Source organism: Pseudomonas sp. Tun-23181 (assembly GCF_057415455.1).
In genome coordinates this window covers 2,749,947-2,865,289 of the sequence record NZ_CM171630.1, presented here as the reverse complement: position 1 = coordinate 2,865,289, position 115,343 = coordinate 2,749,947, and the positions used below count along the sequence as shown (strand labels likewise).

General features: G+C 62.9%; 94 protein-coding genes, 1 other RNA gene and 3 pseudogenes (2 of these 98 cut by a window edge). 53 read left to right on the top strand and 45 right to left on the bottom strand.

All coding sequences use genetic code 11. From position 1 onward, the window contains the following. The 13 genes from ACDI39_RS13645 to ACDI39_RS13585 all read left to right on the top strand — a co-directional run. Positions 1-765 carry the 3' portion of a glutamate-5-semialdehyde dehydrogenase gene (locus ACDI39_RS13645; protein WP_368816119.1) on the top strand. It extends 507 nt beyond the left edge of the window, so the window shows 765 of its 1,272 coding nt (coding positions 508-1,272); its start codon lies off the left edge, out of view; its stop codon occupies positions 763-765. Position 766: 1 nt separating this feature from the next. Next, positions 767-1,426, top strand: a complete 660-nt coding sequence (nadD, locus tag ACDI39_RS13640) for a nicotinate-nucleotide adenylyltransferase (RefSeq protein WP_225788701.1) — start codon at positions 767-769, stop codon at positions 1,424-1,426. Positions 1,427-1,468: 42 nt separating this feature from the next. Continuing rightward, positions 1,469-1,888 carry a ribosome silencing factor gene (gene rsfS, locus ACDI39_RS13635; RefSeq protein WP_225788700.1) on the top strand — a complete coding sequence of 140 codons (420 nt, stop codon included), beginning with the start codon at positions 1,469-1,471 and terminating at the stop codon, positions 1,886-1,888. A gap of 9 nt (positions 1,889-1,897) precedes the next feature. Continuing rightward, positions 1,898-2,365 carry a 23S rRNA (pseudouridine(1915)-N(3))-methyltransferase RlmH gene (gene rlmH, locus ACDI39_RS13630; protein ID WP_225788699.1) on the top strand — a complete coding sequence of 156 codons (468 nt, stop codon included), beginning with the start codon at positions 1,898-1,900 and terminating at the stop codon, positions 2,363-2,365. Between the two features lie 17 nt (positions 2,366-2,382). After that, positions 2,383-4,272 carry a penicillin-binding protein 2 gene (gene mrdA / locus ACDI39_RS13625; protein WP_225788698.1) on the top strand — a complete coding sequence of 630 codons (1,890 nt, stop codon included), beginning with the start codon at positions 2,383-2,385 and terminating at the stop codon, positions 4,270-4,272. Between the two features lie 38 nt (positions 4,273-4,310). Continuing rightward, on the top strand, positions 4,311-5,414 hold the full coding sequence (gene rodA, locus ACDI39_RS13620) for a rod shape-determining protein RodA (RefSeq protein ID WP_225788822.1): 1,104 nt from the start codon (positions 4,311-4,313) through the stop codon (positions 5,412-5,414). A 17-nt stretch (positions 5,415-5,431) separates the two neighbouring features. Beyond that, complete coding sequence (gene mltB / locus ACDI39_RS13615) at positions 5,432-6,442, top strand: lytic murein transglycosylase B (RefSeq protein ID WP_225788697.1); 1,011 nt, start codon at positions 5,432-5,434, stop codon at positions 6,440-6,442. Then, positions 6,442-7,440 carry a septal ring lytic transglycosylase RlpA family protein gene (locus tag ACDI39_RS13610; RefSeq protein WP_225788821.1) on the top strand — a complete coding sequence of 333 codons (999 nt, stop codon included), beginning with the start codon at positions 6,442-6,444 and terminating at the stop codon, positions 7,438-7,440. Before mltB ends, ACDI39_RS13610 begins: the two co-directional genes overlap by 1 nt. 219 nt (positions 7,441-7,659) lie before the next feature. Continuing rightward, positions 7,660-8,820 carry a D-alanyl-D-alanine carboxypeptidase family protein gene (locus ACDI39_RS13605; protein WP_225788696.1) on the top strand — a complete coding sequence of 387 codons (1,161 nt, stop codon included), beginning with the start codon at positions 7,660-7,662 and terminating at the stop codon, positions 8,818-8,820. 74 nt (positions 8,821-8,894) lie between these two features. Further along, a complete protein-coding gene (locus tag ACDI39_RS13600) occupies positions 8,895-9,173 on the top strand; it encodes a DUF493 domain-containing protein (protein WP_225788695.1) in 279 nt (92 codons plus the stop codon). Beyond that, a complete protein-coding gene (gene lipB / locus ACDI39_RS13595) occupies positions 9,173-9,820 on the top strand; it encodes a lipoyl(octanoyl) transferase LipB (RefSeq protein ID WP_225788694.1) in 648 nt (215 codons plus the stop codon). The genes ACDI39_RS13600 and lipB overlap by 1 nt, the downstream gene beginning before the upstream one ends. Before the next feature lie 2 nt (positions 9,821-9,822). Beyond that, positions 9,823-10,839, top strand: coding sequence for a lipoyl synthase (gene lipA / locus ACDI39_RS13590; RefSeq protein ID WP_225788693.1), 1,017 nt, complete (start codon positions 9,823-9,825; stop codon positions 10,837-10,839). Between the two features lie 109 nt (positions 10,840-10,948). Continuing rightward, positions 10,949-11,887: a S66 peptidase family protein gene (locus ACDI39_RS13585; protein WP_225788692.1), complete on the top strand. Its 939-nt coding sequence runs from the start codon at positions 10,949-10,951 to the stop codon at positions 11,885-11,887. A gap of 47 nt (positions 11,888-11,934) precedes the next feature. Here ACDI39_RS13585 and ACDI39_RS13580 read toward each other — a convergent pair whose 3' ends face one another. From ACDI39_RS13580 to leuS, 5 genes are all read right to left on the bottom strand, one after another. After that, positions 11,935-13,251 carry a lytic murein transglycosylase gene (locus ACDI39_RS13580; RefSeq protein WP_486538916.1) on the bottom strand — a complete coding sequence of 439 codons (1,317 nt, stop codon included), beginning with the start codon at positions 13,249-13,251 and terminating at the stop codon, positions 11,935-11,937. Between the two features lie 60 nt (positions 13,252-13,311). Further along, entirely contained in the window at positions 13,312-13,476 is a 165-nt protein-coding gene (gene arfA, locus ACDI39_RS13575) for an alternative ribosome rescue factor ArfA (RefSeq protein WP_196146209.1), read from the bottom strand. A 126-nt stretch (positions 13,477-13,602) separates the two neighbouring features. Then, positions 13,603-14,640, bottom strand: coding sequence for a DNA polymerase III subunit delta (holA, locus tag ACDI39_RS13570; protein ID WP_253079879.1), 1,038 nt, complete (start codon positions 14,638-14,640; stop codon positions 13,603-13,605). Between the two features lie 38 nt (positions 14,641-14,678). Further along, entirely contained in the window at positions 14,679-15,284 is a 606-nt protein-coding gene (locus ACDI39_RS13565; protein WP_225788689.1) for an LPS-assembly lipoprotein LptE, read from the bottom strand. Between the two features lie 61 nt (positions 15,285-15,345). After that, positions 15,346-17,952 (bottom strand): leucine--tRNA ligase, encoded by a 2,607-nt coding sequence (gene leuS, locus ACDI39_RS13560; protein WP_486538915.1) that lies wholly within the window; start codon positions 17,950-17,952, stop codon positions 15,346-15,348. A gap of 227 nt (positions 17,953-18,179) precedes the next feature. Between leuS and ACDI39_RS13555 the strand changes: the two genes are divergently transcribed. Both ACDI39_RS13555 and ACDI39_RS13550 read left to right on the top strand, forming a co-directional pair. Further along, the gene (locus ACDI39_RS13555) at positions 18,180-18,494 is read left to right on the top strand and encodes a hypothetical protein (protein WP_225788687.1); all 315 of its coding nucleotides are present in this window, start codon (positions 18,180-18,182) and stop codon (positions 18,492-18,494) included. 129 nt (positions 18,495-18,623) lie between these two features. Continuing rightward, entirely contained in the window at positions 18,624-19,400 is a 777-nt protein-coding gene (locus tag ACDI39_RS13550) for a YdcF family protein (protein WP_253079878.1), read from the top strand. A 99-nt stretch (positions 19,401-19,499) separates the two neighbouring features. Here ACDI39_RS13550 and lnt read toward each other — a convergent pair whose 3' ends face one another. The 5 genes from lnt to miaB all read right to left on the bottom strand — a co-directional run bounded on the left by lnt (position 19,500) and on the right by miaB (position 24,919). Beyond that, positions 19,500-21,017 carry an apolipoprotein N-acyltransferase gene (gene lnt / locus ACDI39_RS13545; RefSeq protein WP_253079877.1) on the bottom strand — a complete coding sequence of 506 codons (1,518 nt, stop codon included), beginning with the start codon at positions 21,015-21,017 and terminating at the stop codon, positions 19,500-19,502. An 8-nt stretch (positions 21,018-21,025) separates the two neighbouring features. Continuing rightward, the gene (locus ACDI39_RS13540) at positions 21,026-21,865 is read right to left on the bottom strand and encodes a CorC family transporter (protein ID WP_225788684.1); all 840 of its coding nucleotides are present in this window, start codon (positions 21,863-21,865) and stop codon (positions 21,026-21,028) included. Between the two features lie 5 nt (positions 21,866-21,870). Next, positions 21,871-22,359, bottom strand: coding sequence for an rRNA maturation RNase YbeY (gene ybeY, locus ACDI39_RS13535; RefSeq protein ID WP_225788683.1), 489 nt, complete (start codon positions 22,357-22,359; stop codon positions 21,871-21,873). Then, positions 22,352-23,350: a PhoH family protein gene (locus ACDI39_RS13530; RefSeq protein WP_225788682.1), complete on the bottom strand. Its 999-nt coding sequence runs from the start codon at positions 23,348-23,350 to the stop codon at positions 22,352-22,354. Before ACDI39_RS13530 ends, ybeY begins: the two co-directional genes overlap by 8 nt. Positions 23,351-23,590: 240 nt before the next feature. Beyond that, positions 23,591-24,919 (bottom strand): tRNA (N6-isopentenyl adenosine(37)-C2)-methylthiotransferase MiaB, encoded by a 1,329-nt coding sequence (miaB, locus tag ACDI39_RS13525; protein WP_225788681.1) that lies wholly within the window; start codon positions 24,917-24,919, stop codon positions 23,591-23,593. Positions 24,920-25,041: 122 nt separating this feature from the next. On the opposite strand from miaB, the gene ACDI39_RS13520 reads away from it, so the two are divergent. Further along, entirely contained in the window at positions 25,042-25,368 is a 327-nt protein-coding gene (locus tag ACDI39_RS13520) for a DUF1820 family protein (RefSeq protein ID WP_225788680.1), read from the top strand. A gap of 9 nt (positions 25,369-25,377) precedes the next feature. On the opposite strand, the gene ACDI39_RS13515 is transcribed toward ACDI39_RS13520, so the two are convergent. The 4 genes from ACDI39_RS13515 to ACDI39_RS13500 all read right to left on the bottom strand — a co-directional run bounded on the left by ACDI39_RS13515 (position 25,378) and on the right by ACDI39_RS13500 (position 28,865). Then, positions 25,378-25,926: a tetratricopeptide repeat protein gene (locus ACDI39_RS13515; protein ID WP_225788679.1), complete on the bottom strand. Its 549-nt coding sequence runs from the start codon at positions 25,924-25,926 to the stop codon at positions 25,378-25,380. Positions 25,927-26,121: 195 nt separating this feature from the next. Next, a complete protein-coding gene (gene hemL / locus ACDI39_RS13510; protein WP_225788678.1) occupies positions 26,122-27,405 on the bottom strand; it encodes a glutamate-1-semialdehyde 2,1-aminomutase in 1,284 nt (427 codons plus the stop codon). 16 nt (positions 27,406-27,421) lie between these two features. After that, a complete protein-coding gene (gene thiE / locus ACDI39_RS13505) occupies positions 27,422-28,045 on the bottom strand; it encodes a thiamine phosphate synthase (protein ID WP_225788677.1) in 624 nt (207 codons plus the stop codon). A 22-nt stretch (positions 28,046-28,067) separates the two neighbouring features. Continuing rightward, a complete protein-coding gene (locus ACDI39_RS13500) occupies positions 28,068-28,865 on the bottom strand; it encodes a hydroxymethylpyrimidine/phosphomethylpyrimidine kinase (RefSeq protein ID WP_486538910.1) in 798 nt (265 codons plus the stop codon). Between the two features lie 265 nt (positions 28,866-29,130). On the opposite strand from ACDI39_RS13500, the gene ACDI39_RS13495 reads away from it, so the two are divergent. The 4 genes from ACDI39_RS13495 to ACDI39_RS13480 all read left to right on the top strand — a co-directional run bounded on the left by ACDI39_RS13495 (position 29,131) and on the right by ACDI39_RS13480 (position 35,115). Continuing rightward, positions 29,131-31,122 (top strand): sensor histidine kinase, encoded by a 1,992-nt coding sequence (locus tag ACDI39_RS13495; RefSeq protein ID WP_225788675.1) that lies wholly within the window; start codon positions 29,131-29,133, stop codon positions 31,120-31,122. A 117-nt stretch (positions 31,123-31,239) separates the two neighbouring features. Next, the gene (locus tag ACDI39_RS13490; protein WP_225788674.1) at positions 31,240-32,892 is read left to right on the top strand and encodes an acyl-CoA dehydrogenase family protein; all 1,653 of its coding nucleotides are present in this window, start codon (positions 31,240-31,242) and stop codon (positions 32,890-32,892) included. Positions 32,893-33,015: 123 nt separating this feature from the next. Next, positions 33,016-34,479 carry an AMP nucleosidase gene (gene amn / locus ACDI39_RS13485; protein WP_225788673.1) on the top strand — a complete coding sequence of 488 codons (1,464 nt, stop codon included), beginning with the start codon at positions 33,016-33,018 and terminating at the stop codon, positions 34,477-34,479. Between the two features lie 6 nt (positions 34,480-34,485). Further along, positions 34,486-35,115, top strand: a complete 630-nt coding sequence (locus ACDI39_RS13480) for a pseudouridine synthase (RefSeq protein WP_225788672.1) — start codon at positions 34,486-34,488, stop codon at positions 35,113-35,115. 50 nt (positions 35,116-35,165) lie between these two features. Here the strand turns inward: ACDI39_RS13480 and ACDI39_RS13475 are convergent, their stop codons facing one another. The 5 genes from ACDI39_RS13475 to ACDI39_RS13455 all read right to left on the bottom strand — a co-directional run bounded on the left by ACDI39_RS13475 (position 35,166) and on the right by ACDI39_RS13455 (position 39,496). After that, positions 35,166-35,369, bottom strand: coding sequence for a DUF2788 domain-containing protein (locus ACDI39_RS13475; RefSeq protein ID WP_023378567.1), 204 nt, complete (start codon positions 35,367-35,369; stop codon positions 35,166-35,168). A gap of 53 nt (positions 35,370-35,422) precedes the next feature. Then, positions 35,423-35,899 (bottom strand): Lrp/AsnC family transcriptional regulator, encoded by a 477-nt coding sequence (locus tag ACDI39_RS13470; protein ID WP_194792105.1) that lies wholly within the window; start codon positions 35,897-35,899, stop codon positions 35,423-35,425. A gap of 353 nt (positions 35,900-36,252) precedes the next feature. Then, positions 36,253-37,122, bottom strand: coding sequence for a cation diffusion facilitator family transporter (locus ACDI39_RS13465; protein WP_225788671.1), 870 nt, complete (start codon positions 37,120-37,122; stop codon positions 36,253-36,255). A 19-nt stretch (positions 37,123-37,141) separates the two neighbouring features. After that, on the bottom strand, positions 37,142-37,561 hold the full coding sequence (locus ACDI39_RS13460; RefSeq protein WP_225788670.1) for a polyribonucleotide nucleotidyltransferase: 420 nt from the start codon (positions 37,559-37,561) through the stop codon (positions 37,142-37,144). Between the two features lie 630 nt (positions 37,562-38,191). Further along, entirely contained in the window at positions 38,192-39,496 is a 1,305-nt protein-coding gene (locus tag ACDI39_RS13455; protein WP_010793081.1) for an IS1380-like element ISPa33 family transposase, read from the bottom strand. 501 nt (positions 39,497-39,997) lie between these two features. Here ACDI39_RS13455 and ACDI39_RS13450 point away from each other — a divergent pair. The 6 genes and pseudogenes from ACDI39_RS13450 to ACDI39_RS13425 form a co-directional block, all read left to right on the top strand. Beyond that, positions 39,998-40,894: pseudogene (locus tag ACDI39_RS13450) on the top strand (Ig-like domain-containing protein); the annotation flags it as partial. Between the two features lie 2,904 nt (positions 40,895-43,798). Beyond that, positions 43,799-45,793, top strand: a complete 1,995-nt coding sequence (locus ACDI39_RS13445; RefSeq protein ID WP_262967480.1) for a BapA/Bap/LapF family large adhesin — start codon at positions 43,799-43,801, stop codon at positions 45,791-45,793. 246 nt (positions 45,794-46,039) lie between these two features. Then, entirely contained in the window at positions 46,040-47,458 is a 1,419-nt protein-coding gene (locus tag ACDI39_RS13440) for a TolC family outer membrane protein (RefSeq protein ID WP_253104009.1), read from the top strand. After that, entirely contained in the window at positions 47,455-49,635 is a 2,181-nt protein-coding gene (locus ACDI39_RS13435; RefSeq protein WP_225790708.1) for a type I secretion system permease/ATPase, read from the top strand. Before ACDI39_RS13440 ends, ACDI39_RS13435 begins: the two co-directional genes overlap by 4 nt. Before the next feature lie 42 nt (positions 49,636-49,677). Beyond that, a complete protein-coding gene (locus ACDI39_RS13430) occupies positions 49,678-50,922 on the top strand; it encodes an HlyD family type I secretion periplasmic adaptor subunit (protein WP_225790709.1) in 1,245 nt (414 codons plus the stop codon). Positions 50,923-51,024: 102 nt separating this feature from the next. After that, on the top strand, positions 51,025-51,924 hold the full coding sequence (locus ACDI39_RS13425; protein WP_225790710.1) for an alpha/beta hydrolase family protein: 900 nt from the start codon (positions 51,025-51,027) through the stop codon (positions 51,922-51,924). A gap of 53 nt (positions 51,925-51,977) precedes the next feature. On the opposite strand, the gene ACDI39_RS13420 is transcribed toward ACDI39_RS13425, so the two are convergent. Together ACDI39_RS13420 and ACDI39_RS13415 are read right to left on the bottom strand one after the other, a co-directional pair. After that, positions 51,978-55,142 carry a Mur ligase family protein gene (locus tag ACDI39_RS13420; protein WP_225790711.1) on the bottom strand — a complete coding sequence of 1,055 codons (3,165 nt, stop codon included), beginning with the start codon at positions 55,140-55,142 and terminating at the stop codon, positions 51,978-51,980. A 228-nt stretch (positions 55,143-55,370) separates the two neighbouring features. Beyond that, positions 55,371-55,571 (bottom strand): hypothetical protein, encoded by a 201-nt coding sequence (locus ACDI39_RS13415; protein ID WP_225790712.1) that lies wholly within the window; start codon positions 55,569-55,571, stop codon positions 55,371-55,373. Between the two features lie 322 nt (positions 55,572-55,893). Between ACDI39_RS13415 and hrpB the strand changes: the two genes are divergently transcribed. Beyond that, complete coding sequence (hrpB, locus tag ACDI39_RS13410) at positions 55,894-58,416, top strand: ATP-dependent helicase HrpB (protein ID WP_225790713.1); 2,523 nt, start codon at positions 55,894-55,896, stop codon at positions 58,414-58,416. Between the two features lie 51 nt (positions 58,417-58,467). Here hrpB and ACDI39_RS13405 read toward each other — a convergent pair whose 3' ends face one another. The 3 genes from ACDI39_RS13405 to ACDI39_RS13395 all read right to left on the bottom strand — a co-directional run bounded on the left by ACDI39_RS13405 (position 58,468) and on the right by ACDI39_RS13395 (position 60,880). Next, the gene (locus ACDI39_RS13405; RefSeq protein ID WP_225790714.1) at positions 58,468-58,971 is read right to left on the bottom strand and encodes a hypothetical protein; all 504 of its coding nucleotides are present in this window, start codon (positions 58,969-58,971) and stop codon (positions 58,468-58,470) included. Positions 58,972-59,076: 105 nt separating this feature from the next. Then, positions 59,077-60,162 (bottom strand): endonuclease/exonuclease/phosphatase family protein, encoded by a 1,086-nt coding sequence (locus tag ACDI39_RS13400; RefSeq protein WP_225790715.1) that lies wholly within the window; start codon positions 60,160-60,162, stop codon positions 59,077-59,079. A 61-nt stretch (positions 60,163-60,223) separates the two neighbouring features. Continuing rightward, positions 60,224-60,880, bottom strand: a complete 657-nt coding sequence (locus tag ACDI39_RS13395; RefSeq protein ID WP_225790716.1) for a YciC family protein — start codon at positions 60,878-60,880, stop codon at positions 60,224-60,226. A gap of 150 nt (positions 60,881-61,030) precedes the next feature. Here ACDI39_RS13395 and ACDI39_RS13390 point away from each other — a divergent pair, with 150 nt between their 5' ends. Beyond that, a complete protein-coding gene (locus tag ACDI39_RS13390; protein WP_253103994.1) occupies positions 61,031-61,750 on the top strand; it encodes a DUF2076 domain-containing protein in 720 nt (239 codons plus the stop codon). A gap of 91 nt (positions 61,751-61,841) precedes the next feature. After that, positions 61,842-62,324, top strand: a complete 483-nt coding sequence (locus ACDI39_RS13385) for a LabA-like NYN domain-containing protein (RefSeq protein WP_225790718.1) — start codon at positions 61,842-61,844, stop codon at positions 62,322-62,324. 43 nt (positions 62,325-62,367) lie between these two features. Here the strand turns inward: ACDI39_RS13385 and ACDI39_RS13380 are convergent, their stop codons facing one another. Further along, the gene (locus ACDI39_RS13380; protein WP_225790719.1) at positions 62,368-62,826 is read right to left on the bottom strand and encodes an Lrp/AsnC family transcriptional regulator; all 459 of its coding nucleotides are present in this window, start codon (positions 62,824-62,826) and stop codon (positions 62,368-62,370) included. Positions 62,827-62,982: 156 nt separating this feature from the next. Here ACDI39_RS13380 and yedA point away from each other — a divergent pair, with 156 nt between their 5' ends. Both yedA and rhlE1 read left to right on the top strand, forming a co-directional pair. After that, a complete protein-coding gene (gene yedA, locus ACDI39_RS13375; RefSeq protein ID WP_225790720.1) occupies positions 62,983-63,903 on the top strand; it encodes a drug/metabolite exporter YedA in 921 nt (306 codons plus the stop codon). 54 nt (positions 63,904-63,957) lie between these two features. After that, positions 63,958-65,289 carry an RNA helicase RhlE1 gene (rhlE1, locus tag ACDI39_RS13370; RefSeq protein WP_486538901.1) on the top strand — a complete coding sequence of 444 codons (1,332 nt, stop codon included), beginning with the start codon at positions 63,958-63,960 and terminating at the stop codon, positions 65,287-65,289. A gap of 170 nt (positions 65,290-65,459) precedes the next feature. Here rhlE1 and ACDI39_RS13365 read toward each other — a convergent pair whose 3' ends face one another. Together ACDI39_RS13365 and ACDI39_RS13360 are read right to left on the bottom strand one after the other, a co-directional pair. Beyond that, a complete protein-coding gene (locus tag ACDI39_RS13365) occupies positions 65,460-66,701 on the bottom strand; it encodes a TIGR03862 family flavoprotein (RefSeq protein WP_486538899.1) in 1,242 nt (413 codons plus the stop codon). A 149-nt stretch (positions 66,702-66,850) separates the two neighbouring features. Further along, entirely contained in the window at positions 66,851-67,765 is a 915-nt protein-coding gene (locus tag ACDI39_RS13360; protein ID WP_225790723.1) for a histone deacetylase family protein, read from the bottom strand. Positions 67,766-67,893: 128 nt separating this feature from the next. Here ACDI39_RS13360 and ACDI39_RS13355 point away from each other — a divergent pair, with 128 nt between their 5' ends. From ACDI39_RS13355 to ACDI39_RS13340, 4 genes are all read left to right on the top strand, one after another. Continuing rightward, positions 67,894-68,463 carry a GNAT family N-acetyltransferase gene (locus tag ACDI39_RS13355; protein WP_486538897.1) on the top strand — a complete coding sequence of 190 codons (570 nt, stop codon included), beginning with the start codon at positions 67,894-67,896 and terminating at the stop codon, positions 68,461-68,463. A gap of 96 nt (positions 68,464-68,559) precedes the next feature. Further along, complete coding sequence (gene tesB, locus ACDI39_RS13350; RefSeq protein WP_225790725.1) at positions 68,560-69,429, top strand: acyl-CoA thioesterase II; 870 nt, start codon at positions 68,560-68,562, stop codon at positions 69,427-69,429. Next, positions 69,426-70,016: an HAD family hydrolase gene (locus tag ACDI39_RS13345; protein WP_253081519.1), complete on the top strand. Its 591-nt coding sequence runs from the start codon at positions 69,426-69,428 to the stop codon at positions 70,014-70,016. The genes tesB and ACDI39_RS13345 overlap by 4 nt, the downstream gene beginning before the upstream one ends. Before the next feature lie 284 nt (positions 70,017-70,300). Beyond that, positions 70,301-71,698, top strand: coding sequence for an amino acid permease (locus ACDI39_RS13340; RefSeq protein WP_486538895.1), 1,398 nt, complete (start codon positions 70,301-70,303; stop codon positions 71,696-71,698). Positions 71,699-71,929: 231 nt separating this feature from the next. Here the strand turns inward: ACDI39_RS13340 and ACDI39_RS13335 are convergent, their stop codons facing one another. The 7 genes and pseudogenes from ACDI39_RS13335 to ACDI39_RS13305 all read right to left on the bottom strand — a co-directional run bounded on the left by ACDI39_RS13335 (position 71,930) and on the right by ACDI39_RS13305 (position 79,190). Beyond that, positions 71,930-72,289 carry a YkgJ family cysteine cluster protein gene (locus tag ACDI39_RS13335; protein WP_486538893.1) on the bottom strand — a complete coding sequence of 120 codons (360 nt, stop codon included), beginning with the start codon at positions 72,287-72,289 and terminating at the stop codon, positions 71,930-71,932. Between the two features lie 62 nt (positions 72,290-72,351). After that, on the bottom strand, positions 72,352-72,525 hold the full coding sequence (locus tag ACDI39_RS13330; protein ID WP_486538891.1) for a transcriptional regulator: 174 nt from the start codon (positions 72,523-72,525) through the stop codon (positions 72,352-72,354). Positions 72,526-73,312: 787 nt separating this feature from the next. Continuing rightward, positions 73,313-74,944, bottom strand: coding sequence for a UvrD-helicase domain-containing protein (locus tag ACDI39_RS13325; RefSeq protein ID WP_486538889.1), 1,632 nt, complete (start codon positions 74,942-74,944; stop codon positions 73,313-73,315). A gap of 1 nt (position 74,945) precedes the next feature. Next, positions 74,946-76,652 (bottom strand): ATP-dependent nuclease, encoded by a 1,707-nt coding sequence (locus ACDI39_RS13320; protein WP_486538887.1) that lies wholly within the window; start codon positions 76,650-76,652, stop codon positions 74,946-74,948. Positions 76,653-76,832: 180 nt separating this feature from the next. Then, positions 76,833-77,402: pseudogene (locus tag ACDI39_RS13315) on the bottom strand (IS5 family transposase); the annotation flags it as partial. A 10-nt stretch (positions 77,403-77,412) separates the two neighbouring features. Continuing rightward, a complete protein-coding gene (locus ACDI39_RS13310; protein WP_486538885.1) occupies positions 77,413-78,342 on the bottom strand; it encodes a sce7725 family protein in 930 nt (309 codons plus the stop codon). After that, positions 78,303-79,190, bottom strand: coding sequence for a sce7726 family protein (locus tag ACDI39_RS13305; protein WP_441253055.1), 888 nt, complete (start codon positions 79,188-79,190; stop codon positions 78,303-78,305). Before ACDI39_RS13305 ends, ACDI39_RS13310 begins: the two co-directional genes overlap by 40 nt. A 571-nt stretch (positions 79,191-79,761) precedes the next feature. On the opposite strand from ACDI39_RS13305, the gene ACDI39_RS13300 reads away from it, so the two are divergent. From ACDI39_RS13300 to ACDI39_RS13285, 4 genes are read left to right on the top strand one after another with little or no spacing between them, the layout of a single operon-like run. Continuing rightward, a complete protein-coding gene (locus ACDI39_RS13300; RefSeq protein WP_486538882.1) occupies positions 79,762-81,738 on the top strand; it encodes a type I restriction-modification system subunit M in 1,977 nt (658 codons plus the stop codon). Continuing rightward, complete coding sequence (locus ACDI39_RS13295) at positions 81,735-83,042, top strand: restriction endonuclease subunit S (protein WP_486538880.1); 1,308 nt, start codon at positions 81,735-81,737, stop codon at positions 83,040-83,042. The genes ACDI39_RS13300 and ACDI39_RS13295 overlap by 4 nt, the downstream gene beginning before the upstream one ends. A gap of 1 nt (position 83,043) precedes the next feature. Further along, positions 83,044-86,229, top strand: coding sequence for a type I restriction endonuclease subunit R (locus ACDI39_RS13290; protein WP_486538878.1), 3,186 nt, complete (start codon positions 83,044-83,046; stop codon positions 86,227-86,229). A 23-nt stretch (positions 86,230-86,252) separates the two neighbouring features. Further along, complete coding sequence (locus ACDI39_RS13285; RefSeq protein WP_486538876.1) at positions 86,253-87,164, top strand: restriction endonuclease; 912 nt, start codon at positions 86,253-86,255, stop codon at positions 87,162-87,164. A 169-nt stretch (positions 87,165-87,333) separates the two neighbouring features. Here ACDI39_RS13285 and ACDI39_RS13280 read toward each other — a convergent pair. From ACDI39_RS13280 to ACDI39_RS13250, 7 genes and pseudogenes are all read right to left on the bottom strand, one after another. Beyond that, a pseudogene (locus ACDI39_RS13280) lies at positions 87,334-88,722 on the bottom strand (YfjI family protein). Between the two features lie 103 nt (positions 88,723-88,825). After that, the gene (locus tag ACDI39_RS13275; RefSeq protein ID WP_486538874.1) at positions 88,826-89,071 is read right to left on the bottom strand and encodes a helix-turn-helix transcriptional regulator; all 246 of its coding nucleotides are present in this window, start codon (positions 89,069-89,071) and stop codon (positions 88,826-88,828) included. 244 nt (positions 89,072-89,315) lie between these two features. After that, positions 89,316-89,706, bottom strand: a transfer-messenger RNA (tmRNA) gene (gene ssrA, locus ACDI39_RS13270). A 99-nt stretch (positions 89,707-89,805) separates the two neighbouring features. Continuing rightward, on the bottom strand, positions 89,806-90,099 hold the full coding sequence (locus ACDI39_RS13265) for a hypothetical protein (RefSeq protein ID WP_225790281.1): 294 nt from the start codon (positions 90,097-90,099) through the stop codon (positions 89,806-89,808). Between the two features lie 233 nt (positions 90,100-90,332). After that, entirely contained in the window at positions 90,333-93,143 is a 2,811-nt protein-coding gene (locus tag ACDI39_RS13260; protein WP_486538871.1) for an FAD-binding and (Fe-S)-binding domain-containing protein, read from the bottom strand. Positions 93,144-93,222: 79 nt separating this feature from the next. Continuing rightward, on the bottom strand, positions 93,223-94,368 hold the full coding sequence (gene lldD, locus ACDI39_RS13255; RefSeq protein ID WP_225790279.1) for an FMN-dependent L-lactate dehydrogenase LldD: 1,146 nt from the start codon (positions 94,366-94,368) through the stop codon (positions 93,223-93,225). A gap of 69 nt (positions 94,369-94,437) precedes the next feature. Further along, a complete protein-coding gene (locus ACDI39_RS13250) occupies positions 94,438-96,108 on the bottom strand; it encodes a lactate permease LctP family transporter (RefSeq protein WP_253080730.1) in 1,671 nt (556 codons plus the stop codon). Between the two features lie 255 nt (positions 96,109-96,363). Between ACDI39_RS13250 and ACDI39_RS13245 the strand changes: the two genes are divergently transcribed. Next, on the top strand, positions 96,364-97,131 hold the full coding sequence (locus ACDI39_RS13245) for an FCD domain-containing protein (protein WP_225790277.1): 768 nt from the start codon (positions 96,364-96,366) through the stop codon (positions 97,129-97,131). Positions 97,132-97,281: 150 nt separating this feature from the next. Here ACDI39_RS13245 and smpB read toward each other — a convergent pair whose 3' ends face one another. Continuing rightward, entirely contained in the window at positions 97,282-97,764 is a 483-nt protein-coding gene (smpB, locus tag ACDI39_RS13240; RefSeq protein WP_225790276.1) for an SsrA-binding protein SmpB, read from the bottom strand. Between the two features lie 162 nt (positions 97,765-97,926). Between smpB and ACDI39_RS13235 the strand changes: the two genes are divergently transcribed. Both ACDI39_RS13235 and ACDI39_RS13230 read left to right on the top strand, forming a co-directional pair. Further along, positions 97,927-98,361 carry a type II toxin-antitoxin system RatA family toxin gene (locus ACDI39_RS13235; protein ID WP_225790275.1) on the top strand — a complete coding sequence of 145 codons (435 nt, stop codon included), beginning with the start codon at positions 97,927-97,929 and terminating at the stop codon, positions 98,359-98,361. Then, a complete protein-coding gene (locus ACDI39_RS13230; RefSeq protein WP_486538866.1) occupies positions 98,354-98,662 on the top strand; it encodes an RnfH family protein in 309 nt (102 codons plus the stop codon). The genes ACDI39_RS13235 and ACDI39_RS13230 overlap by 8 nt, the downstream gene beginning before the upstream one ends. Before the next feature lie 49 nt (positions 98,663-98,711). On the opposite strand, the gene ACDI39_RS13225 is transcribed toward ACDI39_RS13230, so the two are convergent. Beyond that, positions 98,712-99,233, bottom strand: a complete 522-nt coding sequence (locus ACDI39_RS13225; protein WP_225790273.1) for an outer membrane protein assembly factor BamE — start codon at positions 99,231-99,233, stop codon at positions 98,712-98,714. 97 nt (positions 99,234-99,330) lie between these two features. Here ACDI39_RS13225 and fur point away from each other — a divergent pair, with 97 nt between their 5' ends. Beyond that, the gene (gene fur, locus ACDI39_RS13220) at positions 99,331-99,735 is read left to right on the top strand and encodes a ferric iron uptake transcriptional regulator (protein ID WP_225790272.1); all 405 of its coding nucleotides are present in this window, start codon (positions 99,331-99,333) and stop codon (positions 99,733-99,735) included. 148 nt (positions 99,736-99,883) lie between these two features. Here fur and recN read toward each other — a convergent pair whose 3' ends face one another. Beyond that, positions 99,884-101,557 carry a DNA repair protein RecN gene (gene recN, locus ACDI39_RS13215; protein ID WP_225790271.1) on the bottom strand — a complete coding sequence of 558 codons (1,674 nt, stop codon included), beginning with the start codon at positions 101,555-101,557 and terminating at the stop codon, positions 99,884-99,886. Positions 101,558-101,749: 192 nt separating this feature from the next. Here recN and grpE point away from each other — a divergent pair, with 192 nt between their 5' ends. From grpE to ACDI39_RS13175, 8 genes are all read left to right on the top strand, one after another. Further along, positions 101,750-102,304: a nucleotide exchange factor GrpE gene (gene grpE, locus ACDI39_RS13210; protein ID WP_225790270.1), complete on the top strand. Its 555-nt coding sequence runs from the start codon at positions 101,750-101,752 to the stop codon at positions 102,302-102,304. A gap of 101 nt (positions 102,305-102,405) precedes the next feature. Continuing rightward, a complete protein-coding gene (dnaK, locus tag ACDI39_RS13205; RefSeq protein ID WP_253091396.1) occupies positions 102,406-104,328 on the top strand; it encodes a molecular chaperone DnaK in 1,923 nt (640 codons plus the stop codon). 209 nt (positions 104,329-104,537) lie between these two features. Continuing rightward, positions 104,538-105,662, top strand: a complete 1,125-nt coding sequence (dnaJ, locus tag ACDI39_RS13200; protein ID WP_225790268.1) for a molecular chaperone DnaJ — start codon at positions 104,538-104,540, stop codon at positions 105,660-105,662. Between the two features lie 13 nt (positions 105,663-105,675). Next, on the top strand, positions 105,676-106,482 hold the full coding sequence (gene dapB, locus ACDI39_RS13195; RefSeq protein WP_225790267.1) for a 4-hydroxy-tetrahydrodipicolinate reductase: 807 nt from the start codon (positions 105,676-105,678) through the stop codon (positions 106,480-106,482). Positions 106,483-106,839: 357 nt separating this feature from the next. Continuing rightward, positions 106,840-107,976 carry a glutamine-hydrolyzing carbamoyl-phosphate synthase small subunit gene (carA, locus tag ACDI39_RS13190; RefSeq protein ID WP_253102888.1) on the top strand — a complete coding sequence of 379 codons (1,137 nt, stop codon included), beginning with the start codon at positions 106,840-106,842 and terminating at the stop codon, positions 107,974-107,976. A gap of 107 nt (positions 107,977-108,083) precedes the next feature. Continuing rightward, a complete protein-coding gene (carB, locus tag ACDI39_RS13185; RefSeq protein WP_225790265.1) occupies positions 108,084-111,305 on the top strand; it encodes a carbamoyl-phosphate synthase large subunit in 3,222 nt (1,073 codons plus the stop codon). 2 nt (positions 111,306-111,307) lie between these two features. Next, complete coding sequence (gene greA, locus ACDI39_RS13180; protein WP_225790295.1) at positions 111,308-111,784, top strand: transcription elongation factor GreA; 477 nt, start codon at positions 111,308-111,310, stop codon at positions 111,782-111,784. Next, positions 111,762-112,211 carry an MFS transporter gene (locus tag ACDI39_RS13175; RefSeq protein WP_225790264.1) on the top strand — a complete coding sequence of 150 codons (450 nt, stop codon included), beginning with the start codon at positions 111,762-111,764 and terminating at the stop codon, positions 112,209-112,211. Before greA ends, ACDI39_RS13175 begins: the two co-directional genes overlap by 23 nt. A 12-nt stretch (positions 112,212-112,223) precedes the next feature. Here ACDI39_RS13175 and yhbY read toward each other — a convergent pair whose 3' ends face one another. After that, positions 112,224-112,532 (bottom strand): ribosome assembly RNA-binding protein YhbY, encoded by a 309-nt coding sequence (yhbY, locus tag ACDI39_RS13170; protein ID WP_225790263.1) that lies wholly within the window; start codon positions 112,530-112,532, stop codon positions 112,224-112,226. A 102-nt stretch (positions 112,533-112,634) separates the two neighbouring features. On the opposite strand from yhbY, the gene rlmE reads away from it, so the two are divergent. Further along, positions 112,635-113,261, top strand: a complete 627-nt coding sequence (gene rlmE, locus ACDI39_RS13165) for a 23S rRNA (uridine(2552)-2'-O)-methyltransferase RlmE (protein ID WP_225790262.1) — start codon at positions 112,635-112,637, stop codon at positions 113,259-113,261. Between the two features lie 203 nt (positions 113,262-113,464). Continuing rightward, on the top strand, positions 113,465-115,343 hold the 5' portion of the coding sequence (ftsH, locus tag ACDI39_RS13160) for an ATP-dependent zinc metalloprotease FtsH (protein WP_225790261.1). The gene runs 29 nt beyond the window's last position; the window shows 1,879 of its 1,908 coding nt (coding positions 1-1,879); it begins with the start codon at positions 113,465-113,467; its stop codon lies beyond the right edge, outside the window.

Here is a 115,343-nt window from a genome sequence, read left to right as displayed (position 1 = left end):
CTGGCCGAAGCCGGCTTGCCGGCCGCGGTAGTCCAGGTGGTCGAGACCACCGACCGCGAGGCGGTGGGGGCGCTGATCAGCATGCCAGAGTTCGTCGACGTCATCGTCCCGCGCGGTGGCCGTGGCCTGATCGAGCGCATCAGCCGCGATGCCCGGGTGCCGGTGATCAAGCACCTGGATGGTATCTGCCACGTGTATGTCGACCAGCATGCCGACCTGGACAAGGCCTGGAGCGTGGCCTTCAACGCCAAGACCTACCGCTACGGCATCTGCGGCGCCATGGAGACCCTGCTGGTCGATGCCAGCGTCGCCGAGGCCTTCCTCCCGGAAATGGCCCGTCGCTTCCAGGCGAAGGGCGTCGAGCTGCGCGGTTGCCCGCGCACCCAGGCGATCATCGAGGCCAAGCCTGCCAGCGAAGATGACTGGCACACCGAGTACCTGGCGGCGATCCTGTCGATCCGCGTGGTCGACGGCCTGGACCAGGCCATCGAGCACATCAACCACTACGGCTCGCACCACACCGACGCGATCATCACCGAGCACCAGGGCCAGGCCCGGCGCTTCATGGCCGAGGTCGACTCGGCGTCGGTGATGCTCAATGCGCCGACCTGCTTCGCCGACGGCTTCGAGTACGGCCTGGGCGCGGAAATCGGCATTTCCACCGACAAGCTGCACGCCCGTGGCCCGGTCGGCCTGGAAGGCCTGACCTGCGAGAAGTACCTGGTGATCGGCGACGGCCAATTGCGCGGCCAGGAGTCCTGCTGAGTTGAGCAAGGCCCAGGCAGTCCGGCGCATCGGCATTCTCGGTGGCACCTTCGACCCCGTGCACATCGGCCACCTGCGCAGCGCGCTGGAGGTGGCCGAGCTCATGGAACTGGACGAGCTGCGCCTGTTGCCCAACGCCCGGCCGCCACACCGCGACACTCCCCAGGTGCAGGCACAGGACCGCCTGGCCATGGTGCGCAGCGCGGTGCAGGGCGTCGGGCGGCTGAGCGTGGATGCCCGTGAGCTGGCCCGCGACAAGCCGTCGTACACCATCGATACGCTCGAGTCGATCCGCGCCGAACTGGACGCCGACGACCAGCTGTTCCTGGTGCTGGGCTGGGACGCGTTCTGCGGCCTGCCCGGCTGGCATCGCTGGGAGGAGCTGCTGCAACACTGTCACATCCTGGTGCTGCAACGCCCGGATGCCGATGTCGAACCCCCTGACGAGCTGCGCAACCTGCTGGCGGCGCGCTCGGAGAGCGATCCCACCGCCATGTCCGGCCCGGCGGGGCACATTTCGTTCGTCTGGCAGACGCCGCTCGCGGTGTCGGCCACACAGATCCGACAGCTGCTGGCCAGCGGCAAGTCGGTGCGGTTCCTGGTGCCGGACGCAGTACTGGCCTATATCGAGGCGCACGACCTTTACCGTGCGTCGCACTGACGGCGCCCAGGCGCCTCATTCAATGAGTTGAACGAGTTTCTTATGAGCAAGCAGAAAATCAACGGCGAAGAATTGGTCAACATGGCCAAATCGGCCCTGGAAGAAGTCAAGGCCCAGGACATCCAGGTCATCGACGTGCGCGACAAGCACAGCCTGACCGACTACATGATCATCGCCACCGGTACTTCCAACCGGCAGATCAACGCGATGGCCGAGAAGGTCCGCGAGATCGTCAAGCAGCAGGGCGTGCAGCCCCTGGGCGAGGAAGGCAAGGGCGACAGCGACTGGGTCCTGCTGGACCTCAACGACGTCATCGTGCACATGATGACTGCCGCTGCGCGCCAGTTCTACGACCTCGAGCGCCTGTGGCTGGGGGCCGAGCAGAGCCGCTCCGCCGATGGCAAGCACCACAGCCCGGAGAACACCCACAGCTACGCCGAAAACCTCAAGGACCGGGGCTGAGGTCGCGCCGTGCGCCTGCGCCTGATCGCGGTCGGCTCGCGCATGCCCCGCTGGGTCGAGGACGGTTGGCATGAGTATGCCAAGCGCCTGCCCCCGGAGCTGCCGCTCGAGCTGGTGGAAATCCCGCTGAACACCCGTGGCAAGAACGCCGACGTCGCCCGTCTGATCCGCCAGGAGGGCGAGGCCATGCTGGCCAAGGTGCAGCCGGGGGAGCGCATCGTCACCCTCGAGGTCCATGGCAAGCCCTGGAGCACCGAGCAACTGGCGAGCGAGCTGGACCGCTGGCGCCTGGATGCGCGCACGGTCAACCTCATGGTGGGCGGCCCCGAGGGCCTGGCGCCGGAAGTCTGCGCGCGCAGCGAACAACGCTGGTCGCTGTCGCCGCTGACCCTGCCGCATCCGCTGGTAAGGATACTGATCGGCGAACAGATCTACCGCGCCTGGACCGTGCTGTCCGGGCACCCCTACCACAAATGAGCCTCTAAGCCCGCCCGATGTCGCAGCCGATTCGTCTCAAGGACCACGAGAAAGACGCCCGTTTGGTGCGCAACCGCGTCGTGGTCGGTGCGGTGGCGATCATGCTGCTGGTGTGCGTGCTGATCGCGCGGCTGTACTACCTGCAGGTCATCCAGTACGACTACCACTCCACCCTGTCGGAGAACAACCGGGTGCACGTGCAGCCGATCCCGCCGACCCGCGGGCTGATCTTCGACCGCAACGGGGTGATCATCGCCGACAACCGTCCCAGCTTCAGCCTGACCATGACCCGCGAGCGCGCCGGTGACTGGCACCAGGTGCTGGACACGATCGTCGAGGTCCTGGAACTGACCCCCGACGACCGCGCCCTGTTCGAGAAACGCATGAAGCAGGGGCGCCGGCCGTTCGAGCCGGTGCCGATCCTGTTCGAGCTGAACGAGGAGCAGATCGCCCGTATTGCGGTGAACCAGTTCCGCCTGCCGGGCGTGGACGTGGCCGCGCAACTGGTGCGCCATTACCCGCAGGGCGCGCATTTCGCCCACTCGGTCGGCTACGTCGGGCGGATCAACGAGAAGGAGCTCAAGGCCCTCGACCCGGTCAACTACAGCGGCACCCACCATATCGGCAAGACCGGCATCGAGCGCTTCTACGAAGACGAGCTGCACGGCCAGGTCGGCTACGAGGAGGTCGAGACCAATGCCCGCGGCCGGGTGTTGCGGGTGCTCAAGCGCACCGACCCGATCCCGGGCAAGGACATCGTCCTGAGTCTCGACATCAAGTTGCAGGAGGCTGCCGAGGCGGCCCTGGGCGGGCGTCGTGGGGCCGTGGTGGCCCTCGATCCGCGCACCGGCGAAGTGCTGGCGATGGTCAGCCAGCCGAGCTTCGACCCCAACCTGTTCGTCACCGGCATCAGCTTCAAGGCCTATGCCGAACTGCGTGACTCGATCGACCGGCCGCTGTTCAACCGTGTGTTGCGTGGCCTCTATCCGCCTGGCTCGACGATCAAACCGGCGGTGGCCATCGCCGGCCTGGACAGCGGCGTGGTCACCGCCAGCAGCCGGGTGTTCGACCCGGGCTACTACCAGTTGCCCAACTACGACCACAAGTACCGCAACTGGAACCGTAGCGGCGATGGCTGGGTCGACCTGGACACGGCGATCATGCGTTCCAACGATACCTACTTCTACGACCTGGCGCACAAGATGGGCATCGACCGCCTGTCCACCTACATGAACAAGTTCGGTATCGGTCGCCGGGTGTCGCTCGACATGTTCGAGGAGTCCTCCGGGCTGATGCCGTCCCGCGAGTGGAAGCGCGCGACCCGCCGCCAGGCCTGGTTCCCCGGCGAGACCCTGATCCTCGGCATCGGCCAGGGCTACATGCAGGCCACGCCCCTGCAACTGGCCCAGGCCACCGCGCTGATCGCCAACAAGGGCAAGTGGAACCGCCCGCACCTGGCCAAGACCATCGAAGGCAAGCCACCGGTGGACGAGAACCCGATGGAAGACATCGTCCTGCGCGACAAGTCCGACTGGGCCAAGGTCACCCACGGCATGGAGCAGGTGATGCACAACGCCCGTGGCACCGCGCGCAAAGCCGCGCTCGGTGCCCAGTACCGCATCGCCGGCAAGAGCGGCACCGCCCAGGTGGTGGCGATCAAGCAGGGCGAGAAATACGACCGCAACAAACTCCAGGAGCGTCACCGCGACCACGCTCTGTTCGTCGCCTTCGCCCCGGCCGAATCGCCGAAGATCGTGGTGGCGGTGATGGTCGAGAACGGCGAATCCGGCTCCGGCGTCGCCGCGCCAGTGGTCCGCCAGGTGATGGACGCCTGGCTGCTCGACGAGCACGGCCGGCTCAAGCCTGAATTCGCTCCCGCCACCGTCGCCCAGGAATCGGCCCCGTGAAGAACAATTTCGATCGCATGCTTTCCAGCGAGGACGTGATGCGTCGGCGCGCCAGCTTCCTGCAGCGCATCCACGTCGACGGCCCGCTGCTGGTCATCCTGCTGACCCTGGCGGCCGGCAGCCTGTTCGTCCTCTATTCGGCCAGCGGCAAGAACTGGGACCTGCTGATGAAGCAGGCCACTTCGTTCGGTATCGGCCTGGTGTCGATGTTCATCATCGCCCAGCTCGAGCCGCGCTTCATGGCGCGCTGGGTACCGCTGGCCTATGTGGGTGGGGTGCTGCTGTTGATCGTGGTGGACGTCATGGGCCACAACGCCATGGGGGCGACACGCTGGATCAATATCCCCGGGGTGATCCGCTTCCAGCCCTCGGAGTTCATGAAGATCATCATGCCGGCGACCCTCGCCTGGTACCTGTCCAAGCGCACCCTGCCGCCCGACCTCAAGCACGTGGCGATCAGCCTGGTGCTGATCGGCGTGCCGTTCATCCTCATCGTCCGCCAGCCAGACCTGGGCACGGCGCTGCTGATCCTCGCCTCGGGCGCCTTCGTGCTGTTCATGGGCGGCCTGCGCTGGCGCTGGATCATCAGCGTGGTCACCGCCGCGGTGCCGGTGGCGGTGGCCATGTGGTTCTTCGTCATGCACGACTACCAAAAGCAGCGCGTGCTGACCTTCCTCGATCCGGAGAGCGACCCGCTGGGCACCGGCTGGAACATCATCCAGTCCAAGGCGGCGATCGGCTCCGGTGGCGTGTTCGGCAAGGGCTGGCTGCTGGGCACCCAGTCGCACCTGGACTTCCTCCCGGAGAGCCATACCGACTTCATCATCGCCGTGCTCGGCGAGGAGTTCGGCTTGATCGGCATCTGCCTGCTGCTGTTGATCTACCTGCTGCTGATCGGCCGTGGCCTGGTGATCACGGCCCAGGCCCAGACCTTGTTCGGCAAGCTGCTGGCGGGCAGCCTGACCATGACCTTCTTTGTATACGTGTTCGTCAATATCGGTATGGTCAGCGGCCTTCTGCCCGTGGTGGGCGTGCCGCTGCCCTTCATCAGCTATGGCGGAACTTCGTTGGTGACGCTGCTGTCAGCGTTTGGCGTTCTGATGTCGATCCACACGCACCGCAAGTGGATCGCACAGGTTTGAATAAGGTGAAGAATTTCATGCAAGCAGTGCGTGGCTGGGCTGCCCGTTGTGTGCCGTGGATCGGCGCGGTGGGCCTGTTCGGCGCTGTCCAGCAGGCCAATGCCGGCGACTACGAAGGCTCGCCCCAGGTGGCCGAGTTCGTCGGCGAGATGACCCGCGACTATGGCTTCGCCGGTGAACAGTTGATGGATCTGTTCCGCGAGGTGCGGCGCAAGCAGTCGATCCTCGACGCGATCTCGCGGCCGGCCGAGCGGGTCAAACCGTGGAAGGAATACCGGCCGATGTTCATCAGCGATGCGCGCATCGCCCGTGGTGTGGACTTCTGGCGCCAGCACGAGGCGACCCTGGCCCGTGCCGAGCAGGAGTATGGCGTGCCGGCCCAGGTGATCGTGGCGATCATCGGCGTGGAGACCTTCTTCGGCCGCAACACCGGCAACTTCCGGGTCATCGATGCCCTCTCGACCCTGGGCTTCGACTATCCGCCACGGGCCGACTTCTTCCGCAAGGAGCTGCGCGAGTACCTGTTGCTGGCGCGTGAGGAGCAGCTCGACCCGCTCACCCTCAAGGGCTCCTACGCTGGCGCCATGGGCCTGCCGCAGTTCATGCCGAGCAGTTTCCGCAGCTACGCCGTGGATTTCGACGGCGACGGCCACATCAACATCTGGAACAACCCGGACGATGCCATCGGCAGTGTCGCCAGCTATTTCAAGCGCCATGGCTGGGTGGCCGGGGAGCCGGTGGTCAGCCGCGCCATGGTGCGCGGCGAGCGGGTCGACGAAGGCTTGACCAGCGGTATCGAGCCGGTGAAGACAGTCGGGGAGTTGCGAGCCCTGGGCTGGTCGAGTCATGATGCGCTGCGCGATGATCTGCCGGTCACGGCCTTCAGGCTCGAGGGCGACAATGGTCCGGAATATTGGATGGGCATGAAGAACTTCTATGCGATCACGCGCTACAACCGCAGCGTGATGTACGCCATGGCGGTGCATCAGCTCTCGGAACAGCTGGTTCTTGCACGGGGCGTCAAATGATGCGCGTATTCTTTTCTTTCCATTCGCTCAAGCTGCTGACCTGCGTGGCCGTCGGCCTGGTCCTGGCCAGCTGCTCCTCCAGCCGGCCCACCCAGCAGAGCGGCAATGTGGTCCGCTCGCAGCCGGGCCTGGACATCAACCGTGCCCACAAGGACGGTGCGCCCTGGTGGGACGTGGACGTGTCGAAGATCCCCGACGCGACGCCGACCGTGCACACCGGCGCGTACAAGGCCAACCCGTACACCGTCCTGGGCAAGACCTACTACCCGATCCAGGATTCGCGCAACTACCGCGCCGAAGGCATCGCCTCCTGGTACGGCACCAAGTTCCACGGCCAGAACACCGCCAACGGCGAGGTCTACGATCTCTACGGCATGAGCGCGGCGCACAAGACCCTGCCGCTGCCGGCCTACGTGCGGGTGACCAACCTGGACAACCAGCGCAGTGTGATCCTGCGGGTCAACGACCGTGGCCCGTTCTATTCGGACCGCATCATCGACCTGTCCTACGCCGCGGCCAAGAAGCTCGGCTACGCCGAGAGCGGCACCGCCCGGGTACGTGTCGAAGGCATCGACCCGCAGCAGTGGTGGGCCGCGCGCGGCCGCCCGGCACCGTTGGTGCTCAAGGAGCCGCAGGTGGCCCAGGCCCAGGCGGTCCCGGCCAGCACCGGCAAGGTCGAGCAATGGACGCCGCCACCGCAGCAGCACGCCGCGGCGGTGGTGCCGGTGCAGGTCGGCGGCGGCAGCGTACCGAACAACAACGGTGGCATGTACCTGCAGGTAGGGGCGTTCGCCAACCCGGACGCCGCCGAGCTGCTGCGTGCCAAGCTCAGCACCATGGTCAGCGCGCCGGTATTCATCAGCTCCATCGTGCGCAACCAGCAGACCCTGCACCGGGTGCGCCTGGGGCCGATCAACAGCCAGGGCGAAGTCCAGCAGATGCAGGACAGCGTGCGCCTGGCCAATCTGGGCCAGGCCAAGCTGGTAACCGCGGACTAGCCGGGGCGCACAGCTTCAAGCCACAAGCGTCGAGCCGCAAGAAAAAGCAGCTTCCACACCGATCCGCTTTTCTCTTGCAGCTTGAAGCTCGCCGCTGAAGTAGGCTGTCGGTTTTGTCATGAATCGGCGGGCGCGGCCATGTACAATGGCCGTTTTTGCCGCTGGCCAGGGAACCCTTGCCCTTGGGGCATCAGACCATTAGCGATTTACGAGAGACGGATGAACATCACCAACCTTGCCAAACGACTTTGCCTGCCTGTACTGCTGATGATCACTCCCGCTGCCTTCGCGGCGGAGCAGATGATGCCGTCGCCGCCGCAGCTGGCTGCCAAGTCCTATGTACTCATGGATGCGTCCAGCGGCAGCGTGCTGGTCGAGAACAACGGTGACGAGCGCCTGCCGCCGGCCAGCCTGACCAAGCTGATGACCGCCTACATCGCCACCCTGGACATCCGTCGCGGCCAGATCGGCGAGAACGATCCGGTGACCGTCAGCGAAAACGCCTGGCGTACCGGCGGCTCGCGCATGTTCATCAAGGTCGGCAGCCAGGTCAGCGTCAGCGACCTGCTGCATGGCATCATCATCCAGTCGGGCAACGATGCCTCCGTCGCCCTGGCCGAGCACATCGCCGGCAGCGAAGATGCCTTCGCCGACATGATGAACAAGACCGCCGCCGACCTGGGCATGACCAACAGTCACTTCATGAACCCCACCGGCCTGCCGCACCCGGAGCACTACTCCTCGGCGCACGACATGGCGGTCCTGGCCCGCGCGATCATCGACGAAGACCCGGCCCACTACGCCATCTATTCGCAGAAGGAATTCTTCTGGAACAACATCAAGCAGCCCAACCGCAACCTGCTGCTGTGGCGTGACAAGACCGTCGATGGCCTGAAGACCGGCCACACCGAGGAAGCCGGCTACTGCATGGTCGCCTCGGCCGTGCGCGACGGCCAGCGCCTGATCGCCGTGGTGTTCGGCACCAACAGCGAGCAGTCCCGTGCCGCCGAGACCCAGAAGCTGCTGACCTACGGTTTCCGCTTCTTCGAAACCCAGACCTTCTACCAGAAGGGTACCGAGCTGACCCAGGCCCCGGTCTGGAAAGGCGCCACCGGCCAGGTGAAAGCGGGCCTTGCCAACGACCTGACCCTGACCCTGCCCAAGGGCCAGCTCAAGCGCCTGCAGGCTTCCATGACCATGAACCCGCAGCTGACCGCGCCTATCGCCAAAGGTGACGTGATCGGCAAAGTGGAAGTCAAACTGGACGAGAAAGTGGTCCACAGCGCCGACCTCATCGCCCTCGACGGCGTGGAGGAAGGTGGCTTCTTCCGCCGTATGTGGGATAGCATTCGTCTATTCTTCTACGGGTTGTTCAACTGATACGTGACCTGCATGCCCCTGCGCTCGATCGCGGGGGCATTGTTGTTGCCACGGCTTGCGAGGCCGTTTCCGCCATGAGCGAACAAGAAGACGTCAAGTCGCCAAAGATCGAATTTCCCTGCCCCGACTATGCCATCAAGGTAATCGGTGACACCGTCGTCAACTTCCGGGACACCGTCATCGAGATCCTCAAGAAACACGCACAGGTCGACATGAAGAGCCTGGCCGAGCGCCAGAGCAGCAATGGCAAGTACACCACCGTGCAACTGCACATCGTCGCCACCAGCGAAGACCAGTTGCGGGATATCAACAGCGCCCTGCGTGCCACCGGCATCGTGCACATGGTGCTGTGATGTCGACGTGCCTCGGTTTTCGCGATCTCGGCCTGCAGCCCTACGAGCCGGTGCTGGAAGCCATGCGTCGCTTCACCGAGCAGCGTACCCCGCAAAGCCCTGACGAAGTCTGGCTGGTGGAGCATCCGCCAGTGTTCACCCAGGGCCAGGCCGGCAAGGCCGAGCACCTGTTGGTGCCCGGCGAGATCCCGGTGGTGCAGACCGACCGCGGCGGGCAGGTGACCTACCACGGCCCCGGGCAATTGGTGGCCTACCTGCTGCTGGATGTGCGTCGCCTGGGGTTTGGCGTGCGCGACCTGGTCAACCGCATCGAGCGGAGCCTGGTCGACCTGCTCGCCAGCTACGATGTCCAGGCCGCGGCCAAGCCCGACGCGCCTGGGGTGTATGTCGACGGGGCGAAGATCGCCTCCCTCGGCCTGCGTATTCGCAATGGTCGTTCCTTCCACGGCCTTGCCTTGAACGTGGACATGGACCTGGCGCCATTCCGCCGAATCAACCCCTGCGGGTATGCGGGGCTGGCCATGACCCAGCTGCGCGACCTGGCAGGCCCGATCGAACTCTCCGAGGTCAGGACAAGGCTGCGCGGACAGCTGGTCAGGCACCTCGACTACGCTGAGCAGACGACCCTCACGGGCGGAATCGACTGAATATGACAACTGTGCAAGAAGCCGTGCCGAACCTGATACCCACCCAGGATGTCACCCCGCGCCCCGCGCCGAAGAAGGTGGAAGCGGGCGTGAAGCTGCGTGGCGCCGAGAAGGTGGCGCGCATTCCGGTGAAGATCATCCCCACCGAAGAACTGCCGAAAAAGCCCGACTGGATCCGCGTGCGCATCCCGGTATCCCCGGAGGTCGACCGGATCAAGCAACTGCTGCGCAAGCACAAGCTGCACAGCGTGTGCGAGGAAGCGTCCTGCCCGAACCTGGGCGAATGCTTCTCCGGCGGCACCGCGACCTTCATGATCATGGGTGACATCTGCACCCGTCGCTGCCCGTTCTGCGATGTCGGCCATGGCCGGCCGAAGCCGCTGGACCTCGACGAGCCGAAGAACCTGGCGATCGCCATCGCCGACCTGCGCCTGAAGTACGTGGTGATCACCTCGGTGGACCGCGACGACCTGCGTGACGGTGGTGCCCAGCACTTCGCCGACTGCATCCGCGAGATCCGTGCCCTGTCGCCCGGCATCCAGCTGGAAACCCTGGTGCCCGACTACCGTGGGCGCATGGACGTGGCCCTGGAGATCACCGCGAAGGAGCCGCCGGATGTGTTCAACCACAACCTCGAGACCGTCCCGCGCCTGTACAAGGCCGCGCGCCCGGGGTCGGACTACGACTGGTCGCTCGACCTGCTGCAGAAGTTCAAGCAGATGGTTCCGCACGTGCCGACCAAGTCCGGCATCATGCTGGGCCTGGGCGAGACCGACGACGAGGTCATCGAGGTGATGCACCGCATGCGCGAGCACGACATCGACATGCTGACCCTCGGCCAGTACCTGCAGCCGTCGCGCAACCACCTGCCGGTGCAGCGCTTCGTGCACCCGGACACCTTCGCCTGGTTCGCCGAGGAAGGTTATCGCCTGGGCTTCAAGAACGTCGCTTCTGGCCCGCTGGTGCGTTCCTCCTACCATGCCGACCAGCAGGCTCACGAAGCCAAGATCAAGCTCTGAGCGCGGCGGGAGTGACCGATGCCGATGTGGGCCGTGAGGCCGCATCGGCATTTTTGTTTTCGAGCGGCAAGCTTCAAGCTTCAAGCGACAAGCCATGAGGAGTCGTGTGATGAATTGCGTCGAGACCGTGGGATCACGGTTGCCTGTGGCCTTGCCGGGTAATGCCCGTTTCGCCATCGTCGCGCCGGCGGGGCCGGCGCGGCTGGATGCCGACAAGGCTTGCCGGTGGTTCGAGCGTCGGGGGTACCAGTGCCGGATTTATCCTGGGGTGTTGCAAGCGGATGGTTATCTGGCTGGTAGCGACGAGCAGCGCCTGCAAGACCTGCATGCTGCGTTCAGGGCGCCGGATATCGACGCCATCCTGTGCATGCGGGGTGGGTACGGCAGCATGCGGTTGCTGGATCGCCTCGATTTCGACTTGGTTCGTCGCCACCCCAAGCCGCTGGTGGGCTATAGCGACGTCACCGCGTTGCATACGGCGATCAACCGGCATGCAGGGTTGATCACCTTCCATGGCGCGATGCTCAATGCCGATTTGCTGGGTGCCAAGCTCGAGCCGACCGAGAGTTCTCTGTTCGAGCAGCTCGGTGGGCAACTGGGGGAGGGGGACGTCATCGCGCACCCGCCAGCCTATCCATTGACCTGCGTGGTGCCGGGCCGTGCCCAGGGGCGACTGGTCGGCGGCAACCTGTCGTTGCTCGGTGCGACCCTCGGCACCCTGGCGGAGGTCGACACGCAGGGTGGCATCCTGTTCATCGAGGACGTCAACGAGCCGCTGTATCGGGTCGACCGCCTGCTTACCCAACTGCGTCTGGCGGGGAAGCTGGAGGGCGTGCGGGGTGTGCTGGTGGGGGATTTCGCCGGGATCACGGTGGCGGCGATGGCACCGCTGCTGAAGGGTATCTTCGGGCCCTTGGGCGTGCCCGTGCTGGCCGGGTGGCGCAGTGGGCATTGTGACCCGAACCTGTGCCTGCCGCTGGGGGCCAGGGTGAGGCTGGACAGTGCGCAGCACAGGCTGGTGTTGGAGCAAGCGCTGTTCGAGTGTTGAGCGCAGCTTTGTCGCGCTTGGGGCCGCTTCGCGCGGCCCCTGCTGCATCAGCGACGGCGCAGGCTGTCCAGCAGCTTGTGCGTCGGATACCCGTCCGCCGGCCAGCCCAGCGTCTGCTGGGCATTGCGAATGGCCTTGCGAGTGTTGGCGCCGATGATGCCATCGGCATTGCCAGCCTCATGCCCGTTGGCATTGAGCAGCTTCTGCAACTCGATACGCTCGCTACGGCTCAGGGGCAGGTCTTGCTTGGGCCAGTTGCCGGCGATGAAGCCCCAGCCCGAGAAGCGATCGCCCAACAGGCTGACCGCCAGGGCATAGGACGAGGAATTGTTGTACCTGAGGATCGCGCGGAAGTTGTCCAGCACCAGGAACGCCGGGCCTCGGGCACCGGCGGGCAGCAGCAGGGCAGCGGAGAACTGGTCGCTGCCGGCGGGCAGGCGGGTGCCCAAGGGCAGTTTCACGCCCAGTTGCAGCCATTCGCTGACACTCTTGCGCTGGGCGCCATCGGCCAGCCAGTAATCGAAGCCCGCAGGTACCTGGACCTCGAAGCCCCAAGGCTGGCCACGCTTCCAGCCGGAGCTTTGCAGGTAGTGCGCGGTCGAGGCGAGGGCGTCGGCGGTGCTGTTCCAGATGTCGCGGCGACCATCGCCGTCGAAGTCCACCGCATGGGTGTTGTAGGTGGTCGGGATGAACTGGGTCTGGCCCATGGCGCCGGCCCATGAGCCACGCATGGCCTCTGGCTGGATATCGCCGTTCTGCAGGATCTGCAGGGCGGCGATCAACTGGTCCTGGGCGAACTGTGGGCGGCGGCCTTCATAGGCCAGGGTGGCCAGGGAGCGGATCACCGACTTGTTGCCCTGGAACTGGCCGAAGTTGCTTTCCATGCCCCAGACCGCAACCAGTACCTGGCGGTCCACGCCATAGCGCTGCTCGATGCGCGACAGCAGGTCGGCGTGCTGCTCGAGCAGCCGCTTGCCGTTGCGCACGCGCAGTGGCGACAGTGCGCCCTCCAGGTATTCCCAGACCGGCCGGGTGAATTCCGGCTGGCTGCGGTCGGCCTTGACCACGTCCATGTCTGGCGTGACGCCGAGGAAGGCGCGATCGAAGGTGCTGGCGCGGATACCGGCCTGCAGGGCTTGCTGGCGGAAGCCGGCCTGCCATTGGGCGAAGGTCTGCAGGGGTTGGATTTCGGTGCTGAGGTCAGGCGTGGTGCCGGGCAGGCTCACGGCGGGAGCGGGCTGGGCAGGCGCCAGCGGCAGGGCGTCGGCGGCGGTGGGCTTTTCCGCGCAGGCGACAAGCAGGATGAAGCTGGAGACCGCGATCAGCTGGCGATGGGGCCAGCGAAGGGAAAGACGGAGGGACATGCACAGATCCAGAATTGCAGTTCAGGTGCCGACCATACCATGCCTGGGCATTTCCTGCCTTCATGCGGCCAAAAAGCAAGAAGCCTCCCAATCTCTCGATTGGAAGGCTTCGCGGCGGTAGCTGCCCTTGCCCTTGTTCGGTCGTTCCTGGCGGCAGCGGAACAGTGGTTGGGCGACGATGGACTTGGCCTTGTTCGGGCCGTGTTTCTTCGGCTTCTTGCTCATGGTGGCATCCCGGTGGGTGGACTTCGGGGGCACTCTAAGGCGATGTGGGGGCGGGGGCCAATTGATTGTGTTTATGGTCGGATAGCGGCCCACGACCCTGTGGGAGCAGGCTTGCCCGCGAATGGCTCACTCAGGCGGCAAGGCCAGCCGCTGCCCGGCCATCAGCAGCGACAACCGCGCCAGGCTGGTCCACGGCGAACCTTCGGCCTGGCCCTTGATCTGCGCATCGATCCTTTGGGCATCCTGCAGCAATTGCGCCCAACGTTGCGCCGAGAGGCGTTGCAGGGCCTTGCTCACCAGCGGTCGGCGCTTGTCCCACACCGGTGGGCGGGCCTGACTGAACGCCTTGTCCAGCGGCACGCCCTGGCTGAACTGTTGGGCCAGGCCCGCCAGTTGGCGCAACTCGCGGGCCAGGGCCCAGAGGATGACCGGCGGCTCGACGCCTTCGCCGCGCAAACCTTCGAGCATGCGCAGGGCATGGGCCGCTTCGCCGTTGAGGATGGCATCGACCAGCCCGAAGACATCGAAGCGAGCGCTGTCGGCGACAGCGGCCTGGACGGTTTCCACGGTGATCTGGTTGCCTTCGGCCAGCAGCTTGAGCTTCTCGATCTCCTGGGCGGCAGCCAGCAGGTTGCCTTCGACCCGTGCGGCGATCAGATCGACCGCGTCACGCTGGGCAGACAAGCCGGCCTGCGCCAGGCGCTGGTTGATCCACTGGGGTAGCTGCTGGGCGTCCACCGGCCAGATCTGGATGAACTGGCAATGCTCGCCCTCGATCAGCGCCTTGCCCCACTTGGTCTTCTGCGCACTGCCATCGAGCTTGGGCAGGCTGACCAGCAGCAGGGTGTCCTCGGCGGGGTTGGCGCAGTACTCCATCAGCGCGGCGGCACCCTTGTCGCCGGGCTTGCCCGAGGGCAAACGCAGCTCCAGCAGGCGCCGCTGGGCGAACAGCGACAGGCTGGCTCCGGCCTGGAGCAGGCTGCCCCAGTCGAAGTTGGCATCGGCACTGAAGACCTGGCGCTCGTCGAAACCCTGCTGGCGCGCAGCCGTGCGGATGGCATCGGCGGCCTCCTGGCAGAGCAGCGGGTCATCGCCGCTGACCACGTAGACCGGGGCCAGGTTGCCTTGCAGGTGTTTGTTGAGCTGGGCGGGGGAGAGCTTCATGGGAATAGGCGAGGCACCCGCAGGTGCCTCGTGCAGGCTCAGTTGCCCGGTACTTCCAGGGGCGACTGCTGCGGCGTCTCGTCCTGCAGGCGACGCGCCGCCTCCAGGGCCTCGGCTTCGGCCTTGGCACGCTCGTCGGCGTCACGCTGCAGCTCGTCCAGTTGGGCCGGCGTCAGCATTTGCAGGCGAACCACCATGCCCTGGACCAGGTCGCGGCGCATTTCTTCACGTGCCTGGGCGCCTTCCTGGTCGGAGCCGGTGATGTTGTCGCCGTCGTGTACGTAGATCTTGCGGGCTTCCAGCTTGTCGCTGAGCAGCTGGGTGTCGTTCAGGCCCAGGATGCTGTAGCTGAGCACGGTGGTGAGTTCGTATTCGGCCGAACGGCTGCCGCCGCTGTAGGTGGCGGCACGCTGGGTTTCCCGTTCGTCGGTCAGCACCAGGCGGTAGGGGGCGCCGGCGTGCACGTTGACGCCGCTGCGCTGCAGTACCTGGCGCAACTGGGTCACGGTGTCGCCGTAGGCGTTGCGGGCGCTGACGTCCAGCTCCTTGATGGCCAGTTCGGTGGTGCCGGTGCCGCGCAGCTGGAAACCACAGGCGCTGAGCACGATGGCCAGGCCCATTACCAGCAGATTGCGTTTGATCATGTTGTAGCTCCCTCGTGGGCCTGTTCCGCCCGCCCACGGCACGCGTGGGCGGGCGTTGCCATCAATTGGCGACGATGTTGACCAGTTTGCCCGGTACCACGATGACCTTGCGGATGGTCAGGCCATCGGTGAAACGCAGGACGTTCTCGTTGTTGCGAGCGGCCGCCTCGATCTCCTCGCGGCTGGCCGAGGCGGGCATTTCCACCTGGCCACGCAGCTTGCCATTGACCTGCACCACCAGGGTGATGCTGTCCTGCACCAGGGCGCTTTCGTCGACGGTCGGCCATGGCGCGTCGATCACCGCCTGGTCGTGACCCAGGTGCTGCCACAGCGCATGGCTGATGTGCGGGGTGATCGGGGCCAGCAGCAGGGTCACGGCCTCCAGGCCTTCCTGCAGCAGCGCACGGTCCTGAGCGGTGGCCTGCGGGGCTTTCTCCAGCACGTTCATCACGGTCATCACCTGGGCGATGGCGGTGTTGAACTTGTGGAACTGGCCCACGTCGGTGCTGGCCTGCTTGATCGCGGCGTGGATGGCACGGCGGATCGTCTTCTGGGCGTCGTCCAGCGCGGCGACATCCAGCGTGCCCGGCAGGCCCTGGGCCACATGGGCCTGGGCCAGGCGCCAGACACGACGCAGGAAGCGGCTGGCGCCCTCGACACCGGAGTCGGACCATTCCAGGCTCATGTCGGGCGGCGAGGCGAACATCATGAACAGGCGGCAGGTGTCGGCGCCATAGGCGTCGATCATCGCTTGCGGGTCGACGCCGTTGTTCTTCGACTTGGACATCTTCTCGGTGCCGCCGATCTCCACCGGCAGGCCGTCGGTCTTCAGGCGGGCGCCGGTGACCTTGGCCTTGGCGTCGCGCTCGACCTCGACATCGGCCGGGTTGAACCAGTCCTTGCCGCCGTTGCTGGCGGTGCGGTAGTAGGTCTCGGCGACCACCATGCCCTGGGTCAGCAGGTTCTTGAACGGTTCGTTGGAGGTGACCAGGCCTTCGTCGCGCATCAGCTTGTGGAAGAAGCGCGCGTACAGCAGGTGCAGGATGGCGTGCTCGATGCCGCCGATGTACTGGTCCACCGGCAGCCAGTGGTTGGCGGCCTTCGGATCGACCATGCCGCTCTCGTAGTTCGGCGAGGCGTAGCGGGCGAAGTACCAGGACGACTCGACGAAGGTGTCCATGGTGTCGGTTTCACGCTTGGCCGCGGCGCCACATTTCGGGCAGCTGCATGCGTAGAACTCGGGCATGCGCGCCAGCGGCGAGCCGGCGCCGTCCGGCACCACGTCTTCGGGCAGCACCACCGGCAGTTGGTCTTCCGGCACCGGTACGTCGCCACAGGACGGGCAGTGGATGATCGGGATCGGGCAGCCCCAGTAGCGCTGGCGGCTGATGCCCCAGTCGCGCAGGCGGAACTGGGTACGCGACTGGCCCAGCGCCTTGCGGATCAGTGCAGCCTCGATGGCGTCGAAGGCGCCCTGGAAGTCCAAGCCATCGAACTCGCCGGAGTTGATCAACTGGCCATGCTCGGCATAGGCGGCCTGCCATTGGCTACCGACCTCGTCGCCGGCGCTGGTACGCACCACGGCCTTGATCGGCAAGTGGTACTTGTGGGCGAATTCGAAGTCGCGCTCGTCGTGGGCCGGCACGGCCATCACGGCGCCGTCGCCGTAGTGCATCAGCACGTAGTTGGCGACCCACACCGGCAGTTTTTCGCCGGTCAGCGGGTGCTCGACGAACAGGGAAGTGGGCATGCCCTTCTTCTCCTGGGTGGCCATGTCGGCCTCGGCGACGCTGCCGCTCTTGCATTCGTCGATGAACGCCTGCAGCGCCGCATCGCCCTGGGCGGCCTGGGCGGCCAGGGGGTGCTCGGCGGCGACGGCGACGTAGGTCGCGCCCATCAGGGTGTCCGGACGGGTGGTGAAGACCTTGAGGGCGCCGGCGTGGCCGATGCTCGCCTGGTCATAGGGGAACTGCACTTCCATGCCACGCGACTTGCCGATCCAGTTGCGCTGCATGGTCTTGACCTGCTCCGGCCAGCCCGGCAGCTCGTCGAGGCTTTCCAGCAGCTCGTCGGCGTAGTCGGTGATGCGGAAGTAGTACATCGGGATCTCGCGCTTCTCGATCAGCGCGCCCGAACGCCAGCCACGGCCGTCGATGACCTGCTCGTTGGCCAGTACGGTCTGGTCGACCGGGTCCCAGTTGACGGTACCGTTCTTGCGGTAGATGACGCCTTTCTCGAACAGCCGGGTGAACAGCCATTGCTCCCAGCGGTAGTAATCCGGCTTGCAGGTGGTGACTTCGCGCGACCAGTCGATCGCCAGGCCCAGGCTCTTGAGCTGGGACTTCATGTAGTCGATGTTCTCGTAGGTCCACTTGGCCGGGGCGACGTTGTTCTTCATCGCGGCGTTTTCCGCCGGCATGCCGAAGGCGTCCCAACCCATCGGCTGCAGGACGTTCTTGCCCAGCATGCGCTGGTAGCGGGCGATCACGTCGCCGATGGTGTAGTTGCGCACGTGGCCCATGTGTAGCTTGCCGCTCGGGTACGGGAACATCGACAGGCAGTAGTAGGTATCCTTGCCTGGCTGTTCGGTGACAGCGAACGATTGTTGCTCGTCCCAGAACGTCTGGGCGGCGGCTTCTATATCACGGGGCGTGTATTGTTCGTGCATGGCTACTTTGTGCTGAGAGAGAAGAGACCTTGTTTCCAGGCAGCGGAACCTCGCTGCGTCCGGCACTCCGGTGTCGATAGAGTGAACGCCGTAGCATACATGAGCGCCGCGCGTCCTGGGAAACCCTGATTGCGAATGTCCACTGGTCGCAGCGCTCGGCTGCTTTTCGCAGCGACGCTAAGCTCATCTGTGGGGGGAGATATTCTTATCTTCAATGAGGTGAACGGATGGGAGAGTCGCAGCTACCCGCAATCAAACCGGAGCTTTACGAACGCCTGATCGACCGTCTGGGCCTGGCGCTGGAAGTTGCCAGGACGTCGGTACGATTGCGCGACGAGATGCCAGCCGAACTGGAATTGCGTGGCCTGAGCCACGCCGAGTTCGAAGTGATCAAGGCCTACCTGGACACCCTCCCGGAGAGCCGTTTCGCCAGCGCCGGTGCCTACCAGCAACCGGAGCCTTCCTCGGCGAAGATCGTCTGGCTCAAGGACAAGAAACGCCCCGCCACCACGGCGAGATCCCGGACGCTGCGACATCGCTAGCCGTTCAGGATTCCAGGCGCAGGCCATCGTGCGCCGGTTCTATCAATCTCTGTCTTGTCGGCGCCGGCGCGCACTTGTTGCCCGGCGTCGATCCTCTTAGGCTGCACGCCTTCCAAGGAGGTGTGCCCGATGCCGATTCGCTTTTTCATCAAACAATGGCTGCTGCCGCCTGGCCTGCTGTTTCTGTCGCTGCTGCTCGCCTGGTGGCTGCGCAAGCGCTATCCGGGCCTGGCCGCGGTCGGTTTCGTGGTCGGGCTGGGCGGCCTGTGGCTGATGAGCCTGCCGCTGGTGGTGGAGCAGCTCGCGCGGCAGCTGGAAACCGAACCGCCCCTGGCGCAGGCCGACTGGGCGACGCTGGCGGACAGGGCCGATGCCATCGTGGTGCTCGGTGCCGGGCGCGAACGCGGGGACCCTGCCTGGGGCGGCGAGGACCAGCCATCGGCGCTGGCCCTGGAACGCATGCGCTATGCCGCGGCCTTGACCAAGGCCTCGGGCCTGTCGGTGCTGATCAGCGGCGGGTTGCACTACGGCACGCCGCCGAGCGAGGCGCAGTTGATGACTGATCGCCTGCGCGAGGATTTCGCGGTGCAGGTGAGGTGGAAGGAGGAGGCCAGCCGCACCACCTGGGAGAACGCCCAGCTCAGCGCCGAGCTCCTGCTGCCCAAGGGCGTCCGGCGGGTCGTGGTGGTCACCCATGCCTGGCACATGCAGCGAGCGCGCTGGTGCTTCGAGCAAGCCGGCTTCGAGGTGGTGCCGGCGCCGATGGGGTTCCTGGGCAGGGATACTGGGCAGCCGTTCGGCGGATGGCTGCCGGAGAGCCGGGCGCTGTGGCAGAGCGGGCAGTTGCTCAATGAAGTGGCGGGGTTGATCGGGTATCGGCTCTTTTATCGAGACGGTCGGAGCTGACGGAGGCCCCTGGGGGAGTGGGGCTTTTCCCATGCCGTGCGATTAAGCGGCATTGGGGCGGCCTTGCAGCCCATCGCCGGCAAGCCGGCGATGGTTTTGCTACACGGTCTTGGCGATACGGCTGGCCAGCAATGCCCAGCCCAGCAGCAGGGCACAGACGATCGCCAGCGGCCAGGAGCGCCATTGCAGGTACGGGGTGAGCTGCTGCATCGGCACCACCTCGCCGTACAGGATCGCCTGCTGGAACTGCGGGACCTGCGCGGTGATCCTGCCGAACGGGTCGATCAGTGCGGTGACGCCGTTGTTGGTGGCGCGGATCATCCAGCGGCCGGCCTCCAAGGCACGCATCTGGGCCATCTGCAGGTGCTGCAGGGGGCCGATCGACTTGCCGAACCAGGTGTCGTTGCTGATGGTCAGCAGCAGGTCGCTGCGGGCCGCCAGGCTTGCCGCGAACTCGGGATAGACCACCTCGTAGCAGATGTAGGGTGCGATCTGGTAGCCCTTGGCATGCAACAGCGACTGGTTCGCAGGGCCACGGGCGAAGTCCGACATGGGCAGGTCGAAGAACTCGATCAGCCCACGCAGCATGTCCTGCAGGGGCACGTATTCGCCGAACGGCACCAGCTTCTGCTTGAGGTAGGTGCCGTCGCCTTCTCCGGCCACGGTGATGCCGTTGTAGTAGCGACGTTGCTGGTCCACCACTTCACGCACCGGCACGCCGGTGATCAGCGCCGAATGTCGCTTGGCGGCGAAGCCACCCATCATGCCGATATAGCCCTGGGCCTGATCCTTGAGCACCGGCACCGCGGTTTCTGGCCAGACCAGCAGGTCGACCGGCTTGGAGCTGAAGCTCATGTCGCGGTACAGGGCCAGTTGCGCATTGATGTGCGCCGGGTCCCACTTCAGGTCCTGCTCGACGTTGCCCTGCACGGCGGCGACCGTCAGCGGCTCGCCCGCAGGCTTGGTCCAGGCGTGGCCCTTGAGTGCCAGGCCGAGGATCCATGGGGCGACCAGCAGCACGCCGCCCACCGCCAGGAACGAAGGGCGGGCCCGCAGGCGATGCAGGTTGCACAGCAGTGCGGCGCTCAGCGCCAGGACGAAGGAAATCAGCCAGACACCGCCGAGCGGCGCCAGGCCCGCCAGCGGGCCGTCGAGCTGGCTGTAGCCGGCGTAGAGCCAGGGGAAACCGGTGAGGAACCAGCCGCGGAACGCCTCCTGCAACAGCCACAGGGCAGCGAAGCACAGGGCATCGGCCAGGGGCGCTTCGTTACGCCTCAGCCAGCGTGCCCACAGCCAGGCAGGCAGCGCGAAGAACCAGGCCAGGGCCGCGAAGAACGCCAGCAGCAGCAGCGTCGCCAGCGATGGCGAGGCGCCCCCGTAGGTGTTCATGCTGACGTAGATCCACCAGGTGCCGGCGCCGTAGAGGCCGAAGCCGAAGCACCAGCCGCGCCACATGGCCTGGCGTGGGCTGAGCTCGCGCAGGCCGGCGTAGAACAGGACGATGGACAGCAGGGCCAGCGGCCAGATATCGAACGGCGACAGGGCCAGCAGGGTGGAAGCGCCGGCCGCCATGGCCAGCAGGTTACCGGGCCAGCCGGGGCGGGTGATCCAGCGCATGGTGTTCCTTAACGGGTGATCGGAGTCAAACGCAGCAAGTGTATCCGCCGGCTGTCGGCGTTGAGAATACGGAACTTGTACGAACCGATCTCGGTGGTCTCGTTGCGCTTGGGCAGGTGGCCGAAGGCGCTCATCACCAGGCCGCCGACCGTGTCGAACTCGTCGTCGGAGAACTCGCTGTCGAAGAACTCGTTGAAGTTCTCGATCGGGGTCAGGGCCTTGACCAGGAAATCACCGCTGGGCAGTGGCTTGATGTAGCTGTCTTCCTCGACGTCGTGCTCGTCCTCGATGTCGCCGACGATCTGCTCCAGCACGTCCTCGATGGTCACCAGGCCCGCCACGCCGCCGTATTCGTCGATGACCACGGCCATGTGGTTGTGGTTGGCGCGAAACTCGCGCAGCAGCACGTTCAGGCGCTTGGACTCGGGCACGAAGGTGGCCGGGCGGAGCAGGTCCTTGATGTTGAAGCTGTCGCCGTTCTCCTTGAGGATCAGCGGCAACAGGTCCTTGGCCAGGAGGATCCCGAGCACATCGTCGTGGCTCTCGCCGATCACCGGGTAGCGCGAGTGCGCGGCGTCGATCACCGCCGGCAGGAATTCGCGTGGCGATTGGCTGGCCTTGATGCTGATCATTTGCGAGCGCGGCACCATGATGTCGCGCACCTGCAGGTCGGCGACCTGGATGGCGCCTTCGACGATGGTCAGCGCCTCGCTGTCGAGCAGCTTGTTCTGATGGGCTTCGCGCAGCAGCTCGAGGAGCTCCTGGCGGTTCTTCGGCTCATGGGCAAAAGCCTGGGTCAGTTTACCCAGCCAGGACTTCTGCCCGTTGCTCGATCGGTCTTCGCTCATGGCGGTTACTCGTGATCCTTGCAGATATCGGTAGGAGTGACTTCGTCATCGGCGTACGGGTCCGGGTGACCCAGTTCCGCCAGCAATGTTCGTTCCAGCGCTTCCATTTCCTCGGCCTCGTCGTCCTCGATGTGGTCGTAGCCGAGCAGGTGCAGGCAACCGTGGATGACCAGGTGCGCCCAGTGCGCCTCGAGGGCCTTGCCCTGTTCGGCAGCCTCGCGTTCGACCACCGGTACGCAGATGACCAGGTCACCCAGCAGGGGAATGTCGAGCAGCTCGTCGGGGACGTCGGCGGGGAACGACAGCACGTTGGTCGCGTAGTCCTTGTGCCGGTAGGTGTGGTTCAGCTCGCGGCCCTCGGCCTCGTCGACCAGGCGGATGGTCATTTCCGAGTCGGCGCTGCGCTGGCGCAGCGCCAGCTCGCACCAGCGACGGAAAGCGGCGTCATCGGGGGCAGCGGCGTCCGTGGCCCGTTGCAGGTCGAGTTCAAGCATCGCTGGCGGGTGCCTCGGGCTTGGCCTGGCGGGCGTCGAAGCGGTCGTAGGCCTCGACGATGCGTTGCACCAGCGGGTGACGGACCACGTCCTTGGGCTGGAAGTGGGTGAAGCTGATGCCCGGTACGTCCTTGAGCACCTCGATCACATGGGCCAGGCCCGACTTGGTGCCGCGCGGCAGGTCGACCTGGGTGATGTCGCCGGTGATCACCGCGGTCGAGCCGAAGCCGATGCGGGTGAGGAACATCTTCATCTGCTCGAGCGTGGTGTTCTGGCTCTCGTCGAGGATGATGAAGCTGTTGTTCAGGGTGCGGCCGCGCATGTAGGCCAGCGGGGCGATCTCGATCACCTGGCGCTCGATCAGCTTGGCCACGTGCTCGAAGCCGAGCATCTCGTAGAGCGCGTCGTAGAGCGGACGCAGGTACGGGTCGATCTTCTGGGCCAGGTCGCCGGGCAGGAAGCCCAGCTTCTCGCCGGCCTCGACCGCCGGGCGCACCAGCAGGATACGCCGTACCTGTTCGCGCTCCAGGGCATCGACGGCGCAAGCCACGGCCAGGTAGGTCTTGCCGGTACCGGCCGGGCCGATGCCGAAGTTGATGTCGTTGGCCAGGATTTCCTTGACGTAGCGTTGCTGGTTGACGCCGCGCGGGCGGATGTTGCCCTTGCGCGTGCGCAGCGACACGCTGACTTCGTTGACGGCCGGGTTGTCGATGTTTTCCACGGTCGATTCCTGCAGGTACAGGTGGACCGTTTCCGGCGACAGCTCGCTGCCCTTGGTCTCGCGGTAGAGACGGCGCAGCAGTTGTTCCGCGGCAGAGGTGGTCTTGGGGTCGCCGATCAGTTCGAATTGGTTGCCGCGGTTGCGGATCTCGATGGCCAGGCGTTGTTCGATCAGGCGCAGGTGCTCGTCGAACTGGCCGCACAGGTTGGCGAAACGGTGGGCCTCGAAGGGTTCGAGGATGAAGCGATGGGGTTGTATGGGTGCGTTCAAGGTCGTTTTTAGCCGCTCGACGGCAATGGATGTGAACTCAAGAATAACCCTTGAATGCCAGTGGCGAAAGCACTGAAACGATCAAGGGTCGTTGCTGGGGGCATGGCCCGGGGGCGCTTCGTGGCCCATCGCCAGCAAGCCGGCTTACCATTGAGACCGAGCCGCTCTCGAGATCGGCGCAGAACCCTGTGGGAGCCGGCTTGTCGGCGATGGGCTGCAAAGCAACCCCCCAGGCGCGAATCAATGAATCAGCGCCCCGATCAGCGAGTGCGGGCGGGCTTCCTCGATGCGCACGTCCACCAGTTGGCCGATCAGCAGGGGATTATCGCTGCGGAAGTTGACGATTCGGTTGTTCTCGGTGCGCCCCTGCAACTGCCCCGGGTCGCGCTTGGAGAAGTCAGTGACCAGGATGCGCTGGACACTGCCCACCATGCGCCGGCTGATCTCGAAGCCCTGCTGGTCGATGCGGTGCTGCAGCAACTGCAGGCGCTGCTTCTTCACCTCTTCCGGCGTGTCGTCCGGCAGGTCGGCGGCCGGTGTGCCTGGGCGCGGGCTGTAGACGAAGGAGTAGGAGAAGTCGAAACCGACCTCGGCGACCAGCTTCATGGTCTGCTCGAAGTCCTTTTCGGTCTCGCCGGGGAAGCCGACGATGAAGTCGGAGCTGATGCAGATGTCCGGTACCGCGGCCTTGAGCTTGCGCAGCTTGGACTTGTACTCGAGGATCGTGTGGTTGCGCTTCATGGCTGCCAGCACCCGATCGGAGCCGGCCTGCACCGGCAGGTGCAGGTGCTTGACCAACTGCGGCACTTCGGCGTGCGCCTGGATCAGGCTGTCGGAGAATTCCAGCGGGTGCGAGGTGGTGTAGCGGATCCGCTCGATGCCATCGACCGCCGCCACCGTGCGGATCAGCTCGGCGAGGTCGGCCAGGCGGCCGTCGTGGGTCTGGCCGCGGTAGCCGTTGACGTTCTGTCCCAGCAGGGTGATCTCGCGCACGCCGTTCTCGGCCAGGTGGATGACTTCGGCCAGTACGTCGTCGAACGGCCGGCTGACCTCGGTGCCACGGGTGTAGGGCACCACGCAGAAGGTGCAGTACTTGCTGCAGCCTTCCATGACCGAGACGAAGGCGGTCGGGCCGTCGATGCGCGGCTCGGGCAGGTGGTCGAACTTCTCGATCTCCGGGAACGACACGTCGACCTGCGGCTGGCGGGTGCTGCGCGCGGCGTCGATCATTTCCGGCAAGCGGTGCAGGGTCTGCGGGCCGAAGACCACGTCGACATAGGGCGCGCGCTTGCGGATCGCCTCGCCCTCCTGGCTGGCCACGCAACCGCCGACGGCGATGACCATCTCCGGGTTGCGGTCCTTCAGCTCGCGCCAGCGGCCCAGCTTGGAATACACCCGGTCCTGGGCGCGCTCGCGGATCGAGCAGGTGTTGAGCAGGATGACATCGGCATCCTCGGCGTGCTCGGTGACCTCAAGGGCCTGGTGTTCGCCCAGCAGGTCGACCATGCGCGAGCTGTCGTACTCGTTCATCTGGCAACCGTGGGTTTCTATGTAGAGCTTCCGGGTCATGGCGAATCATCTGCTGCTGGTGCTGTGGACCGCGCATTATAAAGGTGGATCCCTGCACTTCCTAGGGTCGGCGGTCTGCTATGATGCGGCCCTTTTTATCCAACCATGTCAATCCGTCGATCATGAGCAAACGCGAACCTGCTATCTACAAAGTGATCTTCCTGAATCAGGGCCAGGTGTTCGAGATGTACGCCAAGCAGATCTACCAGAGCGACCTGTGGGGTTTTCTCGAGATCGAGGAGTTCGTCTTCGGCGAACGCACCCAAGTGGTGGTCGACCCCAGCGAGGAAAAGCTCAAGGCCCAGTTCGAGGGCGTGATCCGCAGCTTCGTGCCGATGCATTCGATCGTGCGCATCGACGAGGTGGAGCGTCTGGGTACGGCGAAAATCAGCGAGGCCAAGGGCGGCGGCAACGTGATGCCGTTCCCCATGCCGATGCCGGAGAAGTGAGGCGGCCCCTCAGGGCAGGGGGGAGAAGGGCGTGCGGCCTTCGGCGTTCTGCAGTTCGAGCAGGTAGCGACGGAAGATCTGGCCGAGTACCTGGGTGGCGTGCTCCAGTTCGTCGCGGGGCATCTGCTCGGTGACTTCGTCGGCCAGGTCCAGGGCCTCCTCGTCGCCATTGACCGCCGCCATCTTCAGCAGGATATAGGCCTGGACATTGTTGGCGGGGACCCCTTCGCCACGGAAGAACATGGCGCCCAGGCGGTACTGGGCCTGGGCATGGCCTTGCAGCGAGGCTTTCTCGAACCAGTTGAGCGCCTTGTTCAGGTCCCGGGGCGCCTGGGTGCTGTAGTAGAACTCGCCCAGTTCGTATTGCGCCTGGGCATCCCCCGTCTCCGCCGTCTGCTCGCAGGCCTTCAGGGCGTTCTCCAGGTCCTCTGGCTGGGTATTGAGGGTGCAGCGCCCCGTTGCTGGAATGAGCAACGAGTTGCCGCCCTCCGCCAGGGCCAGCAGGGGTTGGAGAAGCAGCAGGCAGCCCAGGGTCAGGGCGCGGCCGGTGCGGTTCATGGGGATCGACTTACCTCTGCAAAGCTGCGGCCAATGTCTCTGGTGGCACATTATGGGATAAGCAGCGCCAACCTTACAAAGTTTTACTCGATTTTCTACACAGGGTGCGTCGCTGTGGCGCAAACCTCGACAGTGTGACGGTGTTCACATTGTCTGTAGGAGCGGGCAATCCGCTCCTACAGATGCTCATACACCTTATTTCAAGGCAGCGAAGGCGCGCTCGGCGGCGTCCAGGGTGATCTTCAGCTCGGCCTCGCCGTGGGCGATGGAGGTGAAGCCGGCCTCGAACGCGCTCGGGGCCAGGTACACGCCACCGTCGAGCATCAGGTGGAAGAAGCGCTTGAAGCGTTCCACGTCGCTGGCCATCACATCGTCGAAGGTGACGATGTCGTCGGCGCCGCTGAAGTACAGGCCGAACATGGCGCCGGCCTGGGTGGTGACGAACGGGATACCGGCAGCATCGGCACGTTGCTGCAGGCCGTCGAGCATGCGGCTAGTGAAGGCGCTCAGCTCATCGTGGAAGCCCGGGCGGCTGATCAGCTTGAGGGTGGTCAGGCCAGCGGCCATGGCCAGCGGGTTGCCCGACAGCGTGCCGGCCTGGTAGACCGGGCCGAGCGGGGCGATGCATTCCATGATTTCGCGCTTGCCACCGAAGCAGCCGACCGGCATGCCGCCACCGACGATCTTGCCGAAGGTCGACAGGTCTGGCTTGATGCCGTAATGGCCCTGGGCACCGCCGAGGGATACGCGAAAGCCAGTCATCACTTCGTCGAAGATCAGCACCACGCCGTGCTTGTCGCACTGCTCGCGCAGGCCTTCGAGGAAGCCTGGGGCCGGTGGTACGCAGTTCATGTTGCCAGCCACCGGCTCGACGATGATGCAGGCGACGGTCTGGCCGACCTCGGCGAGGGTCTTCTCGACCGCGGTGATGTCGTTGAACGGCAGGGTCAGGGTGTGCTTGGCGAAGTCAGCCGGCACGCCGGCCGAGCTCGGTACGCCCTGGGTCAGCAGGCCAGAGCCGGCCTTGACCAGCAGGCTGTCGGAGTGGCCGTGGTAGCAGCCTTCGAACTTGATGATCGCGTCGCGGCCGGTGTAGCCGCGAGCCAGGCGGATGGCGCTCATGGTCGCCTCGGTGCCGGAGCTGACCATGCGCACCATCTCCATGGACGGCACGATCGAGCAGACCAGGTCGGCCATCTCGGTTTCCATGGCGGTCGGTGCGCCGTACGACAGGCCGTGCTCCAGTTGCTTGCGCACCGAGTCCAGCACGTCCGGGTGGCTGTGGCCGAGGATCATCGGGCCCCAGGAGCCGACGTAGTCGACGTAGCGCTTGTCGTCTTCGTCGATGACGTAGGCACCCTCGGCGTGCTTGAAGAACAACGGCGTGCCGCCGACGCTGCGGAAGGCGCGGACCGGCGAGTTCACGCCGCCTGGGATGTGCTTCTGGGCTTGGGCGAACAGGGATTCGGAACGGGACATGGGGTTTTCTCTCGAATCAGGAAGCGAACAGGGCGTTGAAGGCGCGGGCGCGGCGGGTGACTTCCTGCGCGCTGTCGGCACCGAACAGGCCATGGATCACCGCCAGCAGGTCGGCACCTTGGGCGACCAGCGGGGCGGCATTGTCGAGGGTGATGCCGCCGATCACGGCGATCGGCAGCTTAACGCGGGCGCGGGCCTGGCCCAGCAGGTCGAGGCTGGCGGCCGGTGCGCCGGGCTTGGTCACGGAATTGAAGAAGCGGCCGAAGGCCACGTAGCTGGCGCCCTCGGCGGCGGCCTGCTCGGCCAGCTCGAGCTGGGCGTGGCAGGTGGAGCCGATGATCGCGTGGTGTCCGAGCAGCGCACGGGCTGGGGTCAGCGGGCCGTCGGTCTGGCCCAGGTGCACGCCGACGCCCAGGCGTGCGGCCAGTTCGGCGTCGTCATTGATGATCAGGGCGGTGCCGTAGCGCTCGCAGAGCTTCAGCAGCGCCTCAGCCTCGCGCAGGCGGCGCGCCGCATCGTCGCTCTTGTCGCGGTACTGCAACAGGCATACGCCGCCTTCCAGGGCGGCCTCGACATGGGACAGGAAGCGACCGGCGAGTAACTGGCTGTCGGTGATCGCGTACAAACCGCGTAACTTCATCTGAAAGCCTCGCATGCAGGGATCAGGAGCAGAAGTCCAGGGGCAGCCGGCGCGGCACGAACTGGCCCTTGCCCAGCTGCTCGGCGTCGCGCAGGGTGCGCCAGGTGTAGTCCAGGGCGCTGCGCACGGCGCTTTGCAACTGCTCGCCGAGCGCCAGGCGGCCGGCCAGGGCGCTGGCCAGGGTGCAGCCCGAGCCGTGGTAGCTGCCCGGCAGGCGCTGGCAGGTCCAGGTGTCGCGCCGGCCGTCACGGGTATAGAGGCGATTGTGGATTTCCTCTTCTTCGCCGTGACCGCCGGTAATCAACAGATGCCTGCAGAACGGCAGAAGTTTCTCCGCACATTCGTCGGCCGTGCCTTCGGGCAGCTCGGCGAGGATGCGCGCCTCCGGCAGGTTCGGTGTGGCGATGGTGGCCAGCGGCAGCAGACGTTCACGCAGGGCATAGCCGACCTCGTCCTTGCCCAGGCGGCCACCGCCGCCGGCACGCAGGACCGGATCGCAGACCAACGGCAGGTGCGGGTGGGCAGTCAGCAGCTCGGCGACGGTATCGACCATCTCGGTCGAGCCGAGCATGCCGAGCTTGACCGCTGCCACGTTGGAGTCGGCCAGCACGGCATTGGCCTGGGCCAGCACCCACTCGCGGTCGAGCACGCGGAAGTCGGAAACATTGACGGTATCCTGGACGGTCAGGGCGGTCACCGCGGGTGCGGCGTGACAGCCTTGGGCGATCAGGGCTTCGATATCTGCCTGCAGGCCGGCACCGCCACTGGGGTCGTGGCCGGAGAGACAGAGGACAACGGGGCGGGAGCTGTAGGTATTCATGGTCGGCGAGCTTACCACCAAACCTGTTTGGGCGGATTGCCTGGCGAGTGGGGTCGGCTGATCGATCGGTCCGCTTTCGTCTTTGTGTGCCTCTGTAAGCATTGATTTAGACGGCTTCTTCTAAATTTTCAGATGGCTGCTGGCCATGTCGAAAAGCTATGCTAGAGTGCTCGGATAACTCGATGAACGGGCTTTGTCGGAACTCGTCGTCTCAAAGGGATGGGAGGCCACCGCGACGCGACCGGACACGCCATGCTGGGGCTGTATGCGCTATTTGCTGATTGTGCTTCTGGGCTGCTTGCCTGTGTTCGCCGGGGCGGTCGATTTCGACAATGCCACCCGGCACCTTCCATTGGGCAAGGCCATGCAGGTCTACGAAGACCGCGACGCCAGCGCCAGCATCGCCCAGGTCAGCTCGCCAGCCTTCGCCAGCCGCTTCCGCCTGCACCATGAGGAGGTGCTCAACGCCGGGTATTCGACCTCGGTGTTCTGGTTGAAGATCGACCTGCGCAACGTCGCGCCGCCCACTGCCGCGCCGCGCCAGTGGCTGCTCGAGCTGGCCTATCCGCCGCTGGATCACGTGGAGCTGTACCTGCCGGACGGCCAAGGTGGCTACCACTTGGCGCAGCGCACCGGCGACGCCTTGCCCTACGCCAGCCGGCAGATCCGCCAGAACAACTACCTGTTCGAGCTGCCCTTGCCCCCAGGCCAGGCGACCACCGCCTACCTGCGCCTGCAAAGCCAGGGATCGATCCAGGCTCCAGTGGCACTCTGGTCGGCCGAGGCCTACCTGGAGGACCAGCCCGCCCGCCTGTACGTGCTGGGCATGATCTACGGCGTGCTGCTGGTGATGCTGGTGTACAACCTGTTCATCTATGTCAGCGTGCGCGATGTCAGTTACCTCTACTACATCCTCTACATCGCCTCGTTCGGGCTTTACCAGGTCTCGGTCAATGGTGCCGGCGTCGCCTACTTCTGGCCGGACAGCCCCTGGTGGGCCAATGCCGCGACGCCGCTGTTCATCGGTGCCGCTGGCCTGTTCGGCTGCCAGTTCGCCCGGCATTTCCTGCAGATGGGCACGCTCAGCCGCGGCTTCGATCGCCTGCTGCAGGGGCTGATGGCCGGTGGCGCGCTGGTCATGCTGCTGGCGGTGAGCATGCGCTACGGCATCGCCCTGCGCATGGCCACGGTGCTGGCCCTGCTGTTCACCATCAGCATCTTCAGTGCCGGGCTCTACGCATGGTGGCGTGGTCTGCGGGTGGCGCGCTGGTTCATCATCGCCTGGACCGCGTTCCTGCTGGGCGGCCTGGTCAACACCCTGATGGTGCTCGGCTACCTGCCGAATGTGTTCCTGACCATGTATGCCAGCCAGATCGGCTCCGCGCTGGAGGTGGCGCTGTTGTCGCTGGCCCTGGCCGACCGTATCAACAGCCTGCGCGAGGAGCAGGCCCAGACCCTGCGTGACACCGGCCGTGCCCTGGAGCAGCTCAACCAGCAGCTGGCCCGCAGCAACCAGCTCAAGGACGAATTCCTCGCCACCGTGACCCACGAGCTGCGCACGCCGATGAATGGCGTGATCGGCTCGCTGGAGCTGATGCACACCCTGCCGATGAGTGCCGAGCAGGCTCAGTACCATCGTACGGCCAGCGGTTCGGCCCAGGACATGATGGCCATGGTCGACGACATCCTCATCCTCACCGAGCTGCAGGCTGGCCGCCTGCGTGCCCAGGCGGCGCCGTTCAGCCTGCGCCGGCAGCTTCAGGAGCTGCGTGCGGGCTTCGCCGGGCGGGCCCTGGGCAAAGGGCTGTACCTGAGCCTGGATATTCCGGCCGACCTGCCGGACGAACTGATCGGGGATGCGCAGAAGCTGCTGCGCTGCCTGGCCTGCCTGGTGGACAACGGCCTGAAGTTCACCCACCAGGGCGGTGTCACGGTCCAGGTCCGTGGTCGGCGCCTGGGGCCGGACAGCCTGGCCCTGACCTTCACCGTCAGTGACAGCGGCATCGGCTTCGACGACCTGGACCAGGCGACCCTCTACCAGCGTTTCTTCCAGGTCGATGGTTCCATGAGCCGCCGTTACGGGGGGCTGGGCATCGGGCTGTCGATCTGCCGGCAACTGGGGGAACTGATCGGCGCCCGGCTGTCCCATGAGTCGACCCCCGGCCTGGGCAGCCGTTTCGACCTGACCCTGACCCTTGCCGTGGCCCAGGTACAGTTGCCGCCCAGCCGGGCTGCGTCGGGGATGAAGCGTTTCTAGCGTCCTATCGCCCTCGGCCGGCAAATGACCCCCAGTTAGTCATTTATGTCACTTTGACTGGCCGGGCAGGGATGCTTCACTGGGGTTTCCAGGCATGACCGGATCCAGGAGCCCACGATGAACCTGCACCAGTTCGCTGAAACCCACGAAGTCACCAACCAGCCGCCTGCCCTCGATGGCGCCAACCTGTACCGCCTCGACCAGCCGCTGCAGGAGTGGTCACGGCGCTTCGGGGCCGGCTGGGCCGAGTCGCGGATCGACGCTTACGGTGCCCTGGCCGGCGGCCCCTTGATGGCGGCGGGCTTCCTGGCCAATGCGCACAAGCCTGAGTTCAGCAGCCATGACCGCTATGGCCACCGTATCGACCTGGTGGAGTTCCACCCGGCCTACCATGAACTGATGCGCACGGCGGTCGAGCACGGCCTGCCGTCGTTGCCCTGGGCCGAGCCGCGACCAGGCGCCCACGTGGCACGGGCTTCGATGACCTACCTGCACAGCCAGGCCGAGGCCGGCACCGGCTGCCCGCTGACCATGACCTTCGCTGCGGTGCCGGCCCTGCGGCTGCAACCGGAGCTGGCCGAGTACTGGCTGCCCAAGGTGCTGGCCCGCGAATACGACCCGCGCAATGTCGGCGACCGACACAAGGCCGGCGTGACCCTCGGCATGGCCATGACCGAGAAGCAAGGCGGCACCGATGTGCGTGCCAACACCACCCGCGCCTATCCGGTCGGCACCCCAGGGCCCGGCCAGGCCTATGAACTGGTCGGTCACAAGTGGTTCTGCTCGGCGCCGATGTGCGACGCCTTCCTCACCCTGGCCCAGACCGACAAGGGCCTGAGCTGCTTCCTGCTGCCACGCCATCGCCCCGACGACAGCCGCAACCAGTTCTACATCCAGCGCCTGAAGAACAAGCTCGGCAACTGCTCCAATGCGTCCAGCGAGGTGGAGTTCCGCGGTGCCTTGGCCTGGATGGTCGGCGAGGAAGGGCGGGGCGTGCCGACCATCATCGAGATGGTGGCCATGACCCGCTTCGACTGCATGGTCGGCTCCAGCGCCCTGATGCGCCAGGCCCTGACCCAGGCCGCGCACCATTGCGCCCACCGCAAGGTCGGCGGCCGTGTGCTGGCCGAGCAGCCGCTGATGCAGAACGTGATCGCCGACCTGGCCCTGGAAAGCGAGGCGGCGCTGGCCTTGAGCCTGCGCATGGGCCAGGCCCTGGACCAGCTGGACGATCCGCAGCAGGCGCACTTCGCCCGCCTGGTGACGGCCGTGGGCAAGTACTGGATCTGCAAGCGTGCCCCGGGGATGATCAACGAGGCCGCCGAATGCCTGGGCGGTGCCGGTTACGTCGAGGAGAGCATCCTGCCGCGGTTGTATCGCGAGGCGCCGGTGAACTCCACCTGGGAAGGCTCGGGCAACGTGCAATGCCTGGACGTGCTGCGCGCCTTGTCCAAGGAGCCTGGCGTGCTCGACGCCTTGTTCGCCGAGCTTGGCGACGGCCATGGCGACCCGCGCCTGGCGGCGCATATCGGCAACCTCAAGGGCGCCTTCGCCGACACCGGTGATATCCAATACCGCGCCCGCCAGCTGACCGAGGACATTGCCCTGGCCCTGCAGGCCAAGCTGTTGCTGGAGGCGGGCAACGCGGTGGTCAGCGATGCCTTCATCGGTAGCCGTCTGGCGGGGGGCGGCAGGGTCTATGGCGCGCTGCCGCGAGGTGTCGACGTCGAGGCGCTGGTGGCCCGGGCGACGCCTGCCTGGCCGCTCTGAGACGCCCCGTCGCGGGCAGGCTGGCTCCCCCGCGAAGAGGGCAACGCCGCTCCATGGGGATGTATTTGCCTTCGAACGCAGGCAAGATGGAGCCATGCATGCCCAGAAGACAGGAAGCCCAGCGTGAGCCAAGCGTTTGTAGTCGTTGATACCCCTGAACAGGCCGTCGACCGTCTGGCGGCCTTGCATGAACAGGCTACCGGGGCCCTCAGCCAGGCCCTCAAGCGCTACCTGAAGGACCGCACCGAGCCGGACGACGACCAGCGCGCGCTGTTTCGCTACCCGGCCCTGCGCCTGACCTACTACAGCCAGGGCGAGGTCGCCGCCACCACCCGGGCCTATGCCAAGGTCCAGGTGGCCGGCACCTACAGCGTCACCATCACCCAGCCGGCGGCCTTCCGTGGCTATCTGCTGGAGCAACTGCGGCCGCTGATGCACGACTACACCGTGACCCTCGAAGTCGGTGTCAGCGAGCAGAACATCCCTTACCCCTACGTGGTCGACCAGGGCGACGAGCTGGCCGGCAGCGGCATCACCGCCGCGGAGCTGGCGCGGGTCTTCCCCAGCACCGACCTGTCGGCGGCCACCGACAACATCGCCGATGGCCTGTACGACTGGGGCAGCGCCGAAACCCTGCCGCTGGCGCTGTTCGACGCCGCCCGCGTAGACTTCTCCCTGCGTCGCCTGGTGCACTACACCGGCAGCGACTGGCGCCATGTGCAGCCCTGGATCCTGCTGACCAACTACCACCGCTACGTCGACCAGTTCATCGGCCATGGCCTGGAGCAACTGCGCGACGATCCGCGCTTCGTGCGCATGGTGCTGCCGGGCAACGTGGTGATCGAGAAGGGCATGGACGATGGCGAGACCCAGGCCCTGGTGGCCAGCGTGGTCTGGCACCGCTACCAGATGCCGGCCTACCACCTGATCGCCGCGGACGGCGATGGGGTTACCCTGGTCAACATCGGGGTCGGCCCGTCCAACGCCAAGAACATCACCGACCACTTGGCCGTGCTGCGCCCGCACTGCTGGCTGATGATCGGCCACTGCGGCGGCCTGCGCCAGTCGCAGACCATCGGCGACTACGTGCTGGCCCACGCCTACATGCGCCGTGATGGCATCCTCGACCGGGTGGTGCCGCCGAACATCCCCATCCCGGCGCTGGCCGAAGTGCAGCTGGCGCTGCAGGAGGCGGCGGCGCAGGTCACCGGCGAACGCGGCGAGCAATTGAAGAAGCGCCTGCGCACCGGCACCGTGCTGACCTACGACGACCGCAACTGGGAACTGCGCTGGGCCCAGGAGCGGCCGCTGATCAACCTGTCCCGTGCCGTGGCGGTGGACATGGAAAGCGGCACCATCGCTGCCCAGGGTTATCGCCTGCGTGTGCCGTATGGCACCTTGCTGTGCGTCTCGGACAAGCCGTTGCACAGCGAGATCAAGCTGCCCGGTTCGGCCAATGCCTTCTACAACCGCGCCGTCAGCCAGCACCTGAAGATTGGCATCGCCGCCCTCGACCTGCTGCGTACCGAGCTCAATTCGCTGCACTCGCGTAAACTGCGCAGCTTCGACGAGCCGCCGTTCCGCTGAGGATCCATGTCCCTGCCACCCCGTTCCAAGCCACGCCGCCCCCCGGTGCGGCCTGCCGGTCCAAGGCGCCAACCCAAGGCGCCACCGGCCGAGCCCCGCCTGATCCTGTTCAACAAGCCGTTCGACGTGCTGACCCAGTTCAGCGACGGCGAAGGGCGCGCCACGCTCAAGGACTACATCGATATCCCGGGTGTCTACCCGGCCGGGCGCCTGGATCGCGACAGCGAAGGCCTGTTGCTGCTGACCAATGACGGCCGCCTGCAGGCGCGCATCGCCGACCCGAAGCACAAACTGGCGAAAACCTACTGGGTACAGGTGGAAGGCGAGCCTAGCGAAGAGCAGCTACAGCGCCTGCGTGACGGTGTCGAACTCAATGACGGGCCGACCCTGCCAGCCGAGGCGCGTCGCCTGGACGAGCCTGACTTGTGGCCGCGCAACCCGCCGGTGCGGTTTCGCAAGAGCGTGCCGACCCATTGGCTGGAACTGGTGATCCGTGAGGGGCGTAACCGCCAGGTGCGGCGCATGACGGCGGCGGTAGGGTTGCCCACCTTGCGCCTGGTGCGGGTGCGGATTGGCGACTGGACGATCGAGGGGCTGGAGCAGGGCTGCTGGCGCGAAGTCTCGCCGAAGGTTTGAGACGGAGGTAAGCCCCAAAGCACCGCTTGATGTGCATCGGCGCAAAGCCGCTAGACCCCTTCCAGGAACCCCACCACCACGCTCTTGATGATGAAGGCGAGCACGCCCAGGCCCAGGACGAAGAACAGGATCAGGGTGCCGAAACGGCCCGCCTTGGACTTCTTCGCCAGGTCCCAGACGATGAAGCCCATGAAGCCGATCAACACGGTGACGAGGACGATCATCATCCATTCTTCGAATACTGCAGGATCCATCGGTGTTCTCCAGGCAGGCTGAGCGCCCGATCATACACCGGGCGCCGGGGCGGTCAACGCAGGTGGGTCAGGGGCAGCTCGGTGCTGGCCAGGACTTGGTTGAGGACGAAGCTCGAGCGCACGCTGGTGACGCCCTCGATGCGGGTCAGGCTGCCTAGCAGCAGTTTCTGGTAGTGGTCCATGTCCGGCACCACCACCTTGAGCTGGTAGTCGGCATCCATACCGGTGACCAGGCTGCACTCCAGAACCTGGGGCAGGCTGCGGATGGCCGCCTCGAAAGCCTCGAAGCGCTCGGGAGTGTGTCGGTCCATGCCGATCAGCACGTAGGCCGTGAGGCTCAGGCCGAGTTTCTTGCGATCCAGCAGCGCCACCTGGCGCGAGATGTAGCCGTCGTCTTCCAGTTGCTTGACCCGCCGCGAGCAAGGGGAGGGGGACAGGCCGATGCGTTCGGCCAGTTCCTGGTTGGAGATACGCGCATCGCGCTGCAATTCGGCGAGGATGCTCAGGTCATAGCGGTCGAGCTTGCTCATGGAGGGGACCTTTTCTGTTCGGATTGCTGAGGATTATCGATCCAGGGTGAAAAATTGCGCAAGTGCTATTTATCAGAGCAATATTCGCAATCCTCTGCTGCGGTGCTTCCCGTATCTTTATCCACAGAATCACTGCCCGGACTTCAGTCCACGGCGACAGGCCCCAGGAGGGCCGTCGCGGCCAGGCCATCCAACAGGACCCGCCAGGCCCCCGGGCTACGCACCGTCCAGAAGACGGCGTGAGGTGAGCCGGCGCCACAAGTGCCGAGCACGGACGACAATTCCCAGAGGGAGGCCAATGGCCTCCCTTTTTTCATGGGCGCGAGCTTGGCGTCATGGGCTGCGCGATTGCATCAAACTGGATCGGCATGCACCAACACATCCGCCCTCGGATAACGCTGGCGGATCGCTTGCGACGCCTGCTCGCACAGCTCATGGGCCTCATGCAGCGGCAACTCGCCAGGCAGCTCCAGGTGCAATTGGACGAACCAGTGGCTACCCGACACCCGCGTGCGCAAGTCGTGGGCGCCCCTGACCCCGGGGATGGCGCATGCCAGCTCGAGCATGCGCTCGCCGATGTCGGCCGGCAGCTCCTTGTCCATCAGGATCGCTGTGCTCTCGCGGGCGATCTGGGTGGCGCTCCAGAGGATGTAGAAGGCAATCCCCAGGCCGAACACGGCATCCAGCTGCGGCCAGCCGAAGCGAGCCAGCAGCAGGGCCAGCAGGATGCTGCCGTTGAGCAGCAGGTCGGAGCGGTAGTGCAGCGAGTCGGCGCGCACCGCTGTGGAACCGGTGGCGCGGATGACCTTGCGCTGGAAGGCCAGCAGGGCCAGGGTCAGGACCAGCGAGAGTAACATCACGCCGATGCCGGTGGCTGTGTCGCCCAACGGCTGCGGCGACTGCAGGCGCTCGACCGCCTGCACCCCGACCAGCACCGCGCTGACCCCGACGAACAGCGCCTGCGCCATGCCGGCCAGGGCCTCGGCCTTGCCATGGCCGAAGCGGTGGTCGTCGTCCGCCGGGCGCAAGGCATAGTGTACGGCGAGCAGGTTGAGGAAGGAGGCCACGGCGTCCAGCGCCGAGTCGGTCAGGCCCGCCAGCAGGCTGACCGAGCCGCTCAGCCACCAGGCCACTGCCTTGCTCAGCACCAGGATGCCGGCCACCGCGAGCGAAGCACGGGTGGCCAGGCGCAGCAGGTGTCGATGTTCGGCGGGTTGGGTCATGCCGCGGGTGTCGTCCTTGTCAGGCGGCCGGTACCAGGCCGTAGGCGGCCAGTTGCTCGACGCTGCCGCGGTGCTGGATCAGCCGCGGGTCGTTCAGCGGCAGGCGCTGGCCCAGTTCGCTTTCGAGAATAGCCTGCAGCCTGGTGTTGTCGACCCGGCCGTCGGCGTCGATGGCGGGCTTGAGCTTGGCAGGGTCGACTTGGGCGGTGTGGCCCCCTGGGTAGTAGATGGCGCCCGTGGCGAAGTCGATGCCGAAGGCGATCAGGCCGGGAATGACATAGAAAAGAATACCGATGGCGTCCATGGCGGCGACAACAGGGTCGATCTTGCCTTCGATCTGACCGCGACGGTCTGGGTAGAACAAGGTGCCGCAGGCCGTCAGCTGGATCAGCAAGGTGGCGATGAGTGCGCCACCGATGACGCGGGAATGGATGCGCATTTGAATCTCCGAAAAGTAACCACGAAGGGGCAGGCCAAAACGCCTGCGCCTGCTACTAAGACCATGGCAGGGCAGGCCCGGTTCGCCGTTATACGCGGGCGATGGTTCCAGGGCCATCATGATTTCATTACCAATCGATGCCGTTCTGCCTGCCCTTGGCGGCTCTCGGACACGGCGAGGCTGTGCACCTGCAAAGAGCGGAAACATCAGCCCAGCTGAGAAATCTTTTTTAGTAACGACACACGAATGGCGTTGGCATGTACTGGGGGGGCAAGTGTGCGGGTAGGTCTACCTGGATATTATTTTATGATAATGAAATTGTCACCCAGTAATCGCAGGTTCTAATTGTCTGCTCATCAATGTTTAACTGGGTTTTACATTGTTTTTGTGCGGGTATTGACAAGTTGAACTTTTTCTTTGACACCGGTTTTTTGATTGCTAGTATCCCCGCAAGCGACCCGTTATTTAGCCCGGATTTCTCATGAGGCCGGCAGGCGTGGCCGGTGAAGCCTCGGCGTATCAACAACCTGCCTTCCACCGCTAAAAATTGATCGTTTTTTATTCAATTCCCGCGTATGGGGCGCACTGCCCCCTTTCCCCCATTGAGCCGGGCCGGGGGCGCCCGCCTGTTCAGGTCGGCTTGAGGCGGGCAACCAGCCCCGCAAAGAGTTCCTGATGCGGATAGGCCTCGCTGATCAGCACGCGGATGCGCCGGCTGTTGCGAATGATCACCGCACCGATCTTGAGCAGTTTCAAGCGCAGGTTATGGATGCTCATGCGCGCCAATGCGGTGCCCTGGAGATGATCGCGTAGCCGTTCGAACAGCACATAGGCAAAGGCCGACAGCATCAGCCGCCACTGGTTGGTCCACCAGCGTGGGCTGGAGGTGCGGTCGGCGAACAGATCCAACTGTTGGTCCTTGATCCGATTCTCCATGTCGCCACGGCCGCAGTAGTCTTCGTAGTACTGCTGGGCAGCATCCTCGGCAAAGCGGGACACGACGATGAAGCGTGGATTGGCACCCTGCTCGCCATGTTCCAGGCGCGACACGACCAGGCGGCGCCTACGCCAACTACCGGCCTGATAGAGGAAGCGATACACGCCGGACATCTTCTGCCCGGTTTCTTGGTAGGCCTCGGCGACCGCTTGCATGGCCGGCGCCGCCATCCGCTGCAGGCGGGTGTTGCGGGCCAGACCCACCACATAATCCACCTGCTTGCGGTCACACCAGTCGAGCATGCGATGTCGGCAAAAACCGCCGTCACCGCGGAACACGATGCGGGTCTCTGGCCAGAAGCGGCGAATGAACTTGACCAGCAGTGCCAGGATGGCCCAACTGTGTCGGGCGCCATCGATGTTGCTCGGGCGCAAATAGCTCACCAGCAGATGGCGACCACAGAACACATAGAGCGGCAGGAAGCAGTAATGGTCGTAATAGCCATGGAAGAAGCGCCCTTCCTGATCTCCATGCACCGGCACATCGGTCGCATCGAAGTCGAGCACGATCTCAGCCGGCGCCTGGTCATGCTGGGCGATGAAGTGCTCCCACAGCAGGCGATGGGCTTGCACCACCGTTTCGCGATCGGCTTGCTGTTCCAGGCGCCCCAGAGTGGATTTGCCGGCCAGCGGTTGCAGGCGGTTGACCGCAGTCTGCAGCGCGTAGTCATGGCGCAGGCCGTCATGATCGTTGAGATCCTCGTAGCCGGCGGCCAGTGCATAGATACGCTGGGCGAGCAGTGTCTGCAGTCCATGCTGGACACGCCCAGGATCACGCCGATCGGGAACGATTTTGGCCAGGCGGCGGGTCAAGCCATGTTGCCGGTCGACCTCGCGCAGCAGCAACAAGCCCGCATCCGAGGTGATGTGACCACCGGTGAAAGAGGCCTCGACGAGGCGGCGAGAGAGGGGTGAAAAGTGGAGTTTTTCTGGTAGCATTTTGTGCGCGGCTGAAGACTTATGGGGCTTTGTTTGGCGACAAGAATCATAAGGCTTTCAGCCGTTTTTGTTTATGCGGTCATGAGAAATCCGGGTTAGTGTGCTTGAGAAGTCCGATCGCGACGGGTTTACGCTGACCTCTTGCACCTTTTACAAGTGTGCTCGGGACGCTTGGAGAAAGGGCGCGAACCCCGATGACGGGTAACAGACAGGGAGTCTCTAAGGTGATCAGGTCCCTCTGCGAACGCAGGTTCTATTGTCTCACCCCCATGCAGCATGTCGTTGCAATTCCCTTATGCAATTCAAACTCAACGCTCACTGGGCGCGTGAAATATCACGTGCCCAGTGAGCGCTCGGGTGTGGGCTAGGTCCAGCCTCTGGACTGAATCTTTTTATATAACTTTCGCTCATTCGAATGCCCAGTCGCCTTTTAAGCGGCTGCGCACGCGTTCGGGTTGCTTTGTTATGGGATTGACTAGCTGAAGCAAAGACAGGTGTGCGATGAATAATATTGTAATTGTCGACAAGGCGACGGGGGCGGCGACCGAACATGCGTTCGGTAACGTCGCCCTGAACGGAACCAGTATTGTAAAAGTGCCCATTAGCCCGAGTAGCATCCAGTCGATGCAACAGTCGGGCACGAACCTGGTCATCACGCTCAAGTCCGGTGGCACGGTCACGGTCCAGAATTTCTTTGTGGCCAGTGGCGAGGCCAACCAGTTGGTACTGGAAGAGGCCGATGGGACCCTGCTCCTGGGAAGTTACTCTTCACCGTACTCCGGTTTTACCTTTAGCGAGATCGGCGCCCTTGATGATCTGACCGCTGCCGCGACGCCGGACTGGGTGACCTGGGGGTTGAGTCTGCTGGGGGTTGGCGGCCTTGCCTCGATGTTCTTCCTCAATGGTAGCGGAAGCAGTAGCGGCAGCGGCGGCGGCGGTGATGCCAGTTCGACTACACCGGATGCGCCTACCGACCTTGCTTTCAATAGTGCCGGAACGGTACTGAGCGGCAGGGGCAAGCCGGGTTTGACTGTGACGGTCAAGGACGCGAATGGGCAAGTCATCGCCACAGGGATCGTGGGCTCGGATGGCAACTTCCACGTCAACCTGAATACCCCGCAAACCAATGGCGAAACAGTCGAAGTCACCCTCACTGACGCTGCTGGCAATGTGTCCCCTCCCAGCACGATCACCGCAGACGACACCACGGCCCCCAATGCGCCGACAGATTTAGCCGTCAGTGCCGATGGCACCACCGTCAGCGGCAAGGGCGAACCCAATACCACCGTCACCATCAAGGATGCCGATGGCAAGGTGATCGGTACCGGTACCGTAGGTCCCGATGGCACCTTCGAAGTCGTGCTGAATTCCCCTCAGGTCAACGAAGAAACCCTCACGGTGACGTTGACCGATGCTGCAGGAAATATCTCGGCCCCAGTCGAAGTAACTGCACCAGATATTGATGACACGGACGCTGACGCTGACGCTGATGCTGATGCTGATGCTGATGCTGATGCTGATGCTGATGCTGATGCTGATGCTGATGCTGATGCTGATGCTGATGCTGATGCTGATGCTGATGCTGATGCTGATGCTGATGCTGATGCTGATGCTGATGCTGATGCTGATGCTGATGCTGATGCTGACGCGGATGCTGACGCGGATGCTGACGCCGACGCGGATGCCGACGCCGACGCCGATGCTGACGCCGATGCTGATGCTGATGCTGATGCTGATGCTGATGCTGATGCTGATGCGGATGCGGATGCGGATGCGGATGCGGATGCGGATGCTGACGCGGATGCTGACGCCGATGCGGATGCTGACGCCGATGCTGATGCCGACGCCGACGCCGATGCCGATGCCGATGCCGACGCGGATGCCGACGCTGATGCTGACGCCGATGCGGATGCGGATGCTGACGCTGACGCTGACGCGGATGCTGACGCCGATGCCGATGCCGATGCCGACGCGGATGCGGATGCCGACGCTGATGCTGACGCTGACGCTGACGCTGACGCTGACGCGGATGCTGACGCCGATGCGGATGCGGATGCGGATGCGGATGCTGACGCCGATGCTGATGCCGACGCCGACGCCGACGCCGACGCCGACGCCGACGCCGACGCCGACGCCGACGCCGACGCCGATGCGGATGCGGATGCCGACGCTGACGCCGACGCCGACGCCGACGCCGATGCGGATGCCGACGCTGATGCTGACGCGGATGCTGATGCTGATGCTGATGCTGACGCGGATGCCGATGCCGATGCCGACGCCGATGCCGACGCCGATGCCGACGCCGACGCCGATGCGGATGCCGACGCTGATGCTGATGCTGATGCCGATGCCGATGCCGATGCCGATGCCGACGCCGACGCCGACGCCGATGCCGATGCCGATGCCGACGCTGACGCTGACGCCGATGCTGATGCTGATGCTGATGCTGATGCTGACGCGGATGCCGACGCCGACGCGGATGCTGACGCCGATGCGGATGCCGACGCCGACGCTGATGCTGACGCGGATGCCGACGCGGATGCTGACGCCGACGCCGACGCCGACGCGGATGCCGATGCCGATGCCGATGCCGACGCCGATGCTGATGCCGATGCCGATGCCGACGCGGATGCCGACGCCGATGCCGACGCTGATGCTGATGCTGATGCTGATGCTGACGCCGATGCTGATGCCGACGCCGACGCTGACGCCGATGCCGATGCCGATGCCGATGCTGACGCCGACGCCGACGCCGACGCCGACGCCGACGCCGACGCCGATGCCGATGCCGATGCCGATGCCGATGCCGATGCGGATGCTGACGCCGATGCTGATGCCGACGCCGACGCCGACGCCGATGCGGATGCCGACGCCGATGCCGACGCCGATGCGGATGCCGACGCTGATGCTGATGCTGACGCGGATGCCGACGCGGATGCTGACGCTGATGCCGATGCCGATGCCGATGCCGATGCCGACGCTGACGCCGATGCTGATGCTGATGCTGACGCGGATGCCGACGCGGATGCTGACGCCGACGCCGACGCCGACGCCGACGCTGACGCCGATGCCGACGCTGACGCCGACGCCGACGCTGATGCTGATGCTGATGCCGACGCCGACGCCGATGCGGATGCGGATGCGGATGCCGACGCCGACGCCGACGCCGACGCCGACGCCGATGCTGACGCCGATGCGGATGCCGACGCTGATGCTGATGCTGATGCTGATGCTGATGCTGATGCTGATGCTGATGCTGATGCTGACGCGGATGCCGACGCGGATGCTGACGCTGATGCTGATGCCGATGCCGATGCCGATGCCGATGCCGATGCCGACGCTGACGCCGATGCTGATGCTGATGCTGATGCTGACGCGGATGCCGACGCGGATGCTGACGCCGACGCTGACGCCGATGCCGATGCCGACGCTGACGCCGACGCCGACGCCGACGCCGACGCCGACGCTGACGCTGACGCTGACGCTGACGCCGATGCTGATGCTGATGCTGATGCTGACGCGGATGCCGACGCGGATGCTGACGCCGACGCCGACGCCGACGCCGATGCCGATGCCGATGCCGATGCCGATGCGGATGCTGACGCCGATGCTGATGCCGACGCCGACGCCGACGCCGACGCCGACGCCGATGCGGATGCCGACGCCGATGCCGACGCCGATGCGGATGCCGACGCTGATGCTGACGCGGATGCCGATGCCGATGCCGATGCCGATGCCGACGCTGACGCCGATGCTGATGCTGATGCTGACGCGGATGCCGACGCGGATGCTGACGCCGACGCCGACGCTGACGCCGATGCCGACGCTGACGCCGACGCCGACGCCGACGCTGATGCTGATGCTGATGCTGATGCCGACGCCGACGCCGACGCCGACGCCGACGCCGATGCGGATGCGGATGCGGATGCGGATGCGGATGCGGATGCCGACGCTGACGCCGACGCCGACGCCGATGCCGATGCCGATGCCGATGCCGATGCCGATGCCGATGCGGATGCGGATGCGGATGCCGACGCCGATGCTGATGCTGATGCCGACGCCGATGCGGATGCGGATGCGGATGCCGACGCTGACGCCGACGCCGATGCCGATGCCGATGCCGACGCCGATGCGGATGCGGATGCGGATGCTGACGCGGATGCTGACGCCGACGCCGACGCCGACGCCGACGCCGACGCTGATGCTGATGCCGACGCGGATGCCGATCTGGAAGCCTTCGACGACGTCGCAACTGCCGAACTGACCGTAACCCCGGTTACGACCAACACCGGGCTCGACAGCATGAACGTGTTCACGCTGCTGGGAGTAGGTGGCATTCAGCTCGGTGTGCCTGAGTTGTCGCAGGAGTTCACCGTAGCGGATGAAAGTACCGGCACCTTGAACCTGTCCTTCGGCTCCGGTGATCTTGCCTCCGTGCTGGGTAGCGGGTTCACTGCGGTACTCGAGGTCAGCGACGGAGCTGGCGGCTGGATTCCGGTAGACCAGGGAAGCGTAGGCGGTGGCTTGCTCGATCTGCTTGGGTTGTTCGGTTCGGGTAACACCAGCGCGAAAATCGAAGGCCTGGCAGCAGGTGAGTATCGCTTCACGCTCTCCATGGACCCCGCCCTGGTGGCAGTTGGCGCAAGCGCCACAGCACAACTGAGCGTCGATAACGCCAGCCTGGTCGATTTCACTGCAACAGGCGGTGAGGTCAGCGGCAATGTCATCACCGACGATGGCTTTGCAGGCGTGCCGGACTCCCCAGGTGCGGCAGGGGATGCCACGGTCACGGCCGTCAACGATGTGGAGATCGGTGACGATCCTGCGGTCGGTACCGTTGTGCACGGGCTGTACGGCGACCTGACGATCTTTGCCAATGGCGACTACAGCTACACGCCAAATGGCGATGTGGCGAACATCGGCAAGGTCGATACCTTCGAGTATCGACTGGAGACAGCGGCAGGCGGCACGGCTTCGGCCACCCTCTACGTGCGCATCGACGGCAGCGACTCGACGGTGACCTGGAGCCCTGACGATCCGTCGGCGGAGGGTGTTGTGGAGGTGGTTGCCACCGATGACATCGGAACGGCAATGATCGACCGCGACAACCTGGTAGAGACTGAAAGCCTGACGGCATTGCAGTACTCGACGCCGCTGCTCATCGGTACCGGGAGAGGTACTGGCGCGGAGATCGTAGTGGAGGCCGATACTACGGCCGACCTTACCGTCAGTGTCCAGTTCTCCGGCGTTGGGTTGTTCCCGACAACCACACTCACGTTGGAGGTGTTCAACGGAACCAGCTGGGTGTCCACGGGCCAGACCACGACCAGCTCCAACTTCACCTTCACCGGGCTGGAGGCCGGTACGTACCGGGTGACCGGGGCAACGGGGGCCGTATCGTTGGCGGGTACGATTACCGTCAGCCAGACGCTGACCACCACCTATGCGAATGAGTTCGTCACGGGTGAGGCCATCGCTGCAACGGGCAACGTCCTGGCGCAGAGTGCTCACTCGCCGGCAGACAGCCTCGGCTCGACGCTGGCAGTGCTGAGTGTGTTGGTCGACGGGGTCTACGTCATACCGGGTCAAACCGGAGCCGTGGTGCAGGGTCAATACGGCACGCTGACGCTGCATGCGAACGGTGATTACGTCTACACGCCGACCCCAGGCCTGGCACTGGCTGACCTCGGCAACGTGGACAGCTTCAGCTACAAGATCACCGCACCAGGTGGCCAGGAGGACACCGCAACCTTGTACGTACGCCTCGACTCGCCGGATCTTGATTTTGTCTGGGACGATGACAATCCAGGCGATCCTGCCACCGAAGCCCCAGGCTTCGCAGCAGCCTCGCCGCTGGACGAGGCGTCACACGCCACGATCGAGGGCGGCACCGAAGGTACCGCAAGTGCCGAAGGTGCTGATCAGACGACAGCCCATGACACCGGGTTCGTATCGGTGGATGGCGCGGCAGGCCCTGACACGCTGTTGTGGGAGGGTGACGATGCGACGATCAACTTGAGCTTGCTGGTCGGTAATGTCAGCGACATCGAGAGCATCGACCTGAACGACTTCAGCGCGGTCGAGCTGACCGTGAGTCTGGAAGACCTGGTGGCAGTGACGGCGCCCGAGACGGATAGATTGTTTATCCAGGGCGACGAGCAAGACAGCGTCCATCTGACCGGTGACTGGTCGATGGTTTCCACTCAACTGGAGAATGGACAGGAGTACGTGGTGTACGTCAGCCAGGAAGATGAAACCCATCAACTCTGGGTACAGAGCGGTATCAACGTGGTTTGACCATGTTGCAGGCGCAGAGCGTCAGGCCGTAAGGCCTGGCGTTCTCTGCTCATTCCGTTAGCCATCAACCGTAACGCCAGGGCGGCGTATTGCTCACCGCCCGGGCGTTACACCCTGACGTTGAGTGATGCCGTGCATGTTCCTGAAACCGAATGGGCTGCATGGCAAGTAAGCGCCAATCTTTTTCAGCCCAAGCTGATAATGGAGCATTACTTGAAACCCAAGGATCGGTTCGAGTTCCTGTTTGTGGCGTTGTTGGTCTTCGCCGTACAACCATTGACTACCGAGAGGGCCGTGGCACTGACACGTGACTACGAACCCGAACATATCAATTCCATCAGCCCAAGCGATGTGGGCAAGCATTTACCGGGTGACTCATTCGGTGCCGGCCAGGTGGCCGCCCCCAGGAATGTGGTGCCCGACAACCTCGACCTGCCGCGTGCCATCCAATTGGCCGTTGCCTGGCATCCTGCCATTGCAGAATCGATCGGTCAGCTTTACCAGCAACATGACAATGTCACCATCGCCCGGGCGGGTTATTACCCGCAGATTCGTGGCGGTTTCAACAGCGGTTATGACAGCGGCCTGACCGGTAATGGTCAAAGCCAGACCTTCACCCTGTCGGTCTCGCAGATGCTGTATGACTTCGGCAAGGTGGACAGTGCGGTGGACAGCGCAGTGGCCCGGGTCAATGGCCAGCAGGCTGCGGTCCTGCTGGCCATTGACCAGGTGGCGCGCGATACCGCCTTTGCCATGATCGAACTGCAGCGCTACCAGGCGTTGCTCGACATTTCTCGCGCGCAGGTCAAGGGGCTTACGGCCATCGCCGAGTTGGCCCAGCAGCGCAGCGATATGGGCGCCAGCACCCGCTCCGACATGATCCAGGCTCGCTCGCGGGTCGAGGCAGCCATTGCGACGCAACTTCAATACACCGCGCTCTACAAGCGCTGGCGCACGGCCCTGGGCAACCTGCTCGGTACGCAGGCCCCAGTCAGTGTCAGCACCGCGATGCCTGCCGCTCTGCGCCAGTCCTGCCAAGGCATCGATGCTGACCAGGTGCTGACACCATCATTGTTGATCGCTCAGGCTCAGCAGGCCGATGCCCAGGCGCAAATTGCCCTGGCGCGGGCCGAGGGGTTGCCGACGGTTTCGTTGGATCCTTCGCTGACCCAGTACCTGGACAGCAACGATGAGAATGGCACTGTCGGCGGGCGTGATCGCACGCGCTACGGGATCTTCATCAACGTGGAGGTGCCGCTGTACCAAGGCGGCGCCATCACGGCCCGCAAATCGGCGGCCGCTCAGGCGCTGCGGGCTGCCGAGGCGGCCAACGATGCCGCGCGCCTGGCCGTGCGCCAGGGCTTGCTCGAGGCTCGCGACCAGACCTCCAGCCTCGAGCAGCGGCTGTCGACCCTGGATTTTCGTGAGCGCAGCATTTCCGAAACCCGCGACTTGTATCGCCAGCAATACCTCGAGCTGGGCACGCGGCCGCTGCTCGACCTGCTGAACGCCGAGCAGGAAATCCACCAGGCTGCCATGGATCGGGCCAACACCCGCGCCGACCTGCATCGCCTGGAAATCGAGTGCCTCTATAACAGCAGCGCCCTGCGCACGGCGTTCAATCTGGACAGCAGTACGATCCAAGGTGTGGAGATTCGACCATGAACGATGCAGTGAACGTTGCGACCCCGAGCACCACTGACCCGCAGACCTTGGAGGTGGCTAACGCGCTCGACTACGAAGGCTGGCTGGAGGCGATATTGGCTGTCGCGCGGCACAATCGCTTGGATTGCTCGGCGCAGAATGTACGCATCGCCAGCCAGTGGAGCCAAGGGGCGAGTGTCGACCAGGTGCTGCGCCAGATGGCGCGCCAGGCTGGGCTGAGTCTGAAGATCGTCGCCTTCACCCCCGCGCTGCTGGCGCAGCGGCGCCTGCCACTGGTGCTGCAGTTCGACGATGGCCAGATCGGCGTGCTGCAGACGATCAGCGACGACGAACTGGGGATCGTCTACAGCGGTGACCAGGGCCTGCAAAGCCGCATCAACCGTACGGACCTGGTCAATGCCGTGCGCAAGGTCCTGATTCTGCGACCGGCGCAAGCGGTCAGGGATTCCCGGGTCGACGATTACATCAAGCCTTACGAGAAAAGCTGGTTCAGGAACATCATCCTGCGCGACTTGCGCCCGTATGGCCATGTCATGTTGGCGTCGCTGGCGGCGAACGTCCTGGGGTTGGCCGGGGTGCTGTTCTCGATGCAGGTGTATGACCGTGTGGTGCCAGCCGAGTCGATGCCGACCCTTTACGTGCTGTTCGGTGGGGTGATGCTGGCGTTGTCTTTCGACTTCATCTTGCGCATCACACGCGTGCGGATCACCGACCTGCTGGGCAAACGCGCAGACATGCGGGTGTCGGACCTGGTCTTCGGTCATGCCATTCGCCTGCGTAATAGCGCCAGGCCGAAATCCACCGGTTCGTTCATCTCGCAGTTGCGCGAGCTTGAACAGCTTCGCGAGCTGATTACCTCGAGCACCGCCAGCGCCTTGGCCGACCTGCCATTCTTCCTGATGTTCCTGGTGATCTACTGGTTCATTGCCGGGCCGCTGGTGGCCGTGCCGCTTGGCTCTGTGCTGTTGCTGTTGATCCCGGGGGTGTTGTCGCAGCGCAGCCTGGCCAGGCTGGCCAACCAGTCGATGCGTGAAAGTTCGCTGCGTAGCGCCATGCTGGTGGAGACTGTGCAAGGCCTGGAAGACATCAAGATGCTCCAGGCCGAGCAGCGTTTCCAGCAACAATGGAACCACTACAACGCGACCGCTGCCGAGGCTGGCTTGCGCTTGCGCACGCTCACCAACGGGCTGGTGACCTGGACGCACAGCGTGCAGGGGGGCGTATTCGCGGTGGTGGTGGTGTTCGGTGCGCCGATGGTGATGGCGGGCGACATGACCACCGGTAGCCTGGTCGCTGCATCGATCCTGGCTTCGCGCATGGTGGCGCCGATGTCGCAGATCACCGTCGTGCTGACGCGTTGGCAACAGGCCAAGGTGGCCCTGCAGGGTTTGCATCGGATCATGCAGATGCCGGTCGACCAGGCCGATGGCAGCAAGCGTGTGCACCTGCCTGTGGTCCGTGGCGACTATGAGTTCAAGCAGGCGGTGTTCAAGTACAGCGAGGATGCACCCGTACCGGCCTTGACGGTCAAGGACTTGAAGATCGTTCCGGGCGAGCGCATCGCGGTGCTTGGCCGTAATGGCGCGGGCAAATCGACCTTGCTGCAGGCGATGGCCGGCATGATCGACCTCAGCTCAGGGTCGCTGACGCTGGATGGCGTGGGCTTGGGTCACATCGACCCGGCCGATGTGCGCCGCGACGTGGGCCTGCTGACTCAGAACTCCCGGCTGTTCCACGGCACCTTGCGGGAAAACCTGGTGATGGGCACGCCCCACGCCAGCGACCAGGAGGTTCTCGACGCCCTGGCGCTGACCGGGGCGCTGGAGTTCATCAGCAAGCTCCCGCTGGGCATGGACCACATGATTCTGGAAGGTGGGCTCGGCCTCTCCGGTGGCCAGCGGCAGTCGCTGTTGCTGTCGCGGCTGATCATTCGCCAGCCGCAGATCGTGTTGTTGGACGAGCCTACCGCGGCACTGGACGATGTCAGCGAGCGCAAGCTGATCCAGAGCCTGGCGCAATGGGGTGCGCAGCGCACGCTGATCATCGCTACGCACCGGATGAGCGTGCTCAGCCTGGTGGATCGCATCATCGTCGTCGACAACGGTTCGGTGGTGATCGATGACACGAAGGACAACGCCATTGCCCGGCTTTCCAAACCCAGGAACCCGGTGCAGTGAGCCGGCTGCCCATGCAATTGACTGCACAGAAGGATAGCGCTGATGGCCAATGAAATGAGTGCTTCGAGGTGGCGCCAGGGGCAGGTCCAGGTGCCTCTGCTCGATGCGTCCCAGGGCGACGACCTGTCCCGCGACGACAGCCTCGATGACGCGACGGTGGTGCGTTCGATGCGTATCGTCTGGTACCTGGCATTGATGCTGCTGGCGTTCGGGATATGGGCCTACCTGTTTGAAATAGACGAAGTGTCGACCGGCACCGGCAAGGTCATTCCGAGTTCGCGCGAGCAGGTCATCCAATCGCTGGAGGGGGGCATCATTGCCGAGCTCAACGTGGCCGAAGGGGATATCGTCGAACAGGGCGAGATCCTCGCCAAGCTCGACCCGACCAAGACTGAGTCCACCTTCGGCGAGAGTGCGGCCAAGTACCGCGCGGCCCTGGCCAGCGTTGCCCGGTTGCAGGCGGAAGTGAATGGCACCGCGCTGACATTTCCCGAGGAACTCAAGGCCTATCCAGCGCTGATGGCGGCCGAAAGCGACCTGTACCAGACCCGGCGCAAGGGGCTCGAAGAGTCTCAAGCGGGAGTCAGGACCTCCCTGGCGCTGGTGCGCAGCGAGTTGGAGATCACCGAGAACCTGGCCCGTGTCGGTGCCGCGAGCAACGTCGAGGTGCTGCGCCTGAAACGGCAAAAATCCGAGCTCGAGCTCAAACTCACCCAGTCCCGCTCCGAGTACCTGGTGCGCGCCGGCGAGGAGCTGGCCAAGGCCAACTCCGATGTGCAAACCCTGTCGTCGATCCTCAAGGGGCGTTCCGACTCGGTTTCGCGCCTGACATTGCGCTCGCCGGTGCGCGGGATCGTCAAGGACATCGAGGTCACTACCATCGGCGGGGTCATTCCTCCCAATGGCCGTCTGATGCAGATCGTGCCGATGGACGATCAGTTACTGATCGAGGCGCGCATTTCACCTCGCGACATCGCGTTCATCCACCCCAACCAGGACGCCAAGGTCAAGATCACGGCCTACGACTACGCCATCTACGGCAGCATGGATGGCAAGGTGGTGACGATTTCCCCCGATACCATCCAGGACGAAGTCAAACCCGAGGTGTTCTATTACCGCGTGTTCATTCGTACCCACGACAACGAGCTGCACAACAAGGCCGGCAAGGCGTTTCCTATCGTGCCGGGAATGATCGCGACAGCGGATATCAAGACCGGTCGCAAGACCGTGCTCGATTACCTGATCAAACCCATGAATAGGGCGCGTGAAGCCCTGCGCGAGCGCTAGGCGGTTCCCAGCCTTCGGGGCGGGTTGCCGCACAGAGAAGATGCAGCTTCCAGCTCTCGGCCAAATCAATGAGTGATGTTCTGTCTGTGGGGGAGTGATCGCATGTTCGGATCGAGCGTCGTGCGCTGGCTGTCATGCCTGGTCCTGGTGTTCAGTGCACCTCTGTTGGCCCGGGGCGTGGAGGATTCGCCGCTGCTGTGGAACACCCCGGCAGACCAGGTCCGTTGCGTCGATTCAGCCTCGGCCCTGTGGGTCGAGTTCGCCAGTGGCCAGGCCTGTATCCGTTACTTCAGTGCTTCGCCGCTCCAGGGAGCGCCGGTGGTGATCGTGATGTTTCACGGTGATCGCACTATCGAAATGCACCGTGCGCCCCAGGCCATTGCCGGCAATACCCTGCGGGCCAAGGACCAGCAGGCGGCGGCCCTGAGCCGGCGTGCCGGCGTACCGGTGGTGATTGTCGCGCGGCCGGGCACCTATGGCTCGAGTGGCAATCATGGGCAGCGCCGCCAGGCCAGCGAGTTCCAGGCATTGGATGCGGCACTCGACCAGTTGCGCCAGCGTCATACCATCGGGCGTTTCGTGCTGCTCGGGCACAGCGGCGGGGCGACGGTGGTGGCCGCTCTGATGACGTTGGGGCGCAAGGATGTCAAATGCGCGGTCATGACCTCAGGGGCGTTCGCCCTGCTCGAGCGCGCGCAGATGATTCGTCGCAGCAAAGGCCTGCCCGCCCGCGATGGGCGCGACACCAATGGCCTGTTGCATCCTTATGATCCCTTGCAGCACATCGATGGCATTGCCCGGGTGCCTGGTCGCCCCTTGATCTTGATAGGTAACCGCAAGGACCAGGTTTCCCCCTTTGTCTTGCAGGAAAGGTTCTACCAAGCGTTGCGCGATGCGGGACTCGAGGCCCGATTGATCGAAGCGCCGGCTTTCGGCCCGGCGTTTCATCAACTGCGCGACGATATCGGGCTGAAGACTGCGGCCCAGTGCGCCCAGCCTTGAAACCAGGACCCACTGTACCTGCGAGTCCTTGTTTCAAGCTTCAAGGCGTGCCGTCAGAGCGCCGCGACACGTTGTTGGGCGTGGGTGAGTGAGTCGACCAATTGCGAGAGGCCGGTGCCGCCAGAGCTCTTCACCAGCACCCAATCGCCCTTGTGGAACCAGCGTTCGGCATGCTCGGGCAGTTTGTCCAGCAGGGCGTTGACGTCCTCGAACCACTCGATGCTCAAGCGGTCGCGTACCTGTACATAGAGCGCATGCATCAGCGGCCCACAGAGCAGGGTATGCCGTGGCGCTGCCGCCAGCAGGTGTTCGGCCAGGTCCAGGTGATAGCGTTGGCTCTCTGGCCCCAGCTCGAGCATGTCCCCCAGGACCGCAACGCGCTGATTGGCCCGGCCAGGCAGTTCCGCGAGCATTCTCAACGAGGCCCCCATCGATCCCGGGTTGGCGTTGTAGGCATCGTTGATCAACTGGTAGTCGCCGTCCCCGCAGGGGATGGTCAATGTGTTTCCGCGCCCGTCGACCGCCTCGAATGTCTCCAGGGCAGCTTGTGCCTGCTCGATGGGCAAGCCAGCGGCAATCAGCGAAGCCAGCACCGCCAGGGCATTGAGCACCATGTGCCTGCCGCGGGTACGCAGCGTGAAGCGCAATGGCGTACCTCGAAGGCTGGCATTGACCAGCAGGTGAGACGCTGTCGCGTGGCAGTCGATCACCCGTAGGTCGGCGTGGGTATGCTCGCCGTAGCTGAGCTCGCTCAATTGCGCTCGCTTGGCGGCGTCAGCGAACACTTGGTAGTACGGCATGTCGCGGTTGAGCACCGCATGGCCACCGGGCGCCATGGACCTGAAGATGGCGCTTTTCTTGCGGGCGAGGTTGGCCAGGGTGCCGTGGTATTCCAGGTGCGCCGGCGCCAGGCTGGTGACGACGGCGATGTGGGGGCGAACCAGGTCGGAGTTGATGGGCATCCTGCCAACAGCCATTTCCAGGACCCAGAAGCGTGCCGGGTCGGTCATGCAGGCCAGGTTCCAGGCGATCCCGTGGGGCAGGTTGGCGTTGCCTTCGGTCTGCGCCACCGTGTCGAGCTGTTGCAGGGCATGGGTGAGCATGGCCACCACGGTGGTTTTGCCGGCGCTGCCGGTTACCCCGAATACCTGGCCGCTGAAGGTCCGCCGGGCGTAGCGCCCCAGGTGCAGCATGGCATCGGCGGTGTCCGGGACTTGCAGCACCGGCAGGCCGGCGTCGAGGTAGGGCGTGGGGTCGACGCAGACAAAGGCCGACGGGCGCAGGTGGGGGGCGGCCTTGGCCCACAGGCGCGCCAAACGGGTCTCATTGACACCCACCTTGCCCGGATGCCTGACCAACATGCGTTGCGGTTTGAAGTACGACATGGACGGGGCCAGCCCGCTGGCTTGCCAATCCGCCGCAGGCGCTACCACCCAAGTGCCGCCGGTGGCTTGCACGACATTTGCCGCATCCCAGTGCCAGCCGCCGGTGCCATGCTGCTTCTGCGCCAGGGCGCAGTGGACCTGCGGTGCGCCATCGAGCAGGTAGCGGTGATAGGCAATGAGCCCGGAGAGATAGTGTTCGACATCGTCGATACGCACGCGAAAGGCATGGTGGCGAATGAAGAACGAGCCGACGATGCGTGCCGGATTACCAAAGAACATCGCTATTTCCGGCCAGAAGTAACCGTTCAGCAAATGCCCGGCGCGGTGGTGCAAGGCTCGGTAGAAGGCTTGCAGGTCGACCTCCTCGAGCAGGTGACGCAGTGCAGGCAACTGCTCGAGGCGTTGTAGCATCTGCTGTGCCGCCATCATCAGTTCCAGCAGGGTCGGGAAGGTAGTGATGCGCTGCTGCACGAAGTCCAGGTAATCGATGAAGTTGTTCAGGCCGAAGCGGAAGTATTTTTCCTCTGGCCGGTAATGGGTCAGCTCGTTGACGCAGTAGCTCAACCAGTGGTCGTGCGCGCGCCAGTGTTCCTTGGCGATGAAATGATCGAAGGCCTTTTCGACGACCTGCAGCCAACGCTTGTCGCCTGTCAGGCCGTAGAGGCGCATCAGCCCGAATGCTGCTTCACCGTCGTAGTAGATGATCCGGAAGGGCTCTTTGACACTCAGGTCCCTGGCATGCAGAACGTGGTCGAAGCTGCCGGTCTGCGGGTCTTGCATCCAGGCAATGCCATTGGCCAGCGCTTCGAGCAACGGCTGGTAGTCGCGGTTGCCGGTGACTTCGCTGTATTTCACCAGGGCCAGCAGGCAGACCGCATTGCCCCCCAGCTTGATTTCGTCGCCGGTGTCCACCAGGAAAGCGGCGGCGCTGCCATCGGGCAGGGTGTAGGGTTTGATCAGCGTCTGCGTGAGGTGATCGAGGGCACGGCCTATCGATGCCCCGAGGGTGTCATCCTGGGTCAGCGCCCAGGCTTCGACCATGGAATAGGCCGTGCTGGCGTGACGTAGGGTGTTGTAGTTCTGGATCGTACGGTCAAAGCAGGGGAAATAGCCGTAGACGAACTGTCCGCTGTCCTTGACCTGGCGCGAGAGAAAGCCTGCAGCCGTCACGATGCTTTCCCGCACCTGGCCGGCGTCCAGCATGCCCGTCTTGCGTCGTCCGACATCGGGCCCATTGCTGTTGAGGGCATGGGCAATACCGTCTTCGGCACAAAAAACACCTTGGGTCTGGAACAGGTAGACGGGGGCTTCGGGGTGGGCTTGTGCGTATCGGGCTGCCGCCAGCGCTGGCGAACCGGCAAAGCGTTTTTTCACGTAGACCGAAAAATTGCCCAGGTTGAAGCTGGCACAAGGAATGCTGGAGCCGCCGTACAGGATGGCGTTGGCGTTGATTTCCTGTTCGGTGAGGGCGATCTCCAGTCCTTGGTCGAAGGCGATACCATAGCGGAAGTAGTTGCGCTTGTGGCGCTTGAGGCGCTCCTGCAATTGCGCCCATGTCAGCGTGGTGAGGTTGACTGCACGCTCGACCCGGAGCCACAGCGGCCCGGAGGGCTGACCCTGCCCGGGCGAGGCCTGCAGCGCCGGAAACTTTGATAGTGCTTGGCTCCAGGCGGTCTCGAAACTGTCCGCGGTGACGTGGAACACCTTGGCGCGCTGGCTACTGTCGCTGAGGGAGAAGAACAGCGTACAGGCCGGCGGGGCATCGGCAATGAGCGCTGCTGTCTGGCGTTTTAAAAAATCGTAACACGCTGTTAGTTGCTGTTTCAAAGACATAAGAAAATCCATTGTCAATGTCGGATGAAGACAGGTTGTTTGTTATGTGAACATTATCTCGTTCGGTATTCGAACACGCCTTTGAACATTAAGGCCTTCCTGCGTCCAAGCAAGGTCTGGCGTTGCAAAGTGTGAGTGTGAGCTTCGTCACATAAAAGACCGGCATGCACTTATACATGAATAAGCACGTTGAGCAGTCTTGTTGAGTCTTGAAATGGAACTTCCGTTCTAGTTGAGCGGAAGCGAATCATCTTGGGCTCTTTCCTTGGGGGGAAAGCCGCTGGGTTGCTCATGCTCGTTCAGGTGATTCTTTATGAGCTTCCTGAGGATCTGCGATACGGTGAGGTCGACGGTCGCAGAAAGATCCTCTAGTTTTTTCTTGGTTGGCAGATCGATCAAGATCGTGAGGCGAACGGTCTTTTTGTGCATGTGCGGTTCCTTTCTCTTCCGCAGCAGATACTCATGCTGCGGTCGGCTCTCCAGTGCCTGATGAATATGAGGCTTGACATGGAACTTCCGAGGCTCCGTGGGGACTATAATTCAACCGTGACAGATTTTCTACATGACTTAAAGCGCGTGTAGGCAATCATGTGTTGAATCGGTGTGCCCATATGAGTGCCTTGTCCAACCGCACTCATGCCGCCGCGAGTGAATGTCCACAAGTTTCGAAGACATTCGTTCTGTTGGCGAACGGTCTCGTCGAATGGTCAATGAACCTTTGTATACTGCACGCCTTGTTGCAGGAGTAATCATGAGTTCGTTGCCCATCGATGCCGCCTTGCCGGCCCTTTTGAAAGCCCTCGGGGAACGTCACGAGGTCGTGCTCCAGGCGCCGCCAGGGGCCGGTAAAACCACTCGCGTTCCGCTGGCGCTCCTTGACGAACCTTGGCTCAAGGCGCAGACCATCATCATGCTCGAACCCCGGCGTCTGGCTGCACGCGCCGCAGCCGAGCGGATGGCGGCTGAACTCGGCGAGCGGGTAGGGGAGACGGTGGGTTACCGTATCCGCCTTGAAAGCAAGGTAGGCCCGAAGACACGCATCGAAGTCGTGACCGAAGGGATCCTGGCAAGGAGGCTGCAAGACGACCCCTCGCTGGATGGTGTGGGCCTGGTCATCTTCGACGAATTCCACCTTCGCAACCTGGACGCGGACCTGGCCTTGGCGCTCACGCTCAATGGGCGCGAACTCTTTCGCGATGATGTCCCGCTGAAGGTCCTGTTGATGTCGGCAACGCTGGACGGGGAGCGCCTTTCCCGGCTGCTAGACGATGCCCCCATCGTGACCAGCGAAGGCCGGATGTACCCGGTCACGACGGTCTGGAGCAAACCACAGCAGCCGGGTGATTACATCGAGCCCCGGGTCATCGCCGCGTGCCTCGATGCACTTGAAGAGCAGACCGGCAGCATGCTTGTCTTTCTGCCCGGCCAGGCAGAGATCCGTAGGGTCCTCACTGGCCTGCAAGACAGCCTCGATGACCCTCAAGACATCCTGCTCTGCCCACTGCATGGTGAACTTGATCTCGACCAGCAGCGAGCGGCAATCGACCCAGCCCCTGCTGGAAAACGCAAAGTGGTGCTCGCCACGAACATCGCGGAAACCAGCATCACCATCGACGGCGTGCGCGTGGTGATCGACGCAGGCCTTGAGCGTGTGCCCCGGTTCGATCCACGAAGTGGCATGACCAGGCTCGACACACAGCGTATTTCCAAGGCGAGTGCCACGCAGCGGGCGGGGCGGGCAGGGCGGCTCGAGCCGGGGGTTTGCTATCGCTTGTGGTCCGAAGCCCAGCACGAGCAACTGGCGGGCTTTGGTTCGCCGGAGATTCAACAGGCCGACCTGGCGGGATTGGCCCTGCAGCTCGCGCGGTGGGGCGTTGGGCCGGACGAGCTCAAGTGGCTCGATGCTCCCCCGGCTGCGGCCTTTGCCCAAGCATGCGATCTATTGCGCCGGCTCCGGGCCCTGCAACCGGATGGACAATTGACCCGGCATGGCCAGGCGATGGCCGAGATGCCCGCTCATCCGCGTCTGGCCCACCTGCTATTGCGTGGTCATGAGCTGGGTTTGACGAATCTGGCATGCGATATCGCGGCCTTGCTGAGCGAGCGGGATATCCAGCGCGGCGGCGGGGCCGACCTGCACGCTCGGTTGGCTGTCTTGTCTGGAGAGCAACGCGCCCAGCGTGGCGGGCAGGGGAGCGCCCAGCGAGCGAAGCAGTTGGCCAGGCAATACCGTTCGTTCTTGCGCGGGCCCACGGCTGACCGCGTGCCGGACCCTGCAAACCCGAAATGGGTGGGCTGCCTGCTAGCGCTTGCCTACCCTGATCGCATTGCACGACAGCGGCGCGCCGGTGGCGCGGAGTACCGCCTTGCCAATGGCCGGGCTGCGTTGTTCTCAGAGAGCGATGCGCTGATGAAACACCCCTGGTTGGTGATCGCTGATCTGGGGAGCCGCCAGGGGCAACGGGACGAGCGTATCTATCTCGCGGCGGATCTGGATGAAACGCTGTTCGACTCGGTCCTGAAAGAGCAGGTCAGCCAGGTGGACGCGCTGGATTGGGACGAGCGGGAAGGCGTGCTGCGGGCGGAGCGACAGCTCAAGGTCGGGGAACTGGTGCTTTCTTGCGCGCCGCTGGCCAACCTGGATGACGAAGCCCGTGTCCAGGCATTGATCGACTATATCCGGCGCAAGGGCCTCGAGCTGTTGCCCTGGACGCCCGAGCTGCGCCAGTGGCAGGCACGTGTGGCACTGCTGCGTGACCTGGATCTGGAGAGCGGGGGGGCGAGTGAATGGCCGGATTTGCGTGATCAGGCGCTTCTGGCGTCCCTACGTGAGTGGCTTGGGCCCTACATTGGAAAGGTCACCCGGCTCAGCCACTTTGGCCAGCTCGACCTGGCATCGATTCTGCGCAACCTGTTGCCCTGGCCATTGCCGCAGCAACTCGATGTGCAAGCACCCCAGACGATCTCGGTGCCCTCGGGGTCGAATATTCGTATCGACTACAGCGAGCGTCCCCCCGTATTGGCGGTAAGGCTCCAGGAGTTGTTCGGCCTGGCGGACACACCGCGCATCGCCAATGGGCGGCAGGTGCTCAAGCTGCATTTGCTGTCGCCAGCGCGGCGCCCCGTGCAGGTCACCCAGGACCTGGAGAACTTCTGGAAATCGACCTATGCCGAGGTCAAGAAAGACCTGAAAGGCCGATACCCCAAGCACTACTGGCCGGATGACCCGCTGGTAGCTGAGGCCACGGCACGGGCCAAGCCCAGGGGGACCTGAGCTCCTGTCGCCGGGGTGCTTGCGTTGGTGCAAGCACCCCGGCGCTGCCGATCAGTCCACGCGCTCGATCAGGAACTCGTGGACCTCACCTTCCTGGACATTCAGCAGGTAGTAGATCCCCGGCTCATGGTGCGGGGTATCCATGATGGCCTTGACCTGCTGGCCCTGGTGGTCCCGCCAGCGGCAATGCAAGCCTTGTTCGGTCCAGTTCAGGGTTTCCAGCTTCCAGAAGTCGGTGACCTCGGCATGCTTGTACAGCCCCAGGTAGCCATTGAGGCTGATGCCCAGTTTCTTGTCCGCGTGGTGGCCGGTGCCGCGGATGCTGAAGTGATGGCGGTTCTCGGTTTGCGACAGGAAGGTGAAATGAAAGACCGGGGAGTCGGCCTGTCCGCCTGCTTGCAGCCAATCATCCTGCGGGGCGAATCCCCAGCTGAACTTGTCGGTGCTACGGCTGAGCCGCAGCGGCACCCGTCGGTTATCGACCAGCATGTAGATCTTGCCGCGAAATGCTTCGATCGTCTCGGCGACGAGCACTGGTTCATGAGCGTCTGTCATGGGAGTCTCCTTGTCCATTCGATGGCAGCACCGTGCTGCACCGTCGGCGATTCTGGCGGCCGACGGGGATCGATGGCGCAAGGAAGGTTTGCTTCGAGAGTCGTTTCAGTCGCGGCGATGGGGCGGTAGCTGCAGCCGAGCCACGAGCGGCAGGTGGTCGGAGATCTGCAGGGTGTCCTGCTGCAGCACCTGGGCCTGGAGCCGCTGCAACCTGGGGCTGTGCAGCAGGTAGTCGAGAGTGCGGTCGGGCCCGCTGGCGGCCGGGTCGTTGGGGTAGTGCGTGAGCCAGGCGCTGCGATCGGCCCCGCTGGCCTCGGCGTTGCTGGGAATCATCGGGTACTTGTCCCAGAGCAGGTGCAGGTCGCTGTCGGCGGGGTAGTTGCCGCGCTGTGCCGGTGGCAGGCGACGGTACTGGCCCAGGGGCAGGAGATTGAAGTCGCCACCGATCAGCCAGGACGTGCCCTGGCCTTCCAGGCGGTCGAGGACCTTGGCCAGGTGCGCCACCTGGCTCTGCTGCAGGTCGCTGCCGGGCCGGTAGGGTGAGAGCTGGGTGTTGAGCACCGCCAGGCGGCCACCACCCTGCACCGGCAGGTAGCTGACCAGCAGGGCCGGTTGCGGTTCCAGCAGGCGGTTCAAGGCATTGCTGGCGGCGGAGGGTAGTTGCAGGCGCTCGGCCTTGGCGATCGGGTAGCGGCTAAGGGTGGCCAGGGTGCGGCCAACGTTGCCGGCAATGTGCCAGTCGGGCACGAAGTCGGCCTTCCAGTCGTAGGCCTGGACCGCGCAGGGGTAGAGATCGGCGAGGCGCTCGCGCAACAGGGCCAGCTGGTCCTGGTAACCGGTGGCCTTGGCGCCTTTGTCCAGCTCCTGGAGCAGGACGATGTCAGGCTGTTCGGCGCGGATCACCCGGCTCACTTCGTCGAGGTTGAAGGCCAGGTCCTCGGCACTCGGGCGGGTGTCGCTGCCGCGGCCCTGGTCGTACCAGAACACGTAGCGCTTGCCGGCCAGGTACTGCACGTTCCAGGTCATCACCTTGAGCGCCTGCCCAGGTAGCAGCGGCGGGCTGGCGCCGTGGCAGGCAACCGCCACGGGTTCGCGGGGGGAGGGCTGCCAGCCCAGGTGATCGGCAAGCAGCCAGAGCACGGCCAGCAACAGGAGCAGGGACAGCAGGGCGTTGCGCAGTAGACGGATCATCGGCTCGGCTTGTCGGTGCAGGTGGCGCCAGCATAACCGAGCCGTTCGTCGGTGAGCCAGTTCAGGCGCTGGCTTCGCTCTCCAGCAGCATGAACAGGCGGTACAGCACCACACCGCTGAACAGTTGCAGGAAGCCGCTCAGGCTGTCCAGGGCCAGTTGCAGGCCCGGCTGGGGCTCGGGGAACACTGTCAGCAGCAGCCCGTCGAGCAGCCACAGCGGCGCCAGCACGGCGAGCACGCAGGCCAGGATGCGCATGAAGTGCCCGGTGGTCATCCTGGCGCTCTCGCGCATGGCCTGCACCACCGGCAGCCCGCGCAGCACCAGCAGGTATTCGGCGAACACCAGGTTGATCATGATCCACACCCCCGGGAAGATGAACAGCGCCAGGCCCGCCATGATCAGCAGCGAGCTGATCAGGATCAGCAGCGCCAGCGCAGGCCACAGTTGCACGGCGCGGGCGAACAGGTTGCGCTTGGCGATGTCCTGGCCGTTGCTGCGGGTGTCGAGGTAGAGGATCAGGGCCGCGCTGTAAAGCGGGTAGAACAGCAGGCTCACCAGCATGCCGTAGGCGGGCGAGCCCTGGTCGCCCAGCTGGCGGTCGAGCAGTTGGGTGCACAGGGCTTCGAGCATCACCAGCGGCAGGCAGAGCTGGAGGATGCTCGCCAGATGGCGGCGGAAAAAATACAGGGAATCGCGCAGGACGCTCAGCGGGTTCATCGGTCAGGATCGCATGGCAGAAAAAGCAGGGCGTCACTTTAGCCCACAGCCTTTGCTGAAAAAAGTTTCACGGCCTCGATGATTGAATCGCGTGGCTGTGCACCCCATCTTTGACGCGACCACACAGGCCACTGACGTATGAGGTAGCCCATGAACACTGAAGAACGAACCCTGATCGACGGCCTGTTCGGCCGCATCAAGCAAGCCGAGGCTGCAAGCCAGCCGCGTGACGCCCAGGCGCAGGCGTGCATCGAGGAGCACCTGCGCCAGCAGCCGGCGGCGCCGTACTACATGGCCCAGGCGATCCTGGTCCAGGAGGCCGCGATCGAGCGTCTGGACGAGCGGAACAAGCAGCTCGAGGCCGAGCTGAGGCAGGCCAAGGCCCAGCTCGAGGCTACCCGTGGCAGCAATGCCGGTGGCGGTTTCCTGTCGAGCATCTTTGGCGCAGGGGCCCGCAGCCCGGCTCCGCAGCCGCAGCGCCCGGCGGCCTCCGGTGGTGGCTGGCGTGAGCCGAGCGCGCCGGGCTTCAACCGGCCGGGAGCGTCGGCCTTCAATGCCGCCCCCGCCCGCAGCGGCGCCGGCAGCTTCCTCGGCGGTGCCATGCAGACTGCTGCCGGCGTGGCGGGCGGCGTATTGCTGGCGCAGGGCATCAGCAGCCTGTTCAACCATCACGCGCAGCCCGAGGAAGTGGTCGAGGTCATCAAGGAAGAACCGGCGCCGGCCAGCGACAGCGGCGGCTGGAACGACCAGGAGGCCCAGCGCCAGGTCGCCGACAACGGTGACCCGGGCTATGACCAGGGCGGCTTCATGGACAGCGACTATGGCAGCGACGGTGGCGGGTTCTTCTCCGACGACGACACGTTCGTCTGAGGGCTCTGGCATACTGCTGGCCTTCAAGGGGGCCGTGCGCCCCCATCACGACGCAAGGCCGCCGTCACAGGCCTGACCTGCCAGAGGGTTCATGGTGAAGAAAATCGCATTGTTCGCCGATGTGCAGAACCTCTACTACACCGTGCGCCAGGCCCACGGCTGCCATTTCGACTATGCCGCGCTGTGGGCCGATGTCAGTCGCCAGGGCCAGATCGTCGAGGCGGTGGCCTATGCGATCGACCGTGGCGACAGCAAGCAGCAACAGTTCCAGCAGATCCTGCGCAACCTTGGTTTCGAGGTGCGTCTAAAACCGTTCATCCAGCGTAGCGACGGTTCGGCCAAGGGTGACTGGGACGTGGGCATCACCCTCGATGTGATCGATGCCGCCGCCCGGGTCGACCAGGTGGTACTGGCCTCTGGCGATGGCGACTTCGACCTGCTGCTGGAGCGGGTGATCCAGCGCCATGGCACCGAGGCCGTGGTCTATGGCGTGCCGGGGCTCACCGCGCTATCGCTGATCCGTGCTGCCAGTCGCTATGTGCCGATCGAAGGGCAGTTGTTGTTGCGGCATTGATCCCGCCCATTCGCGCATAGGCTGGAACGGTCAACCACGCAACTCAGGCCTTCCTGCCATTGCTTTCCAGGTGATCGAGCGGCACGCGCCGTTCCACCGCGCTGGAGAGGATGATCGAGGTCTTGCTGAAGCCCAACTGCGAGACCTGGTTGATCAGCGCCTCCAGCTCATTCATCGAGGCGACCGCCGCCTGCATGATCACGCAAGGATCCCCCGTGACCCGGTGGCATTCGGTGAGCTGGGGAATGCGCGTCAGGGCTTCGTAGGCCTGCTGGTTGCCGTGGCTGGCCAGGCGCAGCTCGATCACGCACTGGATCGGCAAACCGATCTTCTCCAGGTCGACCTTGGCCGAATAACCGGTGATCACACCGCTGGCCTCCAGCTTGGCCACCCGTTCGGCCACCGCCGGGGCGGATAGATTCACCTGGCGCGCCAGTTGCGCGTAGGTGGCCCGGCCGTTTTCCAGCAGGGCGGCGAGGAGCATGCGATCGTACTTGTCCATGGCACTTCCAGTGGTCACTTTGTAATCGACGGAAAAGTGGTCTTACAACCATGCTTTGCAAAGTGTACGGCTGATTTAAACCTGTTTTGTAACTTAAGTTTGCGCAGGGGCCTTTCTAAACTAAGTCACCCGTAAACGGATTTCGAGTTCTTTCCCATGCCTGCCTCCCGTCGCTTCCCGCTGCTGCTCATCGGTGCCTTCCTGGCCTTGTACCTGGTCTGGGGCTCGACCTACCTGTTCATCAAGATCGGTGTCGAGTCTTGGCCGCCGATGCTGATGGCAGGTGTGCGCTTCATCATCGCCGGCAGCCTGCTCTACGGCTTCCTGCGCTGGCGCGGGGTGCCCGCGCCGACCTGGGCGCAATGGCGCGCGGCGGGGGCGATCGGTTTCCTGTTGCTCAGTTGCGGCAATGGTGGCGTGACCCTGGCCGAACATGCCGGGGTCGCTTCGGGCGTGGCCGCCTTGGCGGTGGCCACGGTGCCGCTGTTCACCTTGTTGTTCGGCCTGCTGTTCGGCCAGCGCAACTCGCGCCTGGAGTGGGCGGGGATCTTCCTTGGCCTGGCCGGCATTGGCTTGCTCAACCTTGGGTCCAACCTGCAAGCCAGCCCCATGGGCGCGGCGCTGATCCTGTTCGCCGCGGCGTCCTGGGCCTTCGGTTCGGTATGGAGCAAGACCCTGCCGCTGCCCCAGGGTGCCATGGCCAGTGCCGCCGAGATGCTGGTAGGCGGCGCTGCGCTGTTGATCGGCAGTGCCGTCAGCGGCGAGCGCCTGACCCAGATGCCCACTGCCGCAGGTTGGGGTGCGCTGGCCTACCTGGTGTTCTTCGGCTCGATCCTGGCCTTCAGCTCCTACATGTACCTGCTCAAGCACGTACGCCCGGCGGCGGCCACCAGCTATGCCTACGTCAACCCGGCGGTGGCGGTGCTACTGGGGATCGTCTTCGCCGGCGAGCGCATCGGCGCCGAGGAGTGCGTGGCGATGGCGGTGATCATCGGGGCGGTGGTGCTGATCGGGTTGCCACAATGGCGCAAGGTGCCCGAGACGCCCGCGCCGCTGAAGGGCGAAATGTGCAAGTAGGGCGGGACGTTGCGGTAAACTGCCGGCTTCGCTGAACCCCCTGACGGTATTGCCATGAATTTCGCCAAACTCGGCCTGATCGAACCCTTGCTGCGCACCCTGCAGCACCTGGACTACAACACCCCGACTCCCGTCCAGGCCCAGGCCATCCCCGCCGTGCTGGCCGGCCGCGACCTGATGGCCGCGGCCCAGACCGGCACCGGCAAGACCGCCGGTTTCGCCCTGCCGGTGCTGCAGCGCCTGGCGCTGGAAGGCGCCAAGGTCGCCAGCAATTCGATCCGTGCCCTGGTGCTGGTGCCGACCCGCGAGTTGGCCGAGCAGGTCCATGCCAATATCCGCCAATACGCCGAGAGCCTGCCGCTGAGCACCTACGCGGTATACGGTGGGGTCAGCCTCAATCCACAAATGATGCGCCTGCGCCGTGGTGTCGACCTGCTGGTGGCCACGCCTGGCCGGCTGCTCGACCTGTTCCGGCAGAACGCGGTGAAGTTCGGCCAGGTGCAGACTCTGGTTCTCGACGAGGCCGACCGCATGCTCGACCTGGGGTTCGCCGAGGAGCTGCAGGCGGTGTATGCCGCGCTGCCGCGCAAGCGTCAGACGCTGCTGTTCTCCGCCACCTTCTCCGACGAGGTCCGCATGCTCGCCGGCCTTGCCTTGAACGACCCGCTGAGCATCGAGGTCAGCCCGCGCAACGCCACGGCCAGCACGGTGAAGCAGTGGCTGGTACCGGTGGACAAGAAGCGCAAGGCCGACCTGTTCTGCCATCTGCTGCGCAAGCAGCGCTGGAAGCAGGCCCTAGTGTTCGCCAAGACGCGCAACGGCGTCGACCAACTGGTGGAGCGCCTGCTCGGCGAGGGGATCAATGCCGACGGTATCCACGGTGATCGCCCACAGGCCACCCGCCAGCGCGCGCTGGACAGCTTCAAGGCCCGCGAGATCCAGGTGCTGGTGGCCACTGATGTCGCGGCCCGTGGCCTGGACATCGACGACCTGCCGCTGGTGGTCAACCTCGACCTGCCGATCGTGGCCGAAGACTACGTGCACCGCATCGGCCGTACCGGCCGGGCGGGCAACAAGGGCGAGGCGATCTCGCTAGTGTGTGCCGACGAGGTGCAGTTGCTGGCGGCCATCGAGACCCTGATCCGCCAGACCCTGCCGCGTCACGAGGAGCCGGATTTCATTCCCGATCACCGGGTACCGCTGACCGATGCCAGCGGCCAGGTGCTGAAGAAACCGAAAAAGCCCAAGAAGCCGAAGGAGAACAGCGCCAAGCGAGGGCTGGGGCGCTGGATGGACAGTGCCGAGCCTGCGTTCTCGGAGCCAGCGGTCAAGCCGGTGCGCAAGGTGCCGAGCTTCAACAGCGGGCCGCGCAAGCGCAAGTCTTGAAATTGCAGGGGCCGCGTTGCGGCCCTTTCGCGACACAAGCCCGCTCCCACAAATGACCTTAGCTGCCGGCCCCTGTGGGAGCGGGCTTGCCCGCGAACACGGGCGAAGCCCGTGCCATACACCGGTGGTGTCAGGGCTGACTCGTTTGTGGGACAAGCCCACGCACGTCCTTAGCTACACCGGGCCAGCCACTGTGCCGCCGCACGTCCTGCCCGCAATCCGCTGGCGAAGCAGGCCGTCAGCAGGTAGCCACCGGTCGGCGCTTCCCAATCCAGCATCTCCCCGGCACAGAACACGCCAGGCAGTCGCTGGATCATCAGCCCTTCATCCAGCGCCTCGAAGCGTACGCCACCGGCGCTGCTGATCGCCTCGTCCAGCGGCCTTGGCCGTACCAGCTCGATCGGCAAGGCCTTGATCGCCCGCGCCAGCGCCTGGGGATCGGCAAAGGTGGCTGGGCTGGTCAATTCGCGAAGCAGCGCCGCCTTGACGCCGTCGATCCCCAACTGCCCGTGCAGGTGCTTGGCCATGGAACGTGAGCCACGTGGCTTGGCCAGGGCCTGGACGATCTTGTCCACAGGGCGGTCCGGTAGCAGGTCGAGGAGCAGCGTGGCGCGGCCGTCGCGGTTGATGGCCTCGCGGATCGCGGCCGACCAGGCATACACCAGGCTGCCTTCGACCCCTTGCGCGGTCAGGATGAACTCGCCCTTGCGCGGCGCGCTGCCGGGCATGCCCAGGGCGATGTTCTTCAGCGGGGCGCCGGCGAACTTGTCTGTGAGCAGGGCGCTCCAGCTTTGCACTTCGAAGCCGCAGTTGCTTGGCTGCAGTGGCGAGATATCCACACCCCGCTCGGCCAGCAGCGGTAGCCAGGCACCGTCGGAGCCCAGGCGTGCCCAGCTGCCGCCACCCAGGGCGAGTACCACGGCGTCGGCGCGAAGCTGCAGCTCGCCTTGTGGATAAGTGATGCGCAAGGTGCCATCGGCGTTCCAGCCAAGCCAGCGGTGGCGGGTGTGGATAACCACGCCGCTGTCACGCAGGCGCTTGAGCCAGGCGCGCAGCAAGGGCGCGGCCTTCATGTCGCGGGGGAAGACCCGCCCGGAAGTGCCGACGAAGGTCTCGATGCCCAGCCCGTGGATCCACTGGCGCAGGGCCTCGCCGTCGAAGTCGCGCAACAGTGCATCGATCTCGCGATGGCTCCGGGCGTAGCGTGAGACGAAGGCCGGATAGCCTTCGGAATGGGTGATGTTCATGCCGCCGACACCGGCCAGCAGGAACTTGCGCCCCACCGATGGCATGGCGTCGAACACCTCGACCGCCATGCCGGCCCCGGCCAGCGCCTCGGCGGCCATCAGGCCTGCTGGGCCGCCACCGATGACGGCGACGAGGGGAGGGGAAGCGGGGCGTTGGTCGGACATGGTGGGCGGCAGGCTGTGGAAAAGAGCCGGCATTCTACCCCAGCACGGCCCGCGCAGGCACTGTGCAAAAAATGATCAGCGCCTTGCGGGTCAGGCAGTTGAAGGGCTCGGGCGGTTTTCCCGCAGGTTATCCACAGGCGGTTCCACAGTCATTGTGAACAACCCAGTACGCGTGCGGCGCTGTGATGGAGAATGCCGTGGCGCTTGGCCAGGGCCTCGCGATCCTTGCTGTAGCCGCCACCGATCACGCCGACCACGGGAATGTCGCGTCCCAGGCACTGGCGCAGCACCTGTTCGTCGCGGGCGGCCAGGCCGGCGTCGGTCAGTTGCAGGTAGCCCAGGGCATCGTCCTTGTGCACGTCGACGCCGGCGTCGTACAGCACCAGGTCTGGCTGGTACAGCGGCAGCAGGTAGTTCAGCGCATCCTCGACCACCTTCAGGTAGGCCGCGTCGCCCATGCCGCGCGGCAGCGGGATGTCCCAGTCGCTCTGGGCCTTGCGTGCCGGGAAGTTCTGCTCGCAGTGCAGGGACACGGTGATCGCCTCCGGGGTGTCGTGGAGGATGCGCGCGGTGCCATCGCCCTGGTGCACGTCGCAATCGAAGATCAGTACCCGGTGCACCCGGCCGGCCTCCAGCATGTAGCGGCTGATTACCGCCAGGTCGTTGAAGATGCAGAAGCCGGCGGGGTGGTCGTGATGGGCATGGTGGGTGCCGCCGGCCAAGTGGCAGGCGATGCCATGCTGCAGAGCCAACTCGGCGCTGAGCAGCGAGCCGCCCACTGCGCGCACCGTGCGCCGGGCCAGGGCCTCGCTCCAGGGCAGGCCGAGGCGGCGTTGGTCCTCGCGGGACAGCTCGCCGCTCAGGTAGCGCTCGATGTAGCTGCGGTCGTGGGCCAGGGCGAGGATGTCGTTGGGGCAGATGTCCGGTCGCAGCAGGGCCTGGTCGGTGGCCAGGCCGCTATCGACCAGGTGATCGCGCAACAGGCGGAACTTGTCCATGGGAAAGCGGTGCTCGGCGGGAAAGGCCGGGCTGTAGTCGTCGTGGTAGATCAGCGGCAACGGCATGGTGGTTTCGGTGGTGTGGGGCCAGCGCTGATCTTGCCAGTTCGAGGCCGGCCTGTCGCTTGCCCCCTGCAATGGGCCTGGCAGCCTACGCTGTAGAGTGTGAACCCGCGATTCACGGAGCCTTCTCGATGACTTCTATCCTCCAACTGGAAAGCGCACGGCTGGTGCTGCGCCAATGGCAGGACGACGACCTGCGCGAGTTCGCCGCGCTGTGCGCCGACCCGCAGGTGATGCGCTACTTCCCGGCACCGATGACACGCCTGGAGACGGCCGCGTTGATCGGGCGGATCCGCGGTCATTTCAGCGAATACGGCTTTGGCCTGTGGGCCCTGGAACGCAAGGACAGTGGCGCGTTCATCGGCATGACCGGCCTGCTCAACGTCGACTTCGACGCCCCTTTCACCCCTGCGGTGGAGATCAGTTGGCGCCTGGCGCGACGGCACTGGGGCCTGGGCTTCGCCAGCGAGGCGGCTTGGACCTGCCTGCGTTGTGCTTTCGCCCAGTTGCGCCTGGAGGAAGTGGTGTCGTTCACTACCGAGGGCAACCTGCCTTCGCAGAAGGTCATGCAAGCCATCGGCATGCTCCAGGACCCGGAGGGCAGTTTCGAACATCCCCGCCTGCCGGCTGGCCATCCCCTGCGGCGCCATGTGCTGTATCGCATCGACCGGGCGCATTGGGAGCGGACCCTGCATGGCTGAATGACAGGTCATGCGCGGAGCGGATGACAAACCCTGTATCATTTGCCCCCATAACAGCGTTGTAGCGCCGTGATGCCTTGCTAGGAGAATCCCCCCATGAGCCACGTATTGGACGACCTGGTCGACCTGTTGAGCCTCGAGCCCATCGAGGAGAACCTGTTCCGCGGACGCAGCCAGGACCTGGGCTTCCGCCAGCTGTACGGTGGGCAGGTGCTCGGCCAGTCGTTGTCGGCGGCCAGCCAGACGGTCGAGGAGGCTCGTCACGTGCATTCGCTGCACGGCTATTTCCTGCGTCCGGGTGACGCCAGCATGCCGGTGGTCTACTCGGTCGACCGCGTGCGCGACGGCGGCAGCTTCAGCACCCGGCGGGTGACGGCGATCCAGAAGGGCCAGACCATCTTCACCTGCAGCGCCTCGTTCCAGTACGACGAGGGCGGCTTCGAGCACCAGGTGCAGATGCCCGATGTGGTCGGCCCGGAGAACCTGCCCAGCGAAGTCGAGCTGGCCCGCGCCATGGCCGACAAGCTGCCCGAGCGTATCCGCGACAAGGTGCTGTGCGCCAAGCCGATCGAGATCCGGCCGGTCACCGAGCGCGACCCGTTCGACCCCAAGCCGGGCGATCCGATCAAGTACGCCTGGTTCCGCGCCGATGGCAACCTGCCGGACCTGCCTGCCCTGCACAAGTACATGCTCGCCTATGCCTCGGACTTCGGCCTGCTGACCACCTCGCTGCTGCCCCACGGCAAGTCGGTATGGCGCAAGGACATGCAGATCGCCAGCCTCGACCATGCCCTGTGGTTCCACCACAACCTGCGTGCCGACGACTGGCTGCTCTACGCCACCGACAGTCCCTGGGCCGGCAATGCCCGTGGTTTCGCGCGTGGCAGTATCTTCAACCGCGCCGGCCAGTTGGTGGCCTCGTCGTGCCAGGAAGGTTTGATCCGCCATCGCCAGGACTGGGCATGAGCCTTCGCCGCATGCGCAACTGGGTGTTCGACATGGACGGCACCCTCACCGTGGCGGTGCATGATTTCGCCGCCATTCGCCAGGCGCTGAGCATCCCGCAGGAGCACGACATCCTCACCCACCTGGCGGCGTTGCCGGCCGAGGAGGCGGCGGCCAAGCATGCCTGGCTGCTGGAGCACGAGCGCGACCTGGCGATTGCCTCCAAACCGGCCAACGGCGCCGTGGAGCTGGTGCGCGAGCTGGCCGGGCGGGGTTGCCGCCTGGGTATCCTCACCCGCAATGCCCGCGAGTTGGCCCATGTCACCCTGGAGGCCATCGGCCTGGCCGACTGCTTCCCGGTGGAGCACATCCTCGGCCGCGACGAGGCCGCGCCCAAGCCCAGCCCCGATGGGCTGCTGAAGATCGCCCGGGCCTGGGGCGTGGCGCCGGGCGAGCTGGTGATGGTCGGTGACTACCGTTTCGACCTGGATTGCGGGCGAGCGGCGGGGGCGCATACGGTGTTGGTCAATCTGCCGGACAACCCCTGGCCGGAGCTGGCCGACTGGCATGCGGCGGACTGCCGGGCATTGCGGGCGTTGTTGGGCTGAGCGCTGGCCTGCATGGCGCTTGCAGACAAGCCAAGCACGACTTCTGGCGTGCCTGGACATGGCCTGTCGTGATCGAACACCTGCAAGACGTTCTCGAATAATTTGCCCCTGGCTCTCAGGGCTTAAATGAACCCCCCGAATCCAGCTGGCGCGTCGCTCGGTGAAACCTGTAGAACGATCACAATAGAGCGTGAGCGACGTACCTACCCATTGTTTCCAAAGGAGTTTTCTTCGCTTACGCCTGCCCGTCCTTTCCTTGTGTCAGCAAAAAGAGAACAAGATCAATGAACACCGTGGGATCCGATGGTAGTAACCTTGCGCAAGGGTTCAAACCACGTCATGTAACGATGCTGTCCATCGCGGGCATCATCGGCGCCGGACTTTTCGTCGGCTCCGGGCACGCCATCGCGGCGGCCGGGCCAGCCACCATAATCTCTTACTTCGTGGCCGGGACCCTGGTGGTGCTGGTCATGCGCATGCTTGGCGAGATGGCCGTCGCCCATCCCGACACCGGGTCGTTCTCCACCTATGCCGACCAGGCCATCGGCCGCTGGGCCGGCTACACCATCGGTTGGCTGTACTGGTGGTTCTGGGTCTTGGTGATCCCCATCGAAGCGCTGGCTGCCGGGCATGTGCTCAACGCCTGGTTCCCCCAGGTCGACAGCTGGATCTTCGCCTTGCTCTCGGTCGTGCTGCTGGCGGCCACCAACCTGTTCAGCGTGGCCAAGTACGGTGAGTTCGAGTTCTGGTTCGCGATCCTCAAGGTCACGGCGATCCTGGGCTTCATCGGTCTGGGCTTCGCGGCTCTGCTGGGCTGGTTGCCCGACCGCGAGGTCAGTGGCCTGGGCAGCCTGATGGAGCAACATGGGGGCTTCGCGCCCAAAGGCGCGGCTGCAGTGATCGCAGCCTTCATCACGGTGATGTTCAGCTTCATCGGCACCGAGGCGGTGACCATCGCCGCCGCCGAGTCCAGCGACCCTGCGCGCAACATCGCCAAGGCCACCCGTTCGGTGATCTGGCGCATCAGCACCTTCTACATCCTGTCGATCTTCGTGATCATTTCCGTGGTGCCGTGGAACGACCCGCAACTGGCGGTGGTGGGTTCCTATCAGCGTGCCCTGGAAATCATGAACATCCCCAACGCCGCGTTCATGGTCGACCTGGTCGTGCTGATCGCCGTCACCAGTTGCATGAACTCGTCGATCTACATCGCCTCGCGGATGATGTATTCCCTGGCCAAGCGCGGCGACGCCCCGGCCTTCCTCAACAAGACCTCCAAGGTCGGTGTGCCGCGCGCGGCCGTGTTCGGCAGCACGCTGATCGGTGCGGCCATCGCCATCCTCAACTACTTCGCTCCCAAGGGCGTGTTCGAGTTCCTGCTCGCCAGCTCCGGCGCCATCGCCTTGCTGGTGTACCTGGTCATCGCCATTTCCCAGTTGCGCATGCGTGCCCGCCTGGAGCGGGAGAATGCCGAACTGAAGTTCCGCATGTGGCTGTTCCCCTGGCTGACCTGGGCGGTGATCATCTTCATCTCCTGTGCCTTGGGCGTGATGATGTACACCGAGGAGCACCGGGCGGAGGTGAGCGCCACCCTGAGCCTGGCGATCGTGATTTCCTTCCTCGGGATCGTCACCTCCCGGGGGCATGGACGGGCGGCCGTGGGCGTGCGTTCGATGGGGTAAGCGGGTATCGGATGTAGTGCAAAAGGGCATCTGGAAACAGGTATTGCCGGTCGGCCATTTGGGGCTGCGTAGCAGCCCCAGGCCTCACCCTGCTACACCTTCCTGCTGTCGCCGCATGGCGGCGAAATCGAGGAAGCTCATGTCAACCCAATTGAGGGTAATGCCGGTGCTCAGAAATCAGTCGTTCTCACAGGGAGGGGCGCAGTGCTTTTGTGAATTTGGTGGCTTAGCTCACTCCTGCTCCTGACGTTGCAGCAGCTTGCAAACCTCCACATTCACCTCTACAAACGCCTCCCAGCTGAACTGCTGTGCGTAGTGCACCCGGCAGATATCCGGCCGGGTCTCATAGATCAGGCAGTGCTTGTCGGCATCACTGTAATGCCGGCAAGCCCCATCCCCCGACCCTCCACAGCCTGCTGCATCCAGCACGTATTCTTGAAGAACAGCAGGCAGAAGCTCTCCACGCCAGGGCATAACCCTGGCCAACCCGCTCGGCAGTGGCTTTGGCACGCTGCTTGGATCCAGATATGAGGCACGTGCTGCCTCGGGCATTTCTGCCCAGAACGACGGTATCTGCTCGTGTGTGGTCATTGCTCATCTCTCTCAGAGAGAGCCCAAGTGACTTCATCACGCTCGTTGATCTTGCTTTCCAGTCAGGCTTCCACCTCCGCAACGACGAAGTAAACGCCAGCCTGTTTGCTCGGGCCAAATTGGATAGGGCGAGGGAAGCTGGGGTCGCTTTCGTGCAGCTTCTCGAGGCCAGAGCGGCTCTTGTCAAAGCAGTGCTGCAGCGAGGCGTGACTGATCAGGTACTTCTTGGGGGGCATGTGTGGGTCTCTGTGTAAGCCGACACAGATTTAATACCCCTGCCAGACCCCTGTGGCTCGATTTCAAACCGAAAAATCGTCGGAAAACGCAATGACGGTTGATGCGATGGGGGCATAGCCGCAGATGTGGAATGGGCTAGGAAGGCTGTCATAAAGCTGGCATTACCGAGCCAAAACAACCCATTTAGGCACAAAAAAGGCACTTGCGAAATTCGCTAAGTTCCTGATTTGTAGGGATTATTTGGTGGGCCGGGGTAATCTGAAATAAGTCGGTATCTATTTGTTTTGGTTGGTAAACAAATGTTTGGTCAACTTGCTTGGAATACCAGTTGGAACGCTGCGTGGTCTGGATTCCGATGGACGGTGCTTTTTGAGCGTCGCGGCCAAAACGAAGCGGGGCCGAATCGATCAAGCAATAGGATGCGGCTTTTGATTGTTGCCCCTGAGGTCGCAGGTCAGAGGCTCCTAGGCGCTGTACGAAAAGAGATGTCGCAAGCAAGGAACGAACCAGCGAGATCCTAGCTTGGACTTGCGGTCGCCCAGGCGGCTCGCCTCCGGCCATGGCTTTCGGTGAAGAGATCAGCATCCACAATCCAGGCCACATCTGCTAGTTCGTAACGCTTTGCCATCACAGGATTCCTTTCCGTAGATGGTGGGGAGCCCCAAAGAGTTTCAGCTTCCTGCGCAGTACATTCCGGCCACATTCTCGCGTGCACAAGCGCGGATTACGATCCGTAGGCCGAGGCTTGTCCAGGGAGCAGCGGCATGAAAAATAAAAAAAGCATCGTCACTGCTTTACGACTTTGAATAGGTCTTCTAGACCAGGTAAGCCCAAGAAAACCGAGGGGTCAGCGCGTTTGGTTTCACCGCTAGCGTTTATTCGGTGAGAAGTATGGACCAAAATGCAAGCACGCTTTGCTCTCGTCACTCCAACGAAATGTAAGTTTAGATCTTGTTCAATATCAGGGTATATCTTATCGTTGAAGTTTGCGCCAGGAATCCTTTTGGGGAATACCCAGTCAACTAGGTCTAGGTGAATAACGATGTCGAATTCCAAGCCCTTTGACTTGTGAAGTGTCATGCACTGAACTTGATCTTGAGTCGCCGGGAGGTAGTGGTGTAGTGCCTCTGGATCATTGATGATTTCGCGGAGTACGCTTCGTTCGTAGGCTGTAGGTAAAGTGTCTAGCAAGGAGTTAGAAGCATCGGCTATACACTCTTCTAGATCTTCTATGGTAGAGGTTCGTATTTTTTTAATGTTCTCTCGTAATAGTTTAAGCCGATTCCGGTTGCTGTCAGAGACTGAGCTGTACGCGTTAATTATGTCGTCAGTTAGTATGGTTTTATCATATTTGTATTCGAGAAGTGCAACCCAGAGTTGAGACGTTTTTGACTCGATTTGCGTAAGTGTATCGTCAGAGAAGATCTTGCAGGGCAGCGTGAGTTTTTCTCTAAGGCGTTGAAGTCCTTTGTTGTACCGCGTAAGAATCGCTATCTCTGAATTATGTTTTACTGAGAATTTTTTTTGGATTTTGGGGATTATGGAGTTTAGCTTCACGGCAGTTTCTAGCTCGTTACCGTCTACTAAGCACTGATAAACTCTTATGTCATTGCATTCGGCAATCTCAGTCTCAGAAGAGAAAAGTCGGTTGGCGTAGTTTGAGATTGAAGTGTGGCAGCGATGATTGGTGGAAACGGTAATGTGGTGGAAATCGGAGAGGGTTATAAGCTCTTTCAAAAAAGCGGGACTACTTTTTCTCCATCCATAGATAGACTGTTGGGTGTCGCCTACGCAAACTCCACGAATATTTAGCTCGAGTAAGAGGAGAAATAGATGGTGCTGGGCAGAGGATGAGTCCTGGTACTCATCAATATATACGGTTGAGTATCGTGCTTGAAGATAACGACGGCACGATGTTGAGTTGCTTATGATGTGATTGGCTAAAAAAGGGATGTATGGAAAAAATAAACACCCGAGTTTGTATAAGTTCTTTAGCGTAGGGAGATAGTCTTCAAAATTCTCAGGCGTCATTTCTCCCAACTGCTGCTCGGCCTCATCAATGAGCGACTTCTCCTCTTCTAATAGTTCATCTGTAAACTTGGGCTCTTGTTTGGAAATGCAGCCGAAAACGGACCTCGAAAAGGGGATGATGATTTCCGAAATGCAGAAAGCATCTATTGTGCCGAAGAAGCTTGCCTTAATGTCTTTTCCTTCGCGTTTACAACGAGCGGCAAGCTCTTTGCTGGCCTTTCGGGTGAACGTAATAGCGATAATGCCTTTATGCCGCTTCAGTGTGTCAACCTCATTTCTTATTTTTTCAGAAATGACAGTTGTTTTTCCACTACCAGGACAAGCGGTGATGACCAGATTGCCAGGATAGTCAATGGCTTCTAGCTGGCTCTTTGTAAAATTTATCATCTTAGTCCTTCGCTTGCTGAACGCAGTGAAGCAAAGCGCGTGCGATTTCTCCACCAGCGATATAAGGTAGATCATCGGTGTAAATGCTTAAGAATTCGCGCATTCTTATAGCTTTCTTGGCCTGTAAGTATGCGATAGCAGATGTGATATCAGGTTTGGAACTGTATTCTAAAAGCGCATCTGACATTTCGAGAGATAAATCATGTTCTAAGTCAATCTTAGAAAGGAAAATACCTTTCTTATTTACTTTTCTTGAGCACTCTTCCCAGCTGCCATTAGCAATCAAGTCAGCGTGCGTCGTGGCAGCATCCACATGATTTTTTTTCTGAAAGCCGGCTAATGTCAAGCAGCGATTTATTCCTGCAAGATTCTTATATGGTTTTTTCTTTTTGGTTGTATCAGATAAATCGTTATCAGTTCTAATAGTCCAAGGTATTTCCATAGCATTTAGGATGCTGATATAAACTTTGAACTGGATTCCATCTACGCTCAGGATGGAAATATTGAAAAAGTCAAGATCTATGTCGATTGATTTTGCCAGTTCAGTATAGAAAAGCTGCTCGGAAGGGCCTTCGACAAGCAAAACACTTTTGGCGAAAAACGCTTCTGCTGGAAGAATGCTCATCCGATACCCAAGATTGTCCCAGGCTTCGTCGATGCATTTTGCGCATCCCCCACTAGCTGCATAGCTTTTACCGCTTTTTGATTTGATATGAACAATCGATTCCGGAGAGAATCTAGCAGTGATCTGAGGCGAGTGTGTCGTAATGAAAGTTTGACCCGGGAGTTCGCAAATTAGATAGTCGGCTAGTTTCCTTTGCTGGTGCGGGTGAAGATGAGCTTCAGGCTCCTCGATACAATAAAATACGACTTCGCTTTCTGGGTCAAATTCTCTTTCGCTCTTTGCTTTCCAAAGCGAAAGGAGAATCTGGTTATTTCTACCATCACCTCCAAGTGAAATTCGGGCGCCTGCGGTGCTTGCACCCAGTTTCAAGCTGTCGATGAACTGCTGTGTCTCTATCGCCCCTGAATCCAAGTGAACAGAGTAGGATGAGAGGTTATGGGAAAGCTTTGATAGCTCCGTGTTTACCGCTTCAGTAGCTCCCTTCACATAATGTAATTCTTGGACGAATTTGTTGATGGTGTTGAGCCGTCTTTCAATGGTTTGTAATTTGTCTTTATCTTCTGCTACTTGCTTGTCGCTACGGTTTTCTTGCGAGATTTTTAGAAGCTGACGCTTCTCGGTATTAATATACTTTTCTAGGTCCCTTTGTGACTTTACGTACCTCATATTTAAATACTTGAGGTAGAATCGGCCAGCGATTTCTTCAAGGTCATCTGAGGTGGGGCCACAATATAGTGTGTAACTTAAGTCTTCTCTCTTTGCGATGTATCGAAAGGTACATTTGCCATCGTCGCCGACTTTGCCTTTAAGTATTGAGAGGACGGCGTCTTCAGTAATGTCTTTGAAATGCAAGTCTATACATATGGCCTCGGATTGCTTGCCGTTGAGTTCGAAGTGGAAATCTGCCTCAGAAGGTTCAAGATCACTTTCTGGCAAACTTTTATCAAGTAAGAGGCGTATGGCATATATGAGATTGGTCTTGCCGCTGTCATTGGCTCCTATCACCAAAGTACTTTTATTGAAATTTATCTTGGCGTCGAGGTAGTTTCGAAATCCTGATATTGAAATTTTCTCGATTTCCATTTCTTACCCTTACTCGGTTCTAAGTGACGGCACAGAGGTTTAGTCGCTGTGGTGGCCAAAGGATGTCATGCAGTGAGCATTTTGCCTAGGTTCTGGATGCAAACCCTTTGAAATTCTATTGAAGCTGGTGAAGGCCTGGCACTCCTTAGAGTTCAGGGTTTTTAGGAGCAGCGTCATGCCCTACGTTTTGCACGAAATTAACTTTCGCAAACACCACTGCGAGCAGGCGAGTGACTCCATCGCCGAAAAGTTTCTCGCGGGCTTGTCGTAGCGAATTCCGATTCGGCGATTCTCCTTGAGCCTGCTGAACATCCGCTTGATGATGTTTCGCTTAGCATACTTGGACTTGTCAGGCAACCGGGGCAGCCCGGGTCAGGGCTTGCGCTTCATCTCTCGCAGCGGAATTACTAGCTACATTTGGTAACTGTCGCAGCGCTTCGGAGTCATAGCCTTTATCCGCAAGTAACCATTTGCAGCGTTTGCGTGGCCGACCGCGCAGGGTGGGGCATGAGCCCCGCTTAGCAGTGGTTGCGCATAGTTGATGTCGCTTGCTTTACCGCTGGAGAGCAAAACCGCAGAGAAACTTCATTCGCATCGCACAGCATGTGGGACTTGTTCGTCAATCCTCCCCAGCTACGACCGAGCGCATGGTCTTCGGGTCCTTCAGGCTCCCTTTTTCCCGGTACCGCTAGCGGCCCGAGTTGCTCGTATCGCTGTGGAGTCGGTCATCCATGTCTGCACGTCTATCATGCGAAATTAATCACCATGTGGATAGCGTCTGAATATGATGCTTGATTGATGCTTTTTTAACCTTGCCAAGTCCAGGGTAGTGTCGAGTGCCATGAAGGGTTATAAATTCTTGCAGGCCTGCAGTGTTGACAAAGTTTCCTGGATTCGTCGACACATGGGCAATAAGCAAATCTAGAGCTTCACGAAATTTACCACCGGGGTCACTTTGGCTGTCATTATCAGAGTAGGAAGAGAAATGGCGCACATACATTTGAGTTGATCGTGAAGGATCAAGGTAGGACATGTGCAGGGTAACGACAAATGCTGGGCCGCCACCTTCAACGAGGCGTTCGCTGAGAATTGTATAATCCCCAAATCCAATAGCATTTGGGGACGTTCTATACACATTGTGAAGGTTTGAGTAAAACGATTCTGTGCCGTAATCTAAATTTCTGGTTTTTTTGTCAAAGCCATCATGAAAGAGGACGGCTCTTGGAAGAGCTCCCCATACTGAGGCATTTGTCTTGTCTGGATTGAGTGCTACAGCAGAAGCTCTCATTAGATCCACAACTAGGGCAGGTGTAATAATGCCTTCAATATAAGCGACAAAAGGTATGGTAAAGCCTTTTAACAGTGCGATGGCAGGCGCATCAGACGCATCACGTATTTTGATACATGGAACAAATGAACCTTGGCCATTTCCAATCTTTGCAAGATGGGCTCTCAGAGAAGCAAAAACATTTGACGCCGAACCACTTGCGAATTCACTTTGAGAAGGATTAATTACTACCCACGAACTGATGCCAGCTGCTGTCAAATCGGAGATGGTAGTCGCTAGGGGAGCAAGGTTTAAATTTACAGGTTCTAAAATAGGGCATACATTGCTGGAGGGTATGTGTCCAACGAGTTCCCTGAGTGCTGTTAGTTCAAACTGTTTACCTTTGAGGATTGGGTAGTACATAAAGCTTCCTTACTTAAAACTGAGTTCATGTTTTCCACAAGCCCAATTCGGGCCTTGCGGCTTGTTCCAAATTCGACTCCGGCTGCTAATAAGGATGTAGGTAAAGACAGTATGAAATCCTTGTCCAGAGCTCTGGTTTGACGAATAATTTTTCTAAATTCAGTACGAATCTTCTCGTTTGCGGCAGATGTCAGTAGGCGTTCACACTCACGAAAGATCTCGGTATTAGCCACATTGGGTGCCGCGCCTAATACCGATTCGGTAAGCCCCACGTATTCTTCACGTCGAAGCGATCTCATTAAAACCCGAACATCAATCTGTGCATCTGTAAGTTTCGCAGGTCTCATCTCTCGAAAAGTTCCGCTCTTGTTTAGTAAAATAACCCCTACTTCTTCAGGTACTGTATGCAGTACTGAGGTTAGATTTTTCTTGGAGACAACTACGTTAACTTTATCGAATATCTTCAGGTAAGAATCGATTTGAGATTTTAGCCGGGTTAGGTTGTCGTAATCGGTTTTTATTTCGTAACATGTTGAAATGCCGTTGATGATAACGCAGTCTGCTTTGTTCGCGCCTACTCGGAATTCAGTGAGCATAGTCGAGCTGTTTATTGAATGTCTTCCAAGGAGAATTTTCTTTGCAATAGAATTTTTATAATAGTATTCATTACGATACTCCCTGCGCAGCAGGCCATAACAAAAATCAAATACACTAGCAACAGTAAAGGTGTCATCAAAGCTGTCTTGATAGCATTTAGCTACTCTCGTGACAAGGGACAGATCGCCCCCCGAAACGGAACTGATGTTGCTGCTGGAAAAAATTTTCGCTATCTCGTTGAAATTCAACATGTTTTATATCCGTTCAACGATTTCATCATGAGTCAAAAAATCAAAAACCAATCTAGAGGAGCTTACGGTCGGCGCACATTACCACGCTCGCGCGTGCCTTGGCTCCGCTCTAACCCAAGCTGAGGTGGATCGATAGCAGCAGCTCTCATTCAGAGATTGAAGATCCATGGCTTGTCGAGGCGCCGTGCGAGCAGCCTGGCCGTTAGCAGATAGTAGTAGCGCGTCGCCTCACTACGCTGGCTCATACGATGAGGGAGTGACCTATTTGCGGGGTGACTCAGTGGTAGCGGCAAAATCAGCGTCAGATGACGATCTGGCATCAAGGGCGTAAGTGCAAGGCTCCGGCTGCGACGAGAAACAGTCGGCAGATGACGGTGCGTTTTTCTTAGTGCAGAGGCAGAGCGGTCAATGGGCAACGGATGACGATGAAGCGATTCCAGCGCGACATGGAACGGCCGGCAGATCCAATTCCCACAGTCTATGCGCTGCACAAGTCGCTTATGGCTCGGTACAGCCAGCCCCTCCACAGGTTAAGCTTGCGGTTTTTGCCTGTACGCCAAGGAACAGTAGCGTGAACACGGAAAACCATTCCCAGACGGCCGCCTTTCTCTGGTCGATTGCCGACCTGCTGCGCGGTGACTTCAAGCAGTCGCAGTACGGCCGCATCATCCTGCCGTTCACTCTGCTGCGGCGCATGGAGTGCGTGCTGGAACCGACCAAGGAAGCGGTGATCAGTGAGTCCTGTGCGCAGGAAGGCCGGCCTGATCTGGTACGCGAGCGTCTGTTGCTGCGCGCGGCCGGGCAGCAGTTCTTCAATGCCTCCAAGCTGACCCTTGGCTCCCTGTCCGACACCCAGACCGCCGCCGACCTGATGAGCTATGTGCAGTCCTTCAGCAAGGACGCCCGTGAGATCTTCGAGCACTTCCACTTCGAGGACTTCGTGCAGCAGCTCGCCGCCGCCAACCTGCTGTATCAGGTGGTGCAGCGCTTTGCCGCCACCGACCTGAGCCCCGAGCGCATCAGCAACTTCGGCATGGGCATCATCTTCGAAGAGCTGATCCGCAAGTTCGCGGAAAGCTCCAACGAAACCGCCGGGGAGCACTTCACCCCGCGTGATATCGTGCACCTGACCACCTCGCTGGTGATCACCGGGCAGGACGACAAGCTCAAGCCCAACAGCATCGTCACCATCTACGATCCTACTGCCGGCACCGGCGGCTTCCTCTCCGAGGGCGACGAGTACATCCAGTCCATCAGCCAGCAGGTTACCGTGTCGCTGCACGGCCAGGAGCTCAACCCCGAGTCCTACGCCATCTGCAAGGCGGATATGCTGATCAAGGGCCAGGACGTCACCAGCATCAAGCTGGGCAACACCCTGTCCGACGACCAACTGGTCGACAGCCGCTTCGACTTCATGCTCAGCAACCCTCCGTTCGGCGTGGAGTGGAAGAAGGTGCAGAAGCAGATCACCGACGAGCACAGCGAGAAGGGCTTCAACGGTCGCTTCGGCCCTGGCCTGCCGCGTGTGTCAGATGGCTCGCTGCTGTTCCTCCTACATCTGGTCAGCAAAATGCGTGACCCGCGTGAGGGCGGCTCGCGTATCGGCATCATCCTCAACGGCTCGCCGCTGTTTACCGGCGGAGCCGGCTCGGGCGAGTCGGAAATCCGCCGCTACCTGCTGCAAAACGATCTGGTCGAAGCCATCATCGCCCTGCCCACCGACATGTTCTATAACACCGGCATCGCCACCTATGTGTGGGTGCTGAGCAACCATAAGGCCGCCGTGCGCCAGGGCAAGGTACAGCTGATCGACGGCAGCCAGCACTTCGCCAAGATGCGCAAGTCACTGGGCAGCAAGCGCCAGTACCTCACCGAGGAGCAGATCGAGGAACTGGTGCGTCTGTATGGCCGCTTCGAGCAAACCGCGCAGAGCAAGATCTTCCCCGTCGAAGCCTTCGGCTACCGGCGCATCACCGTCGAACGCCCGCTGCGTCTGAACTTCCAGGCCAGCCCCGAGCGCATTGCCAAGGTTCTGGAAGAGAAAGCCATCGAGAAGCTGGAAGCCCCGGCACAGCAGAAGCTGATCACCGCCCTGCAGGCCATGGACGCCAGCCTGCTGCACCGCAACCGCGAACAGTTCAGCAAGCTGCTGAAAAAGACTCTCAGCATCCACGATGTATCACCCAGCACGCCCGAGCTGAAGGCCATCCTCAATGCCCTGAGCGAGCGTGATCCCGAGGCGGATATCTGCATGAACAAAGGTCAGCCAGAAGCCGACGCCGGCCTGCGCGACAACGAGAACGTGCCGCTTGGCGAGTCGGTGTACGACTACTTCGAGCGCGAAGTAAAACCGCATGTACTGGATGCCTGGATCGACGAAAGCAAGACGGATGCTCAGGACGGCGAGGTCGGCGTGGTCGGCTTCGAGATTCCGTTCAATCGCCACTTCTACGTGTTCCAGCCACCGCGCCCGCTGGAAGAGATCGACCGCGACCTGAAAGCCTGCACCGACCGCATCAAGCAGATGATTGAGGGGTTGTCGGCATGACGTTTCCGACCTATCCGGAATACAAGGATTCCGGCGTGGAGTGGTTGGGGGAAGTCCCTGAGTATTGGGTCATGGGCTCCCTGAAAAATATGGCGCAGATACGCAATGGGAGAGACTACAAGGAGGTTGAAAGCTCAGATGGAGAGTACCCAGTAATTGGTTCTGGAGGGCAGTTCTCGAATGCCACTCAGTACCTTTATGAGGGTGAGTCGGTTTTGCTTGGTCGCAAGGGGACTATTGACAAACCGCTGTATATCAATGGCAGGTTCTGGACGGTGGATACTATGTTTTACACCGAGATCTCCAAAGGAGCCTGCGCGAAGTTTTTTTATTACAACTCGCTCACTATCCCATTTCATTATTACTCGACCAGCACAGCCCTACCGAGCATGACCCAAGCGGATTTGCTGAACCATCCAGCAGCAATCCCGCCCAAGCTCGAACAAGTCCAAATCGCCCGCTTCCTCGACCACGAAACCGTCCGCATCGACGCGCTGATCGAAGAGCAGCAGCGCCTGATCGAGCTGCTAAAGGAAAAGCGCCAGGCCGTGATCTCCCACGCCGTCACCAAAGGCCTCGACCCGACGGTGCCGATGAAAGATTCCGGGGTGGAGTGGCTGGGCAAGGTGCCGGCGCATTGGGATGTTAAGGCATTGCGTTATCTGGGCGAATGCCAAAACGGAATCAACATTGGCGGAGATGCTTTTGGATCAGGCTTCCCGTTTGTAAGTTATGGGGATGTTTATAAGAACGACGTTTTGCCTGTTGAGGTTGCGGGGCTTGTTCAGTCCTCCACCGAAGATCGACAGCGGTACTCAGTCCAAGCTGGTGATGTGTTCTTCACTAGGACATCAGAAACTATTGACGAAATAGGCTTCAGCGCAACCTGCCTGCAAGAGCTTCCCGATGCTGTCTTTGCTGGCTTTCTTATCCGGTTCAGACCTACTGGAGAATCCATTGACCCAAGGTTTTCGAAGTATTATTTCCGAAATCAAGGGCTGCGAATTTTCTTCAACAAAGAGATGAATTTGGTCACCAGGGCATCTTTAAGCCAGGATCTGTTGAAGCTTCTTCCGGTAACTCTTCCGCCTGTGGCGGAGCAAATAAAAATCGCTGACTTTCTAGACAGAGCCACTGCTGAATTTTCTTCGTTGCTGCAGCAAGGGCTTCGGTCTATTGATCTGCTAACTGAGCGCCGCTCAGCCCTAATCTCCGCTGCCGTCACCGGCAAAATCGACGTTCGCGGCTGGCAGCCACCGGACAGCACCCAAGCCCCCGAATTAACAGTAGCAGAGGCCGTATAAAATGGCGGACAGCAAGGAAGCCCAGTACCAGCAGGACATCATCACCGCCATGCTCGCCCAGGGCTGGCTGACCGGCCCGGCCAGCGGTTATGACCGGCGCACGGCGCTGTATACCGAGGACTTTCTCGGCTACTTCAAGGACGCCTGGCCGGAGCGTTGGGACAAGTTCGCCAAGGCTAACCCGAACAACCCGGAATCGGTGCTGGTGCAAAAACTGGTGCGCGAGCTGGAACAGGACGGCACCCTGGATGTGCTGCGTCATGGCTTCAAGCTGCCGGGGGTGAAGATCGAGGCGTGCAGCTTCAAGCCCGACCACGGCATGAACCCGGACACCCTCAAGCGCTACCAATGCAACCGCCTGCGCGTGGTGCCGGAGGTGTCGTATTCCCCCCACTACCGTGAAGGCGAGTACAACCCGCGCCTTGATCTGGTGCTGTTCGTCAACGGCATCCCCGTCGCCACGTTGGAGCTGAAAAGCGAGTTCAAGCAGAGCGTGGAAAACGCCAAGCGCCAGTACCGCTACGACCGCCCGGTAAAAGACCCGCTGACGCGCAAACCCGAGCCGCTGCTGACCTTCAAGCGCGGCGCACTGGTGCACTTTGCCGTGAGCCAGGATGAGGTGGCGATGACCACCAAGCTGGCCGGCAAGGAGACCTTCTTCCTGCCGTTCAACCTGGGCAGCCTCGACGGCGGTGCCGGCAACCCGCCGGCGCCGGATGATAGCCAGTACGCCACCGGCTACCTGTGGCAGCGCCTGTTCCAGCCGGATGCCTGGCTCAAGGTGCTGGGCCGCTTCCTGCATCTGCAGAAAAGCGTGAAGGAAGATGCCGACGGCAAGCGCGTGACCAAAGAAACCCTGATCTTCCCGCGCTACCACCAGTGGGAAGTAGTGAACAGCCTGATCGAAACCACCCGCGCCGAAGGGCCGGGCCAGCGTTACCTGATCCAGCACAGCGCCGGCTCGGGCAAGTCCAACTCGATTGCCTGGACGGCGCATCAACTGGCCTCGCTCTACGATGCCGAGGGCCAGCGCCTGTTCAATTCGGTGATCGTGATTACCGACCGCACTGTGCTGGACAAGCAGCTGCAGGACACCATCTACCAGTTCGAGCACGCCCAGGGCGTGGTCAAGTGCATCACCCGCGATATCGGCAACCAGAGCAAATCCGAGCAACTGGCCGAGGCGCTGGCCGAGCAGACGCGCATCATCATCGTCACCATCCAGACCTTCCCGGCGCTGTTCGATGCCCTGGACAAGTACCCCAAGCTGGCCAGCGGACGCTATGCGGTGATCGCCGACGAGGCGCATTCCTCGCAGACCGGCTCATCGGCCAGCAAGCTCAAGCAGATTCTCGGCAGCGATGCCCTGGAGGCCGAAGAGATCAGCGCCGAAGAGCTGCTGGACGCCGCCGTGGCCACCCGCGCGCCCAACGAGCGCATCAGCTACTACGCCTTTACCGCCACGCCCAAGGCCAAGACCCTGGAGCTGTTCGGTCGCCCGGCCAACCCCGCGTTGCCGGCAAGCGCCGAGAATAAACCTGAGGCGTTCCACCTGTATTCCATGCGCCAGGCCATCGAGGAAGGCTTCATCCTCGATGTGCTGCAGAACTACACCACCTACAGCACCGCCTGGAAGATCGCCCATCCGGACGGCGACGACGAGGAAGTGGACTCGAAGAAGGCGCGCATGAAGCTGGCGCGCTGGGTACGCCTACATCCGTACAACATCAGCCAGAAGGTGGAGGTGATAGTCGAACACTTCCGCGCCAATATCCGCCACCTGCTGGGCGGCCAGGCCAAGGCGATGGTGGTCACCAGCAGCCGGCAGGAGGCGGTGCGCTACCAGTTGGCGGTGCAGGCCTATGTAAAGCAGATGGGCTACGGCGATGTGCATCCGCTGGTGGCCTTCTCCGGCAGCGTGATGCCGGACGGGGTGATTTCCGAGGAGGTGACGGAAAGTAGCAGCCTGCTCAACCCCGGCCTGAACGGGCGCGACCTGGCGGAAGCCTTCGACACCCAGGACTTCAACGTGATGATCGCCGCCAACAAGTACCAGACGGGCTTCGATCAGCCCAAGCTGTGCGCCATGTACGTGGACAAGAAGCTGCAAGGTGTGGACTGCGTGCAAACCCTGTCGCGCCTGAACCGTACCTTTGGCGACAGCAAACCGACCTTCATCCTCGACTTCTTCAACGACGCCCAGGACATTCTCGACGCCTTCCTGCCGTACTACGCCAAGGCCGAGCTGACCGATGTGACCGACCCGCAGCTCATTTATGACTTGCAGAAAAAGCTGGATGCCGAGGGCATCTACCACTGGGAAGAAGTGGCGGCGTTTGCGCTGACCTTCTTCGATCCCAAGTCAGCTGCTAGTAAGCTCAGCTACTACTGCAAGCCGGCCAAGGAGCGCTTTGCCAAGCGCTACAAGCTCGCCCAGGAATCGCGCCAGCACGCGCTGGACTTCAAGCGTACCGCCGAGAAAAACGGCGACAGCGCAGGCCTGAAAAAGGCCGAAGCGGCAGTGAAAGAAGCCGGCGAGCAGGTGGATCAGCTCGACCTGTTCAAGAAGAACCTGCAGAGCTTTGTGCGCCTGTACGAGTTCCTCTCGCAGATCATCCCCTATGAGGATCGCGAACTAGAGCAGCTGTGCGTGTACGCCAAGCATCTGTACCCGCTGCTGCGCGTGGATCGCCTCGATCAGGAGGACGTGGATGTGGGCGAACTGCAACTGACCCACTACCGCCTGACTAAGCGCGCTGAGCACCAGCTGCGCTTGAGTGAGGAGCAAGGTGACTACGGCCTTGATCCATCGACCGGCATTGGCACTGGCAAGCCCCACGACCCGGAGAAGAAGCGGCTATCTGAAATCATCGAGGCGCTGAACGATATCTTCGGCGCCGAGGTGAGCGATGACGACCAGCTGCAGTTCCTCACCGGCATTGCCCAGCGCATCAGCCGCCAGGAGGATGTGATGGCCCAGGTGAACAACCACTCGGTCGAACAGGTGATGCACGGCCTGTTCCCCAAGCGCGTGCTGGACACCGTGCTGGACGCCATGACCGACCACGAGAAGCTGTCGCTGGAAGTGCTGGATAACGAGACCAAGAGCCGAGCGTTTGCGCTGGTGATTTTGAAGATGCTGAAGTCGGCTGCCGGCTTCGATGAGAGCGGCCTGCGCGATATCTGACTGCCTCGAACAGGGAAAAAGAGATGGCAATTCCGGATTTCCAAAGCGTGATGCGCCCGGTACTGGTGATTGTGCAGGATGGCGTGCCACTGGCACTGAACGAGCTGCGCGAGCGCGTTGCCGATCAGTTCCAACTGACCGAGGACGAGCGCAAAGAACGATTACCTTCGGGTAATCAAACGGTGATCAACAACCGTGTGGGCTGGGCGCGTACCTACCTGAATAAGGCTGGCCTGCTGTGCATTCCGGCCAAGGGCATGGTGCAGATCACCGCACGCGGTCGGGACGCGCTGATCAGCGGTCCGCAACGCATCACCGTGAGCTGGTTGAAGCAGTTCCCCGAATTTGCCGATTTCCACACCGCCAAGCCACCGGCTGCCGATACGCCTGCCATGGTAGCGCTCGATGCCGCCGAAACGACGCCGGATGAGCAACTTGTAGAGGCACATCAGGCACTGCTGCAATCGCTTGCCGATGAGCTGCTGGCTATGGTGCGAGCAGCTACGCCAAGTTTCTTCGAACAACTGGTGGTCGATCTGATGATTGCCATGGGCTATGGCGGTTCACGTAAGGAGGCCGGCAAGGCGACCCATGCCACCAACGACGACGGTATCGACGGCATCATCAAGGAGGACAAGCTCGGCTTGGACGTGATCTACCTGCAGGCCAAGCGCTGGAGCAACACAGTACACCGCCCGGAGATCGACAAGTTCATCGGTGCCTTGACCCGCCAGCGGGCGCGCAAAGGCGTGTTTATCACCACCTCGGACTTCTCCGCCGGCGCTCGCGAAGCGGCGCTGGGGCTGGATATCAAAGTGGTGCTGATCGACGGCGTTGAGTTAGCGCGCCTGATGGTGGAGAACAACTTGGGGGTGAGCATCAAGCAGGTGTACGAGGTGAAGCAGCTCGATAGTGATTACTTCGCCGAGGTGTGAGGCGCAATGCTGGTCGCCGGTCTAGCGAAATTCGCCCGAATATCACTGTTGGCTTAGTAGATCTTATCCCCTACCAGGGGGCGGGCTGCCTACAAAACCTACAGAACAGGGTTTCGTAGGTTTTGTAGGTCGCTTTTTCGATTATCTGAGTATGTCGATTGGAGCGAGGCTATGCTTTTCTCCAGACATAGCGCGTCGAAGGGCGGCCTCCTTTTTCTCCAGCCACCTCGTAGCCAATGATGAGGTCGTGCTCAACCAGAACTGTCAGCGCATTATTCACGGCATCTTGCGAGCCCAATCCCGTCCAGTCCTTCTGGCGCACTTCTCGTGCCGTAAATGGCTCGGGTAATTTCTGCTGACGCTCCAGGATGAGCCTGGCACCGAGTAATGGGGCGTTGATCGCTGTGCCGTACAGTCGCTGGGCATGGCTCATGAGGTAGGCCGCCCAGTTGATGGCGCGGGTAGTGGGCTCTGCGCCCACGGCCCTTTGTCCACCTTCGACCAGTTCGAACAGTAGGGCCAATCCCGCAATTGTTTGCGGCATTTTCAGATAATGGGATTGCAATGCCGGGTGGAGTTCGTCGCTCCGGCTTTGTTGTATGTGACGTGTATACCAGGCGTTAAATATTTTCTGAGCTTCTGGGCTGAACCTGAGTGCAGAACGAGGCTGATCGGGTATTTGGTCGAGCTGCTCGACAACCCAACCCACGCGCTCAGTGGCGGCTTTGTTCGGCCAGCGGTCCACAAGACGCCATTCGCGGACATCGTCGGGATAAACGACGAGTTACAGGCGCTGAATCAGGCCGTCATCCAATTCACCGCTGATCGCGGCGCGCACCAGCGATGCGATTCGTGACGGTTGAATGCCGCCGATCAAGGATAAACAGCATGACTTGATGAAAATGGTGCCGCGCCCAATGCGGTCGTAGGTGAATGAGCCGTTGCCATCGAAACATTCTAGGTAGAACGCTCGCGCAACAGAACCGTCCTCGCTCTGTATCGTCGCCAGCCAGTCTCCCAGTTCGTCACGCACAAGCAGTAGGCCGTTGGGGTTTTCGTTGAGCAGCTCGCCGAGTTTCTCGACAGTGGAGTCGTTGACGATGTACCGGCGCAGGACTGGAGCTTGCATGTCGCTGGAAAGTCTGTTCAGTTCCGCCAAAGCAGCGTTCTTGTCGCCGCTACTGAGAAGTTTTTTTGCCTTGACCTTGGCTGCGTTGCGCTCCATTTCGAGCAGCTCGCTGCTTGCCCTGTGTTCGGCTTCCGCCTGACCGTGCTGTTTTCGTTCCCTGGACTCCAGGGCATGCAATGGACGTAGTGCGTGTTTGAGTGCAGGCGATTTCATGGCGGATGGACGACCGATGACGACGCCCCACTGGTTGGGAACGACCATCCAGTCATCGTGTTGTTTTGGGTGGATAGTGAATTTGCGCCCGACTACGGCGCTGACAGCCACTACTAGCGCGACGCCAACAAAATCAGGTGGGCACTGGGTGCGCTCAGCGACATCCCGCACGTACTCCTGAAGAGCGGCAGGCAGTAGTTCGTCACGCCAGGGCATTACCCTGGCCAACCCGATCGGGAGCGGTTTTGGCACAATTCCTGGGTTCAGGTATGAGGCAAATGCCGGCTCGGGCATCTCTGCCAAGAATGACGGTATTTGCTCATTTGAGGTCATTGGGATTCTCGCTCGGGACTCCATCACGTTCGCTGATCTTGATCTCCAGCCAGGCCTCTACCTCAGCGACGACGAAGTAAACGCCAGCCTGTTTGCTCGAGCCAAATTTGATGGGGCGAGGAAAGTTGGGATCGGTTTCGCGTAGCTTTTCGAGGCCGGAGCGGCTCTTGTCAAAGCAGTGCTGTAGCGAGGCGTGACTGATCAGGTACTTCCTGGGGGCATGTGTCGGCATGTGTGGGTCTCTGTGTATAAGCCGACACAGATTTAATACCCCTGGCAGCCCCCTGTGGCGCGATTTCAAACCAAAAAATCGTCGGAAAACGGAACGACGGTTGATGCGGCGGGGGCATAGCTGCAAATGTGGAATAGGCTAGAAAGGCTGTCATAAAGCTGGCATTACCGAGCCAAAACAACCCATTTAGGCACAAAAAAGGCACTTGCGAAATTCGCTAAGCGCCTGATTTGTAGGGATTATTTGGTGGAGCCGGGGGGATTTGAACCCCCGTCCGCCAGTACTCCGCTGTCGGTACTACATGCTTAGCCGTGTCTACTGAGTTAACCCGCAGCCGCCCGACGGGCAGGGTGCTTTGGGCGAGTTGTGTAAGTTTTAGCCACTTCGTCCACAACGTACTACGCGGCGATCCTGTTCTGTATGACAATCACTTCGGGTTTACAGGCATCCCCTGGTGATTGCTGGAGCCGAAGCTACCAGGAGAGCGGGCTCGGCTGCTTACGCAGCGAGAGCGTAGCCCTCGTAGTTTTCGTCATTGGCAACTATAAAAGTTGCAACAGTGGATTTACGAGTTCTGTTACCAACTCGGCATGCACCTAGAGTTTCGCTACCGGCGTCGAATCCTAATCGGCCCCACGCATCAGCTCTAGCTGACGTGCCTTTCGACACGTGCGGTGGAGTATACGCCTTTGTGCGGGCGACGTCGACTGCTGGTCCGGTCGCCCGCGCGGCGCTCAGGCACCGCTGCCCCCGGAAGGGCCGCTGCCTTTGTCGGTTTTCTCCATGCGCTCGAGCACTTTGCTGGTGATGGCGATGCATTCCTTGGTGTCGCCGGCGGCCTGGGCTGCCTTGGCTTTGTCGACGTGCTCGGTGATGGCTTTGTCCAGGCCCTCGGAGGTGGCGCCGATGGTGGCCATGTTGTCGTCGATCTTCTGCAGGTTGAGGGTGCAGAGGTCCTCGTCGGCGAACACCGGCGAGGCCAGTAGGGTCGCGGCCGCGAAGAGGGCGGAAAGCGCAGTACCTTTCATGGGTGTCTCCTTCTGGAAGGCCTCTGGAAGGTGGGCCTGATCGGTGGACTGCGGGGGATTTGCGGGGGTTCCATCGGGGTGATGGCTCGGGGCGGTGTCGTTTGGGCGGTGGATGACGTGGTGAGCTTTCGGGCCCATTCGCCGGCAAGCTGGCTTGCACAGGTCCAATGGGGCGCACGGGTCGTGCGCCATGCAGAGGATTCTGGGGGCTGGCTTGCCAGCGGCTCCGAGGGTCAGAGGCTACGTGGGCGTGTCACGCGGTCCACCAGGTAGACCAGGCCGTGGTAGTCGATCCCGCTATGGCTCGACAAGCCGATCTCGCACGTGCGGCTGGTGGAGATCCCTTCGCTGCAATACTGCACCGCCTCCTTCAGGCTACGCAGGGAGTGGGCATTGAGCTCTGGCGTGGTGAAGCCCTTGTCGCCGGCGAACCCGCAGCAATGGATGCCTTCGGGGATCACCACCTGCTTGCTGCAGCGCCGTGCCAGGTCGATCAGCGCCTGGCTCTCGCCCAGGTGCTGGGTGCTGCAGGTCACGTGGACGGCCACCGGTTCGTCCTGAGGGGTGAACTCCAGGCGCTCGAGCAGGTGGGTGCGGATGAAGCGCACCGGGTCGTACAGGTCCAGGCGGGTGTCGCCCAGGTCCTGGACCAGGCGCAGGATGCAGGGGCTGGTGTCGCAGTAGATCGGATCGAGGCCGCCGCGGCTGGCGTGGAGCAGGGCGTTGATCAGTTCCTGGCGCTTGTGCTCGGCCTGTTCCGGGTAGCCCTTGGAGGCGAATGGCTGGCCACAGCAGAGGTTGTCGGCGTTGTCGGGGAATACCACCTGGTAGCCGGCCTTCTCCAGCAGGGCGCGGGTCTTGTCGAGCAGCGAGCTCTGTTCGCGGTCGGCGTAGGCCGGGCCCATCACCCGTGACACGCAGGCGGCGAGGTACACCACGCGCGGGCGGGCGTCGTTGCCCGCCGGCCCGAATGCCACCGGGCGCAGGGGCTGGGGCATGGCCGGGGTCCACTGGGGCAGGCGGCCTTTGCTGGCCTTGCTCAGGGATGTGCTCAGGCGGCTCAGGCGCGGGGCGCCGAGCAGCTTGCGTGCGCCGTTGGCGGCAGCCAGTGTCAGGCGGGCACCGCGCAGGGCGGTGTGGAAGTGCCCGGCCAGCCAGTCGGCGGCCTTGTCGTGCCCGGCGGCCTGGCTGCGCAGCTTCTTCACCAACTCGCCGGTATTGATGCCGACCGGGCAGCGCTGGGCGCACAGGCCGGTGGCGGCGCAGGTGTCGATGCCCTGGTACTGGTAGGTTTCGAGCAATTCGCGGGTGTCGAGGCCGGCGCGTTGCTTGGCTTGGATGTCACGCCACATGACGATGCGCTGGCGTGGACTCAGGGTCAGCCCCTTGGAGGGACATACCGGCTCGCAGAAGCCGCACTCGATGCACTTGTCGACGATCTCGTCGGCGGCCGGCAGGGGCTTCAAGTGCTTGAGGTGGATGTCTGGGTCTTCGCTGAGCACCACGTCGGGGTTGAGGATGCCGTTGGGGTCGAGCAGGCGCTTGAGCGTCCACATCAGCTGGTAGGCGTCATGGCCCCACTCCAGTTCGACGAAGGGCGCCATGTTGCGGCCGGTGCCGTGCTCGGCCTTGAGCGAGCCGCCGAACTCCACCGCCACCAACTGCGCCACGTCGTCCATGAAGGCCTGGTAGCGCGCCACTTCCTCGGCGCTGTTGAAGCCTTGGGTGAAGACGAAGTGCAGGTTGCCCTCCAGGGCATGGCCGAAGATGATCGCCTCGTCGTAACGGTGCTTGTCGAACAGCTGGAGCAGGCGGTTGACGCCCTCGGCCAGTTGCTCGATGGGGAAGGTGACGTCTTCGATGATCACCGTGGTGCCGGTCTGGCGCACGGCGCCGACGGCGGGGAAGGTGTCCTTGCGGATTTTCCACAGCTGGTTGTACACCGCCGGGTCTTCGCTGAAGTCGACGCACTGCTCCAGCGGGAAGTCGGCGATGGAGGCCATGATCTGCTGCAACTGCTCATGCAGCAGGCTCTGGCTGCCCGCGCGGGACTCGATCAGCAAGGCGCAGGCATTGCCCGACAGGCCTTTCACCCAGATGGGCATGCCTGGCATGTCCTGGACCGAGCGCAGGCTGCGGCGGTCGAGCAGTTCCACGGCGGAAACCGGCTGGCGCTTGAGCACGGTGACGGCGCGGCAGCAGCTTTCCACGCTGGGGAAGACCAGCAGCGCGCTGGCTTTGTGCGGGTGGTCGGGCACGGTGTCGTAGGTGACCGCGCTGATGAAGCCGAGGGTGCCTTCGGAGCCGACCAGCAGGTGCTGGAGGATGTCCAGCGGCTGGTCGTAGTCCACCAGTGCATTGAGCGACAGCCCCGTGGTGTTCTTCAGCCGGTACTTGTGCCGGATCCGCTCGGCCAGCGCCGTGTTGGCGCGGGTCTCGCGGCCGAGGCGGGCGAGGGCTTCCAGCAGGTCGGCGTGGCTCTGCTCGAACGCCGCGACGCTGGCCGGGTCCTCGCTGTCCAGGCGGGTGCCATCGGCCAGTACCAGGCGCATGCCGGCCAGGGTGTGGTAGGTGTTCTGCGCCGTGCCGCAGCACATGCCGCTGGCGTTGTTGGCGACGATGCCGCCGATCTTGCAGGCATTGATCGAGGCCGGGTCGGGGCCGATCTTGCGCCCGTAGGGGGCGAGCCAGGCGTTGGCCTGGGCACCGATGACCCCGGGCTGCAGGCGGATCTGTTCGCCCTGGCTGCGGATTTCCTTGCCGCCCCAGTTGTCGCCGAGGACGATCAGCACCGAGTCGCTGATGGCCTGGCCGGAGAGGCTGGTGCCGGCGGCGCGGAAGGTCACCGGCACGCGCTCGCGCTGGGCCAGGTGGATCAGACCGACGACTTCGTCCTCGGACTCGACACGTACCACCAGCTTGGGGATCAGCCGGTAGAAGCTGGCGTCGGTGCCGAAGGCCAGGGTCGAGGTCGGGTCGTCGAAACGGCGTTCGGCGGGGATCAGGCGCTCGACATCACGCAGGAACGCGGCGGGCAGGCTCATGCTATCTCCTCGCGGGGCCGCGGCGTCTGGTGCGCCGCGTGTCCCGGTCAATCAGGCGGTGTGTCGTGGGGCGCGGCTATCAGGCGCCCAGTTCGCGGACCAGCGAGTCGCGGGTGATTTCACTGATGGACTTGGCGCCGGTCAGCACCATGGCCACGCGCATCTCCTTCTCGAACAGGTCGAGCAGGTTCTTCACCCCGGCCTCGCCGTGGGTGGCCAGGGCGTAGAGGAAGGCGCGGCCGATCAGCACGCTGTCGGCGCCCAGGGCGATCATGCGCACCACGTCCAGGCCGCTGCGGATGCCGGAGTCGGCGAGGATCGTCAGGTCGCCCTTGACCGCGTCGGCGATCGCCGGCAGGGCCCGGGCGCTGGACAGCACGCCGTCGAGCTGGCGGCCGCCGTGGTTGGAGACGACGATGCCGTCGGCGCCGAATTTCACCGCGTCCTTGGCATCTTCCGGATCGAGGATGCCCTTGATGATCATCGGGCCGTCCCAGAATTCACGGATCCATTCCAGGTCCTTCCAGGAGATGGAGGGGTCGAAGTTGGCGCCCAGCCAGCCGATGTAGTCGGCCAGGCCCGTGGGGTTGCCACGGTACTTGGAGATATTGCCCAGGTCGTGCGGGCGGCCCAGCAGGCCGACATCCAGCGCCCATTGCGGGTGGGTCATGGCCTGCCAAACGCGGCGCAGCGGGGCGTTCGGGCCGCTCATGCCGGAATGGGCATCGCGGTAGCGGGCGCCGGGTACTGGCATGTCGACGGTGAACACCAGGGTCTTGACCCCGGCGGCCTTGGCCCGCTCCAGGGCGTTGCGCATGAAGCCGCGGTCCTTGAGCACGTACAGCTGGAACCACATGGGTCGGTCGATGGCCGGGGCGACTTCCTCGATCGGGCACACCGATACCGTCGACAGGGTGAAGGGAATGCCCTTGGCCGCTGCCGCACGGGCTGCTTGGACCTCGCCACGGCGGGCGTACATGCCGGTCAGGCCGACCGGGGCCAGGGCCACGGGCATGCTCAGGGTTTCGTCGAACAGCCGCGTCTCGAGGCTCAGCTCGGACATGTTCTTCAGCACGCGCTGGCGCAGGGCGATGCCGGCCAGGTCCTCGACGTTGTGGCGCAGGGTGTACTCGGCGTAGGCGCCACCGTCGGCGTAGTGGAACAGGAAGGGGGGCAGCTTGCGTTGGGCCGCGGCGCGATAGTCGGTGGAGGCGGAAATGATCATGGGGTCTCGCTGCAAAGGTGGAGAGGGGCGGCTGCCGGGCGCGACAGGGCGCGCCCGGCCCCTTTCACTTTAGTGATGAACCAGCATGCCGGTCAGCCAGTAGGCCTGGACCAGGGTGATCAGGCCGACGATGGTGGCGAAGAACAGGCTGTGCTTGACGGTGAAGCGGAACAGGTCCGATTCCTTGCCGACCAGGCCGGTGGCGGCGCAGGCCACGGCGATGGACTGTGGCGAAATCATCTTGCCGGTCACGCCACCGCTGGTGTTGGCGGCCACCAGTAGGGTGTCGTTGACCCCGATCTGGTGAGCAGTGGTGGCCTGCAGCGAGCCGAACAAGGCGTTGGACGAGGTGTCGGAACCGGTCAGGAACACGCCCAGCCAGCCGAGGAACGGCGAGAAGAACGGGAACGCGGCGCCGGTGCCGGCCAGGACCAGGGCCATGGTCGAGGACATGCCCGAATAGTTGGTGACGAAAGCGAAGGCCAGGACCATGCCGATCGACAGGATCGGCCAGCGCAGCTCCCAGAAGGTTTCCTTCAAAGTGGTCAGACCAGTTTTGACGTTGATCTTCAGCACGGCCATCGACAGCAGCGCGGAGATGAAGATCGCGGTACCGGTGGCGGAGATCGGGTCGAACTTGAACACGGCCGCGATCGCGGTCGGGGTGGCGGCGATCGGCGCGCCTTTCATCACCAGTTGGTCCAGGTGCGGGATGGCGAAGTTGAACACGAAGTCGTACATCGCGCCGCCCGGGGCGAACGCGGCCTTGAACGGCTTGAGGGTCCAGATCGTCACCAGCACGGTGAGGATCAGGAACGGCGACCAGGCCTTGAAGATCTCGCCCAGGCTGTAGGGCGAAGGCTGGCTGCCGCCGGTGCTGACCACGGCGGCGCCGACGCTGCCCTTGGCTTCGGCGAACGAGCGCTTGGGTTGCCAGACCTTGAGGAACAGGGTCAGGGCGATCAGGCTGGCCAGGGCCGAGGTGATGTCCGGCAGTTCGGGGCCGATGAAGTTCGAGGTGAAGTACTGGGTGACGGCGAAGCTCAGGCCGGCCACCAGGGCGGCAGGCCAGGTTTCCTTCACGCCGCGCACGCCATCCATCATGAACACCAGCCAGAACGGCACGAACAGCGACAGTAGCGGCAGCTGGCGACCGGTCATGGCGCCGATGTCGAAGGCGTCGATCCCGGTCACCTGGCCGGCGACGATGATCGGGATGCCCAGTGCGCCGAAGGCTACCGGCGCGGTGTTGGCGATCAGACACAGGCCGGCGGCGTACAGCGGGTTGAAGCCCAGGCCTACCAGCAGCGCGGCAGTGATGGCCACCGGGGCGCCGAAACCGGCGGCGCCTTCGAGGAAGGCACCGAAGCAGAAGCCGATCAGCAGCACCTGCAGGCGCTGGTCGTCGGTGATCGACAGCACCGAACTGCGGATCACCTCGAACTGGCCGCTCTTGACCGTGAGTTTGTAGAGGAACACCGCGGCGACGATGATCCAGGCAATGGGCCACAAGCCGTAGAGGAAGCCATAGCCGGCGGCGGCCAGCGCCATGTCGACAGGCATCTGGAAGGCGAAGATCGCCACCAGGATCGACAGGGCAAGGGTGATGCTGCCGGCGACATGGCCTTTGAGGCGGAACACGGCCAGGGCGAGGAAGAAGAACACGATAGGGATGACGGCCGCCAGAGCGGACAGGCCAAGGCTCCCCAGGGGGGTATAGAGCTGTTGCCAGGTTTGCATAGTGGGATGGCCCCTAATTGTTGTTGGTCAAGCACTGGCATTGGATAATTGGTAAGACCAATTTACAATGACTGGTCGCTAGGTTAAAAGCGTGGTTGTGGCCGTGTCAATTTGTCCTGGGGAAAACTTTGGTCGGATATCGATGAGCGGGTATCTGGTAGCCCTGGAAAATCGTCATCTGATGGGTGTCGAGGCGGCGCGGATGGGCCAGAATAGGCGCCCCCCGGAATCCGCGGGGTTTGTGGAGAGCATGTGATGGTTTTTGATCAGGTCCGCCAGCGGCGCCTGTCCGACGACATCGTCGATCGGTTGGAAGGGATGATTCTCGAGGGCACCTTGACCTCGGGGCAGCGCTTGCCAGCCGAGCGCGCCCTGGCCGAGCAGTTCGGCGTGTCCCGCCCTTCGTTGCGCGAGGCGATCCAGAAGCTGGTGGCCAAGGGGTTGCTGGTCAGCCGCCAGGGCGGTGGCAACTATGTCGCCGAGACGCTGGGCTCGACCTTCAGCGACCCACTGCTGCAATTGCTCGAGCACAGCCCCGAGGCCCAGCGCGACCTGCTCGAGTTCCGCCACACCCTGGAGGCTTCCTGCGCCTACTATGCCGCCCAGCGCGCCACCGAGCCGGACCGCGACCGGCTCAAGGCGGCTTTCGACGCCTTGCAGGACTGCTATGCACGGGCCGACGAGGTCAGTCGGGCGGAGGAAGGGGCGGCCGATGCGCGTTTTCACCTGGCCATTGCCGAGGCCAGCCATAACGCGGTGTTGCTGCACACCATCCGCGGATTGTTCGACCTGCTCAAGCGCAACGTGGTGACCAATATCGGCGGCATGTACCAACAGCGTGCGGAGACCCGCGACATGCTGATCAGTCAGCATCGCGAGCTGTATCAGGCGATTGTCGAGGGGCGGGCGGACGATGCCCGGGAGGTGTCGAGCCGGCACATCCTGTATGTGCAGGAAGTGTTGCAGGAGGCGCAGCAGGAGGCCCGGCGGGTAGCGCGGGCGGAGCGGCGCAACGGCTGCTAGGGCATTGCCGGGAGGCCTTGGGGCTGGCTAGTCAGACGGTGCCTGGAGCCTTGGGGCTGCTGTGCAGCCCAAAGGCTGGGTAATCTCTCACAGAGCCCTCTGCATGGCACATGATGTGTGAGCGTCGCCGTCCCCTGGGCCAGAACAGGCCTACTCGTCGCGGCCTTTGCTGCGCACGGCGCGCTGGATCTCGCGGTTGGAATCACGCTCGCGTTGGGTGTCGCGCTTGTCGTATTCCTTCTTGCCCTTGCCAAGCGCGATCTCGCACTTGATCAGGTGCTTGCTCCAGTACAGCGCCATGGCCACGCAGGTGTAGCCCTTTTGCGCCACGGCCGCTTCCAGGCGCTCGAGCTCGCGCTTGTTCAGCAGCAACTTGCGAGTACGGGTAGGGTCGGCGATGACGTGGGTGCTGGCGGTGGTCAGCGGGGTGATGTGGCTGCCGAACAGCCAGGCTTCGCCATCCTTGAGCAGCACGTAGCTGTCGGTCAGGTGCGCCTTGCCGGCCCGCAGGCTCTTTACTTCCCAGCCAGACAGGACCAGCCCGGCCTCGAACTTGTGCTCGATGAAGTAATCGTGTCGCGCCTTCTTGTTCAGCGCGATGGTCCCGGTCGGATGTTTCTTTTGCTTAGCCATAGGGGCGGCATTATAGGGAGTCGCCGCGCCGCCGGCTACGGGGTTTAGGTGTGCTTGAGCCTGTAGGACGAATCCCGGACAATGCAGACCCTGTTCTGTTGAACAGAACCGTTTTCGATGCGCTGAGAAGCGCTGCCGCCCAGTCTTGGAAGTGACGCCTGGATGACTACCCATATTCAACGCTCCGCCCTGCTGCCGTACCCCGCCCAGGCGCTCTACGATCTGGTCAACGATGTGGCCAGTTACCCGCAATTCCTGCCCTGGTGCTCGGCCTCGACGGTGCTTGAGGTCAGCGATACGCACATGCGGGCGAAGCTGGAAGTGGCCAAGGGCGGGATCAGCCAGCAGTTCGTCACGAACAATGTGCTGGTGCCGGGGCAATCGATCGAGATGAACCTGGAGGAGGGGCCGTTCACCCAACTGCATGGCCTGTGGATCTTCAAGCCATTGGGCGAAAAGGCCTGCAAGATCAGCCTCGACTTGTCCTTCGACTATGCCGGGCCCCTGGTGCGTGCCACCCTCGGCCCGTTGTTCAACCAGGCGGCCAATACCCTGGTCGATGCCTTCTGCCAGCGGGCCAAGCAACTCAATGCCTGAGGCCCTCGTGAACATCGAAGTCGCCTACGCCACGGCCGAGCGCCAGTGGCTGCTGGCCTGCGAGGTGCCGGCAGGGACCCGTGTCAGGGACGCATTGCGCCTGTCGGTCCTGGGTGAACAGGTGCCGGGGCTTGACCTGGCGTCCTGCCCGGTGGGGATTTTTGGCAAGGTGGTCAGCGATCCCGCTGAGCGCACGGTCGAGGAGGGCGATCGCCTGGAGGTGTATCGGCCATTGCTCGTCGATCCGAAGGAAGTGCGCAAGCAGCGAGCCGCCAAGGCGAAGGCGCAGCGCGGCGCCTGAGGGCTGAACGTCGCCATTGGGGCCGTGCCCGGCCCCAATGGCAGACAGCTTACTGCGGGGAGGTTTCCAGCGGTGCCGGCGTCGGGACCGGAGTGGTCTCGATGGTGTCGATCTCGCGTTGGATGGATTCTTCCAGCGAGCCTGGCTTGGCCGGCTTCTCTTCGGGCTGGCTCGGCTCGGTGGCCGGGCTGACGGTGGTGTCGCCGCTGCCGCCGAGGATCTCCTGGTCGCGGCTCACGCCTGGCATGAAGTCGCCAGACAGGCTTACCAACTGGTCGCTGTCATTGAAGAAGATGCTCATGCGCTCCTGCTGGCGCTGGCCGCCGCCGGGCTGCAGGCTGTAGAGGTAATCCCAGCGGTTGGTGTTGAAGGTGTCCTGGATCAGTGGGTTGCCCATGATAAACCTTACTTGCCGGCGGGTCATTCCGGGGCGTAATTGGTCTATCATGTCTTGCGTAACGACATTGCCCTGCTGGATGTCGATTTTGTAAACCCCGGGAAACGAGCAACCGGCGAGTGCGAGCAGTCCCACGAAGGTGAGGCTGGTTAGCAAGAGCTTGGTGTTTTGCATCGGTGGGCGACTTCCACTATCTTGGCTGGACAACGTAAACCCCGATCATACCCGTATTAAGAGAAGCTGCGAAGCAGCATCGGCGAGAAAGCTGACCATGGTTGAAAATAGCGAATTGCGCAAAGCCGGTCTCAAGGTGACCCTGCCTCGAGTCAAGATTCTTCAGATGCTCGACTCCACCGAGCAGCGTCACATGAGCGCCGAGGATGTCTACAAGGCGCTGATGGAAGCTGGCGAGGACGTCGGTCTGGCGACCGTCTATCGCGTCCTGACCCAGTTCGAAGCGGCGGGTCTGGTGGTTCGCCATAACTTCGACGGCGGTCACGCGGTATTCGAGCTGGCTGATAGCGGCCACCACGACCATATGGTCAACGTGGATACCGGTGAAGTCATCGAGTTCGTGGATACCGAGATCGAGAAGCGCCAGAAACAGATCGTGACCGACCATGGTTACGAGTTGGTGGACCATAACCTGGTCCTGTATGTGCGCAAGAAAAAGTAACGATTTGTTCGTTATCTAAAGCAAAGGCGGCCTTCGGGTCGCCTTTGTGCTTTTGGGGTGCCAGCCGTCTTTGGGGCCGCTTCGTAGCCCCTGGCATTTGCCAGGTTCAACGAGCCCGTTTCGATTCAGGAACGCCGGGCGACAACTGTCAGGCCTTGCCAGACACCACCATCTTGCGCGCATGGGCCAGTGATTCCTTGGTCAGGTCGATGCCGCCGAGCATCCGCGCCACTTCCTCGACCCGCTCGCGTTTGCCCAGGTTGGCGACGGCGGTATGGGTGGTGTCGCTGTGGCGCACCTTGTGCACGAACAGGTGGCGATGCCCCTGGGCTGCCACCTGCGGCAGGTGGGTCACGGTCAGTACCTGGCCGCGCTCGCCCAGGCGTCGTAGCAACTGGCCGACGATTTCCGCGGTGGGGCCACCGATGCCCACGTCCACCTCGTCGAACACCAGGGTCGGGATGCGTGAGGTTTGCGCGGTGATCACCTGGATCGCCAGGCTGATACGTGACAGTTCGCCACCCGACGCCACCCTGGCCAGGCCCTTGAGCGGCTGGCCGGGGTTGGCGCTGACCAGCAGTTCGATCTGTTCCAGGCCATGGGGCGACAGTTCGCCCCCTTCGTTGGGCGTGAGTTCGATGCAGAAGCGCCCGCCGGGCATGCCCAGGCGCTGGATCTCCTGCTCGACGGCAGTGGCCAGTTGCCTGGCCGCTTGCTGGCGCAAGGCGCTCAGCTCGCCAGCCTTCTCCTGGTAGTGCTGGGCGTAGGCGGCCAGCTCCTCGCCCAGGCGTTCGATCGACTCGTCGCTGGCGTTCAGCCCTTCCAGCTCTTCCATCAGGCGCTGTTGCAGGTGCGGCAGCTCGGTCGGGTGCACGCGGTGCTTGCGCGCCAGGGTATAGATGGTGTCGAGCCGCTCCTCCAGGGCCTGCAGGCGCATGGGGTCGGCGTCGAAATGGTCGAGGAAACGGTTGAGCTCACCGACCGCTTCCTCGACCTGGATCTGCGCGCTGGCTATCAGGTTGACCGCCTCGCCCAGGGCCTTGGGCGCGTTGGCCACGGCGGTCAGGCGGTTGAGGCTGGCGGTCAGGGCGCTGAGCACGTTGCCCGAGTCGCTCTCGCTGCACTGGTCGATGACCTGGCGGCAGATGCCGAACAGCGCCTCGGCATTGGTCAGGTTCTTGTGCTCCTGCTCCAGCTGTTCCAGCTCGTTCTCGCCAAGGCCGAGGTTGTCCAGCTCTTCCAGCTGGTAGCTGAGCAGTTGGTGGCGGGCGCGCTGTTCGTCGCCGGAGTTGGACAGGCGCTCCAGTTCCTGGCGGGTCTGGCGCCAGCGCTGGGCGGCCAGGTGCACCTGGCGGGACAGGTCGATGGCGCCGGCGTACTCGTCCAGCAGGCGACGGTGAGTGTCGGTCTTGAGCAGTGACTGGTGCTCGTGCTGGCTGTGGATGTCGATCAGCAGTTCGCCAAGGGCCTTGAGGTCGCCGAGCGGGCAGGGTGTGCCGTTTATATAGCCGCGGCTGCGCCCTTCGGCGGTGATCACCCGGCGCAGGATGCAGGGGCCGTCGCTGTCCAGGTCGCGTTCGGCGAGCCAGGCCGTCGCCTCGGGGATGTCGACGAGATCGAAGGTGGCCAGGATGTCCGCCTTGCTCGCGCCAGGGCGCACCACGCCACTGTCGGCGCGGTCGCCGAGGGTCAGGCCCAGGGCATCGAGCATGATCGACTTGCCGGCGCCGGTTTCGCCGGTGATGACGGTCATGCCGCGGGCGAGTTCGAGGTCCAGGTGTTCGACGATGGCGTAGTTGTGGATGGACAGGTGCACCAGCATGAGGGCAGCTCCCGAAGCGTCATGTCTGGTTATTTATACAGTGTTTTTTGTCGGGCTGACAATGCCCGCTCGGAGAATGCGCGCGCGTGCGGAAAACCCGCCTGCCCCTTGAACCTGGTTTTTCCGACCCCATATAGCCGGCAGACAAGGCGAGCCTGGCTCGCATACCCGAAATTGCGGAGGAGAGACCCGATGGCTGACGAACAGCTGGATGAGAAGAACCTTAACGCCGAAGAGGCTGGTGCAGAGGATCTCGGTGCCCGCGTACAGGTGCTCGAGGAGCAGCTGGCCGCCGCCAAGGACCAGTCCCTGCGCGCCGCCGCCGACCTGCAGAACATCCGCCGCCGTGCCGAGCAGGATGTCGAGAAGGCTCACAAGTTCGCCCTGGAGAAGTTCGCCGGCGACCTGCTGCCGGTGATCGACAGCCTGGAGCGCGGCCTGGAGCTGTCCAGTGCCGACGACGAAACCATCAAGCCGATGCGCGAAGGCATCGAGCTGACCCTGAAGATGTTCCACGACACCCTCAAGCGCTACAACCTCGAGGCGGTCGACCCGCACGGCGAACCGTTCAACGCCGAGCACCACCAGGCCATGGCCATGGAAGAGAGCGCCGAGGTTGAGCCCAACAGCGTGCTCAAAGTGTTCCAGAAGGGCTACCTGCTCAACGGCCGCTTGCTGCGCCCCGCCATGGTGGTGGTCAGCAAGGCGCCAGCGGCTCCTCAGCCATCGATCGATGAAAAGGCTTGAAATCCTTCCGGGCACCCCCATCTAGGTGTCAAGCATTCAAGTATTACCGCAGTTGGCCAATGTAGTCGCTGCAACCTAATTCAAGTTTCGGGAGAGTTAACATGGGCAAAATCATCGGTATCGACCTGGGGACCACCAACTCGTGCGTCTCCATCCTGGAAAACGGTAACGTCAAAGTCATCGAGAACGCCGAAGGCGCGCGCACCACGCCGTCGATCGTCGCCTACGCCAACGATGGCGAGATCCTGGTCGGCCAGTCGGCCAAGCGCCAGGCCGTCACCAACCCGCACAACACCCTCTTCGCCGTGAAGCGCCTGATCGGCCGCCGTTTCGAAGAAGATGTCGTGCAGAAAGACATCAAGCTGGTTCCGTACAAGATCGTCAAGGCCAACAACGGTGACGCCTGGGTCGAGGCCAACGGCAAGGAAATGGCTCCGCCACAGATCAGCGCCGAAGTCCTGAAGAAAATGAAGAAAACCGCCGAAGACTACCTCGGCGAGCCAGTCACCGAGGCGGTCATCACCGTACCGGCCTACTTCAACGACAGCCAGCGCCAGGCCACGAAGGATGCCGGTCGCATCGCCGGCCTGGACGTCAAGCGCATCATCAACGAGCCGACCGCTGCTGCACTGGCCTACGGCATGGACAAGGCCAAGGGCGACCACACCGTCATCGTCTATGACCTCGGTGGTGGTACCTTCGACGTTTCGGTCATCGAAATCGCCGAAGTCGACGGTGAGCACCAGTTCGAAGTACTGGCCACCAACGGCGACACCTTCCTGGGTGGCGAAGACTTCGACATGCGCCTGATCGACTACCTCGTCGACGAGTTCAAGAAAGAGTCCGGCATGGACCTGAAGAACGATCCGCTGGCCCTGCAGCGTCTGAAGGAAGCCGCTGAAAAGGCCAAGATCGAGCTGTCTTCCGCTCAGTCGACCGATGTCAACCTGCCGTACATCACCGCAGACGCGACCGGTCCTAAGCACCTGAACGTGAAGATCTCCCGCGCCAAGCTGGAGTCGTTGGTCGAAGACCTGGTCAACCGTACCATCGAGCCTTGCCGCATCGCCCTGAAGGACGCCGGCATCGACGCCAGCAAGATCCATGACGTGATCCTGGTCGGCGGCCAGACCCGTATGCCGCTGGTGCAGAAAGCCGTTGCCGACTTCTTCGGCAAGGAAGCGCGCAAGGACGTCAACCCGGACGAAGCGGTCGCCATGGGTGCCGCCATCCAGGGTGCGGTCCTGGCCGGTGACGTGAAGGACGTGCTGCTGCTGGACGTCAGCCCGCTGACCCTGGGTATCGAGACCATGGGTGGCGTGATGACCCCGCTGATCGAGAAGAACACCACCATCCCGACCAAGAAGTCGCAGGTGTTCTCCACTGCCGACGACAACCAGAGCGCCGTGACCATCCACGTGCTGCAGGGCGAGCGTAAGCAGGCCGCGCAGAACAAGTCGCTGGGCAAGTTCGACCTGGCCGACATTCCGCCGGCACCGCGTGGCGTTCCGCAGATCGAAGTGACCTTCGACATCGACGCCAACGGCATCCTGCACGTCGGCGCGAAGGACAAGGCCACCGGCAAGACCCAGTCGATCGTGATCAAGGCCAACTCCGGCCTGTCCGACGAGGAAATCGAGCGCATGGTGCGTGACGCCGAGGCCAACGCCGAGGAAGACCGCAAGTTCGAGGAGCTGGCCGCCGCCCGCAACCAGGGTGACGCGCTGGTCCACTCGACCCGCAAGATGGTCGCCGACGCCGGTGACAAGGTGACCGCCGAGGAGAAGGCCGCGATCGAAGCCGCCGTGGTTGCCCTGGAAGCCGCCGTCAAGGGCGACGACAAGGCTGCCATCGACGCCAAGGTCGAGGAGCTGTCCAAGGTCTCCGCGCCGGTTGCCCAGAAGATGTACGCCGAGCAGCAAGCTCAGCAGCCGCAGGGTGACGCCCAGCAGGCCGAACCGGAAGCCAAGCACGACGACGTGGTTGACGCCGAGTTCGAGGAAGTGAAAGACAACAAGCAGTAATCCCTGCACGTTGTCGGCCAGCCCAGCGCTGTTTGGCGTTGGGCTGGTAGGATGTCGCCGCGCGGGGGCTTGCTCCCGCGTTGGCGTGTCTGGAATACGGGAATTTTACGGCATCTGTCAGGGCGCATTCGTGTGTGGCGGCAGGTGCTGACGGCAAGGCGCATAAGGCGCAGAGGTATGCCGAACGCCCTCAAGAGTGCAAATGACCTATGGCAAAGCGTGATTATTATGAGGTCCTGGGTGTCGAGCGTGGCGCCGGCGAAGGGGATCTCAAGAAGGCCTATCGCCGCCTGGCGATGAAGTACCACCCGGACCGCAATCCGGGCGACAAGGCGTCGGAAGAGAAATTCAAGGAGGCCAACGAGGCCTACGAAGTGCTGTCCGACGCGAGCAAGCGTGCCGCCTACGACCAGTACGGCCATGCCGGCGTCGACCCGAGCATGGGTGGCGGTGGAGCAGGCTTCGGTGGTGCCAACTTCTCCGACATCTTCGGTGACGTCTTCAGCGACTTCTTCGGCGGTGGCCGTGGTGGTTCGCGCGGTGGTGCCCAGCGTGGCAGTGACCTGCGCTATACCCTCGAACTGAACCTCGAGGAAGCGGTGCGGGGCACCACGGTCAACATCCGTGTGCCGACGCTGGTCAACTGCAAGCCTTGCGACGGCTCCGGCGCGAAGAAGGGCTCCACCCCGGCCACTTGCCCGACCTGCGGCGGCATCGGCCAGGTGCGCATGCAGCAGGGCTTCTTCTCGGTGCAGCAGACCTGCCCGCGCTGCCATGGTCAAGGCAAGATCATCACCGACCCTTGCAGCGCCTGCCATGGCGAAGGCCGGGTCGAGGAATACAAGACCCTGTCGGTCAAGGTGCCGGCCGGTGTCGATACCGGTGACCGCATCCGCCTGTCCGGCGAGGGCGAGGCGGGTACCCACGGCGGCCCGACCGGCGATCTGTACGTGGTCATCAATGTGCGCGAGCACCCGATCTTCCAGCGCGACGGCAAGCACCTGTACTGCGAAGTGCCGATCAGCTATACCGACGCTGCCCTGGGTGGCGAGCTGGAAGTGCCGACCCTCGATGGTCGGGTCAAGCTGAAGATCCCGGAAGGCACCCAGACCGGCAAGCAGTTCCGCCTGCGCGGCAAGGGCGTGGCGCCGGTGCGCGGTGGTGCGGCTGGCGACCTGCTGTGCCGCGTGGCCGTGGAAACCCCGGTCAACCTCAGTCGTCGCCAGCGCGAACTGCTCGAGGAGCTGCGTGACTCGCTGCAGGGCGACAGCTCCCATTCGCCCAAGGCCAACGGTTGGTTCGAAGGCGTGAAGCGCTTCTTCGGCGATCTCTGACAAGGAACAGGCTATGCGACGTATTGCGGTAATGGGCGCGGCAGGGCGCATGGGCAAGACCCTCGTCGAGGCTGTGCAGCAACAGGCGCCCCAGGCGGGCCTGACGGCGGCGATCGACCGTCCCGACAGCACCCTGGTCGGTGCCGACGCCGGCGAACTGGCGGCGCTGGGGCGGATCGGCGTGCCGATCTGCGACGACCTGGCGAAGGTGGCGGACGAGTTCGACGTGCTGATCGATTTCACCCATCCTTCGGTGACCCTGAAGAACCTGGCGTTCTGCCGCAAGGCGGGCAAGGCCATGGTCATCGGCACCACTGGTTTCACTCCGGAGGAGAAGGAGCAGTTGGTCGAGGCGGGCAAGGAAATCCCGATCGTCTTCGCCGCCAACTTCAGCGTTGGCGTCAACCTGTGCCTGAAGCTGCTGGATACCGCGGCGCGGGTGCTGGGCGACGAGGTGGACATCGAGATCATCGAGGCGCACCACCGGCACAAGGTCGATGCGCCGTCGGGCACCGCGCTGCGCATGGGCGAGGTCGTGGCCCAGGCGCTGGGGCGCGACCTGCGCGAAGTGGCCGTCTATGGCCGTGAGGGCCAGACCGGTGCCCGCGACCGGCAGACCATCGGTTTCGCCACCGTGCGTGCTGGCGACGTGGTGGGCGATCACACCGTGCTGTTCGCCGCCGAGGGCGAGCGCGTGGAGATCACCCACAAGGCCTCCAGCCGCATGACCTTCGCCAAGGGCGCGGTGCGTGCCGCGTTGTGGCTGGAAGGACGCGAGCCGGGGCTGTACGACATGCAGGATGTGCTGGAGCTGCGTTGATGGTATTAGGGCTGCTTTGCAGCCCATCGCTGGCAAGCCGGCTCCCACAAGGGCGGCGATGCTGGCGATGTTCACGCATCATGTGCCATGCAGAGAGCTCTGTGGGAGCCGGCTTGCCGGCGATGGGGCGCGAAGCGGCCCCAAATGGCACCTGCAGATCCCCTGTCGCAATCCTGTGTTTTAGAGGCACATGTGCGGTAGACCGAAAACGCCATTTCCTGTAAGCTACAGCTTTAGTGTGTCCACTAAAAGCGCGCAGACAAATTCAGCATAGAAGCGGGGTGACGTGTCCATACGTCATTCCGCTTTTTTGCAACCTGCGATCGCCCTTTCAGGCTTGATTTACGGGAGGTCTTCTTGACTAAGCCAGCCATACTCGCCCTTGCCGATGGCAGCATTTTTCGCGGTGAAGCCATCGGAGCCGACGGTCAGACCGTTGGTGAGGTGGTGTTCAACACCGCAATGACCGGCTACCAGGAAATCCTCACAGACCCTTCCTACGCCCAGCAAATCGTTACCCTGACTTACCCGCACATCGGCAACACCGGCACCACCGCCGAAGACGCCGAGTCCAACCGTGTCTGGTCTGCCGGCCTGGTCATCCGCGACCTGCCGCTGCTGGCCAGCAACTGGCGCAACACCCAGTCGCTGCCTGAGTACCTCAAGGCCAACAATGTCGTGGCGATCGCCGGCATCGACACCCGCCGCCTGACCCGCATCCTGCGTGAGAAGGGCGCGCAGAACGGCTGCATCCTGGCCGGTGACGACATCAGCGAAGAAGCCGCCATCGCCGCTGCCCGTGCCTTCCCAGGCCTCAAGGGCATGGACCTGGCCAAGGAAGTCAGCACCAAGGAGCGCTACGAGTGGCGTTCCAGCGTGTGGAACCTGGCTACCGACAGCCATCCGACCCTGGACGCCGTCGAGCTGCCGTACCACGTGGTCGCCTACGACTACGGCGTCAAGCTGAACATCCTGCGCATGCTGGTCGCCCGCGGCTGCCGCCTGACCGTGGTCCCGGCACAGACGCCAGCCAGCGAAGTCCTGGCGCTCAACCCCGATGGCGTGTTCCTCTCCAACGGCCCTGGCGACCCCGAGCCGTGCGACTACGCGATCCAGGCGATCAAGGACATCCTCGAGACCGATATCCCGGTCTTCGGCATCTGCCTCGGCCACCAGCTGCTGGCCCTGGCCTCCGGCGCCAAGACCATGAAGATGGGCCACGGCCACCACGGTGCCAACCACCCGGTCCAGGACCTGGACAGCGGCGTGGTCATGATCACCAGCCAGAACCACGGCTTCGCCGTCGATGAGGCCACCCTGCCGGGCAATGTCCGCGCCATCCACAAGTCGCTGTTCGACGGTACCCTGCAGGGCATCGAGCGCACCGACAAGAGCGCGTTCAGCTTCCAGGGCCACCCTGAAGCGAGCCCAGGCCCGACCGACGTCGCGCCACTGTTCGATCGTTTCATCGATGCCATGGCCAAGCGCCGCTGAGCATCCTGCATCGAGGCCCCGGACCGGCCTGCGCCGCGTCCGGAAGCGCCTGACCCAGATTGTTCAAGACGGCTTGCCGACTGACCCGCGGATTTGAGTGACAACCCATGCCAAAACGTACAGACATCAAAAGCATCCTGATTCTCGGCGCTGGCCCGATCGTGATCGGCCAGGCCTGCGAATTCGACTACTCCGGCGCCCAGGCGTGCAAGGCCCTGCGCGAGGAAGGTTTCCGCGTCATCCTGGTGAACTCCAACCCGGCCACCATCATGACCGACCCGGCCATGGCCGATGCCACCTACATCGAGCCGATCAAGTGGCAGTCGGTGGCCAAGATCATCGAGAAGGAGCGCCCTGACGCGCTGCTGCCGACCATGGGCGGCCAGACCGCACTGAACTGCGCCCTGGACCTCGAGCGCCACGGCGTGCTGGAGAAGTTCGGCGTGGAAATGATCGGCGCCAACGCCGACACCATCGACAAGGCCGAGGACCGTTCGCGCTTCGACCAGGCGATGAAGGCCATCGGCCTGGAGTGCCCGCGCTCCGGTATCGCCCACAGCATGGAAGAAGCCAACGCGGTGCTCGAGCGCCTGGGCTTCCCGTGCATCATCCGTCCGTCCTTCACCATGGGCGGCACCGGTGGCGGTATCGCCTACAACCGTGAAGAGTTCGAAGAGATCTGCGCCCGCGGCCTGGACCTGTCGCCGACCAAGGAGCTGCTGATCGACGAATCGCTGATCGGCTGGAAGGAATACGAGATGGAGGTTGTCCGCGACAAGAAGGACAACTGCATCATCGTCTGCTCCATCGAGAACTTCGACCCGATGGGCGTGCACACCGGCGACTCGATCACCGTCGCCCCGGCGCAGACCCTGACCGACAAGGAATACCAGATCATGCGCAACGCCTCCCTGGCGGTGCTGCGTGAGATCGGCGTGGAAACCGGCGGTTCCAACGTCCAGTTCGGCATCTGCCCGAACACCGGCCGCATGGTCGTGATCGAGATGAACCCGCGCGTGTCGCGTTCCTCGGCCCTGGCTTCCAAGGCCACCGGCTTCCCGATCGCCAAGATCGCCGCCAAGCTGGCAGTCGGCTACACCCTGGACGAGCTGCAGAACGACATCACCGGCGGTCGCACCCCGGCGTCGTTCGAGCCCTCGATCGACTACGTCGTCACCAAGCTGCCGCGCTTCGCCTTCGAGAAATTCCCGAAAGCCGACGCCCGCCTGACCACCCAGATGAAGTCCGTGGGTGAAGTCATGGCCATCGGCCGTACCTTCCAGGAATCGATGCACAAGGCCCTGCGTGGCCTGGAAGTCGGCGCCTGCGGCCTGGATCCGAAGGTCGAGCTGGGCAACCCGGACCTGACCAACATCCTCAAGCGCGAACTGACCGTGCCGGGCGCCGAGCGCATCTGGTACGTCGCCGATGCCTTCCGTGCCGGCATGAGCCGCGACGAGATCTTCGCCCTGACCAAGATCGACCACTGGTTCCTGGTGCAGATCGAGGACCTGATCAAGGAAGAAGAGAAGGTCAAGACCCTGGGCCTGGCCAACGTCGACGCTGCGCTGATGCGCCGCCTCAAGCGCAAGGGCTTCTCCGACCAGCGCCTGGCCAAGCTGCTGGGCGTCACCGACAAGACCCTGCGCCGCCATCGCCACAAGCTGGAAGTCTTCCCGGTCTACAAGCGCGTCGACACCTGCGCCGCCGAGTTCGCCACCGACACCGCCTACCTGTACTCCACCTACGAGGAAGAGTGCGAGGCCAACCCCTCGACCCGCGACAAGATCATGATCCTCGGCGGTGGCCCGAACCGCATCGGCCAGGGTATCGAGTTCGACTACTGCTGCGTGCACGCGGCCCTGGCGCTGCGTGAAGACGGCTACGAGACCATCATGGTCAACTGCAACCCGGAAACCGTCTCCACCGACTACGACACCTCCGACCGCCTGTACTTCGAACCGCTGACCCTGGAAGACGTCCTGGAGATCTGCCGTGTCGAGAAGCCCAAGGGTGTGATCGTCCACTACGGCGGCCAGACCCCGCTGAAACTGGCCCGTGCCCTGGAAGAGGCCGGTGTGCCGATCATTGGCACCAGCCCGGACGCCATCGACCGCGCCGAAGACCGCGAGCGCTTCCAGCAGATGGTCCAGCGCTTGAACCTGCGCCAGCCGCCGAACGCCACCGTGCGCAGCGAAGACGAGGCGATTCGCGCCGCTGCCGAGATCGGTTACCCGCTGGTCGTGCGTCCGTCCTACGTCCTGGGCGGCCGTGCCATGGAAATCGTCTACGAGCCCGAAGAGCTCAAGCGCTACCTGCGCGAAGCGGTCCAGGTGTCCAACGACAGCCCGGTCCTGCTCGACCACTTCCTCAACTGCGCCATCGAGATGGACGTGGACGCGGTCTGCGACGGCACCGACGTGGTGATCGGCGCGATCATGCAGCACATCGAGCAGGCCGGTGTTCACTCCGGTGACTCGGCGTGCTCGCTGCCGCCGTACTCGCTGCCGGCCCACGTGCAGGACGAAGTCCGCGAGCAGGTGCGCAAGATGGCCCTGGAACTGGGCGTGGTCGGCCTGATGAACGTGCAGCTGGCCCTGCAGGGCGACAAGATCTACGTGATCGAAGTCAACCCGCGCGCCTCGCGTACCGTGCCATTCGTCTCCAAGTGCATCGGCACTTCCCTGGCGATGATCGCGGCCCGTGTCATGGCAGGCAAATCGCTGAAAGAGCTGGGCTTCACCCAGGAAATCATCCCGAACTTCTACAGCGTCAAGGAAGCGGTCTTCCCGTTCGCCAAGTTCCCGGGTGTTGACCCGATCCTCGGCCCTGAGATGAAATCCACCGGTGAAGTCATGGGTGTCGGCGACAGCTTCGGCGAAGCCTTCGCCAAGGCCCAGATGGGCGCCAGCGAAGTGCTGCCAAGCGGCGGTACCGCCTTCATCAGCGTGCGCGACGACGACAAGCCGCAGGTGGCGGGTGTCGCCCGCGACCTGATCGCCCTGGGCTTCGAAGTGGTCGCAACCGCGGGCACCGCCAAGGTCATCGAGGCGGCTGGCCTGAAGGTGCGCCGTGTGAACAAGGTGACCGAAGGTCGCCCGCATGTGGTCGACATGATCAAGAACGACGAAGTCTCGCTGATCATCAACACCACCGAGGGCCGTCAGTCGATCGCCGACTCTTATTCGATTCGTCGCAATGCGCTGCAGCACAAGATCTACTGCACGACCACCATTGCGGCAGGTGAGGCCATCTGCGAAGCGCTCAAGTTCGGTCCCGAGAAGACCGTCCGTCGCTTGCAGGATCTGCATGCAGGATTGAAAGCATGAGCATTACCAAATACCCGATGACCGTCCAGGGCGCTCGCGCCCTGGAAGAGGAACTGACCTTCCTGAGCAAGACCGAGCGTCCGCGCCTGAGCCAGGCGATCGGCGAGGCCCGTGAGCTGGGCGATCTCAAGGAGAACGCCGAATACCATGCCGCCCGCGAGGAGCAAGGCATGGTCGAGGCCCGTATCCGTGATATCGAAGGTCGCCTGCAGAACTCGGTGGTGATCGATGTCACCACCATTCCTCACTCTGGCAAGGTGATCTTCGGCACCACCGTCGACCTGGCCAACACCGAAACCGACGAGCAGGTGAGCTACCAGATCGTCGGCGAGGACGAGGCAGACATCAAGAAAGGCAAGCTCTCGCACAGTGCGCCGATCGCCCGCGCCATCATCGGCAAGGAAGAAGGTGACATCGTCGTCGTCAAGACGCCAAGCGGCACGGTCGAGTACGAGATTGTCGAAGTCAAGCACCTCTGACCGGCACCAGCGGGCGCCATCCCTCGAAGGGATCCTCTGGCAACTGGCCCAGGTCTTCTGGGTCGGTGGCCTGTGGGTGTTCCATGTGGGGCTGGTGCCTGCGCTCAAGGTCAGTGGCCTGGCGCCCCTGCTGGTGCAGGACGTGGCCGCGCAGATCGACCGTTGGTTGATCGGCGTGGCTTTGCTCGGCTTGATGACCCAGCTGGCGGTGCTGGCGAGGGTGGATGGCCTGGCGGCCTGGTGGCGGCAGTTCCGTGGCCAGATGCTGCTGCTGGGCTTCGGTGCCTGCGTCAGCTACTACACGTTGCGCTACGGGATATCCGTGGGCGAGCGCTGGCAGATGTTCTGTTTCCTGGTGCTGGGCTTTTCCGGCATCGTGCTGGTCGCCCAGCCGGTCCCGGTCAGGGCGCGCCAGCCGCGCCGCTGACCGGAGCCACCGTCACTTGTAGCGGTGGATGTTGGACAGCTGCTTGTTCGGCTGCGGGTTCCTGCGGTAGATCAGCGCCATCTTGCCGATGGTCTGCACCAGCTCCGCGCGGCCGGCCTTGCACAGCTCGTCGATGACCGCCCGGCGTTCCTCGCGGTCTTCCAGCTTGACCTGGACCTTGATCAGTTCATGATCGGCCAGGGCGCGTTCCAGTTCGGCCAGGACGCCTTCGCTCAGGCCGTTGCCGGCGACCATCAACACCGGTTTCAAGTCATGGCCAATGGACTTGTACTGTTTCTTCTGCTCGTTATTGAGCGGCATAATCTGACCCTTTTCGTCTGATTCTGTAAAATTGGCGGCCATTTTACCCGAGGGCCCGTGGCTCCGCCCAGTCAATCACGACGCTTATCATCGAGGTGCCCCGTGGCGCAGCGTTCCAAGAGCAGCCATAACTGGCTGAGAGAGCATTTCAACGATCCTTTCGTCAAACAGGCGCAGAAGGATGGCTACCGCTCGCGTGCGAGCTACAAACTGCTGGAGATCCAGGAGAAGGACAAGCTGATCCGCCCGGGCATGAGCGTGATCGACCTGGGCGCGGCGCCCGGGGGCTGGTCGCAGGTGACCAGTCGTCTGATCGGCGGCCAGGGTCGACTGATCGCCTCGGACATCCTGGAAATGGATGCGATCCCCGACGTGACTTTCATTCAGGGCGATTTCACCCAGGACGAGGTGCTCGAGCGCATCCTCGCGGCGGTCGGCGATTCGCACGTAGACCTTGTGATTTCCGACATGGCCCCCAATATGAGTGGTACGCCCGCCGTGGACATGCCGCGGGCCATGTTCCTCTGCGAACTGGCCCTGGACCTGGCCACCCGCGTGCTGCGCCCGGGAGGGGACTTCCTGATCAAGATCTTCCAGGGTGAAGGTTTCGACCAGTACCTCAAGGACGTACGCGGCAAGTTCGACAAGGTGCAGATGCGCAAGCCGTCGTCTTCCCGCGATCGTTCCCGCGAACAGTACCTGCTGGGCCGGGGCTTCAAAGGCGGGTGAGCGGCGTGTTGCGGGGGGGGCGATAGTTATTTCCAATCGGCGGTTCCGTCAGGATCGTCCGAACTTCGTGTAGTCTAGCTTTCATAAAGGGTTACAGACGGCGCCTGCGGATGCGTAGGTAATGTAGTAAGTTAGGGCGGTGAATATCATGCGAGGCACGGCAGCGTCGTGCGCCGGCCTCAGAGGGTAGCTAATTGAACGACATGGCAAAGAATCTGATCCTGTGGTTGATCATCGCGGCTGTCCTCGTGACGGTGATGAACAACTTCTCCAGCCCTAACGAGCCACAGACCCTCAACTATTCCGACTTCATCCAGCAGGTCAAGGACGGTAAGGTCGAGCGTGTGACCGTCGACGGCTACGTCATCACCGGCAAGCGCACCGATGGCGACAACTTCAAGACCGTTCGTCCGGCCATCACCGACAACGGCCTGATCGGCGACCTGGTCGACAACCACGTGGTGATCGAAGGCAAGCAGCCCGAGCAGCAGAGCATCTGGACACAGTTGCTGGTGGCCAGCTTCCCGATCCTGGTGATCATCGCCGTGTTCATGTTCTTCATGCGCCAGATGCAGGGCGGTGCGGGCGGCAAGGGCGGCCCGATGAGCTTCGGCAAGAGCAAGGCGCGCCTGCTTTCCGAAGACCAGGTCAAGACCACCCTGGCCGACGTCGCGGGCTGCGACGAGGCCAAGGAAGAAGTGGGCGAGCTGGTCGAGTTCCTGCGTGATCCGGGCAAGTTCCAGCGCCTGGGTGGCCGTATCCCCCGGGGCGTGCTGATGGTCGGCCCACCCGGTACCGGTAAGACCCTCCTGGCCAAGGCCATCGCTGGCGAGGCCAAGGTGCCGTTCTTCACCATCTCCGGTTCGGACTTCGTCGAGATGTTCGTCGGTGTGGGCGCCAGCCGTGTCCGCGACATGTTCGAGCAGGCGAAGAAACACGCCCCGTGCATCATCTTCATCGACGAGATCGACGCCGTCGGTCGCCATCGTGGCGCCGGCATGGGCGGTGGTCACGACGAGCGCGAGCAGACCCTCAACCAGTTGCTGGTGGAGATGGACGGCTTCGAGATGAACGACGGTATCATCGTCATCGCTGCCACCAACCGTCCCGACGTGCTCGACCCGGCGCTGTTGCGTCCGGGCCGTTTCGACCGCCAGGTGGTGGTCGGCCTGCCGGACATCCGTGGTCGCGAGCAGATCCTCAAGGTGCACATGCGCAAGGTCCCGGTTGGCGAGAACGTCAACCCGGCGGTCATCGCCCGTGGTACCCCCGGCTTCTCCGGTGCCGACCTGGCCAACCTGGTCAACGAGGCCTCGCTGTTCGCTGCCCGTTCCAGCAAACGCCTGGTGGAAATGAAGGAGTTCGAGCTGGCCAAGGACAAGATCATGATGGGCGCCGAGCGCAAGACCATGGTCATGTCCGAGAAAGAAAAGCAGAACACCGCCTATCACGAGGCTGGCCATGCCATCGTCGGCCGTATCGTCCCCGAGCATGATCCGGTCTACAAGGTGTCGATCATCCCGCGTGGCCGGGCGCTGGGCGTGACCATGTTCCTGCCCGAGGAAGACCGCTACAGCCTGTCCAAGCGTGCGCTGATCAGCCAGATCTGCTCGCTGTACGGCGGCCGTATCGCCGAGGAGATGACCCTGGGCTTCGACGGTGTCACCACCGGCGCCTCCAACGACATCATGCGCGCCAGCCAGATCGCGCGGAACATGGTGACCAAGTGGGGCCTGTCCGAGAAACTCGGCCCGCTGATGTACGCCGAAGAGGAGGGCGAGGTGTTCCTCGGTCGCAGCGCGGCGAGCCAGCATGCCAGCGTATCGGGCGAGACCGCCAAGCTGATCGACTCCGAGGTGCGCAGCATCATCGATCACTGCTATGCCACGGCCAAGCAGATCCTCACCGAGAACCGCGACAAGCTGGACGCCATGGCCGAGGCCTTGATGAAGTACGAAACCATCGATGCCGACCAGATCGACGACATCATGGCCGGCCGCACGCCACGCGAGCCACGCGACTGGGACAACGATGCCGGCACCTCCGGCAACCAGGCCTCCCAGGGCGATCGTCCGGAGTCGC

Coding starts and splice junctions, on each gene's coding strand:
- rsfS (WP_225788700.1), top strand. CDS start 1,469: ATGAGCAAGCAGAAAATCAACGGCGAAGAATTGGTCAACATGGCCAAA.
- mrdA (WP_225788698.1), top strand. CDS start 2,383: ATGTCGCAGCCGATTCGTCTCAAGGACCACGAGAAAGACGCCCGTTTG.
- rodA (WP_225788822.1), top strand. CDS start 4,311: ATGCGTCGGCGCGCCAGCTTCCTGCAGCGCATCCACGTCGACGGCCCG.
- mltB (WP_225788697.1), top strand. CDS start 5,432: ATGCAAGCAGTGCGTGGCTGGGCTGCCCGTTGTGTGCCGTGGATCGGC.
- ACDI39_RS13610 (WP_225788821.1), top strand. CDS start 6,442: ATGCGCGTATTCTTTTCTTTCCATTCGCTCAAGCTGCTGACCTGCGTG.
- ACDI39_RS13605 (WP_225788696.1), top strand. CDS start 7,660: ATGAACATCACCAACCTTGCCAAACGACTTTGCCTGCCTGTACTGCTG.
- ACDI39_RS13600 (WP_225788695.1), top strand. CDS start 8,895: ATGAGCGAACAAGAAGACGTCAAGTCGCCAAAGATCGAATTTCCCTGC.
- lipB (WP_225788694.1), top strand. CDS start 9,173: ATGTCGACGTGCCTCGGTTTTCGCGATCTCGGCCTGCAGCCCTACGAG.
- lipA (WP_225788693.1), top strand. CDS start 9,823: ATGACAACTGTGCAAGAAGCCGTGCCGAACCTGATACCCACCCAGGAT.
- ACDI39_RS13585 (WP_225788692.1), top strand. CDS start 10,949: ATGAATTGCGTCGAGACCGTGGGATCACGGTTGCCTGTGGCCTTGCCG.
- ACDI39_RS13580 (WP_486538916.1), bottom strand. CDS start 13,251: ATGTCCCTCCGTCTTTCCCTTCGCTGGCCCCATCGCCAGCTGATCGCG.
- arfA (WP_196146209.1), bottom strand. CDS start 13,476: ATGAGCAAGAAGCCGAAGAAACACGGCCCGAACAAGGCCAAGTCCATC.
- holA (WP_253079879.1), bottom strand. CDS start 14,640: ATGAAGCTCTCCCCCGCCCAGCTCAACAAACACCTGCAAGGCAACCTG.
- ACDI39_RS13565 (WP_225788689.1), bottom strand. CDS start 15,284: ATGATCAAACGCAATCTGCTGGTAATGGGCCTGGCCATCGTGCTCAGC.
- leuS (WP_486538915.1), bottom strand. CDS start 17,952: ATGCACGAACAATACACGCCCCGTGATATAGAAGCCGCCGCCCAGACG.
- ACDI39_RS13555 (WP_225788687.1), top strand. CDS start 18,180: ATGGGAGAGTCGCAGCTACCCGCAATCAAACCGGAGCTTTACGAACGC.
- ACDI39_RS13550 (WP_253079878.1), top strand. CDS start 18,624: ATGCCGATTCGCTTTTTCATCAAACAATGGCTGCTGCCGCCTGGCCTG.
- lnt (WP_253079877.1), bottom strand. CDS start 21,017: ATGCGCTGGATCACCCGCCCCGGCTGGCCCGGTAACCTGCTGGCCATG.
- ACDI39_RS13540 (WP_225788684.1), bottom strand. CDS start 21,865: ATGAGCGAAGACCGATCGAGCAACGGGCAGAAGTCCTGGCTGGGTAAA.
- ybeY (WP_225788683.1), bottom strand. CDS start 22,359: ATGCTTGAACTCGACCTGCAACGGGCCACGGACGCCGCTGCCCCCGAT.
- miaB (WP_225788681.1), bottom strand. CDS start 24,919: ATGACCCGGAAGCTCTACATAGAAACCCACGGTTGCCAGATGAACGAG.
- ACDI39_RS13520 (WP_225788680.1), top strand. CDS start 25,042: ATGAGCAAACGCGAACCTGCTATCTACAAAGTGATCTTCCTGAATCAG.
- ACDI39_RS13515 (WP_225788679.1), bottom strand. CDS start 25,926: ATGAACCGCACCGGCCGCGCCCTGACCCTGGGCTGCCTGCTGCTTCTC.
- hemL (WP_225788678.1), bottom strand. CDS start 27,405: ATGTCCCGTTCCGAATCCCTGTTCGCCCAAGCCCAGAAGCACATCCCA.
- thiE (WP_225788677.1), bottom strand. CDS start 28,045: ATGAAGTTACGCGGTTTGTACGCGATCACCGACAGCCAGTTACTCGCC.
- ACDI39_RS13500 (WP_486538910.1), bottom strand. CDS start 28,865: ATGAATACCTACAGCTCCCGCCCCGTTGTCCTCTGTCTCTCCGGCCAC.
- ACDI39_RS13495 (WP_225788675.1), top strand. CDS start 29,131: ATGCGCTATTTGCTGATTGTGCTTCTGGGCTGCTTGCCTGTGTTCGCC.
- ACDI39_RS13490 (WP_225788674.1), top strand. CDS start 31,240: ATGAACCTGCACCAGTTCGCTGAAACCCACGAAGTCACCAACCAGCCG.
- ACDI39_RS13480 (WP_225788672.1), top strand. CDS start 34,486: ATGTCCCTGCCACCCCGTTCCAAGCCACGCCGCCCCCCGGTGCGGCCT.
- ACDI39_RS13475 (WP_023378567.1), bottom strand. CDS start 35,369: ATGGATCCTGCAGTATTCGAAGAATGGATGATGATCGTCCTCGTCACC.
- ACDI39_RS13470 (WP_194792105.1), bottom strand. CDS start 35,899: ATGAGCAAGCTCGACCGCTATGACCTGAGCATCCTCGCCGAATTGCAG.
- ACDI39_RS13465 (WP_225788671.1), bottom strand. CDS start 37,122: ATGACCCAACCCGCCGAACATCGACACCTGCTGCGCCTGGCCACCCGT.
- ACDI39_RS13460 (WP_225788670.1), bottom strand. CDS start 37,561: ATGCGCATCCATTCCCGCGTCATCGGTGGCGCACTCATCGCCACCTTG.
- ACDI39_RS13455 (WP_010793081.1), bottom strand. CDS start 39,496: ATGCTACCAGAAAAACTCCACTTTTCACCCCTCTCTCGCCGCCTCGTC.
- ACDI39_RS13445 (WP_262967480.1), top strand. CDS start 43,799: ATGAACGTGTTCACGCTGCTGGGAGTAGGTGGCATTCAGCTCGGTGTG.
- ACDI39_RS13435 (WP_225790708.1), top strand. CDS start 47,455: ATGAACGATGCAGTGAACGTTGCGACCCCGAGCACCACTGACCCGCAG.
- ACDI39_RS13430 (WP_225790709.1), top strand. CDS start 49,678: ATGGCCAATGAAATGAGTGCTTCGAGGTGGCGCCAGGGGCAGGTCCAG.
- ACDI39_RS13425 (WP_225790710.1), top strand. CDS start 51,025: ATGTTCGGATCGAGCGTCGTGCGCTGGCTGTCATGCCTGGTCCTGGTG.
- ACDI39_RS13420 (WP_225790711.1), bottom strand. CDS start 55,142: ATGTCTTTGAAACAGCAACTAACAGCGTGTTACGATTTTTTAAAACGC.
- ACDI39_RS13415 (WP_225790712.1), bottom strand. CDS start 55,571: ATGCACAAAAAGACCGTTCGCCTCACGATCTTGATCGATCTGCCAACC.
- hrpB (WP_225790713.1), top strand. CDS start 55,894: ATGAGTTCGTTGCCCATCGATGCCGCCTTGCCGGCCCTTTTGAAAGCC.
- ACDI39_RS13405 (WP_225790714.1), bottom strand. CDS start 58,971: ATGACAGACGCTCATGAACCAGTGCTCGTCGCCGAGACGATCGAAGCA.
- ACDI39_RS13400 (WP_225790715.1), bottom strand. CDS start 60,162: ATGATCCGTCTACTGCGCAACGCCCTGCTGTCCCTGCTCCTGTTGCTG.
- ACDI39_RS13395 (WP_225790716.1), bottom strand. CDS start 60,880: ATGAACCCGCTGAGCGTCCTGCGCGATTCCCTGTATTTTTTCCGCCGC.
- ACDI39_RS13390 (WP_253103994.1), top strand. CDS start 61,031: ATGAACACTGAAGAACGAACCCTGATCGACGGCCTGTTCGGCCGCATC.
- ACDI39_RS13385 (WP_225790718.1), top strand. CDS start 61,842: ATGGTGAAGAAAATCGCATTGTTCGCCGATGTGCAGAACCTCTACTAC.
- ACDI39_RS13380 (WP_225790719.1), bottom strand. CDS start 62,826: ATGGACAAGTACGATCGCATGCTCCTCGCCGCCCTGCTGGAAAACGGC.
- yedA (WP_225790720.1), top strand. CDS start 62,983: ATGCCTGCCTCCCGTCGCTTCCCGCTGCTGCTCATCGGTGCCTTCCTG.
- rhlE1 (WP_486538901.1), top strand. CDS start 63,958: ATGAATTTCGCCAAACTCGGCCTGATCGAACCCTTGCTGCGCACCCTG.
- ACDI39_RS13365 (WP_486538899.1), bottom strand. CDS start 66,701: ATGTCCGACCAACGCCCCGCTTCCCCTCCCCTCGTCGCCGTCATCGGT.
- ACDI39_RS13360 (WP_225790723.1), bottom strand. CDS start 67,765: ATGCCGTTGCCGCTGATCTACCACGACGACTACAGCCCGGCCTTTCCC.
- ACDI39_RS13355 (WP_486538897.1), top strand. CDS start 67,894: ATGACTTCTATCCTCCAACTGGAAAGCGCACGGCTGGTGCTGCGCCAA.
- tesB (WP_225790725.1), top strand. CDS start 68,560: ATGAGCCACGTATTGGACGACCTGGTCGACCTGTTGAGCCTCGAGCCC.
- ACDI39_RS13345 (WP_253081519.1), top strand. CDS start 69,426: ATGAGCCTTCGCCGCATGCGCAACTGGGTGTTCGACATGGACGGCACC.
- ACDI39_RS13340 (WP_486538895.1), top strand. CDS start 70,301: ATGAACACCGTGGGATCCGATGGTAGTAACCTTGCGCAAGGGTTCAAA.
- ACDI39_RS13335 (WP_486538893.1), bottom strand. CDS start 72,289: ATGACCACACACGAGCAGATACCGTCGTTCTGGGCAGAAATGCCCGAG.
- ACDI39_RS13330 (WP_486538891.1), bottom strand. CDS start 72,525: ATGCCCCCCAAGAAGTACCTGATCAGTCACGCCTCGCTGCAGCACTGC.
- ACDI39_RS13325 (WP_486538889.1), bottom strand. CDS start 74,944: ATGATAAATTTTACAAAGAGCCAGCTAGAAGCCATTGACTATCCTGGC.
- ACDI39_RS13320 (WP_486538887.1), bottom strand. CDS start 76,652: ATGGAAATCGAGAAAATTTCAATATCAGGATTTCGAAACTACCTCGAC.
- ACDI39_RS13310 (WP_486538885.1), bottom strand. CDS start 78,342: ATGTACTACCCAATCCTCAAAGGTAAACAGTTTGAACTAACAGCACTC.
- ACDI39_RS13305 (WP_441253055.1), bottom strand. CDS start 79,190: ATGTTGAATTTCAACGAGATAGCGAAAATTTTTTCCAGCAGCAACATC.
- ACDI39_RS13295 (WP_486538880.1), top strand. CDS start 81,735: ATGACGTTTCCGACCTATCCGGAATACAAGGATTCCGGCGTGGAGTGG.
- ACDI39_RS13290 (WP_486538878.1), top strand. CDS start 83,044: ATGGCGGACAGCAAGGAAGCCCAGTACCAGCAGGACATCATCACCGCC.
- ACDI39_RS13285 (WP_486538876.1), top strand. CDS start 86,253: ATGGCAATTCCGGATTTCCAAAGCGTGATGCGCCCGGTACTGGTGATT.
- ACDI39_RS13275 (WP_486538874.1), bottom strand. CDS start 89,071: ATGCCGACACATGCCCCCAGGAAGTACCTGATCAGTCACGCCTCGCTA.
- ACDI39_RS13265 (WP_225790281.1), bottom strand. CDS start 90,099: ATGAAAGGTACTGCGCTTTCCGCCCTCTTCGCGGCCGCGACCCTACTG.
- ACDI39_RS13260 (WP_486538871.1), bottom strand. CDS start 93,143: ATGAGCCTGCCCGCCGCGTTCCTGCGTGATGTCGAGCGCCTGATCCCC.
- lldD (WP_225790279.1), bottom strand. CDS start 94,368: ATGATCATTTCCGCCTCCACCGACTATCGCGCCGCGGCCCAACGCAAG.
- ACDI39_RS13250 (WP_253080730.1), bottom strand. CDS start 96,108: ATGCAAACCTGGCAACAGCTCTATACCCCCCTGGGGAGCCTTGGCCTG.
- ACDI39_RS13245 (WP_225790277.1), top strand. CDS start 96,364: ATGGTTTTTGATCAGGTCCGCCAGCGGCGCCTGTCCGACGACATCGTC.
- smpB (WP_225790276.1), bottom strand. CDS start 97,764: ATGGCTAAGCAAAAGAAACATCCGACCGGGACCATCGCGCTGAACAAG.
- ACDI39_RS13235 (WP_225790275.1), top strand. CDS start 97,927: ATGACTACCCATATTCAACGCTCCGCCCTGCTGCCGTACCCCGCCCAG.
- ACDI39_RS13230 (WP_486538866.1), top strand. CDS start 98,354: ATGCCTGAGGCCCTCGTGAACATCGAAGTCGCCTACGCCACGGCCGAG.
- ACDI39_RS13225 (WP_225790273.1), bottom strand. CDS start 99,233: ATGCAAAACACCAAGCTCTTGCTAACCAGCCTCACCTTCGTGGGACTG.
- fur (WP_225790272.1), top strand. CDS start 99,331: ATGGTTGAAAATAGCGAATTGCGCAAAGCCGGTCTCAAGGTGACCCTG.
- recN (WP_225790271.1), bottom strand. CDS start 101,557: ATGCTGGTGCACCTGTCCATCCACAACTACGCCATCGTCGAACACCTG.
- grpE (WP_225790270.1), top strand. CDS start 101,750: ATGGCTGACGAACAGCTGGATGAGAAGAACCTTAACGCCGAAGAGGCT.
- dnaK (WP_253091396.1), top strand. CDS start 102,406: ATGGGCAAAATCATCGGTATCGACCTGGGGACCACCAACTCGTGCGTC.
- dnaJ (WP_225790268.1), top strand. CDS start 104,538: ATGGCAAAGCGTGATTATTATGAGGTCCTGGGTGTCGAGCGTGGCGCC.
- dapB (WP_225790267.1), top strand. CDS start 105,676: ATGCGACGTATTGCGGTAATGGGCGCGGCAGGGCGCATGGGCAAGACC.
- carB (WP_225790265.1), top strand. CDS start 108,084: ATGCCAAAACGTACAGACATCAAAAGCATCCTGATTCTCGGCGCTGGC.
- yhbY (WP_225790263.1), bottom strand. CDS start 112,532: ATGCCGCTCAATAACGAGCAGAAGAAACAGTACAAGTCCATTGGCCAT.